General features: G+C 39.8%; 109 protein-coding genes, 9 tRNA genes, 1 rRNA gene, 3 pseudogenes and 1 riboswitch (2 of these 123 cut by a window edge). Of the genes and pseudogenes, 73 read left to right on the top strand and 49 right to left on the bottom strand.

Translation table 11 applies throughout. From position 1 onward, the window contains the following. Positions 1-82 carry the 5' portion of a cortex morphogenetic protein CmpA gene (gene cmpA / locus NX903_RS02125; RefSeq protein WP_003225207.1) on the bottom strand. The gene continues 32 nt to the left of window position 1, outside the view, so 82 of the gene's 114 nt are visible here — the first part of the coding sequence; its start codon is at positions 80-82; the stop codon falls past the left edge of the window. A 103-nt stretch (positions 83-185) separates the two neighbouring features. Between cmpA and NX903_RS02130 the strand changes: the two genes are divergently transcribed. The 8 genes from NX903_RS02130 to NX903_RS02165 all read left to right on the top strand — a co-directional run bounded on the left by NX903_RS02130 (position 186) and on the right by NX903_RS02165 (position 1477). Beyond that, positions 186-638: a SprT family protein gene (locus NX903_RS02130; protein ID WP_085186788.1), complete on the top strand. Its 453-nt coding sequence runs from the start codon at positions 186-188 to the stop codon at positions 636-638. Positions 639-760: 122 nt separating this feature from the next. Beyond that, positions 761-835: transfer RNA gene (locus tag NX903_RS02135), tRNA-Asn, on the top strand. A 4-nt stretch (positions 836-839) separates the two neighbouring features. After that, positions 840-930 (top strand) — tRNA-Ser (locus tag NX903_RS02140). A gap of 29 nt (positions 931-959) precedes the next feature. Then, a tRNA-Glu gene (locus NX903_RS02145) sits at positions 960-1031 on the top strand. Positions 1032-1042: 11 nt separating this feature from the next. Further along, positions 1043-1117, top strand: a tRNA-Gln gene (locus tag NX903_RS02150). 26 nt (positions 1118-1143) lie between these two features. Next, a tRNA-Lys gene (locus NX903_RS02155) sits at positions 1144-1219 on the top strand. An 11-nt stretch (positions 1220-1230) separates the two neighbouring features. Further along, positions 1231-1312 (top strand) — tRNA-Leu (locus tag NX903_RS02160). An 81-nt stretch (positions 1313-1393) separates the two neighbouring features. Beyond that, positions 1394-1477: transfer RNA gene (locus NX903_RS02165), tRNA-Leu, on the top strand. An 83-nt stretch (positions 1478-1560) separates the two neighbouring features. Here the strand turns inward: NX903_RS02165 and NX903_RS02170 are convergent. The 3 genes and pseudogenes from NX903_RS02170 to NX903_RS02175 form a co-directional block, all read right to left on the bottom strand. Continuing rightward, a pseudogene (locus NX903_RS02170) lies at positions 1561-1721 on the bottom strand (tyrosine-type recombinase/integrase); the annotation flags it as partial. A gap of 809 nt (positions 1722-2530) precedes the next feature. Beyond that, the gene (locus NX903_RS20920; RefSeq protein ID WP_187290709.1) at positions 2531-2653 is read right to left on the bottom strand and encodes a class III lanthipeptide; all 123 of its coding nucleotides are present in this window, start codon (positions 2651-2653) and stop codon (positions 2531-2533) included. A gap of 63 nt (positions 2654-2716) precedes the next feature. Next, the gene (locus tag NX903_RS02175) at positions 2717-2866 is read right to left on the bottom strand and encodes a hypothetical protein (protein WP_153801663.1); all 150 of its coding nucleotides are present in this window, start codon (positions 2864-2866) and stop codon (positions 2717-2719) included. A 191-nt stretch (positions 2867-3057) separates the two neighbouring features. On the opposite strand from NX903_RS02175, the gene NX903_RS02180 reads away from it, so the two are divergent. The 14 genes and pseudogenes from NX903_RS02180 (at position 3058) to NX903_RS02245 (ending at position 13929) form a co-directional block, all read left to right on the top strand. Then, positions 3058-3672 (top strand): trypsin-like serine peptidase, encoded by a 615-nt coding sequence (locus NX903_RS02180; protein ID WP_224912735.1) that lies wholly within the window; start codon positions 3058-3060, stop codon positions 3670-3672. A 14-nt stretch (positions 3673-3686) separates the two neighbouring features. Then, complete coding sequence (lanKC, locus tag NX903_RS02185; protein ID WP_214284339.1) at positions 3687-6374, top strand: class III lanthionine synthetase LanKC; 2688 nt, start codon at positions 3687-3689, stop codon at positions 6372-6374. After that, complete coding sequence (locus NX903_RS02190; RefSeq protein ID WP_187290712.1) at positions 6337-6465, top strand: class III lanthipeptide; 129 nt, start codon at positions 6337-6339, stop codon at positions 6463-6465. The genes lanKC (NX903_RS02185) and NX903_RS02190 overlap by 38 nt, the downstream gene beginning before the upstream one ends. A 36-nt stretch (positions 6466-6501) precedes the next feature. Then, the gene (locus NX903_RS02195; RefSeq protein ID WP_187290710.1) at positions 6502-6630 is read left to right on the top strand and encodes a class III lanthipeptide; all 129 of its coding nucleotides are present in this window, start codon (positions 6502-6504) and stop codon (positions 6628-6630) included. Between the two features lie 37 nt (positions 6631-6667). Further along, positions 6668-6796 (top strand): class III lanthipeptide, encoded by a 129-nt coding sequence (locus tag NX903_RS02200; protein WP_187290712.1) that lies wholly within the window; start codon positions 6668-6670, stop codon positions 6794-6796. A gap of 36 nt (positions 6797-6832) precedes the next feature. Further along, positions 6833-6961 (top strand): class III lanthipeptide, encoded by a 129-nt coding sequence (locus tag NX903_RS02205; RefSeq protein ID WP_187290710.1) that lies wholly within the window; start codon positions 6833-6835, stop codon positions 6959-6961. Between the two features lie 37 nt (positions 6962-6998). Then, positions 6999-7127 carry a class III lanthipeptide gene (locus NX903_RS02210; protein WP_187290712.1) on the top strand — a complete coding sequence of 43 codons (129 nt, stop codon included), beginning with the start codon at positions 6999-7001 and terminating at the stop codon, positions 7125-7127. 116 nt (positions 7128-7243) lie between these two features. Further along, positions 7244-7426 carry a hypothetical protein gene (locus tag NX903_RS02215; protein WP_029317383.1) on the top strand — a complete coding sequence of 61 codons (183 nt, stop codon included), beginning with the start codon at positions 7244-7246 and terminating at the stop codon, positions 7424-7426. 21 nt (positions 7427-7447) lie between these two features. After that, entirely contained in the window at positions 7448-10006 is a 2559-nt protein-coding gene (gene lanKC / locus NX903_RS02220) for a class III lanthionine synthetase LanKC (protein ID WP_029317382.1), read from the top strand. Positions 10007-10095: 89 nt separating this feature from the next. Then, positions 10096-11829 (top strand): ABC transporter ATP-binding protein, encoded by a 1734-nt coding sequence (locus tag NX903_RS02225; RefSeq protein WP_029317381.1) that lies wholly within the window; start codon positions 10096-10098, stop codon positions 11827-11829. A gap of 322 nt (positions 11830-12151) precedes the next feature. After that, positions 12152-12526, top strand: a complete 375-nt coding sequence (locus NX903_RS02230) for a hypothetical protein (protein WP_029317380.1) — start codon at positions 12152-12154, stop codon at positions 12524-12526. Between the two features lie 261 nt (positions 12527-12787). Beyond that, a pseudogene (locus NX903_RS02235) lies at positions 12788-13156 on the top strand (sortase). Positions 13157-13345: 189 nt separating this feature from the next. Beyond that, positions 13346-13579 carry a helix-turn-helix transcriptional regulator gene (locus tag NX903_RS02240; RefSeq protein WP_003240464.1) on the top strand — a complete coding sequence of 78 codons (234 nt, stop codon included), beginning with the start codon at positions 13346-13348 and terminating at the stop codon, positions 13577-13579. Then, positions 13576-13929 carry a hypothetical protein gene (locus NX903_RS02245; protein WP_029317379.1) on the top strand — a complete coding sequence of 118 codons (354 nt, stop codon included), beginning with the start codon at positions 13576-13578 and terminating at the stop codon, positions 13927-13929. Before NX903_RS02240 ends, NX903_RS02245 begins: the two co-directional genes overlap by 4 nt. A gap of 348 nt (positions 13930-14277) precedes the next feature. Here the strand turns inward: NX903_RS02245 and NX903_RS02250 are convergent, their stop codons facing one another. Continuing rightward, positions 14278-15306, bottom strand: a complete 1029-nt coding sequence (locus NX903_RS02250; RefSeq protein WP_015482841.1) for a fatty acid desaturase — start codon at positions 15304-15306, stop codon at positions 14278-14280. 139 nt (positions 15307-15445) lie between these two features. On the opposite strand from NX903_RS02250, the gene NX903_RS20925 reads away from it, so the two are divergent. Both NX903_RS20925 and cspC read left to right on the top strand, forming a co-directional pair. After that, the gene (locus NX903_RS20925; RefSeq protein WP_349891409.1) at positions 15446-15577 is read left to right on the top strand and encodes a molecular chaperone TorD family protein; all 132 of its coding nucleotides are present in this window, start codon (positions 15446-15448) and stop codon (positions 15575-15577) included. Between the two features lie 456 nt (positions 15578-16033). Next, positions 16034-16234: a cold shock protein CspC gene (gene cspC, locus NX903_RS02255; RefSeq protein WP_003234247.1), complete on the top strand. Its 201-nt coding sequence runs from the start codon at positions 16034-16036 to the stop codon at positions 16232-16234. A gap of 681 nt (positions 16235-16915) precedes the next feature. Here cspC and NX903_RS02260 read toward each other — a convergent pair. The 3 genes from NX903_RS02260 to NX903_RS02270 form a co-directional block, all read right to left on the bottom strand. Continuing rightward, positions 16916-17377, bottom strand: a complete 462-nt coding sequence (locus NX903_RS02260) for a CarD family transcriptional regulator (protein WP_024572643.1) — start codon at positions 17375-17377, stop codon at positions 16916-16918. Positions 17378-18037: 660 nt separating this feature from the next. After that, entirely contained in the window at positions 18038-18901 is an 864-nt protein-coding gene (locus NX903_RS02265) for a DMT family transporter (protein ID WP_128740047.1), read from the bottom strand. A 229-nt stretch (positions 18902-19130) separates the two neighbouring features. Beyond that, positions 19131-20006: an AraC family transcriptional regulator gene (locus NX903_RS02270; RefSeq protein ID WP_086343488.1), complete on the bottom strand. Its 876-nt coding sequence runs from the start codon at positions 20004-20006 to the stop codon at positions 19131-19133. Positions 20007-20118: 112 nt separating this feature from the next. On the opposite strand from NX903_RS02270, the gene NX903_RS02275 reads away from it, so the two are divergent. Next, the gene (locus NX903_RS02275) at positions 20119-21078 is read left to right on the top strand and encodes a DMT family transporter (RefSeq protein ID WP_086343489.1); all 960 of its coding nucleotides are present in this window, start codon (positions 20119-20121) and stop codon (positions 21076-21078) included. A gap of 152 nt (positions 21079-21230) precedes the next feature. On the opposite strand, the gene NX903_RS02280 is transcribed toward NX903_RS02275, so the two are convergent. Beyond that, positions 21231-22103 (bottom strand): AraC family transcriptional regulator, encoded by an 873-nt coding sequence (locus NX903_RS02280; RefSeq protein ID WP_086343490.1) that lies wholly within the window; start codon positions 22101-22103, stop codon positions 21231-21233. 225 nt (positions 22104-22328) lie between these two features. Between NX903_RS02280 and NX903_RS02285 the strand changes: the two genes are divergently transcribed. From NX903_RS02285 to NX903_RS02300, 4 genes are all read left to right on the top strand, one after another. Next, positions 22329-23717: an aminotransferase-like domain-containing protein gene (locus NX903_RS02285; protein WP_144486938.1), complete on the top strand. Its 1389-nt coding sequence runs from the start codon at positions 22329-22331 to the stop codon at positions 23715-23717. 109 nt (positions 23718-23826) lie between these two features. Further along, the gene (locus NX903_RS02290) at positions 23827-25119 is read left to right on the top strand and encodes an MFS transporter (protein WP_086344571.1); all 1293 of its coding nucleotides are present in this window, start codon (positions 23827-23829) and stop codon (positions 25117-25119) included. A 246-nt stretch (positions 25120-25365) separates the two neighbouring features. Beyond that, on the top strand, positions 25366-25740 hold the full coding sequence (locus tag NX903_RS02295) for a hypothetical protein (RefSeq protein WP_014478947.1): 375 nt from the start codon (positions 25366-25368) through the stop codon (positions 25738-25740). 273 nt (positions 25741-26013) lie between these two features. Beyond that, positions 26014-26607, top strand: a complete 594-nt coding sequence (locus NX903_RS02300) for a YdeI/OmpD-associated family protein (RefSeq protein ID WP_086343493.1) — start codon at positions 26014-26016, stop codon at positions 26605-26607. A 345-nt stretch (positions 26608-26952) separates the two neighbouring features. Here NX903_RS02300 and NX903_RS02305 read toward each other — a convergent pair whose 3' ends face one another. Next, a complete protein-coding gene (locus tag NX903_RS02305; protein WP_086344572.1) occupies positions 26953-27612 on the bottom strand; it encodes a hypothetical protein in 660 nt (219 codons plus the stop codon). A 198-nt stretch (positions 27613-27810) separates the two neighbouring features. On the opposite strand from NX903_RS02305, the gene NX903_RS02310 reads away from it, so the two are divergent. Next, positions 27811-28038 carry a hypothetical protein gene (locus NX903_RS02310; RefSeq protein ID WP_252183875.1) on the top strand — a complete coding sequence of 76 codons (228 nt, stop codon included), beginning with the start codon at positions 27811-27813 and terminating at the stop codon, positions 28036-28038. A 377-nt stretch (positions 28039-28415) separates the two neighbouring features. Here the strand turns inward: NX903_RS02310 and NX903_RS02315 are convergent, their stop codons facing one another. After that, entirely contained in the window at positions 28416-28691 is a 276-nt protein-coding gene (locus NX903_RS02315; protein WP_144486936.1) for an HPr family phosphocarrier protein, read from the bottom strand. 334 nt (positions 28692-29025) lie between these two features. On the opposite strand from NX903_RS02315, the gene NX903_RS02320 reads away from it, so the two are divergent. Beyond that, positions 29026-29571, top strand: a complete 546-nt coding sequence (locus NX903_RS02320) for a TetR/AcrR family transcriptional regulator (RefSeq protein WP_014478954.1) — start codon at positions 29026-29028, stop codon at positions 29569-29571. A 143-nt stretch (positions 29572-29714) separates the two neighbouring features. Here the strand turns inward: NX903_RS02320 and NX903_RS02325 are convergent, their stop codons facing one another. After that, on the bottom strand, positions 29715-30578 hold the full coding sequence (locus NX903_RS02325; RefSeq protein ID WP_003234225.1) for a DMT family transporter: 864 nt from the start codon (positions 30576-30578) through the stop codon (positions 29715-29717). Between the two features lie 154 nt (positions 30579-30732). Here NX903_RS02325 and pdxR point away from each other — a divergent pair, with 154 nt between their 5' ends. Next, complete coding sequence (pdxR, locus tag NX903_RS02330) at positions 30733-32124, top strand: MocR-like pyridoxine biosynthesis transcription factor PdxR (protein ID WP_086343494.1); 1392 nt, start codon at positions 30733-30735, stop codon at positions 32122-32124. A 195-nt stretch (positions 32125-32319) separates the two neighbouring features. Continuing rightward, on the top strand, positions 32320-32745 hold the full coding sequence (locus tag NX903_RS02335) for a MaoC family dehydratase (RefSeq protein ID WP_024572354.1): 426 nt from the start codon (positions 32320-32322) through the stop codon (positions 32743-32745). A gap of 52 nt (positions 32746-32797) precedes the next feature. Here the strand turns inward: NX903_RS02335 and NX903_RS02340 are convergent, their stop codons facing one another. Further along, a complete protein-coding gene (locus NX903_RS02340; RefSeq protein ID WP_086343495.1) occupies positions 32798-33370 on the bottom strand; it encodes an alpha/beta hydrolase in 573 nt (190 codons plus the stop codon). Positions 33371-33451: 81 nt separating this feature from the next. Next, on the bottom strand, positions 33452-33781 hold the full coding sequence (locus tag NX903_RS02345) for a winged helix-turn-helix transcriptional regulator (RefSeq protein WP_086343496.1): 330 nt from the start codon (positions 33779-33781) through the stop codon (positions 33452-33454). A 252-nt stretch (positions 33782-34033) separates the two neighbouring features. Here NX903_RS02345 and NX903_RS02350 point away from each other — a divergent pair, with 252 nt between their 5' ends. Next, positions 34034-34906, top strand: coding sequence for a YitT family protein (locus tag NX903_RS02350; RefSeq protein WP_042977057.1), 873 nt, complete (start codon positions 34034-34036; stop codon positions 34904-34906). Between the two features lie 148 nt (positions 34907-35054). Here NX903_RS02350 and NX903_RS02355 read toward each other — a convergent pair whose 3' ends face one another. After that, entirely contained in the window at positions 35055-35441 is a 387-nt protein-coding gene (locus NX903_RS02355) for a winged helix-turn-helix transcriptional regulator (protein WP_003242640.1), read from the bottom strand. 110 nt (positions 35442-35551) lie between these two features. On the opposite strand from NX903_RS02355, the gene NX903_RS02360 reads away from it, so the two are divergent. Beyond that, on the top strand, positions 35552-36145 hold the full coding sequence (locus NX903_RS02360) for an NAD(P)H-dependent oxidoreductase (RefSeq protein ID WP_086343497.1): 594 nt from the start codon (positions 35552-35554) through the stop codon (positions 36143-36145). Positions 36146-36288: 143 nt separating this feature from the next. Here NX903_RS02360 and NX903_RS02365 read toward each other — a convergent pair whose 3' ends face one another. Then, positions 36289-37476, bottom strand: coding sequence for an MFS transporter (locus tag NX903_RS02365; protein WP_086343498.1), 1188 nt, complete (start codon positions 37474-37476; stop codon positions 36289-36291). A 206-nt stretch (positions 37477-37682) separates the two neighbouring features. Between NX903_RS02365 and NX903_RS02370 the strand changes: the two genes are divergently transcribed. From NX903_RS02370 to NX903_RS02390, 5 genes and pseudogenes are all read left to right on the top strand, one after another. Beyond that, positions 37683-38279 carry a TetR/AcrR family transcriptional regulator gene (locus NX903_RS02370; protein ID WP_015715300.1) on the top strand — a complete coding sequence of 199 codons (597 nt, stop codon included), beginning with the start codon at positions 37683-37685 and terminating at the stop codon, positions 38277-38279. Positions 38280-38903: 624 nt separating this feature from the next. Beyond that, positions 38904-39239, top strand: a complete 336-nt coding sequence (gene aseR, locus NX903_RS02375; RefSeq protein WP_086343499.1) for a metal-responsive transcriptional regulator AseR — start codon at positions 38904-38906, stop codon at positions 39237-39239. Between the two features lie 12 nt (positions 39240-39251). Next, positions 39252-40559: an arsenical efflux pump membrane protein ArsB gene (locus NX903_RS02380; protein ID WP_014478962.1), complete on the top strand. Its 1308-nt coding sequence runs from the start codon at positions 39252-39254 to the stop codon at positions 40557-40559. A gap of 58 nt (positions 40560-40617) precedes the next feature. After that, positions 40618-40863 (top strand): annotated as a pseudogene (locus tag NX903_RS02385) (hypothetical protein). 188 nt (positions 40864-41051) lie between these two features. Beyond that, positions 41052-41843: a GNAT family N-acetyltransferase gene (locus NX903_RS02390; protein WP_080262620.1), complete on the top strand. Its 792-nt coding sequence runs from the start codon at positions 41052-41054 to the stop codon at positions 41841-41843. A gap of 69 nt (positions 41844-41912) precedes the next feature. Here NX903_RS02390 and NX903_RS02395 read toward each other — a convergent pair whose 3' ends face one another. From NX903_RS02395 to NX903_RS02420, 6 genes are all read right to left on the bottom strand, one after another. Beyond that, positions 41913-42800, bottom strand: a complete 888-nt coding sequence (locus NX903_RS02395; protein ID WP_144486933.1) for an LCP family glycopolymer transferase — start codon at positions 42798-42800, stop codon at positions 41913-41915. A 154-nt stretch (positions 42801-42954) separates the two neighbouring features. Next, a complete protein-coding gene (locus tag NX903_RS02400) occupies positions 42955-43782 on the bottom strand; it encodes a polysaccharide deacetylase family protein (protein WP_144486931.1) in 828 nt (275 codons plus the stop codon). A gap of 246 nt (positions 43783-44028) precedes the next feature. Continuing rightward, positions 44029-45168: a WD40 repeat domain-containing protein gene (locus NX903_RS02405; RefSeq protein ID WP_144486929.1), complete on the bottom strand. Its 1140-nt coding sequence runs from the start codon at positions 45166-45168 to the stop codon at positions 44029-44031. Further along, the gene (locus tag NX903_RS02410; RefSeq protein ID WP_128737545.1) at positions 45165-46613 is read right to left on the bottom strand and encodes a HAMP domain-containing sensor histidine kinase; all 1449 of its coding nucleotides are present in this window, start codon (positions 46611-46613) and stop codon (positions 45165-45167) included. The genes NX903_RS02405 and NX903_RS02410 overlap by 4 nt, the downstream gene beginning before the upstream one ends. Before the next feature lie 3 nt (positions 46614-46616). Next, entirely contained in the window at positions 46617-47318 is a 702-nt protein-coding gene (locus NX903_RS02415) for a response regulator transcription factor (RefSeq protein ID WP_128740909.1), read from the bottom strand. 256 nt (positions 47319-47574) lie between these two features. After that, positions 47575-48477: a DMT family transporter gene (locus NX903_RS02420; protein WP_130573291.1), complete on the bottom strand. Its 903-nt coding sequence runs from the start codon at positions 48475-48477 to the stop codon at positions 47575-47577. A gap of 132 nt (positions 48478-48609) precedes the next feature. On the opposite strand from NX903_RS02420, the gene NX903_RS02425 reads away from it, so the two are divergent. Continuing rightward, entirely contained in the window at positions 48610-50058 is a 1449-nt protein-coding gene (locus tag NX903_RS02425) for an aminotransferase-like domain-containing protein (RefSeq protein ID WP_024572366.1), read from the top strand. A 117-nt stretch (positions 50059-50175) separates the two neighbouring features. Here NX903_RS02425 and NX903_RS02430 read toward each other — a convergent pair whose 3' ends face one another. Continuing rightward, positions 50176-50799 (bottom strand): flavin reductase family protein, encoded by a 624-nt coding sequence (locus NX903_RS02430; protein ID WP_024572367.1) that lies wholly within the window; start codon positions 50797-50799, stop codon positions 50176-50178. 89 nt (positions 50800-50888) lie between these two features. Between NX903_RS02430 and NX903_RS02435 the strand changes: the two genes are divergently transcribed. Then, positions 50889-51569, top strand: a complete 681-nt coding sequence (locus tag NX903_RS02435) for an ArsR/SmtB family transcription factor (protein ID WP_014478969.1) — start codon at positions 50889-50891, stop codon at positions 51567-51569. Between the two features lie 79 nt (positions 51570-51648). Here the strand turns inward: NX903_RS02435 and NX903_RS02440 are convergent, their stop codons facing one another. The 3 genes from NX903_RS02440 to NX903_RS02450 form a co-directional block, all read right to left on the bottom strand. Next, the gene (locus tag NX903_RS02440) at positions 51649-52092 is read right to left on the bottom strand and encodes a carboxymuconolactone decarboxylase family protein (protein ID WP_014478970.1); all 444 of its coding nucleotides are present in this window, start codon (positions 52090-52092) and stop codon (positions 51649-51651) included. An 85-nt stretch (positions 52093-52177) separates the two neighbouring features. Next, positions 52178-52357 carry a hypothetical protein gene (locus NX903_RS02445; protein ID WP_010886421.1) on the bottom strand — a complete coding sequence of 60 codons (180 nt, stop codon included), beginning with the start codon at positions 52355-52357 and terminating at the stop codon, positions 52178-52180. Beyond that, the gene (locus NX903_RS02450) at positions 52354-52497 is read right to left on the bottom strand and encodes a hypothetical protein (protein WP_014478971.1); all 144 of its coding nucleotides are present in this window, start codon (positions 52495-52497) and stop codon (positions 52354-52356) included. The genes NX903_RS02445 and NX903_RS02450 overlap by 4 nt, the downstream gene beginning before the upstream one ends. Positions 52498-52764: 267 nt before the next feature. On the opposite strand from NX903_RS02450, the gene ydfH reads away from it, so the two are divergent. From ydfH to NX903_RS02465, 3 genes are all read left to right on the top strand, one after another. Further along, on the top strand, positions 52765-53988 hold the full coding sequence (ydfH, locus tag NX903_RS02455) for a two-component system sensor histidine kinase YdfH (RefSeq protein ID WP_015252722.1): 1224 nt from the start codon (positions 52765-52767) through the stop codon (positions 53986-53988). Then, positions 53981-54622: a two-component system response regulator YdfI gene (ydfI, locus tag NX903_RS02460; RefSeq protein ID WP_086343501.1), complete on the top strand. Its 642-nt coding sequence runs from the start codon at positions 53981-53983 to the stop codon at positions 54620-54622. Before ydfH ends, ydfI begins: the two co-directional genes overlap by 8 nt. Positions 54623-54737: 115 nt before the next feature. Continuing rightward, positions 54738-56912, top strand: coding sequence for an MMPL family transporter (locus tag NX903_RS02465; RefSeq protein WP_086343502.1), 2175 nt, complete (start codon positions 54738-54740; stop codon positions 56910-56912). Between the two features lie 468 nt (positions 56913-57380). Here the strand turns inward: NX903_RS02465 and NX903_RS02470 are convergent, their stop codons facing one another. The 4 genes from NX903_RS02470 to mneP all read right to left on the bottom strand — a co-directional run bounded on the left by NX903_RS02470 (position 57381) and on the right by mneP (position 61082). Then, entirely contained in the window at positions 57381-58283 is a 903-nt protein-coding gene (locus NX903_RS02470; protein WP_086343503.1) for a carboxylesterase, read from the bottom strand. Positions 58284-58485: 202 nt separating this feature from the next. Further along, on the bottom strand, positions 58486-59175 hold the full coding sequence (locus tag NX903_RS02475) for a DUF554 domain-containing protein (protein ID WP_015252719.1): 690 nt from the start codon (positions 59173-59175) through the stop codon (positions 58486-58488). A gap of 89 nt (positions 59176-59264) precedes the next feature. After that, entirely contained in the window at positions 59265-60077 is an 813-nt protein-coding gene (locus NX903_RS02480; protein ID WP_003234177.1) for a MerR family transcriptional regulator, read from the bottom strand. 111 nt (positions 60078-60188) lie between these two features. Then, positions 60189-61082, bottom strand: a complete 894-nt coding sequence (gene mneP / locus NX903_RS02485) for a manganese transporter MneP (protein WP_015252717.1) — start codon at positions 61080-61082, stop codon at positions 60189-60191. Positions 61083-61557: 475 nt separating this feature from the next. Between mneP and NX903_RS02490 the strand changes: the two genes are divergently transcribed. From NX903_RS02490 to NX903_RS02505, 4 genes are all read left to right on the top strand, one after another. Beyond that, complete coding sequence (locus tag NX903_RS02490; RefSeq protein ID WP_086343504.1) at positions 61558-62178, top strand: nitroreductase family protein; 621 nt, start codon at positions 61558-61560, stop codon at positions 62176-62178. Between the two features lie 15 nt (positions 62179-62193). Beyond that, complete coding sequence (locus tag NX903_RS02495) at positions 62194-63132, top strand: ring-cleaving dioxygenase (protein ID WP_086343505.1); 939 nt, start codon at positions 62194-62196, stop codon at positions 63130-63132. Positions 63133-63233: 101 nt separating this feature from the next. Beyond that, positions 63234-63623, top strand: a complete 390-nt coding sequence (locus NX903_RS02500; protein ID WP_003234169.1) for a DoxX family protein — start codon at positions 63234-63236, stop codon at positions 63621-63623. 185 nt (positions 63624-63808) lie between these two features. Next, a complete protein-coding gene (locus NX903_RS02505) occupies positions 63809-64147 on the top strand; it encodes a thioredoxin family protein (protein ID WP_024572376.1) in 339 nt (112 codons plus the stop codon). Between the two features lie 50 nt (positions 64148-64197). Here the strand turns inward: NX903_RS02505 and NX903_RS02510 are convergent, their stop codons facing one another. The 4 genes from NX903_RS02510 to NX903_RS02525 form a co-directional block, all read right to left on the bottom strand. Continuing rightward, positions 64198-64434, bottom strand: coding sequence for a spore germination protein (locus NX903_RS02510; protein WP_015482867.1), 237 nt, complete (start codon positions 64432-64434; stop codon positions 64198-64200). A 204-nt stretch (positions 64435-64638) separates the two neighbouring features. Next, positions 64639-64932, bottom strand: coding sequence for a hypothetical protein (locus tag NX903_RS02515; protein ID WP_009969672.1), 294 nt, complete (start codon positions 64930-64932; stop codon positions 64639-64641). A gap of 32 nt (positions 64933-64964) precedes the next feature. After that, the gene (locus NX903_RS02520; RefSeq protein ID WP_024572979.1) at positions 64965-65195 is read right to left on the bottom strand and encodes a spore germination protein; all 231 of its coding nucleotides are present in this window, start codon (positions 65193-65195) and stop codon (positions 64965-64967) included. Positions 65196-65318: 123 nt separating this feature from the next. Then, on the bottom strand, positions 65319-65903 hold the full coding sequence (locus NX903_RS02525) for a DUF421 domain-containing protein (protein WP_024572978.1): 585 nt from the start codon (positions 65901-65903) through the stop codon (positions 65319-65321). Positions 65904-66111: 208 nt separating this feature from the next. Here NX903_RS02525 and NX903_RS02530 point away from each other — a divergent pair, with 208 nt between their 5' ends. Next, positions 66112-66819 carry a DUF421 domain-containing protein gene (locus tag NX903_RS02530; RefSeq protein WP_072175204.1) on the top strand — a complete coding sequence of 236 codons (708 nt, stop codon included), beginning with the start codon at positions 66112-66114 and terminating at the stop codon, positions 66817-66819. A 14-nt stretch (positions 66820-66833) separates the two neighbouring features. Here the strand turns inward: NX903_RS02530 and cotP are convergent, their stop codons facing one another. The 3 genes from cotP to NX903_RS02545 are packed head-to-tail and all read right to left on the bottom strand — an operon-like array spanning position 66834 to position 67806. Next, positions 66834-67265 carry a spore coat protein CotP gene (gene cotP, locus NX903_RS02535; protein ID WP_024572976.1) on the bottom strand — a complete coding sequence of 144 codons (432 nt, stop codon included), beginning with the start codon at positions 67263-67265 and terminating at the stop codon, positions 66834-66836. A gap of 12 nt (positions 67266-67277) precedes the next feature. Next, complete coding sequence (locus NX903_RS02540; protein ID WP_014478992.1) at positions 67278-67520, bottom strand: spore germination protein; 243 nt, start codon at positions 67518-67520, stop codon at positions 67278-67280. A gap of 13 nt (positions 67521-67533) precedes the next feature. Next, entirely contained in the window at positions 67534-67806 is a 273-nt protein-coding gene (locus NX903_RS02545) for a spore germination protein (protein WP_003243854.1), read from the bottom strand. A 346-nt stretch (positions 67807-68152) separates the two neighbouring features. Between NX903_RS02545 and NX903_RS02550 the strand changes: the two genes are divergently transcribed. From NX903_RS02550 to NX903_RS02560, 3 genes are all read left to right on the top strand, one after another. Then, complete coding sequence (locus tag NX903_RS02550; RefSeq protein WP_134982524.1) at positions 68153-68749, top strand: TetR/AcrR family transcriptional regulator; 597 nt, start codon at positions 68153-68155, stop codon at positions 68747-68749. Further along, complete coding sequence (locus tag NX903_RS02555) at positions 68746-69090, top strand: DoxX family protein (protein ID WP_076458489.1); 345 nt, start codon at positions 68746-68748, stop codon at positions 69088-69090. Before NX903_RS02550 ends, NX903_RS02555 begins: the two co-directional genes overlap by 4 nt. 162 nt (positions 69091-69252) lie before the next feature. Next, positions 69253-69723, top strand: coding sequence for a GNAT family N-acetyltransferase (locus NX903_RS02560; protein ID WP_086343507.1), 471 nt, complete (start codon positions 69253-69255; stop codon positions 69721-69723). Between the two features lie 163 nt (positions 69724-69886). Here the strand turns inward: NX903_RS02560 and vmlR are convergent, their stop codons facing one another. The 3 genes from vmlR to dinB all read right to left on the bottom strand — a co-directional run bounded on the left by vmlR (position 69887) and on the right by dinB (position 73920). Continuing rightward, positions 69887-71533, bottom strand: a complete 1647-nt coding sequence (vmlR, locus tag NX903_RS02565) for an ABC-F type ribosomal protection protein VmlR (RefSeq protein WP_086343508.1) — start codon at positions 71531-71533, stop codon at positions 69887-69889. Between the two features lie 320 nt (positions 71534-71853). Beyond that, positions 71854-73230, bottom strand: coding sequence for an amino acid permease (locus tag NX903_RS02570; protein ID WP_014475969.1), 1377 nt, complete (start codon positions 73228-73230; stop codon positions 71854-71856). A 171-nt stretch (positions 73231-73401) separates the two neighbouring features. Continuing rightward, positions 73402-73920: a damage-inducible protein DinB gene (gene dinB / locus NX903_RS02575; RefSeq protein ID WP_077671250.1), complete on the bottom strand. Its 519-nt coding sequence runs from the start codon at positions 73918-73920 to the stop codon at positions 73402-73404. Positions 73921-74088: 168 nt separating this feature from the next. On the opposite strand from dinB, the gene NX903_RS02580 reads away from it, so the two are divergent. Continuing rightward, entirely contained in the window at positions 74089-74547 is a 459-nt protein-coding gene (locus tag NX903_RS02580) for a MarR family transcriptional regulator (protein WP_042977030.1), read from the top strand. Continuing rightward, positions 74544-77201, top strand: a complete 2658-nt coding sequence (locus tag NX903_RS02585) for an MMPL family transporter (protein ID WP_086343509.1) — start codon at positions 74544-74546, stop codon at positions 77199-77201. The genes NX903_RS02580 and NX903_RS02585 overlap by 4 nt, the downstream gene beginning before the upstream one ends. A 145-nt stretch (positions 77202-77346) precedes the next feature. On the opposite strand, the gene NX903_RS02590 is transcribed toward NX903_RS02585, so the two are convergent. Continuing rightward, positions 77347-77976: a nitroreductase family protein gene (locus tag NX903_RS02590; protein ID WP_003234135.1), complete on the bottom strand. Its 630-nt coding sequence runs from the start codon at positions 77974-77976 to the stop codon at positions 77347-77349. Positions 77977-77991: 15 nt separating this feature from the next. Continuing rightward, on the bottom strand, positions 77992-78486 hold the full coding sequence (locus NX903_RS02595; RefSeq protein ID WP_015252703.1) for a MarR family transcriptional regulator: 495 nt from the start codon (positions 78484-78486) through the stop codon (positions 77992-77994). A 310-nt stretch (positions 78487-78796) separates the two neighbouring features. On the opposite strand from NX903_RS02595, the gene NX903_RS02600 reads away from it, so the two are divergent. Then, on the top strand, positions 78797-80005 hold the full coding sequence (locus NX903_RS02600) for an MFS transporter (RefSeq protein WP_014475975.1): 1209 nt from the start codon (positions 78797-78799) through the stop codon (positions 80003-80005). A gap of 35 nt (positions 80006-80040) precedes the next feature. Here the strand turns inward: NX903_RS02600 and NX903_RS02605 are convergent, their stop codons facing one another. Further along, a complete protein-coding gene (locus NX903_RS02605; protein WP_003234130.1) occupies positions 80041-80778 on the bottom strand; it encodes a sulfite exporter TauE/SafE family protein in 738 nt (245 codons plus the stop codon). A gap of 248 nt (positions 80779-81026) precedes the next feature. Here NX903_RS02605 and NX903_RS02610 point away from each other — a divergent pair, with 248 nt between their 5' ends. The 3 genes from NX903_RS02610 to NX903_RS02620 all read left to right on the top strand — a co-directional run bounded on the left by NX903_RS02610 (position 81027) and on the right by NX903_RS02620 (position 84438). Next, positions 81027-81701 carry a GntR family transcriptional regulator gene (locus tag NX903_RS02610; protein ID WP_086343510.1) on the top strand — a complete coding sequence of 225 codons (675 nt, stop codon included), beginning with the start codon at positions 81027-81029 and terminating at the stop codon, positions 81699-81701. A 126-nt stretch (positions 81702-81827) separates the two neighbouring features. Then, the gene (locus NX903_RS02615) at positions 81828-83090 is read left to right on the top strand and encodes a glycoside hydrolase family 18 protein (protein ID WP_086343511.1); all 1263 of its coding nucleotides are present in this window, start codon (positions 81828-81830) and stop codon (positions 83088-83090) included. Between the two features lie 160 nt (positions 83091-83250). Further along, a complete protein-coding gene (locus NX903_RS02620) occupies positions 83251-84438 on the top strand; it encodes a macrolide family glycosyltransferase (protein ID WP_086343512.1) in 1188 nt (395 codons plus the stop codon). A 38-nt stretch (positions 84439-84476) separates the two neighbouring features. On the opposite strand, the gene NX903_RS02625 is transcribed toward NX903_RS02620, so the two are convergent. After that, positions 84477-85187 (bottom strand): membrane lipoprotein lipid attachment site-containing protein, encoded by a 711-nt coding sequence (locus tag NX903_RS02625; protein WP_021481631.1) that lies wholly within the window; start codon positions 85185-85187, stop codon positions 84477-84479. A gap of 65 nt (positions 85188-85252) precedes the next feature. Beyond that, positions 85253-86641 (bottom strand): alkaline phosphatase PhoB, encoded by a 1389-nt coding sequence (gene phoB / locus NX903_RS02630; RefSeq protein WP_029317339.1) that lies wholly within the window; start codon positions 86639-86641, stop codon positions 85253-85255. 330 nt (positions 86642-86971) lie between these two features. Between phoB and fra the strand changes: the two genes are divergently transcribed. Further along, positions 86972-87343: an iron chaperone frataxin gene (gene fra, locus NX903_RS02635; protein WP_024571330.1), complete on the top strand. Its 372-nt coding sequence runs from the start codon at positions 86972-86974 to the stop codon at positions 87341-87343. Positions 87344-87417: 74 nt separating this feature from the next. Here the strand turns inward: fra and NX903_RS02640 are convergent, their stop codons facing one another. Beyond that, positions 87418-87915 carry a YdhH/YoaO family protein gene (locus tag NX903_RS02640; RefSeq protein WP_086343513.1) on the bottom strand — a complete coding sequence of 166 codons (498 nt, stop codon included), beginning with the start codon at positions 87913-87915 and terminating at the stop codon, positions 87418-87420. A gap of 17 nt (positions 87916-87932) precedes the next feature. After that, positions 87933-88412: a GNAT family N-acetyltransferase gene (locus tag NX903_RS02645; protein ID WP_041351239.1), complete on the bottom strand. Its 480-nt coding sequence runs from the start codon at positions 88410-88412 to the stop codon at positions 87933-87935. Between the two features lie 84 nt (positions 88413-88496). On the opposite strand from NX903_RS02645, the gene NX903_RS02650 reads away from it, so the two are divergent. Both NX903_RS02650 and NX903_RS02655 read left to right on the top strand, forming a co-directional pair. Continuing rightward, complete coding sequence (locus NX903_RS02650; RefSeq protein ID WP_086343514.1) at positions 88497-89474, top strand: HD domain-containing protein; 978 nt, start codon at positions 88497-88499, stop codon at positions 89472-89474. A gap of 141 nt (positions 89475-89615) precedes the next feature. Beyond that, positions 89616-90233, top strand: a complete 618-nt coding sequence (locus NX903_RS02655; RefSeq protein ID WP_086344573.1) for a YdhK family protein — start codon at positions 89616-89618, stop codon at positions 90231-90233. 15 nt (positions 90234-90248) lie between these two features. Here NX903_RS02655 and pbuE read toward each other — a convergent pair whose 3' ends face one another. Continuing rightward, positions 90249-91415 (bottom strand): purine transporter PbuE, encoded by a 1167-nt coding sequence (gene pbuE, locus NX903_RS02660; RefSeq protein ID WP_003234105.1) that lies wholly within the window; start codon positions 91413-91415, stop codon positions 90249-90251. A gap of 55 nt (positions 91416-91470) precedes the next feature. Further along, a riboswitch (purine riboswitch) is annotated at positions 91471-91570 on the bottom strand. 176 nt (positions 91571-91746) lie between these two features. On the opposite strand from pbuE, the gene NX903_RS02665 reads away from it, so the two are divergent. The 8 genes from NX903_RS02665 (at position 91747) to gmuG (ending at position 98993) form a co-directional block, all read left to right on the top strand. Next, positions 91747-92058 (top strand): PTS sugar transporter subunit IIB, encoded by a 312-nt coding sequence (locus tag NX903_RS02665; RefSeq protein WP_014112863.1) that lies wholly within the window; start codon positions 91747-91749, stop codon positions 92056-92058. Beyond that, on the top strand, positions 92058-92390 hold the full coding sequence (locus tag NX903_RS02670) for a PTS lactose/cellobiose transporter subunit IIA (protein WP_024571325.1): 333 nt from the start codon (positions 92058-92060) through the stop codon (positions 92388-92390). Before NX903_RS02665 ends, NX903_RS02670 begins: the two co-directional genes overlap by 1 nt. 18 nt (positions 92391-92408) lie before the next feature. Next, on the top strand, positions 92409-93737 hold the full coding sequence (gene celB / locus NX903_RS02675; protein ID WP_086343515.1) for a PTS cellobiose transporter subunit IIC: 1329 nt from the start codon (positions 92409-92411) through the stop codon (positions 93735-93737). A 17-nt stretch (positions 93738-93754) separates the two neighbouring features. Continuing rightward, positions 93755-95152, top strand: a complete 1398-nt coding sequence (gene gmuD, locus NX903_RS02680) for a 6-phospho-beta-glucosidase GmuD (protein WP_086343516.1) — start codon at positions 93755-93757, stop codon at positions 95150-95152. A 148-nt stretch (positions 95153-95300) separates the two neighbouring features. Then, positions 95301-96014 (top strand): transcriptional regulator GmuR, encoded by a 714-nt coding sequence (gene gmuR, locus NX903_RS02685; protein ID WP_015715336.1) that lies wholly within the window; start codon positions 95301-95303, stop codon positions 96012-96014. A gap of 28 nt (positions 96015-96042) precedes the next feature. Then, positions 96043-96942: a fructokinase GmuE gene (gene gmuE, locus NX903_RS02690; protein ID WP_086343517.1), complete on the top strand. Its 900-nt coding sequence runs from the start codon at positions 96043-96045 to the stop codon at positions 96940-96942. Continuing rightward, complete coding sequence (gene manA, locus NX903_RS02695) at positions 96939-97886, top strand: mannose-6-phosphate isomerase, class I (protein WP_086343518.1); 948 nt, start codon at positions 96939-96941, stop codon at positions 97884-97886. The genes gmuE and manA overlap by 4 nt, the downstream gene beginning before the upstream one ends. Positions 97887-97904: 18 nt before the next feature. Beyond that, positions 97905-98993, top strand: coding sequence for a mannan endo-1,4-beta-mannosidase (gmuG, locus tag NX903_RS02700; protein WP_086343519.1), 1089 nt, complete (start codon positions 97905-97907; stop codon positions 98991-98993). Positions 98994-99053: 60 nt separating this feature from the next. Here the strand turns inward: gmuG and NX903_RS02705 are convergent, their stop codons facing one another. Then, on the bottom strand, positions 99054-99908 hold the full coding sequence (locus NX903_RS02705) for a manganese catalase family protein (protein WP_024573398.1): 855 nt from the start codon (positions 99906-99908) through the stop codon (positions 99054-99056). A 335-nt stretch (positions 99909-100243) separates the two neighbouring features. Between NX903_RS02705 and NX903_RS02710 the strand changes: the two genes are divergently transcribed. The 3 genes from NX903_RS02710 to NX903_RS02720 form a co-directional block, all read left to right on the top strand. Then, a tRNA-Arg gene (locus tag NX903_RS02710) sits at positions 100244-100320 on the top strand. Positions 100321-100333: 13 nt separating this feature from the next. Then, a tRNA-Gly gene (locus tag NX903_RS02715) sits at positions 100334-100407 on the top strand. Between the two features lie 97 nt (positions 100408-100504). Continuing rightward, a 16S ribosomal RNA gene (locus tag NX903_RS02720) occupies positions 100505-101473 on the top strand (it continues 581 nt past the right edge of the window).

A 101473-nucleotide genomic window follows, 5' to 3' on the forward strand; every position in this document is an offset into this window, starting at 1 on the left:
AGCATTGATTCAGCAGTTTAATTTGGTAATTATCTTTTTCAAGGAACGCTTTTTGCATCTGCTTTTTAAGCCAATTTGGCATAGGCTCATTCCTCCTCAGCTTTTATCATAAGAGGGACGGTGATTACCATATTGTATGCGAACGGTGAATTGTCCCGTTCAATGTTTTTTAAGTGAGGTGCACCATGGATAATATAGAGCTTCAAAAGCTGACAGAGGATATTTCTAAAACATATTTTAAAAAGCCGTTCCGCCATCAGGCGCTTTTTAATGACAGGCTTAAAACCACGGGCGGAAGGTACCTGTTAACCTCTCATAACATTGAATTGAACAGAAAATATCTGATTGAACACGGCAGGGAGGAGCTGATCGGCATCATCAAGCACGAGCTCTGCCATTATCATCTCCACCTTGAAGGAAAAGGGTACAAGCACAGAGACAGAGATTTTAGAATGCTATTGCAGCAGGTCAACGCGCCGAGGTTCTGTACACCCCTTAAGAAAAAAGAGGAAAACAAAAAAACTTATATGTATATCTGTACGGCCTGCGGCCAACAGTATATAAAGAAGCGCGCCATGAACCCTGACAGATACAGATGCGGAAAATGCCGCGGAAAAATAAAAAGAATTTTTTCGTGAAAAAGGTTGACGAATATGGCAAGCCTATGTTACATTATAAAAGTCGTCACGAGAGATAAATAAAAACATTTACCTCTTGACACTGCAAATTAAGGCTGATATAATAAGTCTTGTCTCATTATTCCACAGTAGCTCAGTGGTAGAGCTATCGGCTGTTAACCGATCGGTCGCAGGTTCGAATCCTGCCTGTGGAGCCATATTGGAGAAGTACTCAAGTGGCTGAAGAGGCGCCCCTGCTAAGGGTGTAGGTCGCGTAAGCGGCGCGAGGGTTCAAATCCCTCCTTCTCCGCCATAAGATTTCGATATAAGTTCTCAACCATCGGCCCGTTGGTCAAGCGGTTAAGACACCGCCCTTTCACGGCGGTAACACGGGTTCGAATCCCGTACGGGTCATTCCATTTCGTTGGGCTATAGCCAAGCGGTAAGGCAACGGACTTTGACTCCGTCATGCGTTGGTTCGAATCCAGCTAGCCCAGCCATTTTTATTTTTGAAATCTAATAGTAAGAGCCATTAGCTCAGTTGGTAGAGCATCTGACTTTTAATCAGAGGGTCGAAGGTTCGAGTCCTTCATGGCTCACCATTTGTCTTTTTGCGGGTGTGGCGGAATTGGCAGACGCGCTAGACTTAGGATCTAGTGTCTTACGACGTGGGGGTTCGAGTCCCTTCACCCGCACTTTATTTACAAAGTGCACGCAAATCGGTTTTACTAGGTTAAGAGCCTACTAAACCAGCACAAACACAATTTAATGATCACGCGGTCGTGGCGGAATGGCAGACGCGCTAGGTTGAGGGCCTAGTGGGTGAATAACCCGTGGAGGTTCAAGTCCTCTCGGCCGCATCAATGATACCAAGGGTTGTAGACCTTTGGTATTTTTTTATGCTCTCTTATAATTTTAAGGTTTACTCCTTTTTACCCACTTGTTAGAATAATGCATCCAGCTTATCAGCAGTTTCTTTTTGTTTATTGGAAAAGAGATGCAAGAAAAATCAGTTGTTGTTCTGATGGGAGCATGTCCAAGTCGTTCTTTTATTGTGATATAATCTTCTCTTTGATCAATTAACAATTTGACATGGGAATACTTTAGCTGTGAAGTCAGGTTGGTTAAACTCCTTCTCAATTTAAGAACCGCTACTATAAAATCATGTGAATAGCAAAGAGGGACTTGTTTATTAAAGAGAGAATGTGAAGGGAACGAATAGGAAAACATCTATTCATTTGATAGGTAATTATGAAAAAAGAGATTATCTTAATTACTGAGTACTAGGAAAATACATGATGCAAATATATGTCAATGAGCTATATAGAATGGTTCCAAGTTACGATGCGATTGTCGTCCATATAAGGTCACTAAAATTAGAGAAAGTCTATACAAACTCTAAAAAGATTCAAAGGTGATTGTGTAAAGTTTAAAATCTTTTTGTGGGGAGATCTTTTGCGTTTTCCACCCGTACTTGTTTATTTAGCTTTCTATCCCCCTAAACTAGATATTCTTAGTCCAATATTGATAAAAAGAATGGGCGATCTTCCTCTATAACTTCCTTAAACGGACACCATTCTCGTAACTCTACCTTCTATCAGTCGCGTTCCCAATAACCTGGTTAGATGAGCAGGTTATTTTATTTCAACTGATGAATTAATGAAGCTGTACTTTGCTCTCTTTTTTTCTTTTGAATAGATTGCACAGAGTAAAACCTATACCATTAACCCCTGCATATGGTAGCAATTCACTTTTCTGCTCCATATTCATACACCTTGGTTAACTACGGCTACTTTGGTACGCCTCCAAACCTCTGATCTAATTTGTACGATATAACCTAAATAAAAAGGGCTATAAAGAAGCTGCCCTTAAAAATTTTAAGGACAGCAAGATGATATAAACTTCACTATAAATTAACAAATAAACAAACTTATGTTACTTCTGCCTAAACAGCCAATACTCACATTGGATTGAATTTTATTACTCTTAGGTATATCGGTGTCATAAAGTTTCTGAAGTGAAAGAACTTTTTTCATAATGCTATACCTCCAGTTTATTCATTAGATTGTGAAATAGTAAAAACCTAATGGAAATCTTCATTAAAAACCACCTATGGAAGTACAAGCGTATAGACTTACTGAGCTGCCTTGACCACCCTCACAAATAAAAATACTGAGAACTGACTTTTTATCAGGGCTGTCACTTTTTTTCGTTGATAATTTTTGAAGTGACAAAATTTTATCAGACATTATAACACCTCCTTTTTGATTATGATTTTGTAAAAAAAGTGAAAATTTTCACTTTTCTCCATTGTAATATTTCCCATAGGGTATTACAATATAAATAACTTAAATTGCCTAAAAAAGAAAAAAAAGAAATAGAAAGGTAATGAGTCATGGATAATATATGTAAACTTAGTTTTCAATTAGGAAAATCAAAAGTGAATTCATTAGGTAGCGCATCTATTATCATATACAAAGATGAATTCTTTGTTGCTACTGCAGCTCATTGCCTATACGATGTAGGCAGTAATGAAATAGCTAAAAACATATCAATAGAAGTAGAGAACTGTGGAATGAAAGAATCATATGATGTACTAAATATAGTAATACCTGAAAAATGGATTAGTACTCATAGGTTAACTTATGACTATGCTTTTGGATGGATTAAATTGCCTGAAAGCATGAGGAATGTTGCTTTTATTCCTAACTTTGATTTAAGTGGGATGATAGAAGAGCATAATAAAGCGGTTACATTAGCAGGCTACCCAATTTCATTTTTTAAATCTCAGAAGAAATACTCTAAAGGAGATTTAGATTTAACTCTTTTTAAAGAAGAGCAGCTTATTGGAATGAGATCCAAACTTAAACATGGGATATCTGGCGGTCCTTGGTTTTTTGAAAGTGATAATGAAAAATTCCAGATTGGTGTTACATCTGCAAGAATTAAAAGTTTCAAAAATAAGGTTTGGGCGTCTATTTGGACTAAAGATACAGAAAGAATACTAAACAAGTTATTGACAAGTGAGATGCAAGAAAAAATTATTCTAGCCTAAAGTGAGGGATTTTGATGGATTTAAGATATGTTGAGTTTTTGAGCCCAGGCAATTTATTTTATGAATTGGTAACACCGAATAAAATAGTAAACAATTATCGTATCCCAAACTTAAATTCTGAAGAGTGGAAACAAAACACGGATATTAATTGGAGTTATTGTATTAACACAAAGAAAAAGATGCCCAAACAAGGATGGAAAATACATATCACTACAGATATTGATGAGGCACAAAAGACTTTAGATATTGTCCTTCCATATCTCATTGAAAATGAAATATCCTTTAAATTTGTTCCTAATGAAAGGCAATTATTATTCAAAAACTCTAAAAACGGAGACAGAGCATCTTCGGGTAAATTCATTACAATCTATCCTTACGATAACAAGACTTTTCTAACATTACTTTCAGATTTAGATAATCTGACTAAAGCTTTAAAAAAAGGTCCTTATATATTGAATGATAAACGCTGGAAGTATTCAAATGTCTTCTTTCGTTATGGAGCATTTGTATCTATGTATGTGAATAAAGATGGACAAAATGTTCCAGCAATTCAGCGACCTGATGGCACATTAATTCCAGATGTCCGTGCTCCATATTATGAAGTTCCTGACTTTGTTGAAGAACCTGTTGAAATACAAATCATGACTAAAAAAGTTGATGCAGAACTTGATAAAGAAGACACATCGAAGTTTGATTCATACAATGTTATTTCTGCACTGCATTTTAGCAATGGTGGTGGAGTATATAAAGTTGAAAAAAACGGGAAAACGTTTGTTATGAAAGAAGGAAGACTTGGTTCAGGTTTGGATCGGTTGAAACTAGATGGTTTTAAACGAATTTATAAAGAGGCTGAAACAATAAAGCAATTAAGTGAGAAGCCTTACATAGTTGATTTTTACGATTACTTTGAGATTTGGGAAAATAACTATTTGATTGAAGAACATGTATCAGGAATTTCTCTTATGGAATATGTATCTCAAAACTTTCCGTTTTCATATAAAGAAGATAAAGATATTTATATGGAACGCATGATGCATGTGATAGATCAGTTGATTGATGCTTTAAAAGATCTTCATAGAAGTAAGATTGCACTCGGAGATTTACAGCCAAATAATGTATTGGTATTAGAGGATTACTCAATCAAATTAATAGACCTAGAAACTGCTGTAACTCCCGAAAGCAAATACACCCCCGCCTTAATGACTCCTGGTTACGTTACGGATCAAGCAGAAACTTTTGAGCAAGCAGATTGGTATGCATTACTTAGAATTTGCAGGTTTTTATTTTTACCGATAGAAAATTTATCTGATCTGTCAATTGATATTGAAATAAATCAAGATAAATGGATTGGAGAGAATTTTGGGGATGCAGTTTTAAATAAAATTCAAGAAATTCAAGAGAAGACATTACCAACCATCAAGAAATTAAGTGAAGCTGCTACTTTAACAATTCCACCAATGAAAATAAACTACAAGAATGTTAATGAGATAACTGAAGGTTTGCGAGCTGGAATTATGAGTCATTTAAAACCTAAGTCAGAAAGTTTAATATCCGGAGATATCAGGCAATTCATTGAAAAAATGGGCAGTCTATCAATCGCTAATGGAGGATTTGGTGGAATAATGGCCTTGGATAGAACAGGGACTCTATCCGATTCAGTTTATCAATGGGTTGATCATGTATTGGAGACAATATTGAATTTAGACACGGAAACATATAAAAATTTCCCGCTCGGTTTATTTAATGGTATCTCAGGCATATTGTCCGTTTTATACGATATTGGATATAAAGAAGAAGCAATTAAACTGTTAGAGACAATGCCTTTGCCAGATACTGAAGATTCAGATTTAACACTGTTTTCCGGATTATCGGGAATTGGATTAAACTACCTTGCCTTTTATAGCATTACTCAGAAAAAAGGCTTTCTAGATCGCTCTATAAAAATAGGAAATAGAATAATAGATGCCTATAAAGAAGACTGCTCCATCACTGTAAGGGATCCTTATGCAATGCCGTATGGCTTGTTAAATGGCTGGTCTGGAATCAGCTTGTATATTCTAATGTTAGGCAAGGCGACAAATGACAATGACTTAATAAAGCTGGCTAGCGAAATTTTCAATAAAGAAATAAGCAAAAACATTGAAATTGATTCTAAATTAGAATTAGCACAAATAAAAGAATATTCATTGGGCTATAAAAGGTTGATACCATATCTTGGTGAAGGTGCAGCTGGGATTGCATTAATTATGCTTGAATTCAATAAAAATCTTCCTGATTTTATGACAGAAAGTAATACTGAACTATTCAAAAAACTAACTAATGTTACAGACTTATATAGCACATTTGCAAGTGGCATCTTTCGAGGTGTGGGAGGAATGATTATTCTTGCGAATGCAATGAAATGTGAAGGGGTAAATACAGGCTCATTAGAATATACCATTAAAGCACTCGGGAATTATCTCCTGTATAAGAAACACGAAGGAATTTTAAGTCCAGGAGAGTATGGTTACCGACTATCTTTAGACTTACAAACAGGAAACAGCGGATTACTACTTGCTCTTTCTGATATAGATAGTGATAAATGGAGTAGTTGGTTACCGTTACCTAAAAACAATAATCTGAATCTCTTTGAAATAGACAAGTTCATTAAAGGAGGTGAAACAAATGAAAAAGCTATTATCTCTTCAGCACAAAGCACTTGATAAAGAGGTTACTCTATTAAAAGGCAAGTCATCAGTAAGCTTAGGCTGCGATAAGATCAGTACAGTTAGTTTGTATTTCTGCGGTAACTAAGATTACTCACTGTTTAGACTAAAGGAGGTGAAACAAATGAAAAAGCTATTATCTCTTCAGCACAAAGCACTTGATAAAGAGGTTACTCTATTAAAAGGTAGATCATCAGTAAGCTTAGGCTGCGATAAGATCAGTACAGTAAGTTTGTATTTCTGCGGTAACTAAAGATTACTCACTGTTTAGACTAAAGGAGGTAAAACAAATGAAAAAATTATTATCACTTCAGCATAAAGCGCTTGATAAAGAGGTTACTCTATTAAAAGGCAAATCATCAGTAAGCTTAGGCTGCGATAAGATCAGTACAGTAAGTTTGTATTTCTGCGGTAACTAAGATTACTCACTGTTTAGACTAAAGGAGGTGAAACAAATGAAAAAGCTATTATCTCTTCAGCACAAAGCACTTGATAAAGAGGTTACTCTATTAAAAGGTAGATCATCAGTAAGCTTAGGCTGCGATAAGATCAGTACAGTAAGTTTGTATTTCTGCGGTAACTAAAGATTACTCACTGTTTAGACTAAAGGAGGTAAAACAAATGAAAAAGTTATTATCACTTCAGCATAAAGCGCTTGATAAAGAGGTTACTCTATTAAAAGGCAAATCATCAGTAAGCTTAGGCTGCGATAAGATCAGTACAGTTAGTTTGTATTTCTGTGGTAACTAATGATTATGGACAACCCTACTTAAAGAAAAGAGAGGGGATCATCCTCTCTTTTCTTTGTATTACCCAAAAAGTAAATACAATAAACTATTTAAAAAATATAAAAGGAGTTGGATGAAATGTCAAGAGGAAAGCAAATCAGTAATATCCTGAAATTGCAGAGCTTAGAAAGTGGTCCAGTATATACTGCAGGAGCGACAGGAACTGTTGAAGGTCAATCACTTATTTCACCTGCTAGTATAGCTTTTTGTTTAACTCCTCTTCCTGTCAGTACCATGAGTGCAGCTTTTTGCAATAACTAATCTCTTGAGAGGGTTGTAAATATGGACTTACGATACTTCAAATACTTTATCTCGACAAACAATTCTTTTTATACAAAGCCCGATACCCCTAACAGGGAATCGGCTTTGTATATTTCTAATATACCTAATAATTATAAAACCATAAGAGAAAATCATTGGATTCATGTTATAAACAAAGAGCATAAACTTCCAATGCAAGGTTGGAAGATACATATAAGTACTACAATAGATTCTGCAGAAAAAACATTAGAAATTGTATCAAATGTCCTATTCGATTACAAAATCTCTTTTAAATACGTTAAAAGCTTATGGGAATTAAGTATTAAAAATTCAAAATACAGCAATAGGTCTGCTGCGGGTAAGTTTATTACAATTTTCCCGCCAAATGAACAAGTATTTTTAAATTTGTTAGAAATATTAAGCAGTCTGCTAGATACTCTTCCTAGAGGCCCTTATATTTTAACTGATAAAAGATGGTACGAAAGTAATGTATATTTTAGATATGGTGCATTTTTAAGTATGTATTATTATGAAAATAATAAAAAGGTATTTGCTATTCAAAGTCCTTCTGGTGACTTAGTTGAAGACTCAAGAAGTCCTCATTATTCTATACCCAAATTTATCACTGAACCTGCTCCAATAAGAGAGATGGATAATAAATTAGAAAACGAAATAGCTGAACCTACTCCATTAGATGATATAGAGGTTATCCATGCAATTCATTATAGTAATGGAGGGGGAGTCTACTTAGCCCTAGATAAACTAGACAAAAAAGTTATCCTTAAGGAAGGAAGGCCAAACATTGGATTAGATAGTCTGGGAATTGATGCCTTTACAAGAATAAAAAATGAAGCGATGATTTTAAAAAAACTTGAAGGAACGCGTTACCCTGTAAAAATATATGATTTTTTTAAGGCGTGGGAACATAATTTTATTTTAGAGGAATATATTGAAGGCACATCACTGAGAACTTGGCTTGCAACAAAATATCCTTTTTATACGAATGAAACAAATAAAGAATACTTAAAAACAGTATTAAAAATTTTGAATCAATTAATAGATGCTCTAACTGAAATACATAATCAAGGAATAGGGATAGGAGACTTACAGCCCTCAAATATTATTATCACATCAGACGAAAATATACGATTGATCGACTTTGAGACTGCAAGTTTTATTGATGATAGTGTACCATCGGGTTTAAAAACATTTGGTTTTACTGGCGGGCCTAATATGACGAGAAAACAAGCGGATTGGTTTGCGTTACTAAGAATATCGAGATATTTATTTTTACCTATCGGACCAGTTCAAGATATTTCTTCAAAAATTTTAGAGGCACATGATAAATATATTGAAAATTATTTTGGCATCGAAGCTATAAAAATAATTAATAAAATACAAAAAATTTGTTCTCAAGTTCAGGCAAATCCAGCTAAAGATTTATTGAATGTTGAACATAACCATATTAAAGAAATGTCACTAAATGAAGTAAAGATGTTACTTCAAAATAATATAATAAATAATTTGTTTGTTGATGAAAGGGTAATCCCAGGAGATATTAGACAGTATGAATTAGAAAATGGATTATTTAATATCTTAACTGGCGGTTTTGGAGCTGTATTAGCCTTTAATAGAACAAATATACAAAATAAAAAACTAAACGAATGGGTAGGTAATCAATCTTTAAACGATTTATTGAAGATGGAAAATGGACTATTAACTGGCAAGGCTGGAATAGCCACTAGTTTATGGGAATCAGGTTATTATGACAAAGCAAAACATCTTTTTGATAGCATTAATCATTTTAAAAATAACAGTGATATAACGTTATCATCCGGACTATCTGGAATCGGTTTAGCTTTTTTAGGCCTTTCATATGAAAAAGACTCTATCAAATATCTTAACAAATCTATAGAAATTGCAAACCGGCTAGAGGAATTATTAGAAAAAGACGTTTCAATCGTTCCTTATGATATGGATATAATACCTCGTGGTCTTATTAATGGTTGGTCAGGTGTTTCACTTTTTTATTCTTCTTTATATAAAAGAACTAAAAATCATAAATGGCTTATTTTATCGAAAAAAGCTATTGAAAAAGATTTGATCACTGGTAAATTCGATGATTACGGCGTTTATCAATTAGAAGATATCACTAGAGTAGTCCCTTATTTAGATGGTGGAAGCGCTGGAGTGGGATTGGCATTAATTGAATTAAGTTTACTTTTAAAGGAGGATTTATGGGAGAAAGAATTGGAAGGTATTTACAAAATAGCGAAATCGAAGTGTTTTTATAATTGTGGATTATTTAGAGGTACTGCCGGGATAATGGCTGTTAGTAATGCAATTGATAAATATTATAACCGGGGTATAAATGCTGATAATTTGAAAACTTTAGATCTACACCTCTTTAAAGGAAAGGTCGAAATATATACTCCTGGAGACTTTGGGTATCGTTTATCAAATGATATATTTTCCGGTTCATTAGGATTGTTGCTCGTAATACAAGGTATTATAAACAATACTAATTATATGTGGCTCCCTGTGATGAACATCAAAAAAGTATTTGAGTCTAACTCTTAATTATTTATCTCCCTCAATTAAGAGTGTAGGTAGAAACTTTTCTAATATTTTTTTGAATATGGATATCCGAAGTAAAAAAGGAGATTATTATGAGACCTAAAAACCCCTTATTCTTTTTATTATGTAAAATAAAACTTCCATTATTATTAATTTTGTTTGCTATTTCTATTTCATCTATAGGCAGCATTAGTGGTTTGTTTATACCTCTATTTACAGGTAAGGTTGTTGATAAATTTTCTGAGAACACCTTTGATTGGAGATTTATAGTAATTTTTTTATGCATGTTTTTAATTAACGCGATCTTGAGTGGTATTGGGTTATATTTGCTCAGTAAAATTGGTGAAAAAATGATTATGGCAATTCGTTTTATGCTCTGGGAACATATAATCAAATTAAAAACCTCTTTCTTTGATAATAATGAGAGTGGTTCAATAATGAGTCGTATCACAGACGACACCAATGTTATCAACACTTTTGTATCTCAAAAATTACCCAATATAATACCTTCTATAATCACTATTTTAGGCTCTGTTATCATTTTATTAAGAATGGATTGGCAAATGACTCTTATAACTCTTATTATAGTGCCTATATTTTTAGCAATAATTATCCCTTTAGGCGGAATGGTAAGGAAAATCTCAAAAAAAGCACAATCCGAAGTCGCAAGCTTTAGTGGTTTATTAGGGCGTGTCTTAACAGAAATACGTCTTGTAAAGATATCTAATACAGAAAATCAAGAATTGAAAAATGCTTATAACAACCTTTTTGAAATATATAAATTAGGGTTAAAAGAGTCTAAGATCATTTCAATTATACAACCTTTAACTAGCCTCATCCTTTTACTGACTATAGGAATTATTCTGGGATTTGGCGGTATAAGAGTCTCAACGGGTGTAATATCTGCTGGCACCCTAGTAGCTATGATTTTCTATGTCATACAATTATCAGGCCCTTTGACTAATTTTTCAACGTTACTTACAGACTATCAGCGTGCGATAGGAGCTAGCCAAAGATTAAGTGAAATTCTACTTGAGCACAAAGAAGAGCTAGAGTCCAATAAGAATGCTTTAGATATTGATTTCAGCAATCAAAATTTGAAATTTTCAGAAGTAAGTTTCAAATATGATGATAAACCGATTTTGAATGAAATAACTTTTGATATCCCAAGTAGAAAGGTTACTGCTTTTGTAGGACCGTCTGGTTCTGGTAAAAGTACTATTTTCAATTTAATTGCACGTTTGTATGAATTACCCCCAAGTAATGGGAGCATATCACTCGAAGGAATACCGATTAACGAATTTAACTTATCAGATTGGCGGAATAAAATTGGATATGTAATGCAAACCAACGCAATGATAAATGGCACCGTAAAAGATAATATTACTTATGGAATCAAAAGAGAAATTAGTGAAGATGAAATTATTAAGTATTCTAAATTGTCTAATTGCCATGAATTTGTTATGTTGTTAGATAAAGGTTATAGCACAATAATTGGCGAAAAAGGAGTGAAGTTGTCAGGAGGTCAGCGTCAACGAATTGATATTGCAAGAAACTTTATTAAAGATCCTGATATTCTATTATTGGATGAGGCAACAGCAAGTTTGGACAGTGAGAGTGAGAGAAAAATACAGAATTCACTAGAAGAATTAATGAAAAATAGAACTACAGTAATAATAGCTCACAGATTAGCAACAATTAAAAAAGCAGATCAAATCATTTTCTTAGACCAAGGAGTGATTACTGGTAAAGGAACTCATGACCAATTAATGCTTACCCATGAAAAGTACAGGCGATTTGTGTCAGCCCAAAAATTGGCTAACTAACTAAATTACGAGCTCGCCCCTTTAATCTATTTATTAGTAAATTTAATATCATCATCTAAATCATTTATGTTAAATGAATTAAGATACCTTACAAATTTAGTGTAATCTTAACAATGTAAGATGAGGAATACTTTTTGCATTAGTTAAACTGAAAAGCAGCTAATTATTCGGCATAGTCTGTGGATGTTATGTTTTGATAAGTAGTAATAAATATTACTTTAGCTGTAATTTGACTGCATATACTTTGATTGAGAACATAAAATGGTTATAGAAAAAGACGGATAACCCGGTTTTAAAGTAATTATAAAAAGGAGTTATAACGATGGTAAAAAGATTTTTTCTGGTTTTACTCACACTAATTATGTCTATAGTTGTTATGCTAGTGGCTGCTAAAAATTCTCCTGGAGATAATGTCATTTCATTTGAACAGCCTCGAATATTAATGATATCAATTGGGATAGTGGTATTTTTATTCATTCCCCCGTTAGTCATGTCCTTTTTTGGTAACTGGGTTGTAAGAATCGTATCTGGTGTATACCAATGTTTTATCGTTCTAACCTTTCTGGGGCTCATTCCAATAGGATTTCTTATTCCCGATGGCTTTTTGACCATTGTTGTTTCTATTGCAGGAACTTTAATCAGCATAGTTAGCGTTGTAGTAACCTTTATTGATAGGAATAAAGAAGTTAAATCTTAGCTGAAATAATAAAATAAGGTTAGAAGGCTTTATCCTTAATTTCAAGGAAAGGAGCTTTCTTTTTTTATAGGTTTATATGTTGCGAATGACTAACGCCCTTGATGACTTATGGTTGCTTTTAGTGTAGATACTCGGAAAGAGAGTTACAGGGCGTATCTTAACAGTTCCTAAATCTACAGCTCCCAAATTGTTCATTTACAATAAAATAAATCCTCTCAACGGGCTGCAATTTCTTGTCCATAATTTCTCGGTGTCCTTGAGATTCCAAAAATAGACGCAGAGCTTCGGACTGTAGAAGGAACGGATGCGGATGATTTGGAAAAAGGAGTCGGCCACTACAAAGGCAGTTATTATCCAGATGAAAACGGACAAATTGTTCTATCGGGTCATCGGGATACTTACCGTATTCCGCCGGACAGGGGAACTAAAAAAAGGTGATCAATTAAAGGTTCTGCTGCCATATGGGAGCTTTTCATATGAAATAGACAAAACAAAAATTGTAGACAAAAAGATACGTCTATTATTACCCTGCAGCATAACAAAGAGGAGCTCATTCTGACAACTTGTTACCCGTTTTCATATATCGGTAATGCACCAAAGCGGTATATTATTTATGGAAAACAGATTTGAGAAATTCAGAATATCAAAGATTAGGCTGACGAATTTTCGTCAGCCTTTTTCGTCAGGTTCTTTCTGCATTCTGGTCCATAATTAAATCAAAATAATCTTAGTAAACATAAAAGTATTTTATGTTTTTGTATAAGTTTACTTTACTTTTATATAAGGTCGATTTATAATTTGGTTCAAGAGGTGATGGTCATGAAGAAAGATTTTGGTGATTCGATCTCAAATAAGGTTTATGAATATCGTGTACTTGCCAGATTGTCTCAGCAAGAATTAGCAAAGAAAGTCGGGGTTTCCAAACAAACCATCTTTGTAATGGAGAAAGGAAATTATGTTCCGACTCTGCTGTTAGCTTTTCGAATTGCCGAATTTTTTAATGTGGATGTAAACGAGATTTTTACTTATGAGAAAGGAAATGATCAAAAATGAAAATGAATTCGATCACAGATACGATCACTAACGCAATTTTTTCTCCTTTAAAGTCCTGGGCTGAACATTCTCCGGGAAATTGGAATATTCTTATTGGCAGTGGGTTTGTATTGCTTGTAGTCGGATTGATTCTGACATTCGTATTTACTAAAAAAATGGGTAAGACTGACGAAAGAACAAACCAAATCGCTTTAAAAGGTAGCCTCTGTACGTTATGTGCACTAATTTTTTGCGACTTGCTTTTCCCAAAAGAATATATGTGGCAAGTTTTCTTCTTATTTAAGTATTCTATTGCATTCTTCGCTTCAGCAATCTATCTAGCCGTTCGATATAAAAAAGATTTTTTGTAAATTCAATTACCGAGAAAGATAGTGTCTCTGCTCACCAATTATTAACCACAATTCATATAAACCGTTAGAAATGAAGTAAAATGAAGTTAGAAAATGTAATGAAAACAAGCTTTCATAATCAATGATATGGATTTACAATGTTGAGGGCCCAGTGGGGTGAATAAGCCGTAAAGGTTCAAGTTCTCTCGGCCGCACCCCAATAATACCAAGGGTTTAACCATCTTTGGTGTTATTTTTTGCGGAAAATACGGCTGTACCGCATTGTGGAGTCCACTAAAAAAGTGCTGACCTCTGCACAACATCGTTGCGCGAGTCTGCACTTTTATTCTGCGATTATGGGGAGTTTATTTAATCCGTTGTTAGCCGCGCCGATACTTGGCTTTTAGAAGCTTTTTTTAAGTGGCTAAAACCAACAAATTTTTTGCCTTCTTCATCCCATAGGCGGAACTTTAACGACTTAAGGCTAGTTGCCAGTGTAATGGTCGGAACGTTTTGCAATGGTTCAGTGTTGTTATGCACTTTTTCAAGCTTATAGTTTGGGACTCTCGGGCTTAAATGATGAACATGATGAAAACCGATATTGCCTGTTAGCCACTGCATGACTTTTGGAAGCTTATAAAAAGAGCTTCCTTCAACTGCTGCTTTTACATATTCCCAATGCTCATCTTCTTCAAAATAAGAATCCTCAAACGTATGCTGAATATAAAACATCCAAATTCCGAGAGAGCCCGATATCATAAAAATCGGCACCTGAACCAGCAGGAAGTTTTGCCAGCCAATAGCCCAACATAAAAGTGCTGCCAAAGCGACGATCCCCAGGTTCGTTACATACGTATTCATCCGTTCTTTGCGTTTTGCCCCTTTTCGATTAAAACGATTGGCAATCCCGAAGACGTAAATCGGCCCAATAATAAACATAACAAACGGATTTCTGTACAAACGGTACATTATTTTTGTCTTAGTTGAGGCTTCTTTATATTCCTCTACCGTCAGTACCCAAATATCGCCTGTACCGCGTTTGTCCAGATTGCTGCTTGTCGCATGATGGACAGAATGGTCGTGTGCCCAATGATCAAACGGATGCAGAGTCAGAATTCCTGTTAATGTTCCAAGGATTCGATTCGCCTTTCTGTTCTTAAAAAAGGAATAGTGGCAGCAATCATGAAAGATGATGAAGGTTCTCACTAAAAAACCTGCCGCAACAACAGAAATCGCTAACGTAAGGAAATAAGAAATCGACAAGCTCTTATATGCCAAACACCATAATAGGAAAAATGGTACCAATGTGTTAATGATTTGACAAATGCTTTTGTGTAAATCGGACTTTTCATAAGGTGTAACCAGTTTTCTCAAAGTCCTTAGGTTTTGTTCTTTCATATTCAAAAGTTTCCCCTTCCCTGGTGATCTTCTAAGTGTAGAAAACGTTTTATAGCCTTTGGAGGCCCAACGTTATACACCCCATATATGATAAGTATTCTTCCCATTCATCTGTAAAATTATTGTAAATAATAAACTGATTTCCAGTTTATTATTAGCAGAGTCAGCCGGGATACAAAAGGCGTATGAAGATTATACCCAGCACTTTATCGGGTCAAACTCTCTCAATGCTCCGCCATGGGGATCGATTTATTTAGATCGTGAACATTGATTGTTTGAGGAAAAAACGGAATGAAGTATGGGGATATCCATGAGTGACTGTTTGGAAACATCTGCAGAAACAAAGTTTTATAAGTGAACAGCCCTGCTTTTAAAAGATTATCTTGCTCTTGATAACAAGAAACAGCTGAGCTTTTTGACAACCATTAATGAAGTATTATTAAGCAAAGAAAAAGGTTTGAAGCCACTCGTGATTCACTTTTCACGGTGTTTTCAAACCAAAGTTTTTAATAGGTCTCTTATTCTGCGCTGGTATACACATGTTTAACAAATAATGCCATGAATAAATCAGAAATATAATTTGCAGTTATTTCCGATTCCTGATATAATAAAGAAGAATTATTTTTGTTCGGTGTAAAGGATAGTATGAAGATTGACTTTTCGTCTTGATGATACTTTGGGCAAGGATAGTATATACTGTGTGGTTACACACTAGGAGGCAACAAAAATGGAACAAGGTACAGTTAAATGGTTTAATGCAGAAAAAGGTTTTGGCTTTATCGAACGCGAAAATGGAGACGATGTATTCGTACACTTTTCTGCAATCCAAAGTGACGGATTCAAATCTTTAGACGAAGGTCAAAAAGTATCGTTTGACGTTGAGCAAGGTGCTCGTGGAGCTCAAGCTGCTAACGTTCAAAAAGCTTAATCTTCAATCGTTTATACAAACAGGCTCTTTATATAGGGCCTGTTTTTTTATGTCTATATCATACTCAATAAAAAACCCTACTCAACGTTCGAGTAGGGAGATGCTACAAGGTATAGAAAAAGATTTAAAACTTCAAAGGTTTGTTTACAGTATAACATACTGGATTGACAATATGCGGAATGTATATAAATTATTTAATGTTTTGTTCAAATATAACTCTTTCTTTTTTCACGTTCGTTACTTTAAGTAAGATTAGATGAATTATAAAAATGGTTTCATCTGGATGTAATCAACTCGCATATCTCTTTTATGAGAAGAAGATAAATAATTATTATTCAATGTGGCAGTGGATATAAGAAATTCTTAAAAATAATGAGGAGATCGATTGTTTTTTTCTCCTGGAAATAATCACTTAGAGATACCTAAAACAATGAAAGCCCTACCTCTCTTCCATCCTTACGGCTCCTTGTCCGTGCCAGTGTGAATCAGATACTAAAAACAAGTGACTATTTTATTGAGTTTTTTGGTAAAACTTCAATCTTCGCAGAAGAAATGTAAATAATAAAAATGGATTAGAATGTAGGAATAACAAAAGAGGTCGTTAATGTTCTAAACATAAGTTGGAGAAGATTTGCTTTTCATCATAATATTCCGAAATATTTTTTGGGATCAATACACTATCTAACCGAAACTTTTTATTTGCTTTTCAGTGATTCCTTTAATTACTTCCAGTTCACTAATCAAAAATTCATATGCATTATCCAGCATTTTTTTTTCGCTTGCATTAAGTGCTTTTTCTTTCTTCATACGCATTAAATCACGTACAACTTCAGCGCCTTCTTGTATTTCACCCGTTTTTATTTTGTCCGTGTTTATTTTATACCTTTGCTTCCATGGCAGTAACCTATCTGATTCTCCATGCTGAAAAATGTGCATAATGTGTTTTAATGCAAGTATATCGGTAACTGGTCGTATATTCGAACTCAATATTTTACGCGTTGGAATCATAACGGTCATATTACTGATTGACATTCTTATGACATAATACTGTTGTTTTTCCTCTAAGAATTCTTTTTCTTCTATGGCTTCAATTATACCTGCTCCGTGCATTGGATAAACAATGTTATCGCCAATTTGAAACATATCATCCACCTCCATATATGGTAACCTTCTTAAGATTACCATATATGGAGGTGGGATATCAAACTTTTAATAATAACATGATCGAATTTTTTATGTCAATAACTTTTTTTAAAAAAACAGATCAAGCAAAAACAATAGGGAACGTGTCGGATTTCCAATCAAGGAAAAGGTCAATTGATCCGTGTATATCCTAAAACTTCGACTAATTAACATAGATCAGTTTTTCATTGAAAATGGGTTATTCAATTTCCTTTAGGAATTCATGACTTGGCTCAATGACATTACAGAAATGATTTGAGTAGATAAGAAAGAACGATATTCGTGAAATTTCAGCTAAAAATATTTAAAGCACATGATTAAGTTCTAATTTCTTTACCGATTTGATATGGATAACGGCCCACTTACTTAATGATGCATTTTCACTTATCTTGCGAACAGAAAAAGGTTTGTTGATAATGAACATTTTGCCACCAAATTGGCATTATTATCAGGGAAATTGACAACCTTCAAATGGTATTGAGGTGAGAAGAAAAATAAAGAAAGGAGGGATTATAAATGAAGACCAGAACATAAAGAAGTAAAGGGGAAAGAACAAAGTTAATTGAAAAGCAAACTATATAAAATAGTTTGCTTTTTTTTGTTATGAATTCACTCTTTTTCTTACTCTTTAATGACTAATAAAACACCGCTAAGAATTAAAAACGAACCTATCCAAAATGTCCCGCCTATTTGTTCTCCCAGCAGAATCCATCCGAGTAAGGTTCCAACCAGAGGCTGAAAAAAGAAAAAGAGGCCTCCACTTGAAGCATTTAATAATTGTAAGCCGCGGTTCCACAATAAAAAAGCACAAGCGGTTGAAACAATTCCCAAATACAAAAGACCACCTAGAATTTTAGGGTCATGCAGTTGTGGCGTGAAAATCGTGCTAGGTTTTACAAAAGGAGTTAGTGCCACAATGGCCACAAAAGTTGAATACGTGGTAACAAGTATAGGCGAATAGCTGTTTGGCACGCGTTTGATAAGCACTGACATCAGTGCCCATGTAAGTGCTGCAACAAGCAGAGAAATACCGCCAAGCTGATTAGAGGTATCAATATGTCCGTTTCCAACTATAAATAATACGCCTGTGGTTGCTAAAATTATTGAAGTTCCTTTTTTTATATTCAATGGTTCTTTAAGTAATAGACGAGCAAAAATAACCATGAACGCTGGTGTGGAGGACGTAATAATTGCTCCCATTTGTGCTGAAGACAACATCGTTCCATATTCTTGTGTAACAATTGAAATGGTGTTGCCAACAATTCCAATGGCCACAATTAATAAAAGATCGCGCTTATGAATTTTCCAAGATTGTTTCCTTATTAAACCAACAATAAGAAGCGCAAGGATAGCGATGACGTACCTGATCCAAACCAATTCAAAAGGCGGAATTACTGCGACAACAACCTTAACCACAACATACATGCCACCCCAGATACTAGCGGCTAAAGCTAAATATATAGAACCTAACAGGGTATTTTTCATTTTTTGTTCCCTCCGTATTTAAAATTAGGTCAATAAATGCCCTAACGGAGAGAAGTAGTCACTTTACTCCATTAAGGGCAGAGAAGTGCTACTGGAACATCATTTTCAAATAGTGGAGCTAAAAACATGTTATGATCACCTCGATTTTTAAGAATGACTATCATTATACAATGTTGGTTTTAAAGCCGTAAACACCTTAAGGGGACTCCATTTAATAATAGAATAAACTTTATAAATTCATTTTTTTGTATGATAATGGCGTCATATTCATCGCTTGTTGAAATTTACTTATGAAATAACTGGTACTGTTAAATCCAACTTGATAAGACACTTCTGTCACATTGGATTCAGGGTGTTGCAGTAATAATAAGCTTTTTTGAATTCTATAATCCATTACATAACGTAATGGCGTCTTATTCAGCATTCGTTTAAAATAACGGCAACACTCAGAACGGCTCAGTTGGCCAGCTTTTGCAATGTCCTCTAATGTGATTTTTTCAGCATAATGGAGATGGATCCAGTTTAACATTTGTTTCATTCGATGACTTTTTATCATTTCAGATTGATCGTACTCTAATTGAAAACCATTAACGACCAGGTTTTTCCACATTAACGTTAATTGCATCGTAATGTCAATCTCATAGAGCGATGTCTTTTGTTGAATCAATTGATTTATTTTTTTAACAGCATCTAGAATATTTTTTGCCCACTGTTGATTTCCATCCAAAAATAAATAGGACAAATTGGTTGAAAACATATAAGGCTGAACATAGCTTGAATACAGTTCTTGAGATAAAACGAAATGGGGTGACACATTTAAGCAAATATACGTACAATCCGAGCCATCCTTTTCTTCTGCCATGTGCAGGCAGCCACTATTGATAAATAATCCATCCCCTTCGTGAACCTCTATTTTTTCTTCATTTATTTGAAAGAGAGCTATCCCTTTTAGTATCAAAACAAATTGGATTTCATCATGCCAATGAAGCGGAATATAGCCATTTATATTTTGATTGATCGTTGTCTTGTAACAGGCAACTGGTAATTCTACTGTTCGGTGCTCTGTTAATTCTTTTAAATTTTGATCGATCACAAAATTCTTCATTCTGACTTCTCACCTCAATATATTTATATTTTTTCATTCGATTTAAGTATTTTTTATCATGTTTTGCATTTATTATAACACTATTATTATATTTATTAGTGAGGAGTCATGTATGAATACTTCCAATAGAAGAATGGGATTGTTCTATGTTATAACAGGGGCGACATGTTGGGGAATTGGAGGCACAGTAGCCAAAAAACTTTTTCAAGAATATCAAATTGATGTCAATTGGCTTGTAACGACACGCTTGCTTACGGCTGGAATGTTACTTTTAATGCTGCAACTGTTCAGAAAGGATCGGTCTCAGGTTATTGAGGTTTGGAAAAACAAAGCGTCGGCTGGCCAGCTTCTTATTTTTGGCCTATTGGGAATGCTAGCTGTGCAGTACACATATATGGCATCCATTCAACATGGGAATGCTGCCGTTGCTACTTTATTGCAATATTTATCCCCAGTAATCGTCATTATCTACACGCTTTTCCGAAAACAAACGGTCCTTACCAAACAAGATATCATTACTGTTGTACTTGCTTTAGTGGGTTGCTTTTTTTTGTTAACAAATGGTTCAATATCTCAACTTTCAGTGCCGGCAGCTGCAGTAGTATGGGGAGTTTTATCAGGATTCGCGGCAGCTTTTTATACTTTATATGCCGTTGGTTTATTACATAAATTTGATTCTCTTGTCGTTGTAGGTTGGGCTATGATTATTGGCGGTTTTGCATTGGGTTTTATCCATCCGCCATGGCAACTGGATTTTCAACGATTAACTGCTGAGGCGTATGCATATATTTTATTTGTGATATTATTTGGAACAATGATTGCGTTCTGGTTCTTCATAAAAAGCTTGGAAAGCCTTTCTCCCAAAGAAACAAGCCTATTAGGCAGCTTAGAACCTCTATCCGCTGTTGTAACAACTGTCGTTTGGTTAAAAGCGCCATTTGGTTCTTTTCAATGGATTGGTGCTATTTGTATTATAGGGATAACTTTAATATTGGCTTTACATAAAGAGCCTTCTATGCAGAGTGAAAAATCTTTATTAAAGATTAGGAATCATGCAAATCGGGATATATAGGGGCTTTTTTTGCTTACATGACCGGTCCGGCAATGAAAAACACTGGTGGAGTTTGAGCCCTCTCGGCAGTATCAAAAATACCAAGGGTTTTGACGCCCTTGGTATTTTTTCTTCAAGAACCTTCAATTCTTCTTCTCTGATCGAAAAACGTATTACTTTTTTGTAATTGGTATCCAAATTTCACTTTTAAAAGATGGTGATGTTACATCCTTATGCTCGTTCCACAATATTTCTGGACCTTCTATTTGTTCGTAATTTGACGATGGAAACCATTCGGAATAAATACGTCCCCATACTTCTTGCAGTGTATCCGGAAATGGTCCGATTGATTCGAATACAGCCCACGTTGAGGCAGGAACTTCAAGCCGTGAGAAGTTATCTGGACACTGTTTCGTTGTGGCTGCGCCAATATAGTGATCGAGCTCTCCTTTTTCCTCTGTCCGACCTTCAGAAAAATTGGTGGATGCACTAATGAGTCCTGATGGTGCTACATTAGAAAGCTCTTTTAGTTTATTTATTGCTTTTTCATCTAAACTTTCCCACATAGATGCAATCTCCGGATTAATCCCTTTAAAAATAATAGGAACTCTTTTTTTAATGCCAGCGATGCGAAATGCCTCTTTTTCTTCAATACGGTAGTTCATTTCATTTCCTCCTTTAATTGTTAGCTGGAAGGTCATTCGTGGATAAGCTTTAAGGGGATGGCCATTAAGTCTGGCTTTTGATGGGTTTATGCCATGTAAATTTTGGAATGCCCGTGCAAAAGAATCAGGTGAGTTATAACCGTACTTTATTGCAATATCAATCACTTTTACATTGCTGTCTTTCAGTTCAAAAGCTGCAAGAGTAAGACGTCTGCGACGAATATATTCCGATAATGAAATACCTGCAAGGAAGGAAAACATCCTTTTAAAATGATATTCAGAGCAGAAAGCAAGCTTTGCTGCCTCTTGAAAATCAATATCGTTAGTGAGGTTTTCTTCAATATACTTTAACGCCCTATTCATACTTTTAAGCAAATCCATTTATTTGACCTCCTTTAACCAAAGAATAACAGGAGTGAAATGTATTTATCCGACATTCTGTGCACAGTTTTGCAGGATGACTTATATGAAATAAAGTAAGTGATTCACTTGTATTTGTACAGGTTTTATTGAAGCATGCTGTTCATAAAAAGGCATCAATAAAGAAAGTTATAATTGTCTTATAAGCAGCACATTCATATAATTGAGTGAAAAAGGATGCGTATCATGCCTATCAATTCTTTTGAAAACTATCCGATGAGCTGGAAGCCATCGATTGATAAAGCTGAAAAGCCTATTTATAAAGCACTTGCAGGGCAATTGGAACAGGATATTTTAAACGGAGTTTTATTACCTGGAACAAAACTTCCTCCACAGAGAGAATTGGCCGATTATTTAGATTTAAATGTGAGTACGATTTCAAAAGCATTTAAAGTGTGTGAGTTAAAGGGGTTGTTAAGTGCGACTGTAGGGAGCGGCACATTTGTATCGTATGATGCGTTATCGAATTCGTATTTACTTGAGGATACAAAGCCGAAACATTTAATTGAAATGGGAGCAATACTTCCAGATCACACTTCCTATGAGCCCTTGTTACACCAACTAAAAAACATGGTTCAGGAGGAGGATTATGAAAAATGGTTTAGCTATGGCCGGGCAGGTGAAAGCCTTTGGCAAAAAGATGCAGCTGTAAAGCTCATCCAAAGAGGCGGGTTTGAAACAACTGTTGAACACATTTTATTTGCAAATGGGGGACAAAATGCGATTGCTGCGACTTTGGCGAGTCTTTGTAAGCCTGGAGACCGCATCGGTGTTGACCATCATACGTACCCTGGATTAAAAACTGTTGCATCATTGCTTAGTGTGCAAATCGTACCGATAAAATCAGAAAACGATGAAATGAGTCCGGAGTCACTTGAATATGCGTGTAAAAACGAAAATATTAAAGGTGTGTATTTGATCCCGGATTATCATAATCCGACGACTTCCTTTATGTCTGTTGAGAATCGAAGAATGGTTGCAGACATTGCAAAGAAATATAATCTATTTGTTATTGAAGATGCATCGTACCATCTTCTCAACAAAAATCCGCTTCCGGCACTCGCCTCATTCGCACCGCAACAGGTTATCCATATTGCAAGTTTATCAAAATCGTTAGCGCCAGGTCTGCGTTTGGCTTATGTAGCAGTGCCGAGACAATATAAGGAGCCAATATCAAAGGCGCTTTATAATTTAAATATAACCGTTTCCCCGCTATTAGCTGAACTTACTGCTCGCACAATTGTATCAAATCAATTTGAAGTCTTAATTGAGAGTCATCGTGAACAAACCATTCGCAGAAATCAACTCGTAAACCGATATGTTGCGGGATATACATGTTTAGGTGTTGAAACAGGCATTTTTCGTTGGTTGTTGTTACCGGGTAAAATGTCTGGTGCCGAATTTGAAGAATTGGCTGCTCGACATGGCGTGCAAGTGTATGCGGCTGAACGCTTTGTAGTGGGAAATAGTTGTCCTGAAAGGGCTGTAAGGGTTTCTGTCTGTGCACCAAAAACACTTGAAGAGCTTGAACAAGGATTAATGATCCTGAGACGTTTGCTAGACGATCTTACCTAATATTGTTTGCCATACAATTAAGACATTGTATGGCTTTTTTGTGCGTGTTATGATGATCCACATCTAGAGGGAGGTTTATACAAAATTGGCTTTTAGAAAGGAAGGTCAGATGATGTTAGACAAGGACAGCGTAAAAGCAATAGATGTTCAAACTGCTTCATTACAAAGCTACATCAGTTCACCAGAAAAACAAAAATCGTTATACAAGCGTACACTATTCGTTGTGAGTATCTCACAAATTTTTGGCGGTGCGGGGCTGGCGGCAGGAGTGACTGTCGGTGCGCTTATTGCACAGCATATGCTTGGCACTGATGCGTTTGCTGGTCTGCCTTCTGCTTTATTTACTTTAGGGTCAGCAGGATCTGCATTAATTGTTGGAAGACTTTCTCAACGTTATGGCCGTCGAACAGGTCTTTCAGCTGGCTTTATGATTGGCGGACTTGGAGCAATAGGCGTTATTATGGCAGCAATCATAAATAGTATTTTCTTGTTATTTATTTCGTTGCTTATTTACGGTGCAGGTACAGCCACTAATTTACAGGCCCGTTATGCTGGTACAGACTTAGCAAATCATAAGCAGCGGGCGACTGCTGTTAGTATTACGATGGTTTTTACTACATTTGGCGCAGTGGCAGGTCCAAGCTTAGTGAATGTGATGGGGGATTTCGCTCTTTCTATTGGTGTTCCATCACTTGCTGGCCCTTTCATTTTAGCCGCAGCAGCATATATGTTAGCAGGTGTGGTCCTTTTCATTATGCTTCGTCCAGATCCATTAGTTATAGCAAGAACAATAGAAGCGGCAAATGAAGAGCCTGGTGATAAAGGACATTTGGCGGCAGCTGAGCATACAGAAAACAAAAAAGGGATAATCGTTGGGGCAACGGTTATGGTTCTTACCCAAATAGTAATGGTAGCTATTATGACAATGACACCGGTTCATATGAGACATCATGGGCATGACTTGGGGGCAGTAGGGCTTGTTATTGGTTTTCATATAGGTGCTATGTATCTCCCTTCACTGGTTACAGGTGTTCTTGTAGATAGGTTGGGACGTACCGCAATGGCTATTTCCTCTGGAACAACGTTGCTTTTGGCAGGTGTAATAGCAGCATTTGCTCCGGGAGATTCTATGGTTCTTCTCGTCATTGCTCTTTCTTTACTGGGATTAGGGTGGAATTTTGGTTTGATAAGCGGGACTGCCCTTATTGTAGATTCAACTGATACTGCCACACGAGCTAAAACGCAGGGGACAGTGGATGTTCTGATTGCGTTGTCAGGAGCTGCTGGCGGGGCACTATCTGGAATGATTGTGGCAGGTTCAAGTTACCTCGCATTATCACTTATTGGAGGGATTTTGTCCTTATTACTCATTCCGGTGGTGGTATGGTCTAGGGACCGCTAAAGGATAGGATTGTTTAATTTACATTAATTTGTTATATTGTTAGATAAAGTCTATTGCGTCGTCTAATAATCTAACTAACTATAGTTGCTCCATTAAATCTAAATCAGCAATTTTGGTATAAAGATTTGTGACCAGGATTCCTTATAGCTGTGTCACTCACTGCATATTCTTTAATAGAATCACATAAAATGGTTATCGGATTTGAAAAAGGCAGGATTACTCGCTTTAGGTAAAGGAGTCATCACGTTGTTAAAAAGGTTTTCTCTTGTTTTTGTTACACTAATGATGTCTATACTTGTTGTTTTAGCGGCCGCTAAAGAGTCGCCTGGAGATCATGTCATCTCATTTGATGAACCTCTTATCTTGATGATCTCAATTGGGATCGTTGTATTTTTATTTATCCCTCCATTAGTCATGTCCTTTTTTGGCAATTTGGTTGTAAGAATAATATCTGGTGTATACCAATGTTTTATCGTTTTCACTTTTCTGGGGCTCATTCCAATTGGATTTCTTATTCCCAATGGCTTTTTGACAATTCTAGTTTCTATTGCAGGAACTTTAGTCAGTATAGCTAGTGTTGCCGTAACCTTATGCATTGGCAAGAATAAAAAAGATATATAATAATTGAATTGTTATTTTTTCAGATTGTCAGTGGAATAATAAAACAAGATGAGAAGGCTTTGTGGGCCTTCTTTTTTTATGTTGTGGACATGGATATAGCCCATGATATTTTTTGTTGTTGCATCATCCTCACTTTAAGCTTAATCTATTGAATAATAAGAGAAGGAACCTATAGAAGAATAAAATAAATACCGAGATGTCAAAAATAAAACTGGACTTCATTATTATCAATTCACGTAAATGTAAAAAGCTTGGAAAGAGGGGAATTCCTTCATGACAAATAGCAGAACGAATCCGAAGGTTGATGAATTTTTAAGTAAAGCGAAAAAGTGGAAGGAAGAATTTGAGAAGTTGAGAACCATCATTCTTGACTGTGAGCTGACTGAAGATTTTAAGTGGATGCATCCTTGTTACACATACAATAATAAAAATGTCGTTTTAATACATGGGTTTAAAGAATATTGTGCGCTTCTGTTTCACAAAGGTGCCCTATTACAGGATGCCCATGGAATTCTCATTCAACAAACGGAGAATGTACAGGCGGCGCGCCAGATTCGGTTTACAAATGTTCAGGAAATAAATGAGCTAGAAAACATTTTGAAAGCCTATATTCACGAAGCCATTGAAGTTGAAAAAGCCGGTTTGAAAGTGGAAGTTAACAAAAATATTGAATTGAACATTCCTGAAGAACTTCAAAAAAAATTCGATGAAATCCCTGCATTGAAAACTGCTTTTGAAGCATTGACCCCGGGACGGCAAAGAGCATACACTCTTTATTTTTCTCAAGCCAAACAATCCAAAACCCGAGAATCGAGAGTCGAAAAATATGTGCAAAAAATTCTCGATGGAAAGGGATTAAAGGATTAGCCCGCCAAGGTTCAGGCTAAAGGAATAGCATCATAGCGTAATAAGATACTTTCTATAGAAGAAAAAACAAGCATAGTAAGATGCTTGTTTTTTCTTAGGACAACATTCACTTACTGCTGAAATGCTTCTTTTGATTAACATTGTATGCCACTAGACAGCGTTATAAAATATTAATGCAACACCTAGAAATAGCTCAATGGTACGGCTCATCACATTTAGAATGCCTAGGAGAACTAATAGAACCGGAAGATTTTTAGCAAGTTACTGCACTCCAAACTTTGTTTTTTGTATTAATATACCTTATTAACCATTGTTTTTAGTCAGGTGCAGACAAACGAATACTAATTAATGAATCATCATGATATCAATGAGCCGCTTGATTTTTTCATTGTCACCTGTATCAACATACACTGTTTTTCTGTTTTTTATGATATTCTCAGTCACTTCCCTCATGACGCCTTTTTCTAAATCATCAGCGGAATCCCAGCGTAAAGGCACATTATATACATGAATCGTGCCATCCCCATTGCCATGATAAGTGACTGATCCATCCACTAAACGAGAACCTGCTAACTGGGTCACATCTTCTGGATAGCTGGCACTTGTATCATCATTAGGATTAATTGGCTCGCCAGCCGAAATATGTCGAACATTTAATTCATCTATCTCTTGATTAGGTCCAAGTTGAAGCCAAACTCTGGCATATTCGATTTTTTCCGAAGAGTATGCTGCCAATACATTGTCTTCTTTGCTTTTCTCTTCTGCTGAAGAGGTATTATTTGCAGCTTTTGTTGCGGATTCTTCTGATTCTGTTATTGGCTCCGCTTCATCCTTGTGTATTTTGGTGCTCTCTTCAGGCTCAGTGTGTTTTTCGTCAGATTGTACAGCAGAAGCTTGATTTGAAGGTTGATGTGCTTCTTCATCCTTACTGCCCGTACATCCAGCAAGCAAAATCATGAGCAGCAGGGCAGTAATACAAAAATATATCTTTCTGTGTTTCTTCATTCTTTCATTCATTCCTCCCTCTCCATTAACTCAGGTCAGCTTCATATATAAGTTTATGTATCTAAATATTACCATGGAATAGATAGGATGATATTGAAAACTGTTTAAGAAGAGGAAACGATCTTGAATAACATCGCGAAAACTTAAGAATTCTTAAGAAGTTTTGCCCCTTTTTCTGTGTTTTCAAGCGGGAACATGATGAAGGATTTAGAACGTAAATATCCAGAGTTGAAAAAATTATTGGAGACTTACAATTATAAGTTTTTGGCGCTGGGGATGATTTGTCCAATAGCTCCAACAGATGTCGTTTGTTTTTTATCGGCAGCTGTAGGAATCAAGTATACCACTTACATTTTAACGGTTATCGTTACGAATATCCCTTTATTGATATTTTCGAGTTTCATTGTGATCAATTTTAGTGAGTGATTAATGGGAACTGTATTGGTTGTCGCATCATTTGTTTTGGTTTCTATTGTATCCATTAAAATGTGGAACACCCTTAAGCATAAACGGAGCACATAGAAATGCCACGGGACTAACCATTTATAGCTTATAAGCACCTGTAGAGATTTAAGTTCTTTCGGTATCCAATAATACCAAGGGTATAACTGCCCTTGGTATTATGTTCTGCTGCACATATATAAACCCTCCATTTTCGTTTGTAGATCCTTTTTAATTTTTGTATTTTAGGTTGAATGATCACCAGAAGAAAAATGAACGCATGATCTGAAAAGCTGTTTTGCCGCAAAATAAATTAACGATAACAATCCCGCTACTACGATATATTGTGTGTCTGATTTTGATTACTGTATATAAGCGTTTTTTAGTAAATGCTCTTTCATTTTTTGAATTGCCTTCGCTTCGTCGGCTCCATGAGCGTATATATGTATTTCGGTTCCTGGTTTAATTCCTAAATCCATAATGTCCATGATGGCTTTTGGCGCTTGTTTGAGGTTAACAGTTTTCCCTTGGTATTCAAGAAAAATATCTGATGTAAACCGATGAGCTATACTGACTAACAGGGTAGCTGGTCGCGCAAACCCTGTTTCCTTAATGATCGTAAATTGTCTTTTAATCATTCTTCACCTCATTACATTCTGCCTCTTGACGGATTTATAGTTGGGCTGCAGATCAAATTTGAATTTAGAGTACCTTTAGGATAAGTGATCTAATTTCATCATTTTCTCTGCATTTTGAAATAACACCCTTTCTTTGTGTTTACAAAATAATTCTCAACTAACTAAAATGGACAATGACTTCATTCGAGAAAAAAGCATGATTCACTAATCAACATTTGTTTATTATTGTAAATAAAAACTTGGTGTGTACAATGGTTACATTCAGGCGATTTGTTGATTATTCAACATTCCACTCTAAATTGTTGATTATCTTAAGAAAGTTTGGTGAAAAGCTATGTCCAAAGTGGATAGAAGAATAACCAAAAGCCAAGAGGCTATTAAAATAGCTCTGATTGAGCTGATGACTGAAAAAAGTTTTGATCATATTACGATTAAGGAAATTTCTGAAAGGGCAAATGTAAACCGGGGAACAATCTATCTTCATTACTTAGATAAATTTGATCTATTAGAAAAAATTATGGAAGAGCATATAAACAATATGGGGGATTTTTGTGAGTCGGCAGCTGAAATGGACTGGATTGAATCGACTGTACACTGCATGGAATACCTTGAGAGTAATTATTTATTCTTTTCGACGATGTTAGCCAGTGAAGGCGCTCGATATTTTCGCAGTCAGTTCCTTAAGTTTAATATCGAAGAGTTCAGGAAAGATGTAGATGTAACGAAAGGCAAGAATTACGGCCAAAGTGAAGATGTCATTGTTGAATTTATAGCAAATGCTTACGTAGGGGTAGTGGAATGGTGGTTAAAAAACGAAATGCCTTATCCGCCTCGTGTCATGGCAGAAAAAGTGGGGGAGTTATTAGAGCGGATTTTATAATGGAGGTAGGAAATGGGTGTTGACTTATTTGTCTAGGCGGGAGATTCAAGTCTCCTCGATCGCATACAAAATACCAAGGGTTGCTGGCCCTTGGTATTTTTATACTTTCATGCATTTTTGAAGTTTATGCTTAATGGTCTGCCTTACTTTGCAAATCGCCGAGCTGCGGCAACGCACATGATAACGGCGATATTCACTGCTACGAGTGCCCAGCCTACTTTCTCGTGCAGTATCACTGAGGCAAGCAGCAGTCCAAAAAAAGGCTGGAGAAGCTGGAGCTGCCCAACCGCTGCAATTCCCCCTTGGGCAAGACCTCGATACCAGAACACGAAGCCAATCAGCATGCTGAATAAGGATACATATGCAAGACTGAGCAGCGCGGGAACGCCGATCGCCGACCATGAGTCCGGCGTAAAAAAGAACGACAATGGCAGCATAAGAGGAAGCGACAGAACGAGTGCCCATGAGATCACCTGCCAATTCCCCAGACGCCGTGAAAGTTTGGCCCCTTCTGCATAACCAAGACCGCATACGACAATAGAAGCCAGCATGTACGCGTCGCCAAGCGGGGATGAACCTCCCCCCTGAATGAGGGCGAAACCTGCTACTAACAAGCTGCCGGCAGCTGAGAAAATCCAGAAGACGGGGCGAGGGCGTTCACCCCCGCGCAGTACGCCGAAGACTGCCGTTGCGAGTGGAAGAAGTCCAATGAAGACAATGGCGTGTGCGGATGTGACATGCTGAAGCGCTAAAGCTGTCAGCAACGGGAAACCAATCACTACGCCAAACGCTACCACTAATAATGAAATGAGGTCTCTTTTGGCAGGATGCTGCTGCCGGAAGATGAGAAGGAGACCTCCCGCCAGTACACCAGCTATCGCAGCACGGCAAACGGTGAGAAATAACGGATCGAAGTCTGACACAGCCAAACGGGTCGCAGGCAGCGAGCCGCTGAAAATGAGTACGCCTATAAAACCATTTATCCAGCCATTTGTTGTTTTGTTCATTATAATCACTCCACATATCTTTCTTGTTCATTGTCTGTATTTTCTTAACAAAACCAGCAGCTAAGGATTACAATGACTATAAACTGGAATTGGCCTTTTTTAAACGGCCAGTTTTCATAAAAAAATGCATACCAGTTAGGAGAACAACGTGCAAATGGATATCACGCCTTTTTTGAATAGAACTCTGGATATTCCGCTTTATCAGCAGCTTTATCAGTATTTTAAAGAAAATATGCATCGGGGCCGTATTCAAAAAGGAATGAAGCTTCCTTCAAAAAGACTCCTGGCGAATCAGCTTTCCATCAGCCAAACGACTGTAGAACGTGCCTATGAACAGCTCGTTGCTGAAGGTTATATTGTGAGCAAGCCAAGAAGCGGGTGGTTCGCTGATTATCATGATTCTGATTTTGCTTATGATAGAATGCCAAGCACAACACCCATTCAACAAGAAGCAGAAGAAAATAAACAATGGATTGATTTTCATTATGGAAATGTAGATTCTTCTTACTTCCCTTTTTCCGCATGGCGAAAAAGCATGGTCAATAGCTTAGACCAATATGGACACGAGCTTTATCGGCCGGGACATGTTTTAGGAGAGTTTGAGGTGAGAACACTCATTGCAGAGTACCTGTATCAATCTCGGGGGGTTCATTGCGGCCCTGAACAAGTGATTATAGGTGCCGGGAACCCTATTCTGCTGCAAATCTTGTGCCAAGTTTTTGAGCCGAATATTTCTATAGGGTATGAGGATCCTGGTTATCCAAGAGCACGCAAGATTTTTGAAGCCAACCGCATGAATATTGTTCCTATACCAGTCGATGATGAAGGAATCTGTATACAGAAGGTCAAAGAACAGCAGCCAAACCTTGTATATGTCACACCTTCCCATCAATTTACGCTGGGAACCATAATGACAATAAACAGAAGAATTCAGCTGCTCAAATGGGCGGCCGAAAATCAATCCTTTATCATAGAGGATGATTATGACGGAGAATTTAGGTACACAGGACAGCCGGTTCCTTCTCTTCAAGGGCTTGATCAGCATAACCGTGTCATTTATATGGGCACTTTTTCTAAGTCTCTTTTGCCCTCGCTGCGTATCAGCTATATGATTCTTCCTTCACCTCTTTTAAAAAAGGGGCATGAAATCACGTCCTTATATAAGCAAACAGTGTCCTGCCACAGTCAGCTAACCCTAGCTGAATTTATAAAAAATGGAGAGTGGCAAAAACACATCAACAGAATGAGAAAACTTTACCGCAAAAAAAGAGCCATTGTATTAGAGGCAGTGCAAAGGGAATTAGGAGAGCATGTCAGAATCCGCGGAGAAAACTCTGGGCTTCGTATCTTACTTGACGTTTATTTGCCATTTGGTGAAAAAGAGTTAATTGAGAAGGCGAAAAAACATGGAGTAAAAATTTATCCTGTTTCTCTTTCTTATCAAAATCATCCTCCTACAAAAACGGTCTCGCTCGGGTTTGCAGGGGTTTCTGAATCCGACATAAGAGAAGGCATAAAAAAACTGAAGGCTGCCTGGAAGATATGAGGGAGCTTTCAGTTTAGCAAAACGGCCAAGTGACGGAACTAAGTGTTGAGAGCTGTTCAATATTTTTTAAGTATATGATGAGTGCCAGCAGTCCAGCCCACGATATGTCTGTTTAGCGAAAAACAGAATTTTTTATTTGCTCATCACAGTGCTAAAATAAACAAAATAGACAATTGAAAAAATAGAGGTGTAAGAATGAAGTTAGATGAGTTTACAATTGGCCAGGTCTTCAAAACGAAATCATTAAAAGTATCAAAAGATGATATTATGCGGTTTGCGGGTGAATTTGACCCTCAGTATATGCATGTAGATGAAGAAAAAGCGAGTAAAGGCAGATTTAATGGAATTATCGCTTCCGGCATACAAACACTGGCCATATCTTTTAAACTTTGGATTGAAGAAGGTCTCTATGGAGACGATATTATAGCCGGAACAGAGATGAATCATATGACATTCATAAAACCCGTATATCCGGATGATGAATTGTTTACAATTGTTGAGGTTCTTGATAAGCAGCCAAAGAGAAATGAATTGGGAATACTCACAGTCTTGTTATCTACTTATAATCAAAAAGAAGTAAAAGTGTTTGAAGGTGAGTTATCCGTATTGATGAAACGATAACTCAGAAAGCCCGCTTTTCGCGGGCTCGATTGAAGCAGATGGGTGAAAGATGTTAGCGGGTTTCTTTTGAAAAATAAGAGGTTAAAATATCATAAACAATAGGCAAAGAAGTAAACCCCTCATTTTCTAGAAAATGACCCCCGTGCTGGACTTCGTATAACGCAGCGTCAATTTGTTGTGCCAGCTCCTTGCTCCATGAAAATGGAACAATTTGGTCGTTCTTAGAAGCAATGACAGCACGGTGCTTCGCGGACTCGATGATTTTTTGATGATCAAACGATCCCTGTGTAAATTCATCTAACATCTGTAAAGTGGGCAACGATTTGGCAAAGCCGGAAACAAGTATGATTCCGCCAAGCTGTTTTCGTAATTGAATATGTTCCAAAAATCTCAAAATGGCAGGGCACCCTAAGCTGTGCGCAACCAAATACGTATTTTCGTGTAAAGTGTGCTGATATAAAGAGAGTGTATCCAGCCAATCCTCAAGTCTTGGCTGGAGCGGATTAGGCATGTTTAAAATGTCTGCTTGGACCCCATCTGCGAGCAGACGTTTTTTCAGCCAAGGGAACCAATGATTTGTTGAGGAGGCTCTGTAGCCATGAATGATATAGACTTGTTTTGTCATTATTTCCTCCTAAGAAATATTTTCATTCAGTATAAAATTCCTCTCATTGGGAAACAAGTACGCACTTTTTTGTAAGTAGCTTTATATATGAGGCACTCCTTGTGCCATTCCCCACTTACACATCTCATCTATGAGGGGGTACAAAGATCGCCCTCTGTCAGATAACGAATACTCTACTTTCAGTGGGGTTTGAGAAACCTCAGACCGATGAATAAGGCCGTCAGTTTGCAATTCCTTAAGCTGTGCGCTTAACATTTTATGGGTGATGAAGGGCATAGCCCTTTTCAGCTCGCCGTATCTCATCGTTTTTTCACACCCTAACTCATAGAGTATTCTCATTTTCCATTTGCCCCCTATAAGAGACAAGGTGTATTCAAATGGGGCTTGTTTACTGCGGCACAGGCTATCCATGTAATCGAACCTCCTTTTTAAGGTATCATATCAGAATAATTCAGGATTTTCGGTGTTGAAGTTTGAGGGCGATTCGCGATCTGAACTGAAAGGAACGCTTGCTCAACAGGCGGCACGGTACATGAATGTTCTAAGTCAAAGAGGGTTACCTTACTGTTAATTACTTTATTTAAAAAAACGCATGTTTTTAGCTGAAAATATCTATTATGGTATATTTAAATATAACGAAATATTTGAGAAATGAGGAATGGTATGAATACACCCAAAAAACATAAGAAATTTAAAGCGAAAATGATTCTCCAAATCATCATGGTTATCATTGGAGGAATCATAGCGGCATATGGACTAGAAACAGTGCTCATTCCAAACAGTGTATCTGATGGAGGAGTGACAGGTCTTAGCATCGTTGGTTCACAGCTATTCAACTTGCCGCTGGGGATTTTGATTGCTGTGATCAACATTCCATTTGTCTGGTTAGGATATAAGCAAATTGGGAAAAGCTTTGCATTATTATCAATTATCGGAATCGTATCGCTTGCCGCGGGGACAAGCTTTTTCCACCACACACCCGCTATCATAGAAGGAGATACCCTGTTAATTACCGTTGTCGGCGGGATTATCCTTGGATTCGGAATGGGGCTGGCGCTGCGTAATGGCGGCGCATTAGATGGAATTGACATGCTTGCTGTGCTGCTATCCCGAAAACTGCCATTCGGAACGAGCGATCTCATTCTATTCTTAAACCTTTTCGTGTTTATTTTTGTTTCCACAGTATTTGGCTTACAAGGGGCATTGCTTTCAGTCATTGCTTACTACATTGCATCCAAAGTGATTCATGTTGTGGAGGAAGGCTTAAGCGGCTCTAAAACCTTTCAAATTATTACAACCCAACCTGAATTAATGGTAGAGACAATACGTGATCAATTAGGCCGAAGCGCCACATATAAAGAAGCTTACGGGGGTTTTTCCCACGAGAAATTTAAAGAAATCACATGTGTCATCAACCGTTTAGAAGAAACCAAACTAAAGGAAATTATTAATGATATTGATAAATCCGCCTTTGTCACCGTATATGACGTAGCTGAAGTGAAGGGCAGCAATTTTAGAAGTCTTAATCATCATTAAAAAATAGAATGACCTTTTTAACCGTAATTGACATGCCGCGGGTAATTTAATCAAAAACACTTTTTGAGGCTTGTGGGTGAATAACCGGTGAAGGTCTGAATCACAGAAATACCAAGGGCGTCAAAACCCTTGGTATTTTTTCTGGTTATTAGATTTTATCTTCAGCTTTACGTGCTGCTTCGAGCTTATCAATCCTGTCTTTATATTTTTCTCCCCAGTCCTTCATGTGCAGGATAACAGGTTCTAATGTTCTTCCAAACTCAGTTAAAGAGTATTCGACTTTTGGAGGGACCTGTTTATAAACCTCGCGGTGAATCACGCCATCCCGTTCCAATTCTCTTAATTGTAGCGTGAGCATACGCTGGGTAATTTTTGGGTATAGTTTTCGAAACTCATTAAACCTCTTTTTACCGTCAATGAGATGATAAAGAAGAATGCCTTTCCACTTACCTCCGATGATATCTAATGTTGTCTCCACCGGACATCCTTCAAAGTCATCAGAAGAATAATCAATGCCGAGTTTACGATTTCTCAAGCTGTTCACTCCTAATAGTATACTTTTTGATACTATATACATTCAATGTGCGTACTTTTTATATTTTAATATACATCATATAATGATGTCACATCTAAGGAATGAAAGGAATGGATCATATGAAAACACTCGTACTCGTTGTACATCCGAATATAGAATCCTCTCGTATCAATAAAAAGTGGAAAGAAGCCGTTTTAAGTGAACCAGATGTAACTGTCCATGATCTTTATGAAAAATATCGCGATCAACCAATTGATGTGGAATTTGAACAACAGCACCTCCTGGCCCATGACCGTATCGTTTTTCAGTTTCCATTATACTGGTACAGCAGCCCACCGCTTTTAAAACAGTGGTTTGATGAAGTGTTTACGTTTGGCTGGGCTCATGGTCCCGGCGGAAATAAATTGAAGGGGAAAGAGTGGGTAACTGCCATGTCCATCGGTTCACCTGAACACTCTTATCAAGCCGGCGGATATAACTTGTTTTCGATAAGCGAGCTGACAAAACCGTTCCAAGCATCTGCCCATTTAGTAGGCATGACCTATCTGCCTTCCTTTGCCGAATATCGCGCCAATACAATCAGTGACCAAGAAATTGCCGAAAGTGCGAATCGGTATGTAAAGCATATTACAAATATCGAATTAAACCCGAAGGTTCGCCTGCAAAGATATTTGAAACAGCTGGAGGGTGTCGATTTAACATAAAGATTGATTTTGGAAAATCCTGTACTCACCAAGCAGGATTTTTTCTTGTTCAGCAGAGGGATTTTAACATATAGCGAAAAAAGAAGAAGCCACCAAAAATAAGCTATTTGCTTGGTCCTGACTGCTTATTTTTGGTGAAAGACTTATTTCTCTGTGATGAAATAAAGCAAAGCGATGACCGGAAAAGCGATTCCAATCCATAATGCTGTACTCCATCCCCCTGAGGCATATGCCCATCCTCCAATTGATGACCCTATCGCACCGCCTAGAAAGAAGATCGCCATGAATAATCCGTTTAATCGACTGCGAATTTCAGGCGCCAACGAAAAAATAGCACGTTGACTGAGCACGAGGTTTGCAGATACACCCATATCTAACAGAATAGCTGCGGCCACTAGAACTGTTATACCGACGGGGGAGCTGCTCTGAATCATGAGCGGCAGTAATAAAGAGACAACGACAACACCGAGAGCGATTCCAGTGGCAAGCCGGGTCAAGCCTCGATCAGCCAGCCGGCCGCCTATTGGTGCAGCGACTGCACCCGCAATGCCCACCAATGCGTAGAGTGCTATTGCCTTCTGAGAAAAATGAAAATCAGGACCGGACAATAATAAAGGAACGGTAGTCCAGAACAAGCTGAAAGCTCCAAATACAAACGCATGATAGATGGCACGGCGGCGTAAGATTGGAGTCGTGCGCAGCAGCTTCCAAATTGAACCGAGTAAGGCAGTATAGTTTGTATTTGCTGTTGGTTTTCTGGCAGGAAGCACTTTTGATAATACGATGGCCAGGATAACACTTACCACGGCGGACAAAGCGAATATTGCATTCCACCCCCAGATATCAGCGACTAGACTAGATATCGGACGGGAAAGCATAATACCGAGTAATAAGCCGCTCATGACATTGCCAACAACCCGGCCGCGTGCAGCGTCTGATGCAAGGTATGATGCAAATGGAACAAGCACTTGGGCTGCGATTGATCCCAATCCGACGAAAAACGCAGCTGCTAAAAACAGTGTTCCATGCTTCACAAATGCTGTTAGTGTCAAAGCCGCTGCGCTTAGAAGGAGCGATACAACAATAAGTTTTTTGTTTTCGATAATATCTCCTAAAGGGACAAGAAATAATAAGCCGGCAACGTATCCGATTTGGGTGAGTGTGACAATCAATCCAGCACTGCTTGGAGAAAGTCCAATTGCCTTACTAATTAATCCGACCAAGGGTTGTGCATAGTAAAGATTAGCAACAATGATACCGCATGCAGTTGCGAGAAGAAGGGTTAAACTGGGTGAAATCCTCTGACCTGCTTGTTTGTTTCCATTAGCCATAAGAATGAACTCCTTTTTAAGTGGTTTTTTGAGTGTAATCATGACTTCTCAACACAAGTGATTTTATAAACTGAACGTTCAGTTTCATTGATTAAGGAAAATAATATACTAAACGTTCAGTTTTGTAAATAGGTTTCTGTTTTCTTTTTTTATTCAGATTAAGTATACTGAACGTATAGTTTATATTGCGGGAAGGAATGATTCATGTGCAGAGTAAACGAGGGCGGCCGCGTGATGAAGGAACGCATAAGGCGATTCTCTCTGCAGCCTATGACCTATTGCTGGAAAAAGGCTTCGATGCGGTGACAGTCGATAAAATTGCCGAGCGTGCGAAAGTGAGTAAAGCAACGATTTATAAATGGTGGTCTAACAAGGCTGCCGTTATCATGGACAGCTTTCTTTCGACCGCGACGGACAGGCTGCCTGTGCCTGATACAGGGTCGTCAGTACAAGATATAGTAACCCACGCCACGAATTTAGCTAGGTTTTTGACAAGCCGGGAAGGAACCGTTATTAAGGAATTAATAGGTGCAGGGCAGTTGGATGAAAAATTGGCAGAAGAATATCGCACGCGATTTTTCCAGCCTCGCCGCCTCCAAGCGAAAGGCCTTCTAGAAAAGGGAATTCAGAAAGGTGAATTGAGAGAGAATCTTGATATTGAAGTAAGCATAGATCTCATTTACGGACCAATTTTCTATCGTCTGCTTATAACAGGGGATGAGGTGAATGATTCCTATGTGCATGATTTGGTGATGAACGCGTTTAAGGGAGTTCAAGCTACCTCTGCTACAGAGAGTATGTAGCTGATAAGAACTGCAAAAGCTACGGATTATATGACAAATTGGTTCCATCGTACGTGAAATATAAGATTTTTGTTGCTGAGCGGAATCATCGAGGGAACTCTTATCGGATGTCGAAAAAGAAGTCATTCAATCGTGAATACATAACATCATATTATTACATTTCCTTTTCATCGATTGGAACAAGGGTTCTATACTTCAATGGAATATCGCAAAGTTGGAGTATTTAAAGAACAGGGGAAAATCGATGGCCATTATGTAGGTGTCATGGCAATGGAAAAAATACTTGCAATGTAAACAGGCCTCTAAAGAGACCTGTTTTTTAATATCCAGAGGATCTGTCTATTTTCATCTTGGGCTCTATGACTACTCCCATAACTGAAATAGTCTAATATTTATACCGGAATATTTGATGTTCCAAATATAAGGGATTGTTTATATAAATAAAAGTTTATATAATGACGGGGGCGCTAAGGAAACGCGGGGAGCGACTCAGGTTTTCGTTTCAAAGTTTTGATCCTTAAGATATACGGAGCGCTACATATGGAAACGTAAAGGGGAATGTATAATCATTTGGCGTGTATATAACGATTTGCTTATATATTGATTTGGGAAGGAGGAGCTCATATGACGATTGATGTTGCGGCGATGACTCGTTGTTTGAAAACACTTAGTGATCAAACTAGGCTTATAATGATGAGATTATTTCTTGAAAAAGAATATTGTGTCTGTCAATTGGTTGATATGTTGGAAATGAGCCAGCCCGCCATAAGCCAGCATTTGCGGAAATTAAAAAACGCAGGTTTTGTGAATGAGGACAGAAGAGGCCAATGGCGTTATTATTCAATAAATGGTTCCTGTCCTGAGTTTGATACATTGCAATTGATCTTACATCAAATTGATCAGGAGGATGAATTGTTAAACCATATCAAACAAAAGAAAACTCAAGCGTGTTGCCAGTAAGGAGGCATTAGATTGACATCAATGATTTTGGCAGTATTCATCTTTTTATTAACTCTAGTATTGGTCATATGGCAGCCGAAAAATTTATCTATAGGGTGGTCAGCCTGTGGAGGCGCAGTTTTAGCTCTAATAGCAGGTGTTGTCAATTTTCATGATGTGTTAACTGTGACAGGGATTGTTTGGAATGCGACCTTGGCTTTTGTGGCCATCATACTGATATCGTTAATTCTTGATAATATCGGTTTCTTTGAATGGGCAGCGCTTCATATGGCTAAGGCTGCAAAAGGAAACGGTGTGCGGATGTTCGTTTATGTATCTCTATTAGGAGCTATCGTCGCCGCGTTATTTGCAAATGACGGTGCAGCTCTTATATTGACACCAATCGTATTAGCGATGGTCAGAGCATTACATTTTAATGAAAAATTAGTTTTTCCTTTTATCATTGCCAGCGGATTTATTGCGGATACCACTTCGCTTCCTTTAGTAGTGAGCAATTTGGTCAACATTGTTTCAGCGGACTATTTTCATATTACGTTTATTGATTATGCATCCAGAATGGTTGTCCCGTACCTGTTTTCGCTGCTGGCGAGCATCATTGTACTTTACCTTTTCTTTAGAAAAAGCATACCAAAACGCTATGATCTGACTGAGGTTAAAAAACCTGTTGAAGCAATTAAAGATCAAAACATGTTCAGACTGTCATGGTATATCTTAGGGCTGCTGTTAATTGGATATTTTGCAAGTGAATTTTTTTCTATCCCTGTATCAGTGGTAGCGGGCAGCATTGCGATCATTTTCTTAATCGCTGCGCAAAAGAGTCCGGCCGTCCATACTAAGAAAGTGGTGAAAGAGGCGCCATGGGCTATCGTATTCTTTTCAATTGGCATGTACGTTGTTGTGTATGGTGTCCGAAATGCCGGATTAACGGATGTCCTTTCAGATGTGATTCAAGCCGCAGCTGATCAAGGATTGTTTGCTGGGACAATTGGAATGGGCTTTATTGCGGCGATTCTTTCTTCCATTATGAATAACTTGCCGACTGTTATGATTGACGCATTGGCTATTGCCGGTACAGATACACATGGGATGATGAGAGAAGCGCTTATTTATGCAAATGTGATCGGTTCAGATTTAGGGCCTAAAATAACACCGATTGGTTCCTTGGCGACATTATTATGGCTTCATGTTCTTTCGCACAAAGGTATGAAGATTTCCTGGGGCACGTATTTTAAAACAGGAATTATCCTCACGATACCCACTTTATTGATCACACTTGTCGGCCTGTATATTTGGCTGCTGATAATCCATTCTTGTTTCTAAAAGGACAAGGTCACTATATCAAGGAAAATAATGCACTGGTAACTCTTGCCGCAGCCAGATGGCTGAAGGGTGGGGGAGAAAATACCTTGGGGACAAGTGGAATGTGTACAGCGCAGGAATCGAAGCTCATGGATGACATCGAGTGCTGTCAAAGCAATGAAAGAAGCAGGGATTGATATTTCAAATCAAACATCGGATAAATTTGATGATCCGGCAAAAGCACACGGAACAGAAGAAGTGTTTCCAAAGGGTATGTGATGAAATTGGTGACCGTTTAAAACAGTTTGCTGTAACTGGGGAATAAGAAATCGATATACTCAGCGTTTCCTTGGGTTTATATAATGCAATGTGTTGTTCAACAGGTGTCTGCGAGCTGAGTGCAGACACCTGTTTTTATTTGTCTGAGATTCGTAACAGGGAAGTTATTTAGCTGGTGACAGAGGAAAATTGATTTGTGAACAGAATCATGAAGGAGACGGTGTTTTAAAGGAGTTGTCTGTTTTGCAGGAATTAACAAAAGAAAAATACAGTAGCTTAAAAACAATGTTTGATGACAAATATTGTCCCACATTTGTCTATTCAATATTAGACCAAACCATTCCGGGAGCTGTTTATGCAGATGATCAAACCTTTCCTAAATCGTTTTTTATAGGAACTGAATCAGGCATTTATTTTATTGCGGGAGACCAAGGGAATCGGGATTTTCATGATTTCATTGCAGGATATTATGAAGAACAAGTGAAATCATCAAAACGATTTACCTTGTTTTCTTCCAGTGATACATGGGATAGCGTACTGAAACCCATACTGAAAGATGACTTGAACCAAATGAGAAGAGCTGCATTTTCTTATCAACCAAAATCTTTCAAAAAGACTTTGCAACTGCCAAAGGGGCTTGTATTGAAAAGAATTGACGAAGACATCATTTCACACAGCACAGCGTTTAACAGCGCGTATTATGAGGAGTATTGGAATTCTGTCTCACAGTTTGCTTCAAAAGGTTTTGGATTTGCCGTATTACATGGCAATCACGTAGTAAGTGAGTGTACCTCTATATTTTTAGGGCATAATCGAGCGGAAATGGATATCTATACACTTGAAGAATATAGAGGACTGGGGTTAGCTTATTGCGTAGCAAATAGGTTTATAGCGTTTTGTATGGAAAATGGGATTGTTCCTAGCTGGGATTGTGATATTTGCAACAATTCTTCCATTGCATTAGCAGCTAAACTAGGGTTTAAGAAAATAATCGAATACTCTCTTTTTTATTCCGGTAAATCATAAAAAAGAGAAGAGGCAAGAACTCTTCTCTTTACATGAGTAAGCGGTTGGTGAATACCGGTTTTTATTTTATTAAGAATCTAGATTTAATTGCTGGCGAAGTTTCTTCGATAAGTCCTTTCTCGTTTCATCAGTTACAACATGATACCATAAGTGATCTATCTTTTTATCCTCACCTTTTATTTCGATCTGTTTGACATGTTGAACGGCTTCTTTATAAGAGCGTTGAATATCAATCATTTTATCAAGTGTTAAGTTTGTTTGTATATTTTTTTCTAAGGCAGCCAAAATTCCTTGATAGTTTTTTAATGATTTTAATTGTGCTCCTTCGTGAATAATTTGGTTAATGATTTCTCGCTGCCGCTGCTGCCGCCCAAAATCACCGCGAGGATCTTCTTTTCTCATCCGTGCGTATTTAAGGGCAACCTTTCCATCCAGGTGCTGTTCCCCTTTTGGTATATGCACCCCTTCAAGGGTAAAAGGGAAATCATTATTCACTGTGATTCCGCCAATCTCATCTACAATATCTTTAAACCCTTCCATATTGACTTTGATATAATAATTGATTGGAATGTTTAAAAATTGTTCAACGGTTTGAACGGCACCTTCAATACCCTCGTAAGTATATGCTGCGTTCATTTTAATATTGGTATTCTTTGATCGCATAAATACTCTGGTATCACGCGGTATACTTACGATCGTCGATGTTTTCGTCTCTGGATTTAAAGTCAGTACGATCATCGAATCCGGCCGTCCTTTATCACCGGGGCGCTCATCTACTCCCAGCAAAAGAATCGATATAGGATCATGTCCAAGACTAGCATCTTGTTGCTTAGAATCTCTTTGCAGAGGTTCATACATATGGTTGACCGATTTTGCTACGTTTCGGTAAATGCTATAGCAGGTCAGGCCTCCAATGGTTAACAAGAGGGCTAGAACAAACAATAAAATACTCTGCATTTTCAGTTTCCTTCTCCCGATTTTCACTATCAAATTCCTTTCTGATCAAGTTGAATATTTATATGTTGTACTGGTTCTTAACGGTTCTCTAATAAATAATTCTTTTATCTCCGTGATATTTTGTAGTTCATATAAGATACTTTAAATTTATACTTCAATTGAATCTGAATTGTACCGGTTTGATTGAATCATGAATTGCTTTCATTTCGTATCCGCTTTCCCGGAAATATTTTAATAATTGTTCCAAATACGCCGCGGTAGTTGGCTTTTCATGCATTAATACAATAAGCGGCTCTTTTCCTTCAAGGGTTTTGACTTGCTGAATGACACTCTTAACAAACTCTCCATGAGTGTACTTCCAGTCCTCTGAGTCAACCGTCCAATCCCACAGGTTAAAATGATCACGCTCCACAACATTTCTAAAAGGGCCAGTAATGTAAGGCTTTGACCCGTAAGGTGCTCTTATTAAATGCGTGTTGACTTTGGTTGTTTCTTTAATGTAGTCCAATGTATTGTTCATTTCTGCAGCAAAGCTTTCAGGGGATTTATAGATTTCGGAAACCTGGTGCGTCACGCCGTGAGACCCAACAGAATGGCCGTTTTCCGCCATTTTTCTCACAATATTAGGATTTCGCTCGATATTTGGTTTTAACATAAAAAACGTTCCCTTTGCATTGTATTTATGAAGCAAATCCATAATTTTCTCTGAAGCAGCAGGGTTTGGTCCGTCATCAAATGTTAAATAAACGACCTTCCCGATTTCAGCAGGTTTTTTTTGTTCTTTTTTCTGTGCTGAATTTTTGTGTGTTTCTATATGCGCCTGCTCAGAAGCGTTTGTACTTTCTTTTATTGGTTCCTGCTTTGGGCCGGCAAGTGCCTTCCAGGAAATGCATAGTAACGTTACACCTAGAATAATCAATATCCCAAAACCTATTTTTCCTATTTGATTCAACTTACGATCCCTTCTTGGTGAATTTGACACTTTTTCCAACTCCTCAATTGTAGATATCAAAACTAGTTTTCTCGCGAACGAGTCACATAAATTAGAAGGCCAATGAAACTTTGGAGACAAAGCCCGATAAAAATGATGCTCTTTTAATATAGATGAGAGTTATCGCAGAAGTTTGATCAATTTGTAAACAAAATGTCAACAAATGAAGGAATCATTGTTATGTAATATCTTGCAGGTATAAGAAAAAACCTTATTTCTATTCAATAGAAATAAGGTTTACTTGAAGGATATGATATAAGAGCGATCGTCAAAAAATCGGGCTGATGAGTTTTCCATAGAAGTATACTGGTTTTGTTCATAAACAAGCAGGTTGCTGCCATCTGGACTCCAATATATTTCTGATGGGCTGGTGCCGTGGTATATAGGTTCTGCGTAGAGGACATTTTTCCCTTGCAGCTTTCCTGCATAAGTATTGTCCTTGTCATATAAAGAGTAAGCGATCTTCTTTCGATCATTAGATATGGTAAAAACAGCTACATTTTCGAGCAGAACAGAGAGCTCACTGTTTCTGAGGTCGTATTCGTATAAGGTTTCTCCGATACCTAAAAATACAAATTGGTCATTGTTTAACCAAACAGGTTTACCATAGGGGCTAATCTGCCGCTTATTTTGAATAGTGATGCTGTCACCGCTGATGGTCCCCGTCATAATGCGGTATTGTTGCCCTTGTAACATGGTAAGCAGCAAACTGTGTCCATCATCTGAAATGGAAACTGCCGTAAGCGAATCCTTTTCATCAACATTCTTCAATGGATACGTTTTGAGGGTTCCGGAATCTATGTTGAATACATTGACCGCAGTCTGGTCATTTTTTGCAGTGTCAATGACAAGATAACAAATGTATTTGCTATTATTTGACCATGAAATATCCTGTACAAAGGCATCCTTGTTAGAAGAAAAGCTGGCTACTTCCTTTTTGTTTCTGTTCGTCAGTGATATTAGATTTAGTGTTATCTTATTTGATGACATCGTTAATCCGGCGATACTTTTCCCGTCGGGAGACAACTTAAGGTTGGAAGTATTGCGGTCAATGTTCTGCAGAGTTTCAGGTTTTTCAAAAGGATAGGAGACATTCTGAAGATGCTGCGCTTTACCTTCCGTTGTGTCATTTCCTTTGAAAAAACCAACTACAGAGTTTGATGAAGACCAGCCAAGCAACTGGTCAGCTTGAGGGAGGCGATATATCTTCTTCACCTGAAAGGAGCCTGACTTCTGATCGTCATCAATCTGGCTCTCTTCCTTGTTTGGAATGATAATGGTTTCAGATCGCTTGCCCATATTATAGCTGGATACAAAAATCAAGGAAATCAATAATATCCCTGACAATATAATAAACCGTTTGTTCTTCATGATCATTTCTCAACCTTCATGTAAGCTAGTTCAATGGTGATGATTGTATGGTTTTCTTCGTAGAACATCTTGATTGTTCCTCCATGTTTTTCGACAATTGTTTTAACTATGCTTAACCCCAACCCTAAACTTCCTTCTTCCGTCACCTTTTGGTTTATTGAATAAAAAGGCTGAAACACTTTTGTGTATTGGTTGTCGTCATATGGATCACTTGGATTTTTGAACATAAAAAGAACCTGATCTCCCGCAACTTTAGCCTGAATCATGATTTCTGAATGAGATAAACTGTATTTGATCGCATTGTCCAAAAGATTAATAAAGAGTTGGCGCACTCTATTCTTTTGACCATACACATAGAGACTGTCTTCTATCTCATAGGTGATCTTCTTTTTATATCGTTCTGCACGAAATTTCATAGATTCGCATACATCTTTCAAAATCGTTCCTGCATCAATCCTATCGAATTGTTCTTTAGAGGTTTCTCTAGATACCTCAAGAAGTTTTATAACCAAATTGTGCAGACGCCGGCTTTCTTCAACAATATGATTCATTCCTTTATTAAAAAACGCCTGATCTGATTCCCCTTTTTGTTTTATGATTTCAGCATAGCCTTGAATAGAAGTCAGAGGTGTTTTCAGTTCATGGGTCATATTGTCAAAAAAACGTTTTTCCTGTTCATTAAGTTCCTTTAACCTGTCCCGATCTTTTTCGATAGTTGAAATTTGATCCCTAATTCTGGTGATCATATCATTGAAATTAACCGTAAGCTGGCCAATTTCATCTTTTCTAGAAAAATGGATATCCACATCCAGCTTTCCCTTTTTGACTTCTGAGGTGGCCTCTGTCAGCTTGACGATTGGAATCGTGATGTGTCTGGAGAGTATATAAGAGAAAAGAAACGCCGCCACAAATATCGCAAGAGCGATATAAAAAATAATATTTAAAATCTCTCCGCTTTGTTTGTAAAGCAAATTAAAATCTTTAGAAAAACGCAATATGCCAACTTTTGCACCATCAATGACAACTGGATAAGAAAAAAACACCTGTGCTTGATTTCGATCATAGGTGATATGATAAGCATTTTTTCCGTTAATTGCTTTTGCTAGGTCATCGTCAATGCCTTGTGAAAACATTGTTTTATTAGAAGAAGACAACAAAGTGCCATCTACGGTATAAACGCCTACATTGCTTTCTGTTGAATGAGTTAAACTATCCACTATTTCATCGGCCATATCGCCGAAGTATAGTTCATTGTTTTTATAATGATTGATTAAAAATGCTTGATTGATATACACGATGCTGTTTTTTTTTAACTCTATTAAATCTGAGGTTACAATTTTTTCATTGCTTGACCAAATGACGCTTTTGACCGTTTGATTGAGTACTAGGAAAGAGAGAGAAAAAATCAGAAAAAAACCAATAATAAATTTACCCTTGATCGTCCGTAACACTCTCTACTCCTCCTGCTTCTCGAATTTATATCCAATGCCAAACACTGTTTTAATGAGGTCGCTTGCATCCAGTTTTTTACGGAGTCTTTGGATATGAGTATCTACCGTACGTGTATCCCCGGCAAAATCGTAGCCCCAAACAAATTCCAACAGCTCTGAACGTGTAAAGATTTTTCCACGATGGTCAATCAATGTCTTAAGCAGATCAAATTCTTTAGGAGTCAAATCAACAATGATCCCATCTTTTTTTACTATTCTTTCGTCTGGGATCATCACAATATTTTTTAATTGAATGTGATCCTCATTAGACGATCCTCGATCATTCACGTGGTTAGCTTGTTCAAGACGTCTGAGTATTGTACGAATTCTGGCGATAACTTCACGCAAGTCAAATGGCTTTGTAATATAATCGTCAGCCCCAAATTCCAACCCAAGGACTTTATCAGTGATATCTGACTTTGCGGTGATCATAAGTATAGGGATATTATAGCGTTGGGTCACTTTTTTACAGATATCCAATCCGCTGCAATCTGGCAGCATCCAATCAAGCAGCAGAAGATCGGGTTTGAATTGGTTTAGCTGTTTCATCCCTAAAGCTCCGTTAGATTCAGTACACGTTTGAAAACCTTCCTGCGTAAGCCCGTATGAAAGCAGATCTGCTATTGCTTCATCATCTTCAATAATAAGTATTTTCGTTTTATCCATTATTTCATTCATTCCCTGTTTCATGATTAAATTGAATATATCTATCTTAGCGTCTGCAATATCACTCATTATAGCATTCTTTTTAATAGTGATTATTCAGAACTTCAGACCAAACTATAATTGGATATATTTTCACCATCGTCAACAAAATCGGGGGAATTGAGCTATCGTTGGATTAGAGGACTATGGTAAACAATGCAATTTTAATTGATAAATGAGCTTATTAAAAAGATACCAAATGATGCGGGTATCTTCTTTATTTATGTATAAGAGCGTGTCCATATCGTTTGATTTTATTGGGTGTTAAATAGGTAAAACATACCCCGCCAACTGTAACCACTCCGCCTAGCAGAGAGATCAGTGTGGGTATTTCGCCGATCCAGATCCAAGATATGATCAAGGCTAAAGCCGGTGTAACATAAAGTGAAAGGGTTGCTTCTGAAGCACCGACGAGTGAAGTGACATATGCTAGTGCGAAGTAAGGAATAACCGTCGGCAATAATCCTAAGTAAACGATAGACAAAGTTGCGCTTATTGAAGCGTTCATCATCTCTTCGCCTAAGCCTGGCAGAAACACAAGCATAGGTATTGTTCCGCCCCAAATGGTGAATGTAACGAATGGAATAAAACCATATTTTTTTATATAGCGGGCTTGAAAAACGAAATAAATACTCTCCGAAAATGCTGCCAGCAGGATGACCAAGATACCGCTCATTGAATATGTAAAGTCTCCCGCCCCAAATGCAATCAATAATACACCCAATAAACTGATCATAGAGCCAAGCCATTTCGTAAATCCAAAATGCTCTTTATAAAACAGGCGGGATAGCATGGCTGAGAAGATCGGTGCCGTAGTAACGAGTAAGCTTGCAACTCCGGCACTAACTGTTTTTTCACCGATGTTCAGCAAAATGTGATAGAGTGCAAATCCTAAAAACCCTAAAAGAAAAATGGCAGGAATGTCTTTCAAGTCGGGTAGGCGCATCTGAGTCAAAACAGCAAAAAGCAATAATGCCATAGAGCCGATTAACAAACGACATAAAGCAAGGTGTTCTGGTGTGTACCCTTCTAGTCCTGCGCGAATTCCCGGAAAAGCAGATGCCCATAAACCAATCATGAGACTATGAGATATCATTATTTGAACTGTTTTCTTTCGCATTCCTCTCACTCCTCTTTACAAAAACCAACCAGTTATTTAATGTGTTTTTATATTAATAAAGATTTGGTGATATAGCTTCAACCAGTTAAACGGATTTTGACCCAACCAATTTATTTTAAGGAGACCGATTCTATGAGCTTTCCAGAAGAAAAAAAGATGAAAAAGCTCCCTAAGTACAGACAAATCGTTCATTTTATTAAAGAGAAAATAGGAAATGGAGAGTGGCCGATTGGAAGCAAGATTCCAAGCCAGCGCACGCTTGCAAAAGATTTTCAGGTAAATCGGAGCACAGTGATTACAGCCTTAGAGGAATTGATGGCCGATGGGCTAATAGAAGGCACAATGGGGAAAGGCACAGTTGTTATCAACAACACATGGACACTGATGGCTAAGAATTCTGCTCCCGATTGGGATCGATATGTCACCTCTGGTATTCAGATGCCAAGCCGAAAAATCGTTCAAGAGATAAATCAATCAGAATCAAATACAGACCTTATACAGCTCAGTAAAGGTGAACTTTCAGCTGAGATTTTTCCTTTGGCTGTTATGAAAGAGATGATGGGGAAGGTATCTCAACACATGGAGGCATTCGGATATGAAGAACCAAAAGGTTACTTACCTTTGAGGGAGGCATTGAGCAACTATTTAAAAACCATTGGAATCAACGTCTCATCTTCTTCCATTCTGATTGTCTCAGGAGCGTTGCAAGCCTTGCAGCTGATATCAATGGGGCTGTTACAAAGAGGATCAACCGTTTATCTTGATCAGCCCTCCTACCTTTATTCATTACACGTATTTCAATCAGCTGGTATGAAGCTGACTGGACTTCCTATGGATAATGAAGGACTTTTGCCTGAAAATGTTCATTTAACAAGAGGAGAGCGTGGAAGGGCTATCTTATATACAAATCCATGTTTTCACAATCCGACTGGTATTCTTATGTCTAAAAAGCGGCGGGAAGAAATCCTAGCAGTAAGTGAGAATACACAGCTTCCTATTATTGAAGATGACATTTATCGTGAGTTATGGATCGATGAAATTCCGCCATATCCTATTAAAACAATTGATAAAAATGGACACGTACTGTACATAGGAAGTTTATCGAAAACATTAAGCCCAGGCTTGAGGATTGGATGGATCGTCGGACCGGAACCGGTGATTGAGCGTTTATCTGACATTAAAATGCAAACAGATTACGGATCCAGTTCTTTATCCCAAAGAGTAGCGGCAGAGTGGTTTACTTCCGGCCAATACCAGCAGCATGTAGAAAAGGTTAGGCAGCAATTAAAGGTGAGAAGAGAATTGGCCTTGAGTGTTTTAGAAACTCATTTGAAAGATGTGGCGACATGGAATATCCCAAAAGGAGGATTTTTTGTCTGGATAAAAATATTGCCTTCCATATCAATGAAATTACTTTATACTAAAGCCTTATCAAAAGGGATTCTGATCAATCTCGGCAGTATCTATGCTCAGGAAAAAGGGAATTATATTCGCTTATCATATGCTTATGCATCTCTTGAAGACCTTCAAAAGGGGATTTATGAGTTGGGTTTAATGATAAAAGAACTGGCAAGTAAGTAACTTTTATATCCTTAAATGGATGTTTCACTAAAAAAGAGATCAAGCCTAATGATCGCTTGATCTGATAATAACAAGGGTTACTAGAATAGACCAAATCATGGTTCGGTCTTAAAATGATCATGTCTCTGAACGAAAAGTCTTTCCGACTTCTCTTCCTAAACCAAAGTAATGTCTGAAATTATAGATAAGCGGGCTCCATTTGGAAGGGTTGATATGGTTTTCGTCTAGTATAATACTTTCCTCGGCATGAAAATGTAGTGCCTGCGTCTCTACAATTGCGAATGACGATTCATATTCTGGAAACCGAATGTGTTTCACTTCGGCTTCTATTTGAATAGGACATTCTTTGATTCGTGTTGGTGATACTGTTTTTGATTGTAAAGGCGTTAACCCTGCTGCCTCGTATTTTTCTTTTTTATATGTAAATCCGAGCTGTTTCTTCAAAGGCGGTATACTCTTTTTTCCGCTATAAGATGAAATTCTTTCAACGTTTTCCCATAATTCCGGGCCAGGCAAGTTTATGACACATTCTTTGTGTCTTTCCAAATTGTCGATGGCTTTTCCTCCCAGTCCTACTCCAAGGATTATATAATGTCCAAGAGCCCAAGAAGAAGACATAGGACTAATATTAGTGGTTCCATCCTCATTCAATGTGGTTAGAAGAAATGTCGAGGTACCATAATACATGATCTTGGGTTTTATTTCTTTAAATCGACGAGTGTCTCGTTTTTTGATGTCCAATGTTTTTTCCTCCTTGTCACGCTTACATTTATATTGTAAAGGATTAACATTTCAACTATCATCGAAATATGAATGTAAGGAGGAAAATCATGAATCCTAATATTGCAAAAATCTCTTCGTTGCTATCAGATCCCTCGCGTTCTTCCATTCTTCTCAGTCTGATGGATGGAAGGATACACCCTGCGGGAGAGCTTGCATATCTCGCTAACATTAAACCTCAAACCGCAAGTTTTCACCTGAATAAATTGCTTGAAGCAAAGCTGATTAGCGTAGAGAAGCATGGGAGACATCGGTATTACAGATTGTCTGACTCAGATGCTGCAAATGTGATCGAACAATTGCTTCATATTGCGCCTAAAGCAAAAGTCAAATCTTTAAAAGAGTCAAAAGAGAAAAAGGACTTGCATTTCGCTCGTACCTGTTATGATCATTTGGCAGGTTATGTGGGCGTGCAAATGGCACATTCATTAGTTGAGCAGGGGATGTTAAAAAAAGTTGATTTAAACTTTGAGGTGACTTCAGAGGGTGCTTTATTCTTTTCAAAGTTAGGCATCAATGAAGAGCAACAACGGAATAAGAGGAGAGCTTTTGCCCGCTGCTGTTTGGATTGGAGTGAACGGCAGCATCATATTGCAGGAGCATTAGGAAACGCCCTATTGGTGCGCATGTTAGAAGAAGAATGGATCGTTCGTATGCCTAAAACGAGAGCGATTAGGATTACACAAAGCGGGAAAATCGCGTTTGAAAAGCACCTAAACGTGAAGATTTAGGACTTTGAAGCGGAAACACCAGATGATGAGGCACGATATCTAGGAGGAGTAAGATTTGTTCTAATCTTACTCCTTCTTCTTATTTTGAAGCAGCTCGATTCCCCATTGCAATAGAGATGCGGTTCCAACTGTTTATTTGATTAATGATGAGAACAAGGTCAACATATTGTTTTTCATCATAATGTTCCCGCACCCGATGATATAGCTCATCAGGAACCCTTTTAGATGGAATGAGCGTGATGTGTTCAGATAGTTCGAGAGCCGCTTTCTCTTCAGGTGAGTAAAAATCACATTCATTCCAAGCATGTAAACAGTAAATTCGCTGTTCAGTTTCTCCCATTTTGCGGGCATCGGACGTATGCATATCTATGCAGTAGGCACAGCCGTTCATTTGAGAGACTCTGATTTTGATTAGTTCTCTCGTCGTTCGGTTAATTGAGGATTGTTTCGTGTATTTCTCCATATCCATCATGATTTTCATACCTTCAGGTGCAATCTCATAGTAGGACACTCTTTGACTCATAAGGCAAGACTCCTTTCCATAGAATACCTAGATTGTATCCCGGTATTGATCATTTTACCAATGTGCGGTTTGAATGACAGCTGTTTCAGCGTCTTTTGGAAAGAAGCTTCTTTGAATAAAAATAAGGGTAGCCAGCAATGATGAGTGGAGCTGCTAATGCAAGCAGTATCCATGAGCCTGATTGGCTGTCTCTAGTGACTCTAATGAATATATAAGTACCGATCAGAAAATATAATAAAGCACCTAGAAACCAATACATGTTCAATCCTCTTTTTCCTTACTTTTTGGTTGCGCATTTTTGTCTGTCATATGGCTTAATCGATCAGGGTTCTGATTTTTTAATACCTTTTCGGTCCGGATTCCTTTTCTCTTTAATGATAAAATTGTGAGATCAATCGATTTCAATGATGATCATTCCTTCAATGAATAGTAAGTTCCTTATGATTTTAAAGGTAAATTTGAAAAGATAAAACGTACATAGAGGCAGAACGTTCATGTACGTTTGGGCAATGATCACTTGTTGGAAACTCTAATGTTTCCCTGCACCTGATATTGTTGTGTTCCTTCTCTTCCTATAAAATGATTGGATACATGTGTGTTTGCACGTTGAAATATGAGTTCGATTTTCATGAATCTCTATTCGGTGAAACAGGTAAAGGAAGTGGATAAGGTTTGCTTATAAGGAATCCTTTTAAAGATAAATATTACTCACATGATAGGCGGGCATTAAACATGCTTGCACTCAGAGTGCCGGGCCTGGCTTTTATTCTCATGATCTATATAGCCTCTATCGTGCTGCAATTTGTTTCTGGGGGCTGGTCCATTTTATTGCTTTATGCGTTTACCATATTAATCGCCATTTTTGCTTTGCTTCATTGGCACTCATATCGCTGGGTTAAGAAAAGGGTGGTTCTGTATTTTGTGATACAAGGTTTGATCACCTTTACACTTGCTAATCTCATGACTGGCTACCTTATGCTGGTCATCATTGGCCTTTATGCATTTTTGATTGGACAGATTTTAGGAATGGCAGACAGAAGAAGGACGATTCCCATTCTTTATCTATTGCTGCTGCTGGTCATAAATTCGGCGTATCACCTTCATAAAGGTGAAGTTTTGCATTTTATTGTTATTGCTGCGCCGATCATGATTGTCATCATCACTTATGCCGCAACATTTTTTGCCCAAGTCGATGAAAAAATAAAAGCTCAATTGACTCTTGAAAGGCTGGAGCTGGCTCATCAGCAGGTAGAACAGCTGACGCTGCAGAACGAAAGACAGCGGATGGCCCGAGACTTACACGATACGCTTGCTCAAGGTCTTGTCAGTTTAAATATGCAGCTGGATGCGATTCATGTTCATCTCGCCAAAGGCAACACAGAGAGAGCGAAGGAAATCATACAACAATCGATGAAAAGAGTGAAAAGCACATTAGCTGATGCACGTTCAGCTATTGACGATCTCCGCAGCAAATCAGAAGAAATCGGTGTTTTAAAAGAAAGAATTACCTCGCTAATGGATCATTTTATAGAGTCGACAGGCATGGCTTGTTTATTAGATTACAGATTGCATCAGGTGCTGGATGTGCGTACAGCTGAAAACTGTTATTACATCATTGGAGAATGCATGACGAATGCGGCAAAGCATGCTGAGGCGAAAACAATCTGGATATCCATTTGGGATGATGAAAAGGGAAGGCTCCATTTAACAGTTAAGGATAACGGCAAGGGATTTGATGTTGAAAAAGGAAAGAAAAAGAGAGGACATTATGGGCTTCTTGGCATACAAGAACGCGTCAGGGCAATAAATGGCCAATTCAATATCAAGAGTACAAAATTGAAAGGAACACAAATTGAGATCACTGTACCAATTCAGGGAGAGATGCAAGATGAATAAGGTTTTAATCGTTGATGACCATCTTGTCGTGAGGGAAGGTCTGAAGCTTTTAATTGAAACGAATGATCAATACACCATTATAGGAGAGGCGGAAAATGGAAAAGTCGCAGTCCGTCTTGCAGATGAGTTAGAACCGGATATCATTCTGATGGATTTGTATATGCCGGAGATGAGCGGGTTAGAGGCCATTAAACAAATAAAAGAAAAACACGATACCCCCACCATTATTTTGACTACATATAATGAAGATCACTTAATGATCGAAGGGATTGAATTAGGAGCGAAAGGATATCTGTTAAAGGATACGAGTTCAGAAACCCTTTTTCACACAATGGATGCAGCCATCAGAGGAAATGTGCTATTGCAGCCTGATATCCTTAAACGTCTGCAAGAAATCCAATTTGAGCGGATGAAAAAGCAGCGCAGTGAGACGCAGCTGACAGAAAAGGAAGTCATTGTTCTAAAAGCAATTGCTAAAGGTCTTAAAAGCAAAGCGATTGCCTTTGATTTGGGCGTCTCTGAGCGAACAGTAAAGTCCAGATTAACGTCCATTTACAATAAATTAGGCGCGAATTCAAGAACTGAGGCAGTAACGATTGCCATGCAAAAAGGTATTCTGACAATAGACAACTAAACTGCATATTTGAAAATTGCCCAAACGTACATGCCCGAATGTACGTTTTTTTCATTTCATTGTCAACTACAATGAGAAAGAATGTGATCAAGCAATGTGTTGAAAGGAGATTATCATGTCAAAAATGTTATATACATTAGGAGGATGGGTTGCTCGCAATCGCATAAAAGCAATATGTGCGTGGATCGTTGTGTTAGTTGCTGCGATAGGCCTTGCAGTGACCTTGAAACCAAGTTTTTCTGAGGATATGTCCATACCTGACACACCTTCGGAAAAAGCGATGGATGTGATTCAAAAAGAATTTCCTCATGGTCCTGATAAAGGGAGCATACGGGTTATTTTCGGTGCTGGTGATGGGGAGAAACTTACTGGGAAGCCAGCAAAAAAAGCAATAGAAGATACGTTCAAAGAAATCAGTAAAGATGATTCTGTTGACTCGATTGCAAGTCCTTTTGTGACAGGGACAATCGCGAAAGATGGCACAGTTGCCTATGCTGATATCAAGTATAAATCATCAGCAGATGATGTAAAGGATTACTCTATCAAACACTTAAAAGACAGTTTGAAAATGGCTGATGATGAAGGATTGCAAACTGAGCTGAGCGGAGATGTACCGGGAGCCGAGATGGAGATAGGCGGTGTCTCTGAAATTGTCGGCATTATCTTGGCTTTTGTCGTTTTAGCCATTACATTCGGTTCTTTATTAATAGCAGGTTTGCCGATTTTAACTGCACTGATTGGTTTAGGTGTAAGTATTGGACTGGTTTTGATTGGGACACAAGTATTTGATATTGCTTCCGTCAGTCTTTCATTAGCCGGAATGATTGGCCTTGCTGTTGGTATTGATTATGCTTTATTTATTTTTACGAAACACCGCCAGTTTTTAGGCGAAGGCATACAAAAGAATGAATCAATTGCGAGAGCCGTGGGAACAGCGGGAAGCGCAGTCGTTTTTGCTGGACTTACTGTTATCGTTGCACTTTGCGGATTGACTGTCGTTAACATTCCTTTTATGTCCGCGATGGGGCTGACAGCAGGGCTTAGTGTACTGATGGCTGTTTTGGCTTCAATCACACTTGTGCCTGCGGTCTTATCGATTGCAGGGAAGCGGATGATTCCGAAATCAAACAAGAAAATAGAAAAACAAAGCACTGAAACAAATGTCTGGGGACGCTTTGTCACCAAAAATCCTATCATGCTAAGTGTATGCAGCATTCTGATTTTGATCGTCATTAGTATCCCATCTATGCATTTGGAACTGGGCTTGCCTGATGCTGGGATGAAAGCTAAGGATAATCCGGATCGCCGGGCATATGACTTGCTTGCCGAAGGCTTTGGAGAAGGATTTAATGGCCAATTAACAATCGTAGCGGATGCCACAAATGCTACAGAAAATAAGGCGGAGGCTTTCGCAGATGCAGTGAAAGAAATAAAGGGTTTAGACCATGTAGCAAGTGTCACCCCTGCAATGCCTAATAAAGAAGGGAACTTTGCCATCATTACGGTCGTTCCGGAAACAGGTCCAAATGATGTCACAACGAAAGATTTGGTACACGATGTACGCAGTTTGTCAGATAAAAACGGAGTAGATTTGCTTGTTACTGGATCGACTGCAGTGAATATTGACATTTCAGATCGCCTGAATGATGCGATACCGGTGTTTGCTGTACTTATTGTTGGATTTGCGTTTGTATTGCTGACCATCGTTTTCCGTTCGCTGCTTGTGCCGCTTGTTGCTGTTGCAGGTTTCATGTTGACGATGACAGCCACTCTTGGGATTTGTGTATTTGTCTTGCAAGACGGGAATCTCATCGACTTTTTCAAAATACCTGAAAGAGGGCCGATACTCGCGTTCCTGCCGATTTTATCTATTGGGATTCTGTTCGGGTTAGCCATGGATTATCAAGTATTCCTTGTCAGCAGAATGCGTGAAGAATATGTAAAAACAAAGAATCCAGTACAAGCCATTCAGGCTGGATTAAAACACAGTGGTCCTGTTGTTACAGCAGCCGGCTTGATCATGATCTTCGTTTTTGCAGGATTTATCTTTGCAGGCGAAGCTTCTATTAAAGCCAACGGATTAGCACTTTCCTTTGGTGTGCTCTTTGATGCCTTTATTGTAAGAATGACACTGATTCCAAGTGTCATGAAGCTGATGGGGAATGCAGCCTGGTATTTGCCGAAATGGTTAGACAAGATGATTCCGAACGTGGATATAGAAGGGCATCAACTGACAAAGGAAATACAGCCGGAAATAGATCATGAACAAAAGAAACAAATCAGTGTGTAATAGAAAAAGCAGATCTTTAATGATCTGCTTTTTTGCTTACTATTCCTGATCAAGCTGTAAACGATTTTATAGCCGAACATTGTGGTGGTATTTGGAAAGTGAAGTCGGTACTTAAAAAGGAGACACTTATGGCGCCATCACTCATTTTCGATATGGATGGAACTTTGTTTCATATTGGCGGAAGCTGCGTCATACTAGCAGGCATCCCAGGAGAAGTGATAAAGCATATCAAATGATTTTTTTGACGCTGCCTTCTCTCCATGATGCCTAGGTTCTTGATAATTCTTCTTAAGAATAAAGGATTTTACAACTGATTATATAAGAAACCTAAAGAAACAAGCACACAAAACCAGCTGCGGGTTTTGTCCAAGAAAAATAGAGTCCATAAGAGGGACTCTATTTTTTGAAATGCCCGGCTAGAAGCATATTGCAGGACTTTATGAATGCAAATCACTATCTTATAAGCCCTTACCGTGAAATGCCTGTTTCTGCATTGAAAAAACGCATTACACGTTCATTTACGTAAGCGGGTTGTTCCATCGATAAAACATGTCCGGCATTTTTAATGACTTCCGCCTCAATATCAGGAACGAATGAAGAGGCTCGGTGCAGGGCTGAGTGGGGATCATAGATGACTTCATGTTCACCAAGTAATAATAGGATAGGAACTCTTGCTGAACGTAATTCCTCATCGGTAAAAACATACGGAAATCCGTCGGCTTTAGGATTTGGATTTCTTGATCCATCCTGCCACATTACCCCTGCCTGAAACTGCTTCACAAAAATCGGGTGCAGCACATTCTGATCATTCATCATCCAATTTAAGAATTTTTCAACTCCATTTGACGCTGTAAGGCCAAGAGCGTATTTGTAGAAATCGTGATGAAATGGCAAAAACGTTTCTGCCGGACTCAGTATAGCTGCGCTTTTTACTCTCTCAGGCATACGTAAAAGGAAATTCATCGTATGGAGACCGCCAAGCGAAAGTCCGATCATGTGGGACTTTTCGATCCCCAGATTGTCAAACACATCAAGAAGCCAATTGGCGTAATCCGTTCTTGTACCGCTTAAATTCTCAGGAATACTCTTGTTTTTATCACCTATGATATCAACTGCATAAGTTCTGTATTTGCTGCTCCAATCGGCGATGTTGGGATACCACATCGTCGAGCTGAATAATGCTCCGTGGAGTAATACAAGCGGCGGGGCATCCTCTGGGCCGCTTACAATCACATGTGTTTGACCAAAACGAGTAGATATATAGAATGATTTGCAACGGACCGGCCAAAGACTAAGGCTTTCATTATAAGTTTGATAATAGCGGATACCGTTGTCACTTAATTCGGGAATACTAGATGAATGGTTTGACATACAAATGCCCCTCCCAATTTTGTTTAAATGAATGTGCCGTTTCGTGATGGGGAATCTGATTTTGATATAACAGACTTTATTTACAATATAATACAGTTGTTGTTAGACGTCAAATCCAAGATGAAAAGGAAATAAAACGATTGGAACAGATTATTGAAAATCAATATAACAGAATATTAACCTCCTTTGTGGAGCCGCTTCATTAAAACCGCAATCCAAATGCATGAATCACAAAAATCACAACAGGAGGGATCAAGAGGGAAGGCAGCAAATTCAATGTTTTGAACTTCTTGATTCCAAGAATGCTTAGACCTGAACTGAGGATGAGTATGCCTCCCACAATTGTGATTTCATTAATAAGGTCTGTATTGATTGCGCTCTCCATTACTTTAGCAAATAAATAGATGGAGCCTTGCCAGGCAAATAATACAATGGCTGCAGCCGCTATTCCAAAACCAAAAGTTGAAGCGAGCACAATGGAGGTGATCCCATCTAACATCCCGTTTGTCAGGAGGTATGTATAATCTCCATGCAAAGCGGCTTCAACAGGGCCCAATATTGACAGCGAACCTATACAAAATAATAAGACCGCAGTAGATAAGCCCTCTGCTAAATTACTTTTAGAAAATTTGTTCACCAGCTTGTTGAATCGTAATTCTAAATTGATGATCTGGCCTAGCAAACCTCCAATGGCTAAACTCACGATGAATAGAATGGGATATTTACTATCAGGCAAATGCTGTGTAATGGCGTTGATCCCCAGCGCGACTGCAGCGAATCCCATTGCCTGCATCAAAATATCCTGGTATTCATCTTTAATGCCTTTTTTGAATATCCCCCCGATTATGCTTCCTGCAATGATCATCACTGTGTTAAAAATCGTTCCAAACATAAGCTTTCTCCTCCAAAAATCATTCCTGCATAAAAAATAAACCCTCTAGTTAGTAGAGAGTCAAGGGAGATCAAAACATATTCATGAGATTATTTGATGGGCAGCAGGATTTCAGTCACGTAATTATCTAGGTTATTCGTAATGCCATAATCAATGAGTGTGATTTCGATTGAGTCCCCTGCTACTTCATAATGATGTTCTTTCATATATGCCAGTAATTTTTTGTAGTATGGTTCGGCTTCTGGATGTGACCCTTTAAACCTAATTTGCAGATATTCTCTTGAAGGAAAGATGATTTCTGAAGAAGTTTTTTCATTTTCATCTTCAAGAATCATAAATATACTGGAATATTTGTCAAACTGTTTTGCTTTCACATTTGCTGCAGAAATGGATAAACCGATCTTGCCTATGAATATATCTTCGTTTACATTCAGGTGGGTTCTCAATTCAGCTAACGAATGTTCGATATCATGGCCGAGAACATATTCATGCTGCAAGTAAGCCACACGCATTGCGGGAAGTTTGATTTTTGAAATTTGATGTAACGGCATGTTAACGGCATCTTCTATATGTGTGATGCGTCGGGAGATCTTTCGTTCGATGCGTTCCAATTCTTTCTTTTTGCGATCAATTTCAGCCTGCTGGCTTTTTAGTAAATGAAGAAGAGTGTTTGTATTTTGAGAGTTATAAAAATCAAGAAGCTTATTGATTGGCAGGCCTAGGGCCCTCAAATACTTGATGGTATCAAGCCGCTCAAACTGTTGGGTAGAATAATATCTATAGTTCGTTTGCTCATCTTTATATTCCGGTTTCAAAAGGCCGATTTCATCATAATACCGAAGAGCAGAGATTTTCACATTGAATAACTTTGACACTTCTCCAATCGAAAAAAATTCCTTCATTCTAACAACCTTTCTGTGCCTATGATTGATATACACACATTATATAGTACGGCGAGTTCTAAAGGTAAAGTTTGCATCATAAAGAAAAAGCTCCTTCTAAAAAGGAGCTTTTCACTCTTCGAAATAAGGATTTACATGGATGAGCACTTCTTCTACATCTGAAAACTGTCTTTTGATTTCATTTCGAATTTCGCGGGCAATATCGTGTCCCTGCTTAATTGTCAAATCATGATCCAAAGATAAACGGACATCAAGCAATTTATAGTGGCCATGTTCTCGCGCGCGGATTCTATCAATTCGTTTTACTTGATCACATTGAAAAATAACAGCTTTATATTCCTCTATCAGCTCGGGATCAACACTCTTTTCCATGAGCACATCAACAGACGGCCTGATTAATTCCATTGAAATCTTAAAAATGAGGTAAGCAACGATTGCACTGGCAATGGCATCGGCGTACAACAGATAGGACCATCCGCGGGTGTTTCCGATGATAGCCAACAGGACGCCGATAAAAGCGGCAAGAGAGGCAACGATATCGCCTTTATGATCGTACGCAATCGCTATAATCGCTTTGCTGTTCCATTTTTCCCCTTGCTTTATAGAATAACGATATAAGATTTCCTTAGCCACGTACGAAATCAGAGCCGCAAACAATGCGCTGTATTGGGGAACGCTTGGCCCTTTAACAAAGGACAGAATCGCTTCTATGAGGATATAAACGGATACGATCACTAAGATAATTCCTACAATCGCCTCACTAATGACTTCAGCTTTTCCGTGACCAAAAGGATGGTCTTGATCGGGCGGTTTATTGGAAATTCCGATCACTGCCAAGACTGCAATCGAAGCAACGACATCTGCCGCGGAATGTATTCCGTCTGCAAACACGGCTTCACTATCGCCTACCAGCCCAAAAAAGACCTTTCCTGCCATTAAGATCAGATTGGCGATCAATGCAATCAAAGCAACTTTTCTGCTTATTTGTTCTCTTTCACTTGCCATTTTTTCCTCCTATAAAACTGCACAAAAAAATAGGAGTGCTCTATATACGCTCTCCGTATCCTTTCCTGTGTAATCACTTTGTTTATCATACCAATTCAATTTCGAGTGGGTCTATAGCAACGTTGTTTCCTGTTTACTAATAAATAAGGTGACAGAAAAAAAGTTGGAGCTGTGCTAAAAGGGTCATACAGCAAACAAATGAGTTCTTATGTAACAACAGTGATGATTCGCCATTAAAATGCTGCCGTCAGTGAAAAATTTCCACCTGATTGTTAAAAACCTATTGACATGAGAAGATCTGTATTTTATTATTATCTCATATTCAAGATATTTTAATTCGAGATATTTGATTGAAAAGATCAGCGATCAAGCGCAACTCTAAGTGTTCAATCGTTGTCAGTTCTTTTACACAATATTCAATATGATTTTTTATAACATAATATCTCGAATTCGAGATAAAAGGGAGTGTATCGTAATGGCTGAATTTACACATTTAGTCAATGAAAGACGATCTGCAAACAATTTTCTTTCAGGTCATCCAATCACAAAAGAAGATCTCAATGAGATGTTTGAATTGGTTGCATTGGCACCATCGGCTTTTAATTTGCAGCATACAAAATATGTGACGGTTCTTGACCAGGACGTAAAGGAAAAGCTGAAGCAGGCCGCAAATGGACAATATAAAGTGATTAGCTCTTCTGCGGTTCTCTTAGTATTAGGGGATAAGCAGGCATATCAACAAGCGGCCGATATCTATGAAGGGTTAAAGGTATTGGGGATATTAAATAAGCAAGAGTATGACCACATGGTGCAAGACACCGTTTCGTTTTATGAAAACACGGGAGAACAATTTAAGAGAGATGAGGCGATAAGGAATGCTTCACTTTCTGCGATGATGTTTATGCTGAGTGCTAAGGAAAAAGGCTGGGATACCTGCCCGATGATCGGCTTTGATGCGGAAGCCGTAAAACGGATTTTGAACATAGACGACCAATTTGAGGTTGTCATGATGATTACGATTGGAAAAGAAAAAACAGAGAGCAGAAGACCGCGCGGCTACCGGAAGCCTGTGAATGAGTTTGTTGAGTATATGTAAAAGGAGCGGATAAAAATGGCTAAAAAAACGATGGGAATTCATCATATTACGGCGATTGTCGGTCACCCTCAAGAGAACACAGATTTCTACGCAGGAGTGCTTGGGCTTCGTTTGGTCAAGCAAACTGTCAATTTTGATGACCCAGGTACGTATCATCTTTATTTTGGGAATGAAGGCGGGAAGCCGGGAACAATCATTACCTTCTTTCCGTGGGCCGGAGCCCGCCAAGGCGTCATTGGAGACGGTCAAGTTGGCGTGACCTCGTATGTCGTGCCGAAAGGGGCTATGGCATTTTGGGAAAAGAGACTAGAAAAGTTCAACGTTCCATACACCAAAATCGAGCGCTTTGGGGAACAATATGTAGAATTTGATGATCCTCATGGACTGCACTTAGAAATCGTGGAAAGAGAAGAAGGAGAGGCTAACACGTGGACTTTCGGAGATGTAACGCCCTATGTTGCCATTAAAGGTTTTGGGGGTGCAACCCTATTATCAGCGCAGCCTGACAAAACCGCTGACCTTTTAGAAAACATCATGGGGCTGGAACGAGTCGGCAAAGAAGGAGACTTCGTTCGTTATCGTTCCGCCGGTGATATCGGAAATGTGATTGACCTTAAGTTAACGCCTATTGGCCGCGGGCAAATGGGGGCGGGAACGGTGCATCACATCGCTTGGCGGGCTAACGATGATGAAGATCAGTTAGATTGGCAAAGATATATTGCTTCCCACGGATATGGTGTAACTCCTGTTCGGGATAGAAACTACTTTAATGCCATTTACTTCAGGGAACATGGGGAAATCCTGTTTGAAATCGCAACTGATCCTCCAGGCTTTGCACATGATGAAACACAGGATACAATGGGCGAAAAACTGATGCTGCCTGTACAATATGAACCGCATCGCACACAAATTGAACAAGGGCTGCTGCCGTTTGAAGTAAGAGAGTTAGATTGATTTGACACATAAAAAATAAAGAAACATATATTCAATTGATGATTGCTGGATGGTACTGTCAGCAAAGAATCAGATGAAATCAAAGATGAGGAGAGATACAAATGGAAGATGCAGGACTGTTGCTTATTCGTATAATGATTGGTGTAGTGTTTTTGTTTTATGGCACACAAAAATTATTCGGCTGGTTTGGCGGATACGGGATTAAAGGAACCGGACAATGGTTCGAATCAATTGGGGTGAAACCAGGAAACGTTGCGGCCGCTCTATCAGGTCTTGGGGAGTTAGTAAGCGGAATTCTATTTATTTTAGGCGTATTCCTCCCGCTTGGAGCTGCTATCATAACGATCATCATGTTAGGTGCTATTGTAAAAGTCCATGGAGCGAAAGGTTTTGCGAATGGCGCCGGAGGTTTTGAATATAACCTGGTGCTCATTGCAGTTTCCATAGGGGTTGCACTCATCGGTTCAGGAGCTTACGCTTTGCATTTTTAATACGAAAGTATGTAAGAACAGTTGCTGCTTGTCAGTAACTGTTCTTTTATTTTGACATTTTCGGCAAGCTTGCAGGTACTCTGCAAAGTAAAAAAGCGGATATAATAAATATAAATCAGTATAGTGAATGATACGTATTGATGAGCTTGGTTATAAAAGACAGACCTATTTGAAGGAGTAAATGGATGAAAGAGATGACAGAATTACATTCATTAGATTCTATAGATAATTTTATCAAACAGCACAAATTCAGTTTTATTTATATATCAAGACCTGCCTGTACAGTATGTCACGCAGTCCTGCCCCAGCTCAGAATAGTATTGGATCAGTTTCCAAACATCAAATTGGGGCATATCAATGCTGACGATGTAGCAGAGGTCGCCGGCAGATTTTCAGTTTTCACCGTTCCTGTGCTTCTTTTGTTCATTGATGGGACTGAGTTTCTAAGAGAAGCCCGTTTTGTTCATTTTGAACAGCTTGAACAAAAGCTGAAAAGGGTTTATCGATTATATGAAGGCGAATAAAGAAATAAGGCAAAAAAAAGAACTCAAATGAGTTCTTTTTTTGCATCAATTTATTCTTCACTAGGCGAAGAAGGGTTATCAACCTGCCCTTGATCACTTGTATCATTATCACAACTTGCTGAAATAATAATTGAATTAGAAGGAGAGTAATCTCCTAATGTGAAATTGACACCGTAATTTTTGCTGTTCGCAGTATGGCTGTTTTGCAAGTTTTGTCCGATATCTGTATTGGCGTTTTGTGTCATTCCATTTATCGTGAGATTTGAAATGTTGATTTGAGATCGCATGCTTCAAAAACTCCTTTCACTCAGAAGTAGCTGTCATAAAGGACACTGGCAGTCTATTTACTTCTATGATATTGCGTTTTTATATCTTTGCATCAACATAATGGTAAAAATAATAGCGAGTGAATGAGTCTCTTTTGAAGGTGATCAACCTATCAGCAGAAATAAAGCCGCCTGATAAAGAGGCGGCAGATCGTTATATGTCATCTATGAATTTGATGTATCGTTTTTCGTTTGCCTAAAGGATAAGATGGTCGTTTTTAATGATGAGTAGGAGCCTATAGCAGCGTAGCCATAAAACCAGCCCATAAATACGCCAGAAAAGAGGCTGTGTCGATGGCTTATGAAAACAGAAATGACAAGGCCTGTTATTAAGGCAACTGACGGTACAAAAGTTTTGGGGATTTTCAATAATATTTTGAGGATTTGGGTTATCAATATGATGATTGGAACAGCTATCACAGCATCCCAAAAGTTCGTGTGAATAATTGGAAAAGCCATACGGCACCTCATGAAGTGTTAATTTCTTATTTTTACGCTAAAAGCTTGGAAAGCAGTCCTTGGACCGCATTTGTAACATGTAGGGCTTGATTGGCGGAGCTTGTTTGGCTTAAAGCATTGGATTCAAAAACCAAACCTGTATTATTCCCTCCGGAACCATCTGTCTCTTTAGAAACAGAGAAAGGGCTGATGGAAAATGCAAAACCGTTATTAAAAACGCTGTTTCCGGATATCGAATGAATATAAACTGGGAATTTCATCATTCATCTCTCCTCTCTGTTATGACTGTTTATACAATATGGTGTGTGAGCAGCAATTGCTTAAACAAAACGGCAAAAACATTCAGTGAGAGACAAAAACCTGCAAAATTCTCCAAGTGCCTTTTGTTAATGCAGTTTTTTAGGGATGTTTTTTTTATTCTTTTTGTCAATTTCATCAAAAATATTCTGATTGCTAGACAAATGGGCTTGTCCGTCCTTATTAATGAAATTCGGGTGAATGAGTTTTTTTAGATCCCTGACAGTTAAAGGTTTGGCGTCATCAGTTAATTCTATTCCTAATTGCCCGTTTGCTTCTAATGTCGCAATTTTGACATCTTGTATAGCCGTAACGCCGTGAAGCCGTAGCTGCATTTCAAGCTGATCAGCTGTAAGTCTCATCTTCTTCAGGTTTTCGATATGAAGCTGACCGTTTTCAATAACAATTTTTGCTTTTCCGGTTAACATCTTTTCAATGAAGTTCGATCTCATTTGGATCCATTCCATAACGATGAGTGTGATTGTGAAAATTGCCGCCGCAATTAATGTTTTGAAGAGGCTGTACTCGATGATTGGCTGAACGATAATAGTTCCGATCGAAATCATGACAACCGTTTGAGTTGAAGTCATTTGTGCGATTGATTTTCTTCCTGAAATTCTCAGCAAGATGACTCCGGCTACAATGAGAACAAGAGATTCCCAAGTGAAATTCATGCTACCACCTGACCAATGATGAATTAGATTTGTCATGGGATTGGCTTTCCTTCCGGCCAATCGCAATTTAATATATCCGAAAGGCAGTCGGTTCATTCTGTCCTGAACCGAACAATATTTTTGGTATAGATGGATATATTAAGCCAAACAATGATAGCAGCAGGAGTTTTTTGGCCGAAACAATCTGGGAAGCGGGGAGCGCCATAACATGATTGAACTTGAAGTTGTCATTAGAACGGTTGCCAGCTTTGGCTTGCTGTTAATCGCAGAACGAATTTTAGGCAAACAGACAATCTCTCAAATGACGATTTTTGATTTTATTGCGGCGATCACACTAGGGGCGATTGCTGGTGGATTAGCTTACAATACTTCAATAAAACCGCACAATATGGCCATTTCGTTTAGTATTTTTGTGTTAACCATTTTTCTAATTTCGTTTCTGTCGATAAAGAACAGGAAGCTGAGGAAATTTTTTGCCGGAGATCCAACAGTGCTGATTCAAAACGGGAAGATACTTGAATCAAATATGAGGAAAATGCGTTACACACTTGATTATTTAAATCAGCAATTGCGGGAAAAAGAAATATTTAATATCGAAGAAGTTCTTTTTGCCATTCTTGAAACGAATGGTCAGCTGACTGTGTTAAGAAAACCGCAATTCCGGCATGTGACCAAACAGGATTTAATGATTGCGGTAAACCAAGAACACAGGCTTCCGATAGAGCTTATTATGGACGGAGAAATCATTGAGAATAATTTAAAGCAGAATCGTTTGACGGAATCCTGGCTTTTGGAGGAATTGCGAAAAAGAGACATAAAGGTGAAAGAGACCGTGTACGCAGTGCTGCTGGGTAATGGGGATATTTATGTGGATCAGTATAAAGACCATATATCAGTCCCTATGGATAAGGAATGAAGGAACAATCAATCTTAAAGCCCCTTATTGAACGCAATGGTTTCAATTTGTCTTGGGTACGAAATGTGCAGAAGCCCGTTTAACAGCTGAATCTGTAACAAATGAGATTCAGTGGCTTCGGGAAGCTGAATGATTCGCTCAATTTCTCCGTAATACCGTTCACGCAGCACTTCCATTTCGGCAGGAAAAACAGGCGTGATCGTTCCTTTGATCAGCAGCTGGGTTTTAGATAGTAAACGGATCGTTAATTCTTCCTCATATACACCGGGCATTTCCACAATGATAAAATTATATTCTTCATCTTGATAAAAGTCGTAAACAAATGTAGAAGCTTCGGAATCAAAAAAATGTTCCGGGGCTTTATATTTGAGCACATTTGTCCAAAAGTCACTTTGTTTATATTCATTCGTAATCTCAAGCCACTTTCGAATTTTTTCGAAATCCATATGAGATTCTCCTTAAATTTGATTTGCAATAGGCGCAGAAGGGTTTCCGATTTGGTCTTGGTCACTAACGTCTGAATCAATATTTCCAGTGTTCAAAAGTGAAGACGTAGGCGAAAGATCCCCTAAGGAAAAGTTTGCTCCAAAATATTTGCTGTTCGCAGTATGGCTGTTGTGCACAGTCGGGCCGACATCTATATTTCCGTTTTGCGTGACGCCGTTGATCTTAATATTTGCGATGTTAATTTGATATGGCATAGACGAAACCCCTTTAATCTAAAATTGGCGGTGGTGCAATCGGAGGAGCATTAACGTTGGATGTATCAGAGTTGCCGATAGATGTCTGATCATTTACATCAGGATCGTTTAAGAAGTTTTCCATAACCGATTCTGTAGGTGAGGTATCACCGAAAGAAGAATTGGTCCCTTGAGATTTTTGATTGTTGGTAGGGCTGTTATAAGCAGCTTCGCCTATTGTAATTGAACCATTGCCCGAAATACTGTTGATCTTCAAATAATATAGGTTGATTACTGTAGACGGCATCCCATCACACCCTTCCATCTTTCTGTACAGTACATTATGCGCCGCTGCACCCAATTGTTCCTTGCATTTGCGGGCAAAACTCTATCTGGCCCCGGAGTGATGTTTGTTAGAAAAAAAGAATAAAGTTTATCACAGCCTGAATGTCAATCTATTCAGAAAATACTTATCAGTGAATGAAAAGCCATTGATATAATAAATTGATTCAGTTATTCGAAATACATAAGACCCTTTAATAAAGGAAGCTGGCAACAGGATGAGTTTGAAATCATTGACAATGAAGCTAATGCCATGAAATAATACTCGTAAGTAACATTACTCGTGAGTATTATTTTGGGGGTGGTCCTAGTTGAAAAGTAAAGGACGTAAAGGAGAAGAAAGCCGGAAACGGTTACTCAAAGTTGCCGCTAATGAATTTTCGGTTCGGGGATTCCATGACGCGAAGGTAAGTGAAATTGTGAAAAAAGCTGGGTTCACGCAGCCTTCATTTTATCTGTACTTTCAAAGCAAAGAAGCCATCTTTGCCGAGTTAATAACCGATTTTCACTCTCGAGTCAGAAAGCTGACAGAGTCACTTCTTCTGGAAAACGGATTAAACACGGAGGATGTGTCAAAACGGGTACTGCTAGCTGTAGAGACTGTTTTTCAATTTTTGGCTGAGGACAAGGATTTAACCAAGATCGGCTTTTTTCTCAACCCGGAAGCAAAACAAATGAAAAAAGACTTGGCGATGGTTTTGAAAGAGAACTTAGAAGCAGAACAGCGGCTTGGCTATTTTCACTCTGAACTGGATATGGAAACTGTCGCTGAGTGTTTGGTCGGCATGATTGAACATTTAACCGATTCATTTTTGTTAACCGGAATCAAAGATCCGGCAAGCCTCGCAGCAGAGGTTGTGAATCTTTTAATATACGGGATGCTTCCGAAAGGGAATGACGTAAGATGATATCTATTATTACGAAAGTCAGTTTGGCAGTTTTTATGCTTGCGGGAGGCATCATAAAGGTAAGCCGCGTTCCCTTTCAAGTTGAGCATTGGCGGCATTATCAATATCCATTATGGTTTCTGACTGTTACTGGCATTCTTGAAATAGCCGGGGCACTTGCTATGACAGCGGGAATTTGGAATCGGTATGCAGCAATTGGAGCAGGTGTTCTGTTTGTCGTTCTCATGGCGGGAGCAATTCATGCGCATATGTTTCGAGCAAGACAATCGGTCATCATGGCGATACCAGCGATGATTTGTTTGATTGTTTCTATCATGATCATCCTGGGGAGTTACACGTAAGCTTTTCACTAATGTTTAAGAACAAGCCCATTTGCAGGAAATCTCCTTTTCTTATCGAATAATAGAAAGTCCAGGAATTAACTGAATCAGTAAAATAGAGCTCCATTTCTGCGTTATTCGTCCGGCATCAGCTGGGCTTTTTTTATAAAGGAGGAATACAGGATGGCATTAACTTTGGAAGACATGACTGAGGAAGAGTTCGAAGCCTTTCGAGGGATGTCCGTGCAAAATTATGCGAAACAAAACATAACGTCAGGAACTTGGACGGAAAAAGAGGCGCTTGAGAAATCAGAGCAGGCATATGAGAACATGATTCCGAATGGGCGAGACAGCAGCAATCATTATTTTTGGAACATCACCACTGAACAAGGGGAAAGGATGGGCTGGCTTTGGCTGTACGCCGATCCGCTCCATCCGCAAAAGGAAGCGTTTATCTATTCCTTTGGATTGTATGAAGCCTTTCGCGGAAAAGGACTTGCTCAATTGGCGCTTCAAACGCTTGATGAAAGAGCAAGAGAGCTTGGTGTGGAAAGGCTGGCTCTTCATGTATTTGCACACAACGAGACAGCCGTCTATCTCTATCAGAAGATGGGTTATGCCATGACCAATATACGTATGCGGAAACAGCTATAGTGAAAAGCCGCTTACGTTACCCAAATACAACATGCCTATCTGGAAGCGGTGGCAGGATACTATAAGTCATCATTAGAAACATTAATGTCATGAGAAGGCTTGAACATATAAAGAAAAAGGACAACAGCTGTTGTCCTTTTCAATGCCGCTTGAACTTTCTCCCTCAGTCTTTTTTGTCTTGATGATCCAGCTCTTTTATTCGTTTCGTAAGCTCATTGAAAGCCTGATCAAGCTCCTTATACCCTTTATCATTTGGCGTCATAAAACTGAGTTTTCCCAGCACTTCTTGTCTTTCTGTCTCAAGCTTTAATCGAAGCTCTTCCCGCTCATTTCTTTCAGAAGGAGCGGCGTCATTTAACTGCTTTTCGATGCCGTTGTTTGAGATGACGAGTTTACTGTTTGTTGTTTTTTCGAGAAAGTATCGGTCATGTGAAACCGCCAGCAATGTGCCGCTGTATTGTGACAGTGTTTCTTCCAGCTGTTCGCGTGAAGGCAGGTCGAGATGGTTTGTCGGCTCATCTAAAATCAGCACGTCTTTTTCCTCCAGAATATATGCCATCAGCTTGATCTTTACACGCTCACCCATACTCATATGCTTGATCGGTTCAGTCCATTGGGCAGCTGTAAAACCTAAGTGTCTCATCAGATTTTGAACGTGCCCTCTTGCTTTAAATGTTTCATTCTCAAATAACTCTTCCGGTGTTTGTTCTAAAGGCAAATCAAACACCTCCTGCGTTAAATAGCCGATGTTTGCAGACGGCGACACCCATACACTTCCTTCTGCTGTTTCCTGTCCCAGAATGATGTTCAGTAATGTCGTTTTTCCGCTGCCATTGGGGCCTATGATCGCAACCTTTTCGCCGTGCTGAATCGTAAAGTTTGCGTTTTTAAAGAGGGTCCTTTCTCCAAACGCTTTTGTTACATTCTGAACTTCTAAAAAACGTTTTCCTGTTTTGTGGGTTGTATCGATTGAAAAGCGGACTGTATATTCTGGGGTTACGGGTTCCGCCTTTGCTTTTTCCAGCTCTTTTTCAAGCCGCTTCTGCTTGGATTTAATCTGGGCATCCGTACGCTTCGCTTTTACCCTGTGATATTCTTTAAACCCTTCCTTTTTCGTCGATTGGGCGTGGGCTTTTTCCGACCAAGAAGCGAGCCCATTCATTTGTGCTTCAATCCGTTCAACCATTTTTTGCTGCTTTTCATATTCACGCTGCTGGGTGAGTCTTTTCTTCTCCCGGAACTTCATATACCCGGAGTAATTCCCTTTGAATTCAATCAGCGTCTGGTCCTCAAGCGACCATATTTTTGTTGCGGCTTCGTCTAAAAAATATCGATCGTGAGAAACGAGAATCACAGTGCCGCTATAATGTTTCAGCTGTTGGATGAGAAATTGCAAGCTTTTTTCATCAAGGTGGTTTGTCGGTTCATCTAACAGCAGCAGATCTGCATCCTCTGATAGTCCTTTCGCCAGCCGCGCTTTCAGTTTTTCACCGCCGCTTAACTGATGAAAATCACGAAGAGGCACATGCCATTTCTCCAGTAACTTCTTTTCGGCAGGTGTCTGATCCGCAAAGGAATACGCCGCGGTTTCCTGTTCAACCAAAGCCAGTTTTATATCCTTCCGAAGGATTTGACCCTGTGCAGGGGCTAAGTCATTGTGAATGAGGTGCAGCAGCGTAGATTTCCCAGCGCCGTTTTTTCCGATAATCCCAATGATATCTCCTTGCTGAACACTGGCGTTTACATGTTTAAAAACAGTTAGATCCTTTACTTCATAGCTAACGTTTGTTAATGTTACGATCTCTTTCATCCATATCCCTCGCTTTAAAGGGAGAATAAAAAAATCCTCCCAAATGTGTTGGAAGGATTAGCTGCGCCTGTGCATGATCAAATAAGCTATTTTTTATAAATAGCCGGTGTCGTATATATAGAAAATGGGCAGACTAATCCTATTTTTTGATTTGAAATATTGATTTCAAACGGTAAAAATAAGATTAGTTAATCATTGTCCACCCATCATCCCTTCTTGTTTTGATTACAAACACTATAGCATACCTTCAAATTCAAAAGCAAAGGTCATTTTTATCAAAAAAACTCCTGCTCTCATTTTTGAGGCAGGAGTTTCGAGTGTTATTGATGCTTCGCTTTTCTCACTTTATAAATCACAATCAGCAAAATAAACCAAACCGGTGTGACAAATAAGGAAACACGAGTATCCTGTGCCAGTGCCAGCACAACCAGAACAAACGCCAGGAACGCAAGAATCAGGTAATTTGTAAACGGATAAAGCGGAAGCTTAAACTTGTTTGTTTTCGCTAATTCAGGTCTTGTTTTGCGGTATTTCATATGGCAGATGACCGTAATTCCCCAAATGTAGATAAAGCATACGGTTGAAATACTTGTGATCAGGGTGAATACGCCTTCTGGCATGATGTAGTTTAACGTAACACCGATTAAAATCACGATAGCTGAAAAGAATAAAGCATTTCTAGGCACTTTACGCTGAGTCAGTTTCGCCATTGACTCAGGCGCATTGTGATCTTTCGCCAGGGAATAGACCATACGGCTTGTACTGAATACAGCGCTGTTGCACGCTGAAGCAGCGGATGTCAACACAACAAAGTTGATAATACTTGCAGCCCCGACGATGCCAACAGCGACAAATACTTGTACGAATGGGCTTTCGCTGGGATTGATGACATCCCAAGGATAGATGCTCATAATCACGAGAAGAGCCCCGATATAAAAAAGCAGCACACGGACAGGAATATTGTTGATCGCCTTAGGGATTACTTTTTCAGGGTTTTCTGTTTCACCGGCCGTAAGCCCGACAAGCTCAATGCCGACAAAAGCAAACACAACCATCTGGAACGAGAGGATAAACCCGTGCATGCCATTCGGGAACAGGCCTCCGTGACTCCAGAGGTTTGTGAAGCTGGACACTCCTGAGCTTGTGGAAAAGCCTTTGAAAATCATCACAAGGCCTATGACGATTAACGCCAAAATGGCAATGACTTTAATCAAAGCAAACCAAAATTCTAATTCTCCAAAAAGCTTGACTGTCGCCAGATTCATAATCAGTAAAATAATAAGAGCGATTAAGCCAGGCACCCATTGCGGCACACCTGGGAGCCAATATTGAGTGTAGAGCCCGACTGCTGTCAGATCAGCCATCGCAATGGAAATCCAGCAGAACCAATATGTCCAGCCGGTGATAAATGCTGCCATATCGCCTAGGTAGTCTTGTACAAAATCCACAAAAGAGTGATAGTTCAAGTTTGATAACAGCAGTTCACCCAGCGATCTCATAATTAAGAAGCAAATGATCCCTGTGATCATATAAGCAAATAAAATCGAAGGTCCGGCAAAATGAATCGATTTGCCCGAGCCGAGAAATAAGCCTGTCCCAATGGCTCCGCCGATGGCGATGAGCTGGATATGCCTGTTTTTCAAGCCTCTCTGCAACGTTTGCTGATTTATATTGTCTTTCGTCATGTCGTCTGTCACTTTATGTGTTCCTCCATTGAAAATTGTTTATTGAGTCAGCAATCTATTTTTAATGATTATTATAACACTAAAATTTCTATCTTTTTTACTAAAAAAGGATTGATGAAAAGAATTTTAATGTGATTTGGACTATTTCCCGAAAAAAGCGGCTCCATTTAGGGAGCCGCTTTCTTATGCTTTTTCAGTTTTTTTCATAAACAGGTAGAGCCCGTAATCTGTCGGTGCGGATGCGTAGCCTGCCTGCCGCAGCATTGCTGTGATATTGCCGCGGTGGTATGTCCCGTGATTGACAACGTGGGGAAGTAGTTCGGAAACAGTTGATTTCATGATTCCGCTTGAGGGATTTTGAATCTGGAGTGGCTTATTGAGCTGTTCTTTTTGCTGTAAAAATAGTGTAAAGCGCTCGGATAACCTCAGAAAAAGGTCTTCCATTTCCTCTATTTCTTTTGCCTCTGTCTGTTCTTTAAGCTGTTCAGCTAAAGCCAACGCATCGCTCAAGGTTTTGCCGGAAAACACTTCAATCCAGCCGAGATCAGAAAGATAAACATGAGACAATACATGGGATATTGACGGAAACACGCTTTGAATTTCTTGATGGTATACCTCTTTTGGAAGCTCTTTTAATCGGTTGAATATTTGTTGATTGGCCCAGACGTTATATTCATACAATTTGAACGCCAAATCTGACATGTTAAAATTCCCCCTTTCATGTGTATAGCTTCTATTATACACGAACGTGCGTTCTCGTGTAGAGTGCCCGTGAATAAAATTTGTTGACATATATAGTTTAGAGGAATAAACTAATTGACATTGAACATAAAGTTTAGCGGGGTAAACTATAATGAGGAGGGGAAGATATTGAATGAACAAAAGCTATGTCAGGCGATAAACCTGTTTGTGGAAGTCCTGCTTGAAGGGACAGAATTTGTGCATCGTGAAATCAATCAGGATGTCTTCAAGCATATCTCAAGGGAACAGGCAGACCTGTTGAAAATTTTAAAAGTCAAGGGCCCAACCTCTCCCGGCAGCCTGGCCATGTACCAAAATGTACATAAGAGCGCGATCTCTAACAGACTGAAAAAGCTGCTCGAAAAGGGATTGGTTCAATGGGACGACGGTCCGGAAAAAAGTGATAGGCGCTCTAAGCTTATTAACATTACACCCAGTGGTGAACACATACTAGAAGAATTAGATTCTGCCATCTTTAACGCGCTCAAACCGTTGATTGATGATATAGATGAGGAACACTTACATTCCATCATCGAGATATTCACCATTTTAAAAAGCAAATTTAAAGGAGGAGATTCTGCCGAATGAGAGCAATCATCAAATTCAAGTGGGCAATTGCAGCTATAGTATTAGCACTTACCGTCGTTTTGAGTTTGTTTTCTCCGAACTTAACGGAGCTGGCCAATCAAAAGGGGCAGGCCCAGCTTCCCGCTGATGCTGTTTCAGAAAGGGCAAACGCCATTTTAAAACAAGCGGGAGAAGACAATAATTCGATCAGTGTTGTCTTTACATTAGACAACGCTATAAAGAAAGAAACAGAGAATCAGCTCCGGATAATGATTGATAAAATCAAAAAGATCGACGGTGTAGAAGAGGTAACATCTCCTCTGTCAGCGGAAAAAGAAGTCAAAGACCAGTTGATGTCGAAAGACAAGAAAACCGTTCTCATGCCTATCACGATTACAGGTTCTGATAAAAAGGCGGAAAAAATTGCGGACGAGATTTATCAAATCGTTCCTGATGACTTGACGGCATATATTACGGGAGCTTCCCTTATCAACCAGGATTTCGCTCACAGCTCAGAGGAAGGGCTTAAGAAAACGGAAGTGATCACAGTCTGCCTGATCATCGGTTTACTGTTGATCGTGTTCCGATCTGTTGTGACGCCTTTTATCCCGATTGTGGTTGTCGGTTTTTCTTATCTGATCAGTCAATCCATACTGGGCATCCTTGTATACAATGTTGATTTTCCTATCTCGACGTTTACGCAAACCTTCTTAGTCGCGATCTTGTTCGGCATTGGAACAGATTACTGCATACTGCTTCTTACACGATTCCGTGAAGAATTGGCAAACGGGCATGATAAAAAAGAAGCGGCGCTTATCGCTTACCGCACAGGGGGAAAAACCTTATTTATCAGCGGATTTGCGGTATTGATCGGATTTTCCGCCTTAGGATTTGCGAAGTTTGCGATTTTCCAATCCGCAGTAGGGGTAGCAGTCGGTGTGGGAATTTTAATGATCATCCTCTACACACTGCTGCCATTATTTATGGTGACGCTGGGAGAAAAATTATTCTGGCCTTCTAAGAAAGTGCTGTCACACAGTGATAACAAACTATGGGCGTTTCTCGGCAGACACTCCGTTGCGCGTCCGTTTCTGTTCATTGTCATCACGGTGGTGATTACGCTTCCGTTCATCTTGACCTATGATGACCAGATTTCATTCGACTCAACTGCGGAAATCAGCAGCGATTATAAATCTATAAAAGCTCTCGAGGCCATTAAGGATGGATTCGGGGAAGGAAAAGCGTTCCCGATCAATGTTGTCGTAAAAGGAGACAAAGATCTTACAACAGCTGATACAATCCCCTATCTAGGAAATATCAGCAAAGCGATCGAGAAAGTTAATCATGTTGACTCTGTTATGACCATTACGCAGCCGACTGGTAAAAAAATCAAAGATTTATATATTGATAACCAGCTAGGATCGGTTTCAGACGGGCTGGATAAGACGGTGAAAGGGATTGCCGATGTCCAAAGCGGATTAACGGATATAGAAAACGGACTGAATCAAATGGCAGGGCAAACCGGCTCGGCCTCAAATGGAGGGTCTGGCGGTTCACTGGGCGATGCGGCAGATGGCTTGGGCAAAATCAATCAGCAGCTGCAGCTCGTGAGCAAACAGATTTCCCAAACCGGCAATACCGCACAGACCGTGCAGCAGCTTACGGCAATAAGCGGACAGCTTGGCCAGATTCAAACCGGCCTTGAACAAGCGAACCAACAGCTCTCAGGCCAGCAGGCACAAGCCGGAACGCTGACAGAAAGCCTAAAAAAGCTGTCCGAAGGCGTGAAAAGCGCAAATGAGGGCCTGACGAAAGTCTCTGACGGTATTACAGCTTCCAGTGATATATTAGAGGACATGAGCAAAAGTCCAACTGTAAGAGATACTGGCATATTCATTCCTGATCAAGTAATGAAGGACAAAGACTTTAAGAAGTCAATTGACCAGTATTCCTTTGCAGACGGCAAAGGTGTTCAATTAAGTGTCGTTCTGGATTCAAATCCGTACTCAGAACAAGCTATTACGACAATAAACCAAATCAAAAAAGCTGTCGCAAACGAAGTTGACGGCACTCCTTTGGAGGATGCACAGATCGTATACGGCGGGGTCACGAGTATGAATGCGGACTTAAAGGAGCTGTCCACAACGGACTTCTCCAGAACAATGGTGATTATGATTATAGGCCTGTTTATCGTGTTAACCATTTTGTTCCGCTCAATGATCATGCCGATTTATATGATCGCGTCATTGCTGCTGACGTACTATACGTCGATATCCATAACAGAATTAATTTTTGTAAACGGCTTAGGAAACGCGGGTGTCAGCTGGGCAGTGCCATTCTTCAGCTTTGTCATCTTGATCGCGTTAGGGGTAGATTATTCGATCTTCTTGCTGGATCGATTTAAGGAAGAGGTGCACCTTGGCATTGAGCAAGGTGTCGTCAGGTCAATGAGCAAAATGGGATCTGTCATTATTACAGCTGCCATTATATTGGCCGGTACGTTCGCGGCGATGATGCCTTCAGGTGTCAATACACTGATGCAGGTGGCAAGTGTTATCATCATCGGGCTCTTGCTTTACGGCCTTGTCATTCTTCCGCTCTTCATCCCGGCAATCATTGCGACCTTTGGAGAAGGAAACTGGTGGCCGTTCGGCAGGAAGAAAGGAAAAGAATAATCGAGAGAAGAGTGATGAATGGTCATCACTCTTTTTTCATGACTAAACGACTAACTTCAGACGTGTTACCAAAAAAGATCAGACGATCAAACGGCGGCTGTACTTAAAAACAAAGAGCCCGGAAAACATTCCCGGGCTCTTTGTTTTATTTCCATTCTGCAATTGTATCAATCGGCAGACGGTAGGAAGCATAGCCTTCGTCTGCTGCTTTTCCGATAGAAAGTAGCATAACCGGTACATAACGTTCTTTATCTAATCCGAAGGTTTCCGCGATGTTTTCTTTATCGTATCCGCCGATCGGGTTTGTATCGTAGCCATGCGCGCGTGCAGTCAGCATCAGCTGCATGGAAACGAGACCTCCGTCAATCAGGATCGTTTCACGGTTGACCTGTGCCGGAAGCTTTTCAAAATGTGCGGTCAGCGCGGCGATTTGTCTGTCTTTGACCTCCTGCGGCATGTAACCAAGTTCCACGGCTTTTGAATAGATTTCTTCTAGGTAGTCTGCATTGTTCATGTCTGCAAATACAGCGATGACAGCAGATGATGTTGTGACCTGTGTTTGGTTAAAGCTTGCAAGCGGTGCGAGCTTTTCTTTTCCTTCCGGGCTGTCAATGACAAGAAAACGCCATGGCTGCGCGTTAACAGAAGATGGGGCAGTTGTTGCTTCCTCTAAGATCTCTGTCATTTCTTCTTTGCTGATTTTTACTGCCGGATCATAGTTGCGGATAGAACGGCGGCCTTTCATAATTTCCATAAAATCGTTTGTTTTGATCATGTTGATACACTCCTCTTAAGCTTCGATATTATTTATATTGTTTCGCATGCGCGCCAGCACATCAATGAGCAGGCGGCGTTCTTCTGCGCTTACATTTGCGAGCATTTCCTTCATGAAACGCTCCTTTTCCTTCTTAGAAGACTCAATTCGCTCTCTTCCTTGGTCTGTTAACCGAACAAGGGTGATGCGGTTGTCCTCAGGCTTGCGCCGCCTTGATACCATGCCTTTAGCTTCCAGCTGTTTCAGGTGTCTGGTAACGGCTGCGCTATCGATATTTACTTTCTTTTGAAGGTCGCTTTGACTGATCTCATCTGCATGATAAAGCAATGTCAGCAATTCCAAACGAGATTGGCTGATGCCCGTGCATGCCTCGAACTTCACGCCAATCACCTTGTTCACGCCTTGCAGCTGATATAAAATCTCGGCTTCCTCTGAACAAAATGACGCCAAAACCCATCCCTTCTTTCCTGTCAAAACTATTAATTGATATATCAATGATTGACACGTCAATTAATATACAACGATTGATTTCATCTTGCAAGCCATTTGCACTTTTGAACAACCTCCCAGCGCATAAAATTCGCTAGGCTAGAACTTAGCAAAAAAAGCTGGCCGTTTCTTCAGATGATGCTGATCACGATGATTCCCCGCATCATTCCCTTTATAGGTGTTCTGAATATCACTTTGCCTAGCCCGTGCTCAAGCGGCTTTCACAGGCTGAAAGTTATGATACAATATACAAATGTTTCACAGCTTCAATCCATAGTTGGAGCTGACATCCATTATATAAGGGACTAGGTTGAAGGGAAGGTTTGATAACATGCTGCACAATCCAACTGGAAAAGAACGCTTGGCACTAGCGTTTCTGCTCGGCATGCTTGCTATATTGGGCCCGCTTAATATAGATATGTATTTGCCAAGTTTTCCTGAAATCGCGGAAGATTTATCAGCAAGTGCTTCACTTGTTCAGTTAAGTTTAACAGCCTGTCTGGTCGGACTTACGATCGGCCAGCTGATTGTCGGGCCGGTCAGCGATGCGCAGGGAAGACGAAAACCGCTATTAATCTGTATTTTTTTATTTGCGTTATCTTCTCTGTTTTGTGCACTGTCACCCAATATAACAACTTTAGTGGCTGCGCGTTTTTTACAGGGCTTCACTGCTTCTGCAGGGCTTGTGCTGTCTCGCGCAATCGTCCGCGATGTGTTTACCGGAAGAGAGCTTTCTAAATTTTTCTCGCTGTTAATGGTCATTACCGCGGTGGCGCCAATGGTTGCGCCTATGACAGGCGGTGCCATTTTGCTTTTGCCGTTCGCAACGTGGCATACAATTTTTCACGTCTTAATGATCATCGGATTTTTACTAGTTCTTCTGATTGCATTGAGGTTAAAAGAAACGCTTCCGCCGGAAAAACGGATTCCAAGCTCAATCGGAACATCCGTCAAAACGATGGGCAGCCTGCTGAAGGATCGATCCTTTATGGGGTACGCGTTAACTGTCGGATTTATTCACGGGGGAAGCTTTGCATATGTGTCTGGTACGCCTTTTGTATACCAGGATATCTACGGGGTGTCTCCGCAGGTATTTAGTATTCTTTTTGGCATTAACGGGCTGGCGATTATATCGGGCAGCTTTATCATCGGACGCTTTGGCGGAATCATTCATGAAAAAAGCCTGCTTCGTATAGCGGTCATTACGGCTATGATTGCGACGGCTGTGCTATTAACCATGACCATGATTCACGGTCCTCTTGCTACATTAGTCATATCCATTTTCATTTACATGATTACGATCGGCATGGTTCTGACCAGCACGTTTACCCTAGCCATGGAAAAGCAGGGGCACCGCGCCGGAAGTGCAAGTGCGCTGCTTGGGATGCTCCCGCTGCTCCTTGGTTCAATCGTGTCACCGCTTGTAGGCATTAATGAGACAACAGCCGTTCCGATGGGAGCCATCATGTTTGTAACAGCTGTCATCGGCTCACTGGCGTTTTTTGGATTAACGAAAGAACGAGTAGGGCAGAATTCATAAAAAAACCTGACATGACGTCAGGTTTTTTGTTTTATTTAGAATAACAACAGCAGGCCTGCAATCGCCGGAGTCAAAAAGATGGCTGATTTCAAAACCACCTTTGGCATGAGGTTGGTGAATTTCGCGCCTACATAGGCACCGCACATTGTCCCGACCAGAACTTTGACAAGCAAAACGTAATCAACAAAACCTTCTGTGATATACCCGATGCCTCCACCTACAGCCAGAGGGATGATCACAAGCATCGTCGTTCCGACAGAATGGCGAATGGACAGATTCAGCATAATCATTAAACCAATTTGAATAAAAGGTGCCGACCCAATGCCGAATGTGCCGGAAAGAACGCCGGCTGCAATTCCTAAGATGACCGCTCTCGTATACGTTGAAAGAGTGCTTTGATTCACTTGAGCCTTCTCTTTTAAAATAAATAATCTGATTAAAATGAGAATTGCTGATAAAAATAACATTCCAGCCGTCAAATAATGAAGCAAATCAGCCGGAATAAAAGATGTCAGCTTGGCGCCGAAAAATGAGCCAACCGCAGCAAAGCCTCCGACTATTAAGCCGATTTTCATTTGAATGTTTCCCTCGCGATAGTGGCTGTATGCCCCTGATAAGCTTGTAAAAGCCATGCCGGCAAGCGAAGTGCCTAAAGCCGTATGAATCGGGATATGGAAAAGAAGCGTTAAAAGGGCAATGACAAAGCCGGCTCCACCGGCGCCAATAAAGCCTAAAATAATTCCTAGAAGAAACATAACAAGAATAATGAGCATATTTTTTCCTCCATTGAAAAGATGTAAAAATGTAATCGTGCGCTATTCTGGCGGAGGTATGATGTCCTATTGACGAAGAAAAACACGCCGTTTTTTCAGTTGCCAGTAGTCCGTCGACCGTCGTTCAGCAAACATATCGTACCTCAAATTCAGGGATCTGACAAGGCAGTTTGTTGCTTCCCATTACCATCTGTTATATGATTTTGATGAAGAAAAGCCCTTGAATATATTCAAAAGAGGTATTATATATGGACGATTTTAAATTAGATAAGCCGACTCCCTACTACCTGCAATTTTATAACCAGCTAAAAAAAATGATCTTCAACGGGACTTTTAAGCCTGGGGAACGGATAAACGAAACACAGCTGGCGAAAAGCTTTGGCGTCAGCCGCTCTCCGATAAGGGAAGCCATGCGATTGCTTGAGAAAGATGGTTTGTTAAAAGCGGATGACCGAAATGGATTTTCGATCACGTCATTAACGGCAAAAGATGTAGATGAGATTTATAAAATCAGAATTCCGCTGGAGCAGCTGGCAGTCGAATTAGTCATAGACGAAGCGGACGAAGAAGAGCTGACCATACTCGAAAAACAGCTTGAAGAAACAGAGAAAGCGATTCACAACGGCACGGAAGATACGGAAATCATTCGTTTAAACCAAAAATTTCATGGGCTGCTGGTTGATTTCAGCCATAACAGACATTTGAAAAATTTGCTTGAGCATATAAATGATCTGATTCATTTTTGCAGAATCCTTAATTATACCGGCGACCACCGTGCAGAAACGATACTGCGTGAGCACCGCAGGATATTTGAAGAAGTGAAAAAGAAAAACAAAGAAGCAGCCAAACAGCATGTGCTGGCTCATTTCAATCATGACTGTGAGCATTTGAAGCATGTGCTTGAAGAAGGAAAAGAGAATTGATTTGTATGATCCGGTACCAAGGGGGAGCAGAACCCTTGGTATTTTTTTATGTATTCACCACATATCTAAGAGGCCCCGTTAATAAGATTTTATGATGGATTGACTAACGAATAATGGGGGTTAAACATGTTTATCCATATCGTCGGGCCTGGTGATTCTTTGTTTTCCATAGGCAGAAGATACGGTGCTTCTGTTGATCAAATACGGGGTGTGAATGGTTTAGAAGAGACAAATATCGTGCCGGGGCAGGCTCTGCTTATCCCTCTTTATGTATATACGGTTCAGCCGGGAGACACGCTGACCGCCATTGCGACAAAAGCATTTGTTCCCTTAGAGCGGCTGCGGGCCGCAAACCCGGGCATCAGCCCAAATGCTTTACAAGCGGGAGCAAAAATAACGATTCCTTCGATCTCAAATTACATTGCGGGAACGTTAAGTTTTTATGTGCTTCGTAACCCAGACCTCGATCGGGAATTAATCAATGATTATGCGCCATACTCGTCTTCGATTTCGATTTTCGAATACCATATTGCACCGAACGGCGACATTGCAAACCAATTGAATGATGCGGCCGCTATTGAGACAACTTGGCAAAGGCGAGTCACGCCGCTGGCAACAATAACGAACCTTACATCAGGAGGCTTCAGTACGGAGATTGTTCACCAAGTACTGAACAATCCAACAGCGAGAACCAATCTGGTCAACAACATTTATAACTTAGTTTCCACAAGGGGATATGGGGGTGTCACAATCGATTTTGAGCAGGTGAGCGCCGCGGATCGCGATCTTTTCACTGGGTTTTTACGCCAGCTGAGAGATCGACTTCAGGCGGGAGGGTATGTGCTGACGATAGCCGTTCCTGCAAAAACAAGCGATAATATTCCCTGGCTGAGAGGCTACGATTACGGGGGGATAGGAGCGGTTGTCAATTATATGTTTATCATGGCTTATGATTGGCATCATGCCGGAAGTGAGCCGGGTCCTGTAGCGCCGATTACTGAAATAAGGAGAACCATTGAGTTTACGATTGCGCAGGTGCCGAGCAGAAAAATCATTATCGGAGTCCCGCTCTACGGGTACGACTGGATCATCCCGTACCAGCCGGGCACAGTTGCTTCAGCGATTTCAAATCAAAACGCAATCGAAAGAGCGATGAGGTACCAAGCCCCGATACAATATTCAGCCGAATATCAATCACCGTTTTTCCGGTACAGTGATCAGCAGGGGCGGACGCATGAGGTATGGTTTGAGGATGTCAGGAGCATGAGCCGGAAGATGCAGATCGTCCGCGAATACAGATTGCAGGCTATTGGCGCTTGGCAGTTAACGCTGGGCTTTACACCGGGCCCATGGCTTCTGCGGAAATTTTTTACGATTAGAAAAGTGTAAAAAAAGACACCAGAGCTTGGGTGTCTTTTTTTTGATTAAGTCCAGAGCAGCAGAATAGTTCATTCATTTGTACCTTGCATGGGTTGTGTTCCCATTTTACGATTAGTAGTAGTCTGATTAAACAAAGAGTCAGAATACGATTTGAGAGGGAGTTGTCTACATGAAGACAGTATTGATTTTGAATTTTCCTGCGGAAGGCCATGTGAATCCTACCTTAGGCATTACAAAAGCGTTTTCCGATAAGGGATATGATGTCCATTATATATCCACTGAAAAATATAAAGAACGATTAGAAGCAGCGGGAGCAACGGTCCATCTTCACCGGGATCTGCTGCGAACGACACCTATTCATGTCGGTTCGCCCAATGGCATTCTTGATTTCGTGAAAATCCATATCAAAACGTCATTGGACATTTTACAGATTGTCAAAGACTTATCTAAGAGCATTCAATTTGATTTTGTTTATTATGATAAATTCGGCGCGGGGGAATTGGTAAGGGATTACTTAGATATTCCAGGAGTCTCTTCATCGGCGTCTTTCTTGTTTGGCGAGGAGCACCTGAAAATCCTGCCGCTGCATCCGGAGTCTGGAGCGCCGCTTGAATTGGATCAAGAGTGCGAAGACCTTTTGGCAAAAATGAAAGAAACGTACGGTGTTGCCCCGAAAAACCTGGTTCAATTCATGAACAATAAAGGGGAATTGAACGTAGTGTATACAAGCCGTTATTTTCAGCCAGAAAGTGATCGTTTCGGGGATGAATGTCTATTTATCGGGCCGAGCTTTCCAAAGAGAGCGGAAAAAACAGATTTCCCGATTGAACAGCTAAAAGATGAGAAGGTCATTTATATTTCAATGGGGACTGTACTGGATCATACAGAGGATTTTTTCAACCTTTGTATTGATGCATTTTCAGGCTTTAACGGAAAAGTCGTCATCGCTGCCGGAGAAAAAGCGGACCTGACCAAATTAAAGCAGGCGCCGGAAAACTTTATCATTGCTCCGTATGTCCCTCAGCTGGAAGTGCTGGAGCAATCGGATGTTTTCATTACACACGGCGGAATGAACAGCGTAAACGAAGGCATTCATTTCAGCGTGCCACTGGTTGTCATGCCTCATGACAAGGATCAGCCGATGGTGGCGCAGCGTCTCTCTGAACTCCATGCAGGCTATGTCATCTCTAAAGATGAAGTCAATGCCCAAATATTAAAACAAGCCGTAGATGAGGTTTTGCGCAACGATCAGTATATGGCAGGCATTAAAAAAATCAATCAAAGCTTCAAAGAATGTATGGACATGGAAGAAGTGATGGAGCGGATTGATGAGTTGATTCGCCAAAAAAACAAATAAGAAAAAGAACTCCCGTACCTTGTACGGGAGTTCTTAATTTAAAACTTAATTTTGATTTTTTGAGCATCACTGATTTTCTTATGGTTATGGTCAAAGACGTCACTTGTCGTGATTTCGATCCACTTGATCTCTTTTGTTTTCTTCTCAGCATCCGCGGCCTTATCATGAGCATGGCCGCTTGATGCGTTCACAATAAAGCCGAGATTTCCGGACTTTTCGGCGCCACCTTCCAATTCGCCGTTTAACTCTTCAAGATAAATATCTTTGTTCCAATCAAAGGTTTCGCCCGTATTTGTTTTCATCAATGCAATCGGCGCAACATTTACTTTTTTTGAAGAGGTGTTCTTGATATCAACGAAGACCTTAACGAAATCAAACTCTTCATCGTGTGTTAACTCATGAAAGTAATCAATCATGCTGTAGTCCGGGCGCAAGTGGATCAGCTTCATTTCTTTTACCGTTAACTCCACGTCGCCAATCTTATAGGTTTTGTTCACTTGTTTGATATCTTTTAAGACAGCTTTTCCTTTATCATCTGAAAACGTTTGGCCGACCTTAAGCAATGACCGGTCATCAGTTACCTGGGAATTAGGCTGATAATCATCTGTGCTGTCCTTCTGGGATGAAGTGCTTTGCGGCTCAGCTTTTACTGTTTTCTCCCCGCCTGCATGCTGTTTTTCAGTACTGGCGTTTGATGAGCAGCCCGCAAGCATGATAGCAAAAACGAAAATTGAAAGAATTCTTCTCATGATGATTCCTCCATTAAAAAGAGATCCCGTTACTTCATACAAGCAACGGGACACCTTGTATTCTTTTACTTATCGTTAATCTTAATGTTGTATTGTAAAGCCTTGAAGACATTTTTTGCGATTTCTGTATTATCAATTTGGCCGGCAAATGTCTCACTAGACGGACCGTATGCATAGACGGGAACATCTTCACCGGTATGTCCGCCTGTTGTCCATCCAGTGTGAGAGCGTTTATTAAAGATGTTCTCGATTGCGTTATCGATATCCAGTACTTCCTTCGATTTTGCCGCTTCTTCAACAGATTGAATTTCGGCTTTTGTTAAAGCCAATTTTTTTTGATCGATATATGTTTTCAACGTTTTTTCAACATCCGCGCCGTCAGCGATCTTTTCTGCCATAAAGTCTGGTGTGCGCTTTGCGGCTTTAATGGGTTCACTGAACCAGTTGTAGATGCCGTCCGCACCGATGGAATATCCGCCGGTTGAATGGTCAGCCGTTGCGACAACCAATGTGTGCTTGTCTTTTTTAGCGAAATCAATAGCCGCCTTATAAGCTTGTTCAAAGTCTTCCATCTCGCTCATGGCGCCGACGATATCATTGTCATGGCCCGCCCAGTCAATTTGGCTGCCTTCCACCATGAGGAAGAATCCGTCTTTATCCTTGTTTAATTTTTTAATGGCTGTGTTTGTCATATCTTTAAGTGATGGAATATCCTTCGTCCGGTCAATCTTTTTAGGCAGGCCGCCGTCAGCGAATAGGCCGAGAACTTGGCTGTCTTTGTTTTTCAGCATGTCCTTGCGGTTATCCACGTAGCTGTATCCCGCTTTTTTGAATTCCTTGATCAAATTACGGTCCTTACGGTCAAAATTGCTCTTTCCTCCGCCTAGAAGGACATCAATTTTGTGCTTGCCGTTGACCATCTCATCAAAATAATCATCCGCAATTGAGTTCATATTTTTTCGGCTGTGGTCGTGTGAACCGAAAGAGGCCGGAGTGGCGTGTGTAATTTCTGAAGTAGCCACAAGTCCTGTTGCTTTTCCTTTTTCTTTCGCAGCTTCAAGCACCGTTTTGGCTTCTGACCCGTCGTTATCCACGGCTATGGCATTATTGTATGTTTTAATTCCCGCAGACATAGCCGTTGCCGCCGCTGCAGAATCTGTTACATTTTGTTCAGGATCATCGGGGTAAGTTGTTTGCTGGCCGACAAGATACTGATCAAAAGCCGTAGGCTCCACAACTTTTGTCTTTTTATTATCCTTTAAGTATCGATAAGCGGACGTATAAGACACACCCATACCATCACCAATCAGAACAATAACATTCTTAATTTCGTCTTGGTTTCCCTTTTTCTTTTCCTGGGCGCTGGCATCAGGCACACTGCCGCTGGCTAAGCTGCTGAACGCAATTGATGATAAAACCGCGATAGGCAGTAATTTCTTCGGGAATTTTTTCAACTGGATAACCTCCTAAATATAGATGAATCACTATGACAACCCAATTATATTTTTAAACTGTTAAGCTAGTATTAATCGATTTTAAAGATTGGATTTACAAGAATAATGAACTGCTATCAAAAGAAGGAAAGAGTGATAGTACTAAAGAAATAAATTGGAGGAATAGATACTGGCCGTGGATAGTCGGACTGAAATCTGCTATAGTCGCATAGAAGCAACCCGCTTACATCTTGAACAATTTTAAGTATTATGTTGGAAAGAGGTATTGTGTAAGCACATGTCTGAGCAATTCATATGGAGTGGCATCATTTTATTTTAGGAGGGAACAACATGGACGTTTTTTCTGAGTACTTAGCGGGGATTGATGACCCGTTCCACCGAGAAAGAACGGAAGAGGTGTTAACTTGGATCAAAGATAAATATCCAAATTTACATACAGAAATAAAATGGAATCAACCGATGTTTACGGATCACGGTACATTTATTATTGGCTTTAGTGTTTCTAAAAAGCATTTAGCTGTCGCTCCTGAAAAAGTAACGATAGCGCACGTAGAGGATGATATTGTGAAGGCCGGATATGATTACACCGAGCAGCTGATACGTATCCCTTGGAATGGTCCAGTTGATTACACGCTACTTGAGAAAATGATTGAGTTTAATATTTTGGATAAGGCGGACTGCTCCACTTTTTGGCGGAAATGAAGAAAAAGGCATAACATATGGGCTGTATAAAATATGTTATGCCTTTTCATTTGTCTATTTTTCGTTTTGATCATCTATTGCTGCTTTTCATCAAACAAGGTCTTTTCATTGAGCGCAAGCTGACTCGCAGAATAATGATTACCTTGTTTCCATTTCACTTCAATCGTAATATCATGGCCTTCAAGCTCATGTTCATCTAACCGCTCTAAAAAAGAAACGGACTTTTCCTTTGCGCTTCCATCAGAAAAAGTGCCTCCAGCATAATCATGCATCAGGATTTCCGTGTCAGAACTCAGCAGAACTTCATCATCCTTTTTTACAATCAGTGATTCCAAATAAGTGTTGTCTATTTCAATTGTATCACCGATCCAATAAAGTTTGCCGCTGTATTCATTCGGTGCATCTTCATTTTTTGTGAAAACAGCTTCCCAATTCTGATCTTTGCTTTCTCCCTGCCAATTCGGATACTCCAAACGAACATGATGAATCAGGTGATAGGAAAAAAAGATCAAGCAGAAAGCGATTAATAGGAATGCCGTGAAAATGAGAGGGTATTTATAATGACTGGACATAAAAGACTCCTATTCGTTTAATCAATTACCTTCGAAAATAGAATTTCATCCCGAATCAAAATGCCGTTTTCAGCCACCTCGGGAATCTCTGGCTTGAGTCGGCGCGCTTTTTCAACTGCGTTTGGAAACACTGCGGCGAATTGATAGCCTCTCTTTTGATAAAACGCCATCGCATGTACATTATCATTCGTTGTGATAAGCTTTATTCGTTGACAATGTGCATATTTAGCCGTCTCTTCAACCTGCTGAAGTAAAGCTGTGCCGATTCCTTTATTTTCAATCATACTATCTAATGAAATAATTTCACAATCTTTCCCATCTATTGTGTATGTAATACAGCCAATGATTTCGCCGCTTTCATTTACTGCGGCAAATCCATCTAATTCATCACACCGAAAAATGCCGCTGGAAATCGCCATCTCGGGTGTACCCCAATGCTTGGCAAAAAAATCGGTCAACATATGTTTTGCTATCTCATTGTTTGGGATGATGATCATCGTAACACTCCTCTATTGAAAGATTGCATGTGTACTATCAATATAAACAATATATAACAAAAAAATAGACATTGAGGTGACAGCATGGAAATCAGCGATGTTATTTACGGGCACCACCATATAGACGGAGTGCTGGAAGAGCTTATCAAAAGCGCTCCTGTGCAAAGGTTAAAAGGGATCTATCAAGGCGGAGCAAGCTTTTTAGTGAATCGAAAGTGGAACGTGACCAGGTATGAGCACTCCATCGGCGTGATGCTCCTCATCAAAAAGCTCGGAGGAACGATAGAAGAACAGATTGCAGGTCTGCTCCACGACGTATCACACACAGCTTTTTCTCATGTGGTCGACGTTGTCTTTGAAAATCAAGCAGAAGACTATCATGAAAACATCTTTCAACAAGTCATTGTTCACTCTGAAATCCCGGACATTTTACAAAAACACGGCTATCATACTGAAGAACTTTTATCTGACGATTCAAGGTGGACATTGCTCGAACAGCCCGCACCGGAGCTGTGTGCTGATCGGACAGACTATACGCTGCGTGATATGTACCGATATGGACACATTAACCTGCACGAAGCGCAAACCTTTTTGGATCATCTTATTGTGAGAAACGGAAGGATGTTTCCTGATAGTATTGAAGCCGCCGAATGGTTTGTCAGTGTGTACTACAAGGAAGTAATTGATTTCTTTTTGAATCCCGTGAATGTATATGGATATGAATATTTAGCGCGAGCATTGAAGGCAGCGTTGCGGCATGATGTCATATCCGCAGAGGATCTGCTGAAAACGGACCAAGAGGTACTGAACATCCTGCGTGCATCAAAAAATGAAGAAGTCCTGAGCTTGCTTACATCCATTCATCCCGGCATACAAGTAATAGAAGATGACATCCAGTACGATTTCCATCAAAAGAAGAAAATGCGCCTAATCGATCCATCCATTTTTCTTGATGACAAATGGATCAAATCCTCAGATGTTTCTGAAAAGGTGAGGAAAATGGGTGAGGCCGCTTATCAAAAAGCAAAAAAAGGTGTGTATATTAAAATCTTAAATCAGTAATTGCCGCCTGACAGCGGCTTTTTTCATGTTTGGCTTTGCAAACAAAGGGGAATAGGACAAACTGCGGGAACGCTTTATGAGAATATCAGCGTATTTACATACCGTTCGGGGGTATAGTATTATCGAGAGGGCATGTTTTCATTGTCTGCGGGCAAAAGTTACAGTAAAAAAATGAAGCAAAGGAGAATGAACATGAAAATCTCTAAAAATGCACTGGGAATTCTGATGTTATCTCTTGTTTTTGTTTTATCAGCATGCGGCAATAACAACAGTACGAAAGAAAGCACACATGACAATCATTCAGACTCCTCATCACATGAAGAGATGGACCATTCCGGATCAGCTGACGTTCCAGAGGGATTACAGGAATCTAAAAATCCGAAATACAAAGTAGGCAGCCAGGTAATCATCAATACTTCCCATATGAAAGGCATGAAAGGTGCTGAAGCTACGGTAACAGGCGCCTATGATACAACGGCGTATGTGGTTTCTTATACTCCGACTAATGGGGGACAGCGTGTGGATCATCACAAATGGGTGATCCAAGAAGAAATCAAAGATGCCGGAGATAAAACGTTACAACCCGGAGATCAGGTGATTTTAGAGGCTTCTCATATGAAAGGCATGAAAGGAGCAACAGCCGAGATCGATTCCGCGGAAAAAACAACTGTATACATGGTTGATTATACATCGACAACAAGCGGCGAAAAAGTGAAAAACCACAAATGGGTCACCGAAGATGAGCTTTCAGCTAAATAATAAAAAATCCTCCTTTTACAAGGAGGATTTTTTTGCTGTTTGAACAGGTCTTGTTAAAGAAATGAAAGCAAACAGGACAGCGATGATCACAATCGATCCGCCGCACCATGCTGTTGACACCACAGTACCCGTCTGATCCAAAACAACACCGCCAATGGCTGAGCCAAGGGCAATTCCGACTTGGAGGGCCGATGTGTTAAAGCTTTGCTGAATGTCAGACGAATCAGGTGCAATTTCAATTAAATAGCTTTGCTGAGCCGGGGCGAGGCTCCAGCTCAGAAGACCCCAAATCACCATGACAGGCAAAAAGAAAATCATAGACGATGTAGACAGCGGCAGTAAGAACATAATGATGGCAAAGGAACCGGTCACCAGCAAAATGCTCTTAAAGGAACCAAGCCGGTCAGATAGCGCTCCTCCGAAAGGGCCTCCGCATACAGCAGATATCCCGAAAAGGAAATAACAAATGCTGACCCAGAAAGAGCTCAGGTGAAGAGTCTCTTCTAAAAACGGCGCAAAGTAAGCGTAAAGCGTGTAGTGGCCAGCTAATGTAAACATCGTGACGAGGTGTGAACTCGCGATTTTCAGATTACCGATCGTCTTGAGTTGTTCCCGGAAAGGAATCATTTTCTCCGCCGGTATTCTTTCAAAGAAGATTGAAATAATCAGCATGGAGATCAGTGCCAACAGGCCGATGCCAAGGAACAAAATCCGCCACCCGAAGGAATCGCTGATTAAGATTCCGAGCGGCACGCCTAATGCGATAGCAGAGCTGAATCCCATAAAAATAATTCCGATTGCGCGGGCTCTGTATTCAGGCGCTACAATTTTCGGGGCAATTGTTAAAGAAAGCACAACAATCAGCCCTGTACTCATTGCTGCCAATACCCTAGATACCATCAGTGTTGCGAAATTAGGGCTGAAATAGGCGACAAGATTGCTAAGGAAGAAAACAAATAAAGCAATTAGATATAAGCGCTTCCGCTCAATCTTCGCAGTCAATGCCAAAAGCAGCGGCCCAGATACTGCATATCCCAGCGCAAACACACTGATCAGCTGTCCGGCTGAAACAATGGAAATGTCTAAATCATTTGCGATCTGAGGAAGAATTCCCCCCACAATTAACTCAACCAATCCGACTGCAATCGTAGAAGCTGCAAGCAGGAAAACTTTGAAATTCATAACAAACTCCTTTACTTAAATGTTTTGATAAATAAAAAAAATCCTGATTACAAAAAATGTCATAAACAAATTTTGTAATCAGGATTTTACGGTTCCTGGTAGACACCCTCAAACCATATTATTGAGGTTATACAAGTGATAATAGCTATTTAATTGATTCGTTTCCGTTGATGAGTGTACCACATTATGAATGAATCTTCCATAGAAAAATTTACAAAATGATGAACCGGACAAGCGTATGATTATATTTATTTTATAAAAGTATAGACATTTAAAAATAAATGACTATAATAATCGGTGTAAGCGTTTTAATCACAAGGGGGAATAGCAGTTGAAAAAAATATTACTCGCGTGCAGTTCAGGAATGTCTACCAGTTTATTGGTGACAAAAATGAAGGAATACGCACAGTCTATCGGTGAGGAAGCAGAGATTTGGGCTGTTGGCCAGGATAAAGCAAAAGAAGACATGAGAAAAGCGGATGCCGTTTTGATCGGTCCGCAAATGAGCTTTCTGAAAAGCGAACTCCAAAAAGAAGCGGATCAATACAACATTCGGGTTGAAGTCATTGACATGATGGCCTACGGAATGGCAGATGGGAAAAAAGCGTATGAGCAGGCATTGTCCTTAATGGAGAATCAATAATGGAACAGGTGAAAATCACGAATTTAACAGACGAACAAATCAGTTTTCAGCTTATCCTGCACAGCGGCAATGCCCGCAGCTGCATCATACAATCACTGCGCGCCTACAAAGAAGGAAACAAGGATGAGGCGGATGCTCTCATTGCCAAGGCTGAGCAGGATTTATCCGCGGCCCATGACATTCACTTTCAAATGATACAGAAGGAATCCGGCGGAGAAGCACAAGCTTTCTCATTGCTGCTCATGCATGCGGAGGATCACCTGATGTCAACATTATCCATGAAAGAATTAGTGAAAGAGATGCTTGATATTTTTAAAACCAAGAATCTATAAATAATCGGGGTGGATAGGGTGTTCGAGAAAATCAGCCAATTCCTTGTTCCAATTGCAGGGAGGTTAAACAATAACCGTTATTTGCAAGTGCTGCGTGATGCATTTATGCTGGCTTTCCCGCTTACGATATTCGGGTCCATTTTTGTCGTGTTAACGAATTTGCCGTTTCTAAACAAAATCATGAATGCCTCAATGCTTACATCGTTTCAGTCTCATTTCGGCATTGCCTCCACGGCGACTATGGGCATTATGTCTGTCTTTGTTGTGTTCGGGATAGGCTATTACCTGTCAAAAAGCTATCAGGTCGAAGCTGTATTTGGCGGAGCGATCGCTTTGGTTTCCTTTTTGCTCTTAACGCCATTTATCGTTCAGCCGGAAACAGGAGATGCCGTTACAGGGGTTATTCCGGTCGACCGTCTCGGTGCAAAAGGGATGTTTCTTGGGATGATTACGGCATTTCTTTCTGGCGAAATCTACAGAAGAATCGTTCAAAAAAACCTGACAATCAAAATGCCAGCTGGCGTTCCGCCTGCTGTAGCAAAATCATTTGCCGCACTTATTCCGGCTTTTATCACATTGACCGTATTTTTGCTGATTAACATAATGGTGACTCTGTTTTTTAAAACAAATATGCACGACGTCATTTATCACGCGATTCAGGCTCCGCTTGTCGGACTTGGAAGCGGTATCATTCCAACGCTGATTGCCGTGTTTTTCATTCAAATTCTTTGGTTTTTCGGACTGCATGGACAGATCATTATCAACTCCGTGATGGACCCGATTTGGAATACACTGCAGGTAGAAAACCTTTCTGCTTACACGGCGGGAAAAGAAATCCCTCATATTATTTCAAAACCGTTTATGGAGATTTATACAGTAGGGATGGGCGGAACCGGGATGACGCTTGCGATTGTGTTTACCATTCTCATATTCATGAAAAGCAGGCAGATGAAGCAAGTATCAAAACTTGGCCTCGCTCCCGGTATTTTTAACGTAAACGAACCGATTATCTTCGGGCTTCCGATTGTCATGAATCCGATCATTATTGTGCCTTGGGTGCTGGCACCGATGGTTGTTACGCTCGTCACCTATCTGGCTATGTCAGCCGGGCTCGTTCCGCCTCCGACTGGTGTGACAGTGCCGTGGACGGTTCCATTATTCATTAATGGCATCATGGCGACGAACTCAATCATGGGGGGCGTGATGCAGCTTATCAATCTGCTGATTGTCTTCGTGATCTGGTTTCCGTTCCTAAAAGCAATGGATAAATTAAATCTGGCAAAAGAAAAAGAACAGGCTGTGCAGGAGACAGCTGCTCAGCAAAATGATAACAGCATAAAAATGTGACATAAGGGGAGAGAGACTTGGCACAAACAGAACAATATCGTTTTCCAAAGGATTTTTGGTGGGGATCATCGGCTTCAGCAACACAAACGGAGGGTGCCGCCGACAGAGACGGAAAAGGCCAGAATATATGGGATTATTGGTTTGAAAAAGAACCGCATCGTTTTTTTGATCATGTCGGCCCCGCAGACACATCCCAATTTTACGACAACTATAAAGAAGATATCAGGCTGATGAAGGAGCTTGGCCACAACTCGTTCCGGATGTCGATTTCCTGGTCACGTTTAATACCAAACGGAACGGGCGAGATCAACGATACAGCCGCAGATTTCTATAACAATGTCATTGATGAGTTGATCGCTAACGGAATTGAACCTTTTGTCAATTTGTTTCATTTCGATATGCCGATGGCGCTTCAAAAAATCGGCGGCTGGGTCAATAGAGAGACGGTTGACGCGTATGAAAACTATGCAAGAACTTGCTTCCGTTTGTTTGGCGGCCGGGTGAAAAAATGGTTTACGCATAATGAACCAATCGTTCCCGTGGAAGGCGGATACCTATATGATTTTCATTACCCAAACAAGGTCGACTTTAAAGAGGCCGTCCAGGTTGGATTTCATACGATGCTATCAAGTGCCCGCGCCATTCAGGCTTACAGGGAGATGAAGCAGGACGGAAAAATCGGCATCATCTTAAATTTGACCCCTTCATACCCGAGAAGCAGCCATCCGGCGGATGTGAAAGCCGGGAAAATCGCAGACGCGTTTTTTAACAGATCTTTTTTAGACCCATCTGTCAAAGGCGAATTTCCCAAAGAGCTGGTTGACATTTTGAAGCATGAAGGCTTTATGCCAGATTACAACGCTGAAGATCTTGACATCATCAAAAAGAACACGGTTGACCTGTTGGGAGTGAATTATTACCAGCCGAGACGTGTGAAAGCGAAAGAACATCTTCCGAATCCCGACGCTCCTTTTTTACCGGACAGGTATTTTGATCCCTACGTCATGCCGGGCCGCAAAATGAATCCGCATCGCGGCTGGGAGATCTATGAAAAAGGCGTTTATGATATTTTGATCAATTTAAAAGAAAACTACGGCAACATCGAGTGTTTTATCTCTGAAAACGGCATGGGGGTTGAAGGTGAAGAGCGCTTCAGGGATGAACAAGGCATCATTCAAGATGATTACCGGATTGAATTTATAAAAGAGCACCTCAAATGGATTCACCGCGCCATACAGGAAGGCTCGAACGTAAAAGGCTATCACTTATGGACGTTCATGGACAACTGGTCTTGGACAAATGCCTATAAAAACCGATACGGATTTGTATCAGTCAATCTCGAGAAAGACGGAGAAAGAACCGTCAAAAAGAGCGGAAATTGGTTCAAAAAGGTTGCTGAGCAACACGGTTTCTAGATTTTCCTAAAGGTCAAGATCTTCCGGCAATCATCATAACGAATAGAGATGACGAAAATCCGCAACATTGATGAAATAGGGAAAAGAACTTATGATATCCGTAAAAGCTTATGTGATATCAAACTCTAACAGCTGCCGGAGGATACCAATGAATAAATATGAAATCATTGCAAATGAAATGAGAAATAGAATTAAAAATAACGTATATCCGATCGATCAGCCCATTCCTGATGAAGTATCTCTTGCAAAAGAATTTAACTCAAGCCGCATGACGATGAAGAGAGCCTTGGATAATTTAGTTGCCGAGGGTCTGCTGTTTAGAAAACGAGGCCATGGCACGTTTATTATTCAATCTGCAATACAGGATGACCATGTCCATGTAGTCAGCAATGAGATTCTCGGATTGACCAACTTGCTGAAAGATAAAAAAATCCAAAGCAAGGTCATTCAGTTTGAAGTGCAATTTCCCACTGAGGAAGTGGCCGCCCATTTGTCTATTGATCAGAAAACACCGGTTTATTATGTCGTTCGGCTGCGAATTGTAGAAGGTGAACCCTATGTATTAGAAAAAACATATATGCCGACTCATTTAATACCGGGCATTAATGACGATGTCCTTCATGATTCGATCTACAATCATATTACAAATGTGCTGCAGCTCAAAATCGCCGGAACGCATCGGAAAATCAGAGCCTGCAAATCTGATCATATTGACCAGCAGCATCTGGGCTGTAAACAGGATGATCCAATTCTTGAAGTGGAACATGTGGGCTTCTTAGATACCGGGATTCCATTTGAATATTCCTTTTCACGTCATCGGCATGACAAGTTTGTTGTGACTTCTGTAAACATACGGCGCTGATTGCGGAGACAACAAGGAGGCCATCTGCATGCTTGGCGGTATTGAAGCAGGCGGCACAAAGATTGTTTGTGCTGTCGGTAAAGAAGATGGAACAATCATTGACCGAATAGAATTCCCCACAAAGATGCCGGATGAAACGATAGAGAAAGTAATTCAATATTTTCGCCAATTTTCATTACAGGCAATCGGCATCGGTTCCTTTGGTCCCATTGATAACGATAAAACCAGTCAAACATACGGTACCATTATGGCCACGCCGAAAGCGGGCTGGAGACACTATCCCATTTTGCAAACCGTTAAGAACAAAATGAAAATCCCAGTCGGATTTAGTACAGATGTCAACGCTGCGGCGCTGGGTGAATTCATTTTCGGTGAAGCGAAGGGTATTGACAGCTGCCTGTATATAACGATTGGCACTGGCATCGGAGCGGGGGCTATTGTAGAGAGGAGGCTCCTTCAGGGGCTGTCACACCCAGAGATGGGCCATATTTATATCCGGAGGCATCCGTCTGACGTATACCAAGGGAAGTGCCCTTATCATGGAGATTGCTTTGAAGGCTTGGCTTCCGGTCCCGCCATTGAAGCGCGCTGGGGGAAAAAAGCCGCGGATTTATCAGATATAGCACAAGTCTGGGAACTGGAAGGGTACTATATTGCCCAAGCACTGGCTCAGTATATTTTGATCCTTGCACCTAAAAAAATCATTCTTGGCGGCGGCGTCATGCAACAGAAACAAGTGTTATCTTATATCTATCAATATGTACCGAAAATCATGAACAACTACTTAGATTTTTCTGAATTGTCAGATGATATAAGTAATTATATTGTACCTCCACGTTTAGGCTCTAACGCCGGAATCATCGGCACGCTAGTTTTGGCGCACCAGGCCTTACAAGCAGAGGCAGCATCCGGGGAGGTGCGATCATGACGCATCCTTTATTTTTAGAGCCTGTCTTTAAAGAAAGACTATGGGGAGGGACGAAGCTTCGTGACGCTTTTGGCTACGCAATACCCTCACAAAAAACAGGTGAGTGCTGGACCGTTTCTGCACATGCTCATGGCCCGTCGGCTGTAAAGAACGGCCCGCTGGCAGGAAAGACACTAGATCAAGTATGGCTAGATCATCCAGAGATTTTCGGTTTTCCAGATAGGAAGGTGTTTCCGCTGCTGGTAAAGCTGCTGGACGCTAATATGGATCTCTCAGTGCAAGTCCATCCAGATGATGATTATGCAAAACTGCACGAAAATGGCGACCTTGGTAAAACGGAGTGCTGGTATATCATTGATTGCAAAGATAACGCCGAACTAATTTTGGGACATCATGCAAGCACAAAGGAAGAGTTCAAACAACGAATAGAAAGCGGTGATTGGAACGGGCTGCTGAGGCGAATCAAAATCAAGCCCGGAGATTTCTTTTATGTGCCAAGCGGTACACTCCATGCTTTATGTGAGGGAACCCTTGTCCTGGAAATCCAGCAAAACTCTGATACAACGTATCGCGTATACGATTATGACCGCTGTAATGACCAGGGCCAAAAAAGAACTCTTCATATAGAAAAAGCCATGGAAGTCATAACGATACCGCATATCGATAAAGTGCATACACCGGAAGTGAAAGAAGTTGGTAACGCCGAGATCACTGTTTATGTGCAATCAGATTATTTCTCAGTGTACAAATGGAAGATTAGCGGCCGAACTGCTTTTCCTTCATATCAAACCTATTTGCTGGGGAGTGTTCTGAGCGGATCAGGACGAATCATAAATAATGGTAGTCAGTATGAATGTAATGCAGGCTCACACTTTGTCTTGCCTGCGCATTTTGGCGAGTTTTCAATAGAAGGAACATGTGAATTCATGATATCTCATCCTTAATGAATGGGGGAGTTGCATTTGTTTAAGAAACATACGATCTCTTTGCTCATTTTATTTTTACTTGCGTCTGCTGTTTTAGCAAAACCAATTGAAGCGCATACTGTGTCGCCTGTGAATCCTAATGCACAGCAGACAACAAAAGCAGTGATGAACTGGCTTGCGCACCTGCCGAACCGAACGGAAAACAGAGTCCTTTCCGGAGCGTTCGGAGGTTACAGTCATGACACATTTTCTATGGCTGAGGCTGATAGAATCCGAAGCGTCACCGGGCAATCGCCTGCTATTTACGGCTGCGATTATGCCAGAGGATGGCTTGAAACAGCAAATATTGAAGATTCAATAGATGTAAGCTGCAACAGCGATTTAATGTCGTATTGGAAAAATGGTGGAATCCCTCAAATCAGCTTGCACCTGGCGAACCCTGCTTTTCAGTCAGGGCATTTTAAAACACCGATTACAAATGATCAGTATAAAAAAATACTAGATTCTTCAACAATAGAAGGAAAGCGGCTAAATGCCATGCTCAGCAAAATTGCTGACGGACTTCAAGAGCTGGAGAACCAAGGTGTGCCTGTTCTGTTCAGGCCGCTGCATGAAATGAACGGTGAATGGTTTTGGTGGGGACTTACATTATATAATCAAAAGGATAATGAAAGAATCTCTCTATATAAACAGCTCTACAAGAAAATCTATCATTATATGACCGACACAAGAGGACTTGATCATTTGATTTGGGTTTACTCTCCCGACGCCAACCGAGATTTTAAAACTGATTTTTACCCGGGCGAGTCTTACGTGGATATTGTCGGATTAGATGCGTATTTTCAAGATGCCTACTCGATCAATGGATACGATCAGCTAACAGCGCTTAATAAACCTTTTGCTTTTACAGAAGTCGGCCCGCAAACAGCAAACGGCAGCTTCGATTACAGCCTATTTATCAATGCAATAAAACAAAGATATCCTAAAACCATTTACTTTCTGGCATGGAATGATGAATGGAGCCCAGCTGTAAACAAGGGTGCTTCAGCTTTATATCATGACAGCTGGACACTCAACAAGGGAGAAATATGGAATGGTGATTCTTTAACGCCAATCGTTGAGTGAATCCGTAATGTCACAATTAAGAAGGTGCTCAAGAAGTTTCTTGAGCACCTTCCCACTGGATTAAGCATTCATATCGCCTAACCCAGGACTGTGTTCATTTGGTATTTCAGGAAGCACTGGTACGGGAAAGCCTGCCGGAGGATCTATTACTTGTAACTCTCCGCCATTTCGGCTTGGAGATTTCCCTTGATAGATTTCACTGATTCTCGTTTCATCCAACCTAAAGTTAAACTGTGCATTATGGTAGCCTAATTCGACATACTTTCTGCACTCAGGATATTTATTAATGTCATAATTCGGCACAGGGAGCAGCTTCGCCCATTCAACGCCCAATGTCTCGAGCGCTTTCGCGAATGCATTCTGGTGAGCATTGTCGCGTACAATCAGAAAAGCAAGTGTTTCGCGGAACGTCTGATTAGAGCTCATTTCATAAATTCTTGTTTTTTGCAGCACACCTGTCGACTCAAGAAGCAGGTTATCCAGCAGGTCAGTAATTAAGTTTCCGTGGTTATACACCCACGACCCGTTCCACGGATTGCCCCCTGCATCAACAGGAAGGGAACTTTGCGCTCCAATAATATAATGATGAGGATTAGCATGTTTAACCGCTTCATCAAGTGGCGCTTGATCTGTACCTTGACTGCCGACACCTTCACCGCCTGATTCATCTAATAAAGCATTGATTGTGTTTTGAACCAGTTCAACGTGGGCAATCTCCTCTAAAAAAATGCCGCGAAGCAGATCGCGATACTGTTTCTGCTTTCCTCTGAAATTAGAGCTTTGGAAAAAAAACTGCATCATTGTACGCATTTCTCCGTAATGACCGCCTAATATCTCCTGCAGGACCTTAGCAGCTGCCGGGTCTGGCTTGTCCGGTTTAATGATATTAATCAGTTCCTCTTTGTAGTAATACATAACACGCCTCATTTCTTCTTAAGAGATTTTCTTATATTATTTGTAAGATGAGATAAAATATATACATGATAAGCATGGGAAGGCGTGAAAGAAGAAAATAAAAAAATACAGGAAAAGTGTTGACCAAATAAAACAGGCATGGTATATTATTAAACGTCGCTGATGAACAGCGTGAAACAAAACAGAAAAACAAAAAAGTTTTTCTAAGGTGTTTACAAGATTTCGAAAATGTGTATAATAAGATAAGTCGAATTGAAAAAGATTCGAAAAACATTTTTAAAAAACTTCTTGACTTCAACATCAAATGATAGTATGATAGTTAAGTCGCTTGATAAGCGCCCGTAGCTCAATTGGATAGAGCGTTTGACTACGGATCAAAAGGTTAGGGGTTCGACTCCTCTCGGGCGCGCCATATAAGATACCACGCGGGTGTAGTTTAGTGGTAAAACCTCAGCCTTCCAAGCTGATGTCGTGAGTTCGATTCTCATCACCCGCTCCATTATTGAATGATCTTTGAAAACTAAACAAGACAAAACGTACCTGTTAATTCAGTTTTTAAAAATCGCACAGCGATGTGCGTAGTCAGTCAAACTACTTTATCGGAGAGTTTGATCCTGGCTCAGGACGAACGCTGGCGGCGTGCCTAATACATGCAAGTCGAGCGGACAGATGGGAGCTTGCTCCCTGATGTTAGCGGCGGACGGGTGAGTAACACGTGGGTAACCTGCCTGTAAGACTGGGATAACTCCGGGAAACCGGGGCTAATACCGGATGGTTGTTTGAACCGCATGGTTCAAACATAAAAGGTGGCTTCGGCTACCACTTACAGATGGACCCGCGGCGCATTAGCTAGTTGGTGAGGTAACGGCTCACCAAGGCAACGATGCGTAGCCGACCTGAGAGGGTGATCGGCCACACTGGGACTGAGACACGGCCCAGACTCCTACGGGAGGCAGCAGTAGGGAATCTTCCGCAATGGACGAAAGTCTGACGGAGCAACGCCGCGTGAGTGATGAAGGTTTTCGGATCGTAAAGCTCTGTTGTTAGGGAAGAACAAGTACCGTTCGAATAGGGCGGTACCTTGACGGTACCTAACCAGAAAGCCACGGCTAACTACGTGCCAGCAGCCGCGGTAATACGTAGGTGGCAAGCGTTGTCCGGAATTATTGGGCGTAAAGGGCTCGCAGGCGGTTTCTTAAGTCTGATGTGAAAGCCCCCGGCTCAACCGGGGAGGGTCATTGGAAACTGGGGAACTTGAGTGCAGAAGAGGAGAGTGGAATTCCACGTGTAGCGGTGAAATGCGTAGAGATGTGGAGGAACACCAGTGGCGAAGGCGACTCTCTGGTCTGTAACTGACGCTGAGGAGCGAAAGCGTGGGGAGCGAACAGGATTAGATACCCTGGTAGTCCACGCCGTAAACGATGAGTGCTAAGTGTTAGGGGGTTTCCGCCCCTTAGTGCTGCAGCTAACGCATTAAGCACTCCGCCTGGGGAGTACGGTCGCAAGACTGAAACTCAAAGGAATTGACGGGGGCCCGCACAAGCGGTGGAGCATGTGGTTTAATT

It is taken from the genome of Bacillus sp. FSL R5-0576 (genome assembly GCF_038004765.1).
In the GTDB taxonomy this organism is placed as follows: Bacteria; Bacillota; Bacilli; order Bacillales; family Bacillaceae; genus Bacillus; species Bacillus subtilis.

What these genes read in the sequence shown, in the direction of transcription:
- NX903_RS02130 (WP_085186788.1), top strand. Translation starts at nt 186, where the DNA reads ATGGATAATATAGAGCTTCAAAAGCTGACAGAGGATATTTCTAAAACA.
- NX903_RS20920 (WP_187290709.1), bottom strand. Translation starts at nt 2,653, where the DNA reads ATGAAAAAAGTTCTTTCACTTCAGAAACTTTATGACACCGATATACCT.
- NX903_RS02175 (WP_153801663.1), bottom strand. Translation starts at nt 2,866, where the DNA reads ATGTCTGATAAAATTTTGTCACTTCAAAAATTATCAACGAAAAAAAGT.
- lanKC (WP_214284339.1), top strand. Translation starts at nt 3,687, where the DNA reads ATGGATTTAAGATATGTTGAGTTTTTGAGCCCAGGCAATTTATTTTAT.
- NX903_RS02190 (WP_187290712.1), top strand. Translation starts at nt 6,337, where the DNA reads ATGAAAAAGCTATTATCTCTTCAGCACAAAGCACTTGATAAAGAGGTT.
- NX903_RS02195 (WP_187290710.1), top strand. Translation starts at nt 6,502, where the DNA reads ATGAAAAAGCTATTATCTCTTCAGCACAAAGCACTTGATAAAGAGGTT.
- NX903_RS02200 (WP_187290712.1), top strand. Translation starts at nt 6,668, where the DNA reads ATGAAAAAATTATTATCACTTCAGCATAAAGCGCTTGATAAAGAGGTT.
- NX903_RS02205 (WP_187290710.1), top strand. Translation starts at nt 6,833, where the DNA reads ATGAAAAAGCTATTATCTCTTCAGCACAAAGCACTTGATAAAGAGGTT.
- NX903_RS02210 (WP_187290712.1), top strand. Translation starts at nt 6,999, where the DNA reads ATGAAAAAGTTATTATCACTTCAGCATAAAGCGCTTGATAAAGAGGTT.
- NX903_RS02215 (WP_029317383.1), top strand. Translation starts at nt 7,244, where the DNA reads ATGTCAAGAGGAAAGCAAATCAGTAATATCCTGAAATTGCAGAGCTTA.
- lanKC (WP_029317382.1), top strand. Translation starts at nt 7,448, where the DNA reads ATGGACTTACGATACTTCAAATACTTTATCTCGACAAACAATTCTTTT.
- NX903_RS02225 (WP_029317381.1), top strand. Translation starts at nt 10,096, where the DNA reads ATGAGACCTAAAAACCCCTTATTCTTTTTATTATGTAAAATAAAACTT.
- NX903_RS02230 (WP_029317380.1), top strand. Translation starts at nt 12,152, where the DNA reads ATGGTAAAAAGATTTTTTCTGGTTTTACTCACACTAATTATGTCTATA.
- NX903_RS02240 (WP_003240464.1), top strand. Translation starts at nt 13,346, where the DNA reads ATGAAGAAAGATTTTGGTGATTCGATCTCAAATAAGGTTTATGAATAT.
- NX903_RS02245 (WP_029317379.1), top strand. Translation starts at nt 13,576, where the DNA reads ATGAAAATGAATTCGATCACAGATACGATCACTAACGCAATTTTTTCT.
- NX903_RS02250 (WP_015482841.1), bottom strand. Translation starts at nt 15,306, where the DNA reads ATGAAAGAACAAAACCTAAGGACTTTGAGAAAACTGGTTACACCTTAT.
- cspC (WP_003234247.1), top strand. Translation starts at nt 16,034, where the DNA reads ATGGAACAAGGTACAGTTAAATGGTTTAATGCAGAAAAAGGTTTTGGC.
- NX903_RS02260 (WP_024572643.1), bottom strand. Translation starts at nt 17,377, where the DNA reads ATGTTTCAAATTGGCGATAACATTGTTTATCCAATGCACGGAGCAGGT.
- NX903_RS02265 (WP_128740047.1), bottom strand. Translation starts at nt 18,901, where the DNA reads ATGAAAAATACCCTGTTAGGTTCTATATATTTAGCTTTAGCCGCTAGT.
- NX903_RS02270 (WP_086343488.1), bottom strand. Translation starts at nt 20,006, where the DNA reads ATGAAGAATTTTGTGATCGATCAAAATTTAAAAGAATTAACAGAGCAC.
- NX903_RS02275 (WP_086343489.1), top strand. Translation starts at nt 20,119, where the DNA reads ATGAATACTTCCAATAGAAGAATGGGATTGTTCTATGTTATAACAGGG.
- NX903_RS02280 (WP_086343490.1), bottom strand. Translation starts at nt 22,103, where the DNA reads ATGGATTTGCTTAAAAGTATGAATAGGGCGTTAAAGTATATTGAAGAA.
- NX903_RS02285 (WP_144486938.1), top strand. Translation starts at nt 22,329, where the DNA reads ATGCCTATCAATTCTTTTGAAAACTATCCGATGAGCTGGAAGCCATCG.
- NX903_RS02290 (WP_086344571.1), top strand. Translation starts at nt 23,827, where the DNA reads ATGATGTTAGACAAGGACAGCGTAAAAGCAATAGATGTTCAAACTGCT.
- NX903_RS02300 (WP_086343493.1), top strand. Translation starts at nt 26,014, where the DNA reads ATGACAAATAGCAGAACGAATCCGAAGGTTGATGAATTTTTAAGTAAA.
- NX903_RS02305 (WP_086344572.1), bottom strand. Translation starts at nt 27,612, where the DNA reads ATGAAGAAACACAGAAAGATATATTTTTGTATTACTGCCCTGCTGCTC.
- NX903_RS02310 (WP_252183875.1), top strand. Translation starts at nt 27,811, where the DNA reads ATGAAGGATTTAGAACGTAAATATCCAGAGTTGAAAAAATTATTGGAG.
- NX903_RS02315 (WP_144486936.1), bottom strand. Translation starts at nt 28,691, where the DNA reads ATGATTAAAAGACAATTTACGATCATTAAGGAAACAGGGTTTGCGCGA.
- NX903_RS02320 (WP_014478954.1), top strand. Translation starts at nt 29,026, where the DNA reads ATGTCCAAAGTGGATAGAAGAATAACCAAAAGCCAAGAGGCTATTAAA.
- NX903_RS02325 (WP_003234225.1), bottom strand. Translation starts at nt 30,578, where the DNA reads ATGAACAAAACAACAAATGGCTGGATAAATGGTTTTATAGGCGTACTC.
- pdxR (WP_086343494.1), top strand. Translation starts at nt 30,733, where the DNA reads ATGGATATCACGCCTTTTTTGAATAGAACTCTGGATATTCCGCTTTAT.
- NX903_RS02335 (WP_024572354.1), top strand. Translation starts at nt 32,320, where the DNA reads ATGAAGTTAGATGAGTTTACAATTGGCCAGGTCTTCAAAACGAAATCA.
- NX903_RS02340 (WP_086343495.1), bottom strand. Translation starts at nt 33,370, where the DNA reads ATGACAAAACAAGTCTATATCATTCATGGCTACAGAGCCTCCTCAACA.
- NX903_RS02345 (WP_086343496.1), bottom strand. Translation starts at nt 33,781, where the DNA reads ATGGATAGCCTGTGCCGCAGTAAACAAGCCCCATTTGAATACACCTTG.
- NX903_RS02350 (WP_042977057.1), top strand. Translation starts at nt 34,034, where the DNA reads ATGAATACACCCAAAAAACATAAGAAATTTAAAGCGAAAATGATTCTC.
- NX903_RS02360 (WP_086343497.1), top strand. Translation starts at nt 35,552, where the DNA reads ATGGATCATATGAAAACACTCGTACTCGTTGTACATCCGAATATAGAA.
- NX903_RS02365 (WP_086343498.1), bottom strand. Translation starts at nt 37,476, where the DNA reads ATGGCTAATGGAAACAAACAAGCAGGTCAGAGGATTTCACCCAGTTTA.
- aseR (WP_086343499.1), top strand. Translation starts at nt 38,904, where the DNA reads ATGACGATTGATGTTGCGGCGATGACTCGTTGTTTGAAAACACTTAGT.
- NX903_RS02395 (WP_144486933.1), bottom strand. Translation starts at nt 42,800, where the DNA reads ATGCAGAGTATTTTATTGTTTGTTCTAGCCCTCTTGTTAACCATTGGA.
- NX903_RS02405 (WP_144486929.1), bottom strand. Translation starts at nt 45,168, where the DNA reads ATGATCATGAAGAACAAACGGTTTATTATATTGTCAGGGATATTATTG.
- NX903_RS02415 (WP_128740909.1), bottom strand. Translation starts at nt 47,318, where the DNA reads ATGGATAAAACGAAAATACTTATTATTGAAGATGATGAAGCAATAGCA.
- NX903_RS02420 (WP_130573291.1), bottom strand. Translation starts at nt 48,477, where the DNA reads ATGCGAAAGAAAACAGTTCAAATAATGATATCTCATAGTCTCATGATT.
- NX903_RS02425 (WP_024572366.1), top strand. Translation starts at nt 48,610, where the DNA reads ATGAGCTTTCCAGAAGAAAAAAAGATGAAAAAGCTCCCTAAGTACAGA.
- NX903_RS02435 (WP_014478969.1), top strand. Translation starts at nt 50,889, where the DNA reads ATGAATCCTAATATTGCAAAAATCTCTTCGTTGCTATCAGATCCCTCG.
- NX903_RS02440 (WP_014478970.1), bottom strand. Translation starts at nt 52,092, where the DNA reads ATGAGTCAAAGAGTGTCCTACTATGAGATTGCACCTGAAGGTATGAAA.
- ydfI (WP_086343501.1), top strand. Translation starts at nt 53,981, where the DNA reads ATGAATAAGGTTTTAATCGTTGATGACCATCTTGTCGTGAGGGAAGGT.
- NX903_RS02465 (WP_086343502.1), top strand. Translation starts at nt 54,738, where the DNA reads ATGTCAAAAATGTTATATACATTAGGAGGATGGGTTGCTCGCAATCGC.
- NX903_RS02470 (WP_086343503.1), bottom strand. Translation starts at nt 58,283, where the DNA reads ATGTCAAACCATTCATCTAGTATTCCCGAATTAAGTGACAACGGTATC.
- NX903_RS02475 (WP_015252719.1), bottom strand. Translation starts at nt 59,175, where the DNA reads ATGTTTGGAACGATTTTTAACACAGTGATGATCATTGCAGGAAGCATA.
- NX903_RS02480 (WP_003234177.1), bottom strand. Translation starts at nt 60,077, where the DNA reads ATGAAGGAATTTTTTTCGATTGGAGAAGTGTCAAAGTTATTCAATGTG.
- mneP (WP_015252717.1), bottom strand. Translation starts at nt 61,082, where the DNA reads ATGGCAAGTGAAAGAGAACAAATAAGCAGAAAAGTTGCTTTGATTGCA.
- NX903_RS02490 (WP_086343504.1), top strand. Translation starts at nt 61,558, where the DNA reads ATGGCTGAATTTACACATTTAGTCAATGAAAGACGATCTGCAAACAAT.
- NX903_RS02495 (WP_086343505.1), top strand. Translation starts at nt 62,194, where the DNA reads ATGGCTAAAAAAACGATGGGAATTCATCATATTACGGCGATTGTCGGT.
- NX903_RS02500 (WP_003234169.1), top strand. Translation starts at nt 63,234, where the DNA reads ATGGAAGATGCAGGACTGTTGCTTATTCGTATAATGATTGGTGTAGTG.
- NX903_RS02505 (WP_024572376.1), top strand. Translation starts at nt 63,809, where the DNA reads ATGAAAGAGATGACAGAATTACATTCATTAGATTCTATAGATAATTTT.
- NX903_RS02510 (WP_015482867.1), bottom strand. Translation starts at nt 64,434, where the DNA reads ATGCGATCTCAAATCAACATTTCAAATCTCACGATAAATGGAATGACA.
- NX903_RS02515 (WP_009969672.1), bottom strand. Translation starts at nt 64,932, where the DNA reads ATGGCTTTTCCAATTATTCACACGAACTTTTGGGATGCTGTGATAGCT.
- NX903_RS02520 (WP_024572979.1), bottom strand. Translation starts at nt 65,195, where the DNA reads ATGATGAAATTCCCAGTTTATATTCATTCGATATCCGGAAACAGCGTT.
- NX903_RS02525 (WP_024572978.1), bottom strand. Translation starts at nt 65,903, where the DNA reads ATGAATTTCACTTGGGAATCTCTTGTTCTCATTGTAGCCGGAGTCATC.
- NX903_RS02530 (WP_072175204.1), top strand. Translation starts at nt 66,112, where the DNA reads ATGATTGAACTTGAAGTTGTCATTAGAACGGTTGCCAGCTTTGGCTTG.
- cotP (WP_024572976.1), bottom strand. Translation starts at nt 67,265, where the DNA reads ATGGATTTCGAAAAAATTCGAAAGTGGCTTGAGATTACGAATGAATAT.
- NX903_RS02540 (WP_014478992.1), bottom strand. Translation starts at nt 67,520, where the DNA reads ATGCCATATCAAATTAACATCGCAAATATTAAGATCAACGGCGTCACG.
- NX903_RS02545 (WP_003243854.1), bottom strand. Translation starts at nt 67,806, where the DNA reads ATGCCGTCTACAGTAATCAACCTATATTATTTGAAGATCAACAGTATT.
- NX903_RS02555 (WP_076458489.1), top strand. Translation starts at nt 68,746, where the DNA reads ATGATATCTATTATTACGAAAGTCAGTTTGGCAGTTTTTATGCTTGCG.
- NX903_RS02560 (WP_086343507.1), top strand. Translation starts at nt 69,253, where the DNA reads ATGGCATTAACTTTGGAAGACATGACTGAGGAAGAGTTCGAAGCCTTT.
- vmlR (WP_086343508.1), bottom strand. Translation starts at nt 71,533, where the DNA reads ATGAAAGAGATCGTAACATTAACAAACGTTAGCTATGAAGTAAAGGAT.
- dinB (WP_077671250.1), bottom strand. Translation starts at nt 73,920, where the DNA reads ATGTCAGATTTGGCGTTCAAATTGTATGAATATAACGTCTGGGCCAAT.
- NX903_RS02585 (WP_086343509.1), top strand. Translation starts at nt 74,544, where the DNA reads ATGAGAGCAATCATCAAATTCAAGTGGGCAATTGCAGCTATAGTATTA.
- NX903_RS02590 (WP_003234135.1), bottom strand. Translation starts at nt 77,976, where the DNA reads ATGATCAAAACAAACGATTTTATGGAAATTATGAAAGGCCGCCGTTCT.
- NX903_RS02600 (WP_014475975.1), top strand. Translation starts at nt 78,797, where the DNA reads ATGCTGCACAATCCAACTGGAAAAGAACGCTTGGCACTAGCGTTTCTG.
- NX903_RS02605 (WP_003234130.1), bottom strand. Translation starts at nt 80,778, where the DNA reads ATGCTCATTATTCTTGTTATGTTTCTTCTAGGAATTATTTTAGGCTTT.
- NX903_RS02610 (WP_086343510.1), top strand. Translation starts at nt 81,027, where the DNA reads ATGGACGATTTTAAATTAGATAAGCCGACTCCCTACTACCTGCAATTT.
- NX903_RS02615 (WP_086343511.1), top strand. Translation starts at nt 81,828, where the DNA reads ATGTTTATCCATATCGTCGGGCCTGGTGATTCTTTGTTTTCCATAGGC.
- NX903_RS02620 (WP_086343512.1), top strand. Translation starts at nt 83,251, where the DNA reads ATGAAGACAGTATTGATTTTGAATTTTCCTGCGGAAGGCCATGTGAAT.
- NX903_RS02625 (WP_021481631.1), bottom strand. Translation starts at nt 85,187, where the DNA reads ATGAGAAGAATTCTTTCAATTTTCGTTTTTGCTATCATGCTTGCGGGC.
- fra (WP_024571330.1), top strand. Translation starts at nt 86,972, where the DNA reads ATGGACGTTTTTTCTGAGTACTTAGCGGGGATTGATGACCCGTTCCAC.
- NX903_RS02640 (WP_086343513.1), bottom strand. Translation starts at nt 87,915, where the DNA reads ATGTCCAGTCATTATAAATACCCTCTCATTTTCACGGCATTCCTATTA.
- NX903_RS02645 (WP_041351239.1), bottom strand. Translation starts at nt 88,412, where the DNA reads ATGATCATCATCCCAAACAATGAGATAGCAAAACATATGTTGACCGAT.
- NX903_RS02650 (WP_086343514.1), top strand. Translation starts at nt 88,497, where the DNA reads ATGGAAATCAGCGATGTTATTTACGGGCACCACCATATAGACGGAGTG.
- pbuE (WP_003234105.1), bottom strand. Translation starts at nt 91,415, where the DNA reads ATGAATTTCAAAGTTTTCCTGCTTGCAGCTTCTACGATTGCAGTCGGA.
- NX903_RS02670 (WP_024571325.1), top strand. Translation starts at nt 92,058, where the DNA reads ATGGAACAGGTGAAAATCACGAATTTAACAGACGAACAAATCAGTTTT.
- gmuR (WP_015715336.1), top strand. Translation starts at nt 95,301, where the DNA reads ATGAATAAATATGAAATCATTGCAAATGAAATGAGAAATAGAATTAAA.
- gmuE (WP_086343517.1), top strand. Translation starts at nt 96,043, where the DNA reads ATGCTTGGCGGTATTGAAGCAGGCGGCACAAAGATTGTTTGTGCTGTC.
- manA (WP_086343518.1), top strand. Translation starts at nt 96,939, where the DNA reads ATGACGCATCCTTTATTTTTAGAGCCTGTCTTTAAAGAAAGACTATGG.
- NX903_RS02705 (WP_024573398.1), bottom strand. Translation starts at nt 99,908, where the DNA reads ATGTATTACTACAAAGAGGAACTGATTAATATCATTAAACCGGACAAG.